Source organism: Ruegeria sp. HKCCD8929 (genome assembly GCF_013031405.1).
Lineage (GTDB): Bacteria > Pseudomonadota > Alphaproteobacteria > Rhodobacterales > Rhodobacteraceae > Ruegeria.
Window position 1 is genome coordinate 1 of the sequence record NZ_WPZY01000001.1, and the last position, 113,893, is coordinate 113,893.

The window sequence follows — 113,893 nt, forward strand, 5'->3', positions numbered from 1 at the left end:
GTGGTCCTCCGTTCCCTAAACATAACGGTGGTCCAGTTCAGTTGGGGAGGCTCAGGTCTTCAGTGGGAAGGCGAGGTTTTCGCCCACTGTCATGGTTTCGTAGATCACCGGGAACTGGAACACCTGCGCGATGTTGCGGTCGCGCGCCTCCAAAGCGGTCACGTCACGCCCGTCGAACAGCACCTGACCCTCGGAGGCTGTCAGCAGTCCCGACAGGATATTGAGCATCGTCGTCTTGCCCGACCCCGATGGGCCAAGCAGCGCATAGGCCAGCCCTTCTTCCCAGGTCAGATCGACGCTTTTGAGCGCGTAATCCTCATCCGTCTTAGGGTTCGGGTAATAGCTGTGGCGCAGGTTTTTCAGTTGTATCTCAGCCATGGGCAACCTCCTTGCCGGGGCTGGCCACGAGGTTACCCGCCTTGTCGAATACGAACATCTGGCCCAGATCGAAGTTCACCTGCACGCCGTCGCCGATGGCATGGTCGTGCACGCCCTTTTCCTTGATGGCGAGTATCGCATCGCCTGCGCGGGCATAGATGAAACTGTTCGATCCCGAGACCTCGACGAAATCGACTACGGTGCGCACGCCGGGGCGCGAACGGTCGGTTGAAAGCTGATGCGGATAGACACCGAGCTGATAGTCGCCTTCGCCCAACCCGGCGGTGTGAGCGGGTTCTGTCCCTATCTCCTCGCCATGGACCAGCCATTGGCGCGCGCCGTTCACAGAAAGGCGTGCCGGGATAATCGACATCGGCGGATCGCTGATCTGGCGGGCCGCGGTGACGGTCTCGGGCCGCGCATAGACTTCTGCCGCGCGGCCTTGCTGGATCAGCCGGCCTTCGCTCAGGACGAGCACATCGCCATCGAGGATCAACGCTTCGGAAGGTTCCGAACTGGAATAGACGGCGATGGTATCGCTGTCGGCGAAGATGCGACGGAACTCGCTGCGCAAATGCTCGCGCAGTTTGTAATCGAGGTTGACCAGCGGTTCGTCCAAAAGCACCAACGCGCGCTTACGGGCGATGGTGCGGGCGATGGCCACGCGCTGCTGCTGACCGCCGCTCAGTTCCAGTGGGAAGCGGTCCAGCAATTGGGTAATGCCGACGATCTCGGCCACTTCGCCCACGCGCTTTTTGATCGCATCAGTGTCCTCCCCGGCATTGCGCAGGGGGGCCGCGATGTTCTCGAAGACCGTCTTGCCGAGATAGTTGACGAACTCCTAGTACACCATACCGACCGAGCGCTTGCGCACGTTGAGACCGGTGACATCGCGGCCATCCACGATCAGCCGCCCCGATATCGGTGCCGCAAGCCCGGCCAGAACCCTCAGAAGCGAGGTCTTACCCGCGCGGGTCGGGCCGATCACCGTGGTGAAACTGCCCGGTTCAAGCGTCAGATCGAACGGGTAAAGCCAGTCTTCACCGTCGACCTTCAGAGAAATCTGTTCGGCAACGACGCTCATTGCGCGGCCTCCTTTTGCTGCACCACGCCCAGCCGGGCCTCGGCGACGTAGTCGGCAAGGGTGGGAATGTTCTCTTCGGGGAACCGCAGACCGCATTTGGTGCGCCGCCACAGAACGTCTTCGGTGCTGGCGGCCCATTCGCTGCGGATCAGGTAGTCGACCTCGGCGCGGTAGAGATCGCCGCCAAGGCAGGGGCCGAAGTCTTCCAGCCCGTCGGCATCGGCGATGAGATCGTGAATGCAAGCGCCATAGGTTCGGGCAAGGCGCAGGCGCAGATCGTCCGGCAGCCATGGGTATTGATCACGCAGGGTCTCGGCATAGGCGACAGGCCCTCCCAGTCCGATATCGGCACCCGGAAGGATGCTTTCGCCGGTCTTGCCGGGCCCGATATCGGCGGGGAGAAACGGCTTGAGCTCCTGCATCACATGGTCGGCAAGACGGCGATAGGTCGTCAGCTTGCCACCGAGGACGGTCAGGAAGGGCGCGCCTTCGCCACCGGCGCCGCGATCCAGCTTGAACGAGTAATCGCGGGTGACCGTGGTCGGGTTGCTGTCGCGGGATTTGCCCTCCTCAAAAAGGGGGCGCACGCCAGAATATGTCCAGGCGATATCCTGAGCGGTCTTCTGGCGGGCGAAGAATTTGTTAGCCACGCTCAGAAGATAGTCGCGCTCTTCATCGGTGATCTCGACGCGGCGCGGATCGTCGTCATGATTGTGATCCGTCGTGCCGACCAGGGTGTACCGGTCCTCGTAAGGCATGGTCACGACGATGCGCCCGTCCCCGACCTGCAACATCGTGGCATGGTCGCCGTCATAGAGACGCGGCAGGATAATATGGCTGCCCCGCACAAGTTTGGCGGAGTAATCCGTGGTCACCCCGGGCACTGTCTGCGCAATCGGCACCGCCCAGGGACCGGCGGCATTGACGATGGTCTGGGCGGATAGGACGAATGTGGTACCGGTGTCCTGATCAAGTGCGGTGACGCGCCAGCCGTCTTCTGTCCTTTCAGCGGTCTGAAAGGCGGTGCGGGCAAAGATATGCGCGCCTTCGGCCTCGGCCCCCTTAAGATTGGCGATCACCAGCCGCGCATCATCGACCCAGCAGTCGGAATAGATGAACGCCTTGTCGAACTCGCCCCTGAACCCCATCTGGTTGGCACGCTTGGACAGGCGCACCGTTTCGGTGCCCTTCAGTGTCACGCGTGGGGCGAGGTGGTCGTAAAGAAACAGCCCAATACGCACCAGCCACGAGGGTTTCGTCCCCTTCACAACCGGCATGACAAAGCGCAGGGGCCAGGCGATATGCGCCGCCTTCTTCATCAGGCGTTCGCGTTCCGACAGACTCTCGCGCACAAGGCGGAAGTCGTAATACTCCAGATAGCGCAGACCGCCATGGATCAGTTTGGAGGACCGTGACGAGGTGCCCGAGGCGAAATCGGTGCTTTCCAGCAGCGCCACGTTCAGCCCGCGACCGGCAGCGTCCACCGCGACCCCGGCGCCATTGATGCCGCCGCCGATCACAAGCAGATCGTAAACACCTCTCTTGTCCCGGGTCTGAGACACTTTACTCCTCCCAATTCTTCTCTGCCCCCACGCCCTCCCTGGCATGGGGTTGACGCATTTACGGACGCCGCAAGCCGAGCTTTCCGGGGTTCAGGATGTTGTTCGGGTCAAGCGCATCTTTCACGCGCTGCATCACGTCGAGCCCGGCACCGAGCGAGCGCTCGACGTAAGGCGTACGGGCCAAACCTGCACCATGGTGGTGCGAGATCGAGGCACCGGTTTCCAGCGACGCCTCCATGGCGATTTCCCAGATCTTCTTGATCCGCTCCTCGGCCTCCGGACCGTCCTTCGCCTCTCCCAAAAGGATCACGTAAAGCGAGACGCCGGTGGTGTAGACATGGCTGAAATGGCCCAGAACCTCGTCGGCCATCGGGGCCAGACGCTTAGTCATCAGGGTGTAGGTGTCCATGATGCGCGCCCAGTTGTTCGATATCTCGATGGTCTCGGCTACGCCCTCTGGGCGCATCACAAAGCCTTCGATGGTCGAGAAATCGTAGCGCCGCCCGATCCAGCCCTCGGTGCCTTCGGGTCCGATCGGCTCTCCCCCAAACTTGGCGCAGACGGTGCGGCTCGCCTCCATCTCGGCCCGTGCCGGACCTTCCATGCCCTCGCTGCCCACAAACATGACGGGGCTTGAAAAAGCCTTGTCCTGCATGGCGTGACGCGCCTCGGCGGTGTCGTAGAACCGCAAAAGCGCGGGACGGATGTTTGCGGCCATGATCGCGCGCATCGCGTCCTTCCCGGCCTCGACCGAGGGGAATTTGATCGTCTCGTTTTCGCGATACTCGGGCAGCGGAAAGATCTTCAGCGCCACTTCGGTGATCACCCCCATCGTGCCTTCCGAGCCGATCATCAGATGGCGCAGGTCCGGTCCCACGGCCATGCGCGGCAGATCGAGGGTGTCGAATACCGTGCCATCGGCCAGGACCGCGGTGAAGGAATGGGCCAGATCCTCGATCCCGCCGTACCGGCTGGACAATTGGCCCGTTGCGCGGGTGGCAAACCAGCCACCCACGGTCGAGCGATAGAGCGATTGCGGCGAGTGGTTGAGCGTATAGCCCATGCCCCGCAGGTGATCCTCAAGGTCACCGCCCATCACACCGGCCTCGGCCCGCACGATCATGTTGTCGGTATCCACCGCGATGATCCGGTTCATGCGCGACAGATCGAGCGTCACGCCTCCATACTCGGTCAGCGGCTGGCCGGTGACGGACGAGCCAAGCCCCCAAGGTGTGACCGGCACGCCCTTTTCATTGGCCCAGGCCAGGACGGCGGAAACCTCTTTGACATCCGCCGGAAAGACAACTGCATCGGGCTTGCAGGGCATCTTGCCGTTTTGGCGCCACTTTGCGGCGACCGGCCACCAATCATAGGCGTGATCGGCAATAGTAGTGTCGCTCACATCGACCTGATCAGCCGAGCCGACCAGCGCTTTCAGCTCTGCCATCAGATCAAAGGCGGCGTTGTCCATGATAGTCACCAGGTCCCTCCAAATCTTGGTTTCGACCACCATGGCCGAGTTAAAATCTTGTGGAAAATTGATAATTAGCGGAGTATGAATAGAGAAAATCTATATAAGGTCACTCATGAGCTTTGCCGAACTGAAAGCCTTTGACGCGGTGGCGCGGCATCAGAGTTTCGTCCGCGCGGCAGAAGAACTGGGCCGCACGCAGCCCACGCTGACCATGCAGGTATCGCAACTTGAAAAGGCCAATAGCGCCGAGTTGATCATCCGTAGCCGGGGCAAAATCAAAGGCTTAACGCCTCTCGGCGAAAAGCTCCTTGAAACCACGCGTACCATGTTCACCCTGGAGCGCGATGCCTACGATCTGCTCAAGGATGCCGGTGGGCTTGCCGCTGGCGAGGTTCGGCTGATCGCAACATCGCCGGCAATGGCGATCCGATTGGCCAAAACATTCAATACCCGGCACCCCGACGTCACCTGCCATCTGAAATTTGGGAATTCGGAGGAGGTTCTTCGTTCAATTCTCGATTGCGACTCGGATTTCGGCATTCTCGGCGGATCGGTGGATCACGACGATTGCCTGACCGTCCCGGTGGCCAAGCCGGAAATCGTGCTGGTCGGTCACAAAGATTATTTGTCCAGCAAGCCCGCCGCGCTGTCGCGCGCGGAGTTCGCCCGCGAAACCTTGCTGATCCGCGAACCCGGGTCGGAGACGCGCGAGTTGCTTCTGGAGAAAACCGAGCAGCACAATTTCCATCCGGCCCGCATGGTTGAAATCGGCCGCCGCAGCGGCGCTATTGCCGCGGCAATGGCAGGTATGGGGCTCGCGGCTGTGTCGGAGCACGAACTAGAGCCCAATGATCAACTCAAGATCGTGCGTTTGAAGGGTATTCGGGTATTCGGCGTCAACCACGCTGTCTGCTTGAAAAGTCGATCCAGAACCAAGGTGCTTAAGGAATTGATGAGTTGTTTCGATCAGGCAAGTTAGGATAGTTTCTGAGCCCGCAAAGGGCCTCCAGCACATCGTTGGCAGTCATTCGGATTGGGATCTCCACCGCCCAAGCTGTCCACGCAAATCATGATAAATCCTACTGCCCGCTGGTCAAAGAAAAGAAGTTGTCTCACCGCGCCGGTCTCAAAACCGATGCGTAGTGCGCACGCAGGCGACCAAGTGTTCGAAAATCACATTCCCCTCACATCAACCACGCAAATCGCAAGCAACGGCAGCGACACATCCATTCCCACATTGAAATCTATTTCCTTCTCTTCAAATTGAGGCAATCGTCGTAACTCAATCGAGAACCCTACCCACCATTTGGTCAACCCGATTACTCATGCTTCGTCGGCAACCTGCGAATTGACGCCTGAAGCCGCTGCCGCCCTGCCAAAGTAGGCTTGCCAAGCGGTGGAAAAGGAAGCTATGTCACCGTTCGATGCGGCACTCAAATTCTGGAAGAAGTTTGAAGACGAGGCTAAGAAACAGGGGTTCGACGGTTGATTAGTTCGACTATCGCGTTTCGGAGGTAATCTGCGGCCATTTGTCGAGAAAAGCCCGAATACCACTCCCAACGCAGGTAAGGCTGCTCCAGTTCCAGATAGGTTACCTTTGCGCAAAGCCCTTCCAAACTGCACAAGCCATCCGCTTCGCTCGTGGCCGTCGGACGACGCCAACAACAGATCTACCTTGGGTTCAGTGGCCTAATCCGGCGGGACATATCGTCGAACCAGTGACGCGAGGCTGCGTCATCCATCAGGCCGGGGTAGCCTGTCACTTGGCTCTGTTGCAAACTTTTGACCATTGGCCTTCGTGGCGTTAGCGCCTCTTTGGCGAACGACATTGTCAGGTTGAAGATTGGTCTATAATTTCTTTCAAAGGCGCGCAGTATCCGGAGGACGTGATCCTGTTCGCGGTCTTCTTTTATGTCCTCTATGGTGTCTCCTATCGAGACTTGGAAGAAACCATGGCCGAATGCGGCGTATCGGTCGATCACACGACGCTGAACGGTTGGGTCGCGCGATACGCTTTTGCCATTGCAGAAGCAGCGCGTCGTCGAAAAGGGCCATGTGATCGCTCTTGGATAATGGACGAAACCTATATCAAAGTTATAGGCGCGTGGTTTTACCTCAATCGAACCGTCGAGAAATACGGCAAGACCCTTGATTTCATGCTTTTGCGACGTTGAAAAAAGCCTGCAGCCACAGATTTCTTCGCCCGGATGTTGGAGACAAATGGGTTGCCGAGGAAATTGTGATCGACAAAAGCGGTGCCAACGCCGCAGGTATCAAGGCCAACAACAAATGCTCAAAGGCTTTGGCTGCCCGATCCAAATCGAGGTGGTGGGGCGGAAATACTTGAACAACACTGTCAGGCAGGACGCTTCGTCAATTCGCGGAACTGGCAGCTTAACCCGCTTGCCCGATGTGATCTCTTCGGTCAGCAAGAAACTTCGCAACAAATCACTGGCGCTCACCCCGTTTCTGGCCCAGCCTTTTGCGACCATTGTATTTGGTTTGGATGGGTCGCGAATTCGTTGAAGTGACTAACCGTACCTCCCTAAGAAACACCGTATCGCGTCCTGAGATCTGCGACCGAGCCTTGGTACCGATCAAGGTCGGCATCGCCATCAATCCCGCTAAGCCTTCCCGATTGCGAGTATTGCCAGAAGGTCCACTCGGGAGCGCCGGCTGGCGGGGTTGGATGGTCAACATACTGAGCCTGCCAATATGGATATTCTGCAAACTTGGATGACAGAAACGTGCTCCACGTACTCGGGTTGGCGTATACCATGGGTGTTTGATTGAACTCATCTTGAACAGCCTCTAGCCAGGCCAGTGCCTGTGGGCCATAGGTGTCCTTGTCGGGATGCTGAGTAGGAGTGTCTCCCTCGAGATCCAGAACCAACGGCAGAGGCAAGTTGTGACCTCGGACCGCCTGGCAAAAACAACTGGCCTGCGCACGCCCGTCCTCGTTTGGAGTAAATACATGGTAGGCGCCACACAAAATCCCGGCCGCATGGGCTCCAGTGATGTTGGCCTGAAATTTGGGATCCGGCCAGTGTATCCCCTCGAAAGCTTTGACGAAGGCAAAAGTGACACCAGACTGAGCCAGGGATTGCCAATCGATTGTGCCGTTCCAGTGGCTGACGTCGACCCCAAATGCCTGAGCAGAGTTTGAGGCGCCTCCGGTTTCTTCGGCAATTGCCCTGACACCGGAAAATCGGGTGAACTGGGATAAGGTCATCATATCCTTCCTTTCTCTGCTTAAAGAACTGCATCCAAACGGCATTTTATAAGCCAATAGACCGAGATGTTGACGGCGCGGGTTTCGTATTGGCTGATGCCGACCTGCCCTTTGACGATGTCGCCGGTCTGGGACTGACCGGTCGGCGCCAATACCGGTTCCGGGCCGAGTACCCCGTTCGAAACGGTTGAATCGCTTTGCACAAGCTCGTGCTGATGCTGTTCCAGAGCGGAGCCTTGCTTTGAACCGACCCCGGCGTAGGTTCGGTTCTTTCCGTCGGTCGAATGCCGCATGCTCAGGTCCCGGTCGATTTTTCCGGGTTCGGGATCAACGGCACGCAGGAAATACCCTTCGTAGTTGGGCAATCGGAATGCGCCGTTGCCCTCATTGCCATAAAGATACCCGATCGCGGCGAACAATTCGGGGTAGGCCGATATCCGAACGGATGCGCCATCACAGAGCCGCCAGCCGAAATGCTGCAGATCCGTCGTGCCTCCGGCCAGTTTTTTCGACTGGGACAAGAGTTCACCGGAAAAGGCAACCACGGCTCCCACCGGCAGGCCGAGTGTCCGGCCGGGGGCGGGACCCCAGCCCTGTTGCGGTTGCAGCGGGCCGCCGGGCGCGCAAGGCAGGGGAGGCGTTGGGAAAACGGGCGGTTTCATGTCAGGTCGTCCCGTTTGGGAAACTGCGCCTCAGGGCTGAGCATGCTCATATGTGTCGGCACACGTACCGTCCAGCTTGCCGCATCCTCCTCTTGTTCTGATTTTGGTTCCGCCTTCACATGGGTGACAATTTCGGCGTCCTCGGGCAGGCACGGCGCAAGGTCGTCGGCATCCGGCCAGATCCGGCCTGTGCGCAGGAAATAAAGGAAGCTGCGCGCGGTTGCCCGGTTCACGGGCGCCAGGACGCGGACCCTTTGGGCCCGCAAGAAATCGCGAAACCGAAGGTCGGGCAGGAAATCCCGCAGCGCGATGTCGTCGGACGTCTCATCACAGGCCTCCAAACCCTGGTCGTCGATATCGAGGAAGGTGGCGATGTCCGACCAGCCCACCGTTTGTTGCAGATAGTGCTGAATGCGGGGCTTTGCGTAGTCGGGCGCGATTGCGTCAGTCTCTGAGCCGCTGAGATCAACGATCTGTTCCATTGCCGCCGACACGGTCTCAGAGGTCACCGCCCTGGTCAGAAAGCCAGGGTTCTCAGCTTCTATCGCGTCGACCTGCCGCGCCATTTGCGCCCGGTATTCTGCGAGTTGGCGGTCATAGCCATCCTGAATTGACCGGTACGCGCGATATCGCCAATCCGCATAGGCTTCGTCTGTGCGCTGGCACTGGATTTCAAGGGACATGGCAAAAAAGCCTGCACTCTCGGAGCTTGGGTCCATTGGGATAGCGTCCGGCAGGGGCACATCCGAGGGCGTGCTCGGATTATCTGGTTGCCCGTCGGTCTTGGGTTTCACGTCGCACAGAACGGTGAAGCTCAGCGGATGGCCCTCATCGGCTGGTGGTGCGGCTTTTGAGGATCCGAAAGCAAGCGAGCCGGACAGCGTCTTCAATCCACCCGAGCTTTCCGCAGGCAGGCGCAACGGCTTGGGCTTTGGGGTGGCCTGACTGTTGATGCCATTTGGTTGTTTGGCATCATCTGTGCCGGATTGTTCTGGCAGCAAGACGGTGGACCCGACAATAACCTGAACGCTGGCCGGGTTGCCGACGCTGACAATCCGGGCCTGTGCTTCAACGGGTTCATATCCCGCCGGCATCAGCGCGACTCCTTCCGCCACGGGCGTCCGGCTCTGGATGGACTCGCTGACCAGCAGCCGTTCCGATGGTGGTGGCAGTGGGTCGCTCACTCCGAATTGCTCGAACGCATCAAGGTAGTAGATTTGCTTCGATGGTTGCTTGTCCGTCGGCGGCGTGTCGGTGAGTGACTGGTAATCCGAGATGCCGAAAGCACGGGGTGATCGCGGCGGGCTAAGGTCTAGCTTCCAGTAGCGCCGGATATGCCGGGTCAAACGCCGGCCCGGATGCGGCACCATGATTTCGAAGATCATCACTTCGCCGAGGTTTCTGGTGCGCAACCGGAAGGTCCGGTTCACCCAACGGTAGATTCCACGCACATCGGTGGCGTTTTTCCGGTTGTCGAAACGGGTCAGATCGGTGCTTTCGGTTTCTTCCAGTTCGACCACGCTGCGCGAATATCGTGTCTCGCGTGCCAATCTGCGCACGGTTTTTTCGACGACACCCCGGGCAAAACGCAAGGCATTCCTGGCAAAGCCGCCTGCAGGCTGTTCCTGCACCCACCAATTGCCGGTGACGGACATCTTGTTGCCATCCGTCGGCAGGCCGTATGCCGTGTCATACGAATTCACATGCGTGGTTGAGACATGATCCGCCAGTGTCTTTTGCACCTGATTGATAAGATCCGCCACCGAGGTGTCTTCGTCACGTCTGGCCTCGCGTATGGTAGTGCCGGTCTCAGTGTCGCGTCTTTCCCGGCGGCTGAGATGGCGGTTGCGGGTTTCCCGCATCTCCCCGCGCATGATGCTCTCGATCCGTTGCACTTCGCCAAGCTCGTAGCCCAGAGGTTTGTAGTGAATGGTTCGGGCCAGTCCGTAGGAATAGGGCCGAACCCATCCCGGGGCCTGCAGTTTGAGCGGTGCGTCATGCGTGGCTCCGCCGTGAGACACCGCAGTTGGCGCGGGCGCTGCAAATATCGTGGCTGGCAGAACCAGCGTTGCGTCGATCCATGCCTTGACCTCGTCCGGCCCGGCAATCATGTGAGCGGGCGCTCCGTGCGCTTGCCCGTCCTCCGTCGATGCCAAGGCGTGGGTCAGCACGTGATGGGTGACCAGTATTTCAATCAGGCGCGCCAATTCCTTGCGCCGCCATCCCACGAGTATGTTCAGCGCGATGACGCTCTCCCAAATTCGGATCAGCTCGGACTTGGCGTCGGGTGCGTTAACCAGGATTTTGAACGCGGCCCAACCACCCAGCCGGGCTTTCACTAGCGCCGTCAGCTCGGACAATGTCGGTTCGGGCAACTCCTTTATGGCGGGCCATAGCTCGGGATAGGCGCTGAAAGGCGGGGCAAGCGTATTCAGAGTATCTATGAACCCGCCGGGCGTGGGGGTTTCGGGAGCGATCTTGTCAGCTTTTGAGCTCTTCTTAGAGGGCGTACTGGCCGGTTTGGTCTGTTGATCTTGGCTGGGGTCCGGTCGTGCGGGCTCGGTGTGCTTTTCAGACTTCTCCGCCTGCGCGGCGGCCGGCGCGGCGCCATGTTTGTCCGCGGAGGCGTCCTTGTCCGGTGTAGCGTTATCCTTACTGTCCGGAGCACCAGCGGCAGGGTTCACAAAGTCAACCGCTACCGCTTCCTGACCCGCCCGGTCCATTTTTTTTGCCTTGTCGGCCAGCATCTTCAAGAACGGGCTTTCTGTCATCACCCGGCTGGGAATTTCGATGAAACCTTCGCTCAGGCCTCCCGGCTCGATCGGCGGCCAGTGCTTCATGTATATGAAGGGAAAAAGCTCATCCCAGCGTAAATCTCCGCCCTGATTGGCCGTATCGAGCGTGTCGGGGCCAGAGGCGTCACCGGCATCCGGATCGTAGGAGCCTCCGTCGCCTCCGGCGTCATGATCGCCGGTTTGACCGTCATCCGTCGTATTCCCATCGTCATGCTGGTCGCCGCCCCCGTCACCGGCGCTCCCATTACCGTCTTCTCCACCATCGTTATCGTCGGAGGCATCAGAAGACGTGGTTCGTGGTGGTCCGAACTCGGCCATGAAGCCCTGAAAGCGCCACACCCGTCCCGTTTTTGGATCACTCAATGCGAGAGACCCCAAGATCTGCTGTGAAAGAGAGGTGTTCAACCCGCTTTGCCAGACCAATGACCCGGTCAGCACTTCGCCTGTATCGAACGTCAGATGCAGGGGTGTCCTTTGCTGATAATTCAGAACCGGCGCGCTAGCGGCGTCACCGGGAGTTTTGGTGAAAAAGAACCGGGTTGTGACGAACTCCGGGTGTTCGGCGCGCAGTGGATGGGTTTCGAAATTGGCAACCAGCTGGTTGCGCAAATCTTCGAAAGGCGCATCCATCCAGATCAGTTTCGGGGCCCGCTCTTTCATGCTGATCAGACGTCTTCGGCTGCCAGCATCAACTCAAGCGCGGTGATGACTTCGAGAATCCACTTTGTTGTCTTGCTGGACTTCAGGCCGTTGATTTCAAGCCGCTCTATATCGAGATGCCAGATATCGACGCCTGCATGCACGTTGTCGAACGGGGCATGTGGGTATCTGTCGCGCATCTCTTCGTAGTCGTACAGATCGTCCTGTATGACGGCCAGCATTGCCGCACGGGCCTCGGCATGGACATGCAACAGGTAGGTGCGGATGCGATCCAGGTCTTCGTCTTCAACTTCGACAAAATACCCGGCATAGTGCTTGTCTTCATCCCTGAAACGGATGACCGCTTCACGTGCGGGTGTGAGGTTGATCTCGTGCTCGCTGTTGACGAAAACCGGTCCGTGAACCGCAATTGAAGGTGGCAGAAATTCGATCAGCGCCCCGCAGGTGTCGATAAAGATCTTCCGCCCCGCTTCGATAATGAGCCGATCGTTCAGCCAAGCGTCAGTATCCGTGCCATCAATTTCGATCTCGGCGTTCGGCAGGCTGTATCGCCCGCCGCAATAGAGCTTTTGGCCGTCCGGAAAGATCTGGCCGCCTTTCGTAGCCTGAAAGTAAGTCAGGATCGGTCGGCGAAAAATCAGGAACCTGCCGGAACGTGTGTGAACAAGGGTGTGAACGTGAAAAGTCATGTCTGTGTTCTTTCTTTCTGGGGGTTTCGGCGGTCAGATGTGGTCCTGGTCAAGACCGAGTACGCGCCGGACACGCGACAGCTCCTTGGAGTGAACGGTCAGAGCATCCAGAAAGATCGACACGGCCACGCGATTTTCAGGATCGTAGGCCTCACCCAGAGTGTGCCGCAGATTGGCACGGCATCCGTTGTAACGATCCGCAATCACGTCGCCGTCCAGCGCCTTGAGCCCGCTGCGCAGAACCGTATCGCAATATTCGGCAAAGCGCGCGTTGAGATCATTGATGACGATGCGCTCTTTGTGGGGCGTGCCCGAGGGCTTGTACGGCTCGTACAACGGAACCCAGCTTTCCGCGCTGCCCAGATGTGTGGATGTCGGCGGGTAAGCGGTTGCGGTCATGAAAAGCGTGCAGGCGAAACAGGACGCAAGCTTGGTCGTTTGTCTGCCCACGGTGATCTCGTAAGGGGTGCAGGCCGGACCCAGATGATATGCCTTGTAGATCGCCTGGATCATGCCATGGGTATATCCTTTGACGTCCCTGTCTCCGGATTCGTCGTTAAAGACCATGCCCTGTTCGTCGTGCATGATTGCGGTGATCTGATCGGCCCGGTTGCTTGTCCCCAGAACCGGCTCTTGGTCGTCGGGCGCCAGGCCCGCGAGGTTTCCGCCGATGATTCCCCATCCGATCCGGTCATGCTGGTCTTGATCCCTGCGCACCCGGGCATCCCAGAGGTTTGAATTCTCAGGCGGCAGCCAGCGTGGATACCATCCTTCGAAGGCCGTATCACTGGTGCCGCCATGGCCCAGATCCGAGACGTGAAAGCGCGCGCTCGAAAGCGGGCCGACCGGGTCGGTGTCGCCTACCGTGTTGGGGTTGTCCACAAACCCGGTATAGGCCCCGCGTCCAATGTACTGATAATCCGGGTCCCGATCATGTTGCTTGATTTTGTCGTAGAGCACTGCGCCTTTCGGGCTGAGATTATTGTCAGGATGGCGGATATCTGCGGCCGTCGGCTTCTCGTGTCCGGCCAGGCCATAAATCCCGACAATGACCGCGCCGACCCCATGGTCGACGGCGGTTCCCGCCTTGACCCGGTGGCTATCAGGTCCAACTTCCTTCGCGGCAAGTTCGCCAATTTTCTGAGCGGCCTGTTGGAGTTTACCCCATTCGGTCTCCCATTTTTCTGGTTTGGGGTCCTCGTCGGTCGGCTCCATTGAGAACTGGACGTCGACACCTGCTTTGATCTGTTGGATCGAGTGTCCGACAATTGCTGACGCCACAATATAGTCGGCTTCGGCCTCCGGGGCCGCTGCGTCGTTCGTCAAAATTCCGTTTGTACGTCTATATGCCATCCTACCTTCTCCCTTTGACTGTCCGAGGACCGTTGAGCGTCACTCCATGTCGATGTCGTAAGCAAAAAACCGGATTGGGTCCGAGCTTGGCCCCGGCGTTCCGCCGTACATGGCAACACGCATCGCATGCACTCGGTGAAGATCGAAACTTGTTGCTCCGGGGCCGATCTCCCGGCGGTCGATCCTGAGGCCCTGCCGCGTGGTGATGTCGGCGGCGAAGGTCAGTCGATCAGGTACACGGACCACGCAATCGCCCTGGCGCGGCAACCGGGTTTCGGCCAGCGGGGCGCCGCTGCGAAGAGCCTGGAGCTTGTGATAGGCGTGCCCTCGCGGAACAGATACCTTCAGGTCGATGGCATCGCCGCTACGCTCGGGCGTGATTGTCACCTCGCGAAACACTACCTTTCGGTCAACCTGAACAGAGGGCGTGACATTGCCTTCCCGACTGACGAAGCGAACACAAAGCGCCAGGTCAATCTCGAATGTGCGGTGCCACAAAAAGGGGCAGCGCAGCACGACCTGCCAGGTCAAAGGCCTGACTTCGCCAACCGCATCCGGCACACCCCAGAACAATCCGACCCGGCGAACATTGGGATTCAGCGACCGGTTCTCGAAGGTGAGTTTGGTTGTCATCGCGGCGCCCTTGATGAGATCTGGTCATGAGTCCGACGGTGGCGGTGTCAGCCTCATGATGAAACCGAGCTGCTGGAACCCTGGAGGCAAGCCCGACTTCAGGCGAAGCCGCAGAAACTTGCCGTTGGGCTCGCTGCTGATCTTGACGTGGCCTTTGACGGTGAAGTCGGAAGGTTTGGACGGATCGGGGGGCGGCGTCCCTTTTGTCGCATCCGGCTGTGTGTCCTTGGTGGGTTTGCTGCTTTCGGGTTTGGGGACCGGTGTCCAATCGTCGCCCGTGAACAGCTTGTCGATTGTCGAAGAAAGGCCGGATTTCACATTCGTGTGGTCCGTGAAGGTGATCTTGACGAATTCGAACTGGCCTGTGGCGCCCAGCGTGTAATCGGCCGTGATCTTGAGGCCGTTATACGGTGGTTGTGACCTTGGTGTTTTCCGAAAATCCCCTGAATGCCAGACCTGCTGGATCGGCTTGGAAGGCTCTTTCTTGTTGTCTTTCGCGTCCTTCCCTGAGGTGGTGCCTTTGGCGGCCTGCGTTTTGGGCCCGTCCTGGCTGGCGGCCGATTGTCCGCTCGTTGTGTCCTGATCACTGGTACTCCTCGGCGCCGCACCGGTAGTTTCGTCTAACCCGTCATTGGGTTTCCGCATCTTCTTCAGTGCGATAGTGGTGTCCGCCCCTTTGTCCATGATACGTCTCCTGACTGATCAAAAGGCGTTACCCCTTTGTCATCTCCCCTTGGAAATCTTGCGGCAGGGCAAGCCGCCGCAAGAGGTGTCATGCGTTGATGTTTGCAAGCTGGAAATCGAACGGGGTCGAGTTCTTGCCGGGTCCGCCGCCGGACATGACGATGTCGGCGCTCTGGATGCCAAAGAGGTTTATCTCGGTGTTGATCTGGCTGATGATCGCCGAGTTCATCACCTGACCCTCTTCGATCTGCGAAACGACGCCGATGTAGATTGTCGGGTGGAACTGAAAGACTCCCTTTTGACCAGGCGCCATGTTGGTCTTGTTGGCCAGAAGTTTGCCGTCCCGATAGATGTTCGCGTTGATCGAACCACGTGCCAGATTGTTGCGAACCTCAACCTCGTTTGGCGACACCGCAGGTGTTTTGGAAAGACGCAGCACGTCGCCGCTGTTGTCTTTGACCATGTCGTAGGCTTGACCGTCATAAGCGGTCAATTGCGGTGTGTAGTTTCCGTAGCTGTCCGATGCTGACACCTGGAACCGGAGGGGATAGAGAAACGGGTGATAGTCCAGCCGGCCGAGGTTCTTAATGACTTTCCAAGCAATCGCAATCTCGCCGAAATCTTCGGCAACGTTTTGCTGGAAAATGACTATCGACGAATTGTTAGCGTCATCGGAGTGATTTACCAATCTTAGTTTGATGTTTTCGGTAACCAATTTCAGCATCCTTCCATTAGCGGTTTGTGTTGATAACGAAGAAATCGAAATTCAATGGTAAGCGAGGATCGCAATAGCTTGGCTTTGATCCATTCACTTATTCCTTTGATTTTTGCACTCTTAGGTAATTCTATCTTTTATCAGAGGGAGTTATCGGTGATTTTGATGTGACGTGACCTTGCCTTTGGATGAAGGAGCTGAAAATGGGAAATGGCAATAAATCTGATAAATTCAGCGCAGAGGAAATCGCCGAAATCATCGGAAATGACGTTCAGAATATGATCTCCAACCTCGGAGCCTTCGACCCCGGGGATCCGCAGCAGGTATATGAAGACACAAAACGGATAATGGACAAGCTTTCGGATGGTACGGCGGAGAGGGCAAAGAAAGTTGCCGAAGACCGCGAAAAGTGATTATGGCCTAGCCTGACTTGCAGCGTAAGGAACTGTAACCAGAGGCCGGGGGGCCGGCCATCTATCAACGGTGGACTCAGCCTAGCCTGACCGACAGAGAGGCGGGCCTTCTGTAGACCTTTCTGGCATTTCGTACTTGGCTCAGGACCCAAGATCCTGCACTAGAGCAGGGTTCACTCCGGCCAACTATTCCTGAGGACGACCCCCCTGTGAGTGTGAAGAAGATCACAGCGCGTAACCCATAAATTGTGTTCGAAAGGTATTAGTCGCTCTGGAAGAATGTGAAGCTCCGATAGCGGATTGCGGATACGATTCTTCTTCAGTTGCTTGGGTGCCAGACGCGACACCGGAACCAATTTTATACAATACTTTCGGAGTCCGGGGATGGGACATTACGCACCAAGCGATAGGGAAGTGGTTTGTCTGGAGTTCACACCTCGCCTATTGGCTGAGTTCCGAAGTATTGTTGAGAGGTCCACTACCTACAAAGTGACGGGTGGCGGTGCACATTCAGGGAAGAGAACCGGAGATCCGATCTTTATTGTCCGGCAGTGTTTGAGGCGTTGTGTGCCAGCGAGCCGCGTTGATGCCACACAGAGCGATATCCCGAAATCCGGCTACAAAAAACCCGTTACGTTCGCATTAATCAGCCTTGGATTTTCGGCTTCCCGGACAGAGGTCTATTCGCACGGCTACAGCGACTACATCGCTTACCCGTTTGTCATCGGTGAAATCCAGCATCGCTTTGCGGCGGGGCATGCGATTGTGCGGTCGACTCGCCCCGAACCGGTATTTGCAAAAGATCCCCTGGTCGACACCACCTGCACGTTCCTGACAAAACGGCTAGGCTTTTCTAAAGGGATTGATGCATTGGCGCACGAAGTCGGATCCAACCGCAACACCCTGACACGCCGTTTTAACAATGAATTTGGGGTAGGGCCGATGGCCTGGTTCCGGCGCCACCGGTTGACCCTTGCCGCCGGTCTGATTGTCGAAAGCCGACGCAGCATTCAGGACATCGCATTTGCCATTGGATACGAAGACGCCAATAATTTTTCGACTGCCTTTAAGAGAGCCTTCAATACATCACCCAAAGATTATCGGAGGATAAAGCAAGGGTCTGTGAAAGGTCCATCAAAGCACTCATCAGCTGTCGAGATATAAGCTTCAAGCCGCAAACCGAGGCAAGAATGTGTCGCATACTTTGGGCCAGATTGACGATGTTGCGTGTTTCAGCACTTGTTGCATGCAAAGCAAGCAAAGCAGGTCTTGGCGGATCTATTTCAAACTCTTAACCGTTGACGCGCATCGGCGTAGGCTCATTCTACCGCGGAACGGAGCCGAGAGTTTGGGATCAGTCCCAAGACGGTTGCAAGGTGGCGGAAGCGGCAAACGGCTGAGGATAGGAAGTCTGGGCGGAAGGAGCCTCGCTCAAACATTCTTGGCGAAGAAGAAGAGGCCATCGTCGTTGCGTTTCTTCGCCACACGCTGCTCCCGCTTGATGACTGCCTCGTTTCCTTACAGCCGACACTCACGCATCTTACGGGCTTTGTTGCAAACTTTTGACCATTGGCCTTCGTGGTGCTGGCGGCTTTGTGGCGAACGGCATTATCCAGTTGAAGTTTGATCTATGATTTCTTCCAGATCGCGGTACGACAATGAATAGCGGGGACAGAAGAAAACCGCGTGCAAGATGCCGTCTTTTTTGGGAAGTGGGCGCCGTTGAAAGGGATCGTCCCGGCCAGCTCCTATCAATTTAGAGCACGCGGCTATCACAACAGCGTTCGGCCTGACCGATGGTTCAAGTTTGCGACAAAACCGTTTTTGCACTGTGGACACACCATACCTTGAAGATCGTACCCAGAACCGCCAATCTAATCCCAAACCCAACCGACGTGGGAGATATCCCGCTAAAACAAGATACGTTGACCCACCAGGGTCCGGCCGGATGACCTATGACGCCACCAACTTTGACTTATGACGAGCGTGACGGGGTTGCTGTCGTCAGATTGTCCGGGCGATTGGTAACCGATCGGCTGGAATTGGTGGAACGTGTTTTTTGGGGAACCACGACCAAAGCTGAGGTGCTGCGCTTCGATCTCCGCGATCTTGAGGCTATGGATACGGGCGGCGCTTGGCTGATTGCCGACCTCCAGTCCCGTCTCGAACGAGACGGCGTCACAGTGGAATTCGAAGACGATGGCGACAGTCGCAGGGACCTGATTGCGACCGTGCAGGCGGCGCTGCCTTCGGAAGAAGGGGTAGAAGACCTGCCACGGGGTTTTGTCCCCTGGATTGCAATGATCGGAACCAAGACCGTATGCGTGGGCAAGTCCGCTCTTTCGCTACTGAGTTTCCTGGGTGAAGTCTTGCAAAGCTTCGTTTACGCGATTGTGCATCCAAAGCGGTGGCGGCCCGCAGCGCTGGTCAGCCAGATGGAAGAGGCGGGCTTTAACGCCATTCCGATTGTCGTTTTGATGAGTTTCCTCATCGGTGTTGTCCTGTCGTTTCAGGGGGCATCGCAGCTTCGTCAGTTTGGCGCCGAAGTCTTTGTCGTAGACTTGATCGCCATATCGATCCTGCGGGAACTCGGTATCCTGCTAACGGCGATCATTGTCGCAGGGAGATCGGGTTCGGCCTTTACGGCATCCATTGGCTCGATGAAGGTGCGCGAGGAACTGGACGCCATGCGCACCCTTGGTCTTGATCCAATAGAAGTTCTGGTGCTGCCGCGGGTCATTGCACTGATCATCATGCTGCCAATTCTCGGGTTCATTGCAAACGTTTCCGGCCTCATTGGCGGTGCATTAATGAGTTGGATTGAACTTGGGGTAAGTCCCGGCATGTTCATGACGCGCTTGCAGGTCAACACGGATGTCTGGCATCTTGCCATCGGCATGATCAAGGCTCCGGTTTTCGCCGCTGTCATTGGAATCGTTTCGTGCTGGCAGGCGATGCAGGTTCGAGGATCCGCTGATAGTGTTGGCCGTCATACAACCATTTCGGTGGTGCAATCCATTTTCCTTGTGATAGTCGCAGACGCGCTGTTTTCCATCTTTTTCTCGGAGCTTGGCCTTTGAAGGATGCTCCGGCAACTGATCGCGCGGGCGAGACGCGGGAAAGGGTGATCAAGGTTCGCGGCCTGGTCAATCGCTTTGGACCGCAAGTGGTGCATGATCATCTGGATTTGGACGTGTGGCGTGGAGAAGTTCTGGGCATCGTGGGCGGGTCGGGGACAGGAAAATCCGTGCTGCTGCGCACAATCGTCGGGTTGAACCAGCCCGCCGCAGGCACCATCGAGGTGTTGGGCACTGATGTACTGAACGGCAGCCGGCAGGAACGTCTGCTGGCGGAACGGCGCTGGGGTGTCGCCTTTCAGGACGGTGCTCTGTTTTCGTCCCTGACCGTTATGCAAAATGTGATGGCCCCCATGCGGGAACACTTGAACCTGAGCCACAAACTCATGAAAGCATTGGGCGGGTTGAAGATCAGCCTTGTCGGCCTCCCGCCCCTTAGCTGTGGGAAACTGCCCTCGGAACTGTCTGGCGGTATGCGTAAGCGGGCCGCGCTGGCGCGAGCTATGGCGCTGGATCCCGAGATTGTTTTTCTGGACGAACCGACGGCAGGCCTCGATCCGATCGGTGCGGCCGCCTATGACGATCTGATAGATGAGCTGAAGCGATCCCTGGGGCTTACTGTCTTTATGGTCACGCATGACCTCGACAGTCTGTATGCGATCTGCGACAGAATTGCCGTACTGGCAGAGAAAAGGGTACTGGTAGAAGGACCAATCGAAAGGATGACGGACGTCGATCATCCATGGGTAAAGGAATACTTCACCGGCCCGCGCGCGCGGGCGGCGCGGGACAAAAGATAGAGGGCAGCCAGGCAGGATGGAAACCAAAGCCAATTATGTGCTGATCGGCATATTCACCCTCGCTGGCATCTTTGGGGCTCTGGCTCTTCTGTTGTGGTTCGCAAAGGTCGAGGTGGACCGGCAATACGCCTACTACGATTTCCTGTTTCCCGACGTCGGTGGTTTGGCGGCGGCTAGCGACGTGCGCTACAACGGCCTGCCGGTTGGTCAGGTCGTTGATCTGCAACTGGACGAGAATGACCCCTCCAAGGTGCGAATCCGCGTTGAGGTCAGCGCCGAAACACCAGTGAATTCCGAAACCGTCGCCAAGTTGCAATCCCAGGGTGTAACGGGCGTCAGCTATGTTGCGCTATCGGGCGGGTCGGCGGGGTCTCAACCCCTGCCCGACGGGGCCATGATAAAATCTGAACCCAGCGCTTTGCAGTCGGTCTTCGAAGGAGCGCCGCTACTGTTGGAAAAAGCCGTCGCTTTGCTCGAGGACGTGAACGACGTGTTCGACGACCAGAACCGGACTGCGGTAACAACCATTCTGGACAATCTCGCCTCTTCTTCAGCGCGCCTCGACAGCGCTCTGAGCGACTTCGAAAGCCTGTCCGCGGATCTCGGGTCGGCGGCCCGGGAGGTCGCTGAGTTTGCCGACCGGCTTGACGCGCTTGCGGACACCGCGGAAACAACGCTGACGACGGCCACAGACACGCTGGAAACTGCAAACACAACGATCACATCTATCGATGCATTCACAAACGAGCAGTTGACACCGTTGGCAACTGACATGCGCCGGACGGCCCAGACAGCAACCCGCGTCGTGGACGACGTCGGCAAACGGGCCCTAAGCCTTGCCGACAGCCTTGAAACCTTTTCGGGTGATGGGACGGCTGCGATTGCAAAGGCACAGGAGACGTTCGAAAACGCCGACGAAACCCTGGCGTTGATCGATGCGGCCATGATCAGCGCGACTGACACACTGAATGTTGCCGAAACGACGTTCAACAACGCCAATACGATCATCGAAGATGACCTGGACGGGATTATAAGTGATCTTCGCGCCGCAACCACTTCGATTACGACGACGGTTACCAATGCATCCGAAAACATCGATAAAATCTCGGATGATGTGCTTGCCGCCTCTCAATCTGCTGCCAGCTTCGTCGGACGGCTGGAGTCAATCGTGGCGGCCAATGAGCGTCAGGTTTCAGATTTCCTGCGCCTCGGTTTACCCGAATTGACGCATTTTACCGAAGAGGCGCGCGGTCTCGTGGTCAATCTGGAGCGGTTGGTCAACAAGGTGGAGCGCGATCCGGCGCGGTTCCTTCTTGGGACTCAAAACTCAGAGTTTCGTAGATGACATTATCGACTATCAAATGGGCCTGTGGGCTTATGGTGCTGAGTGTTCTGACTGGTTGCGCCGGTATTGCAAGCCTCAATCAGGTTGCAACACCAACCAATCTGTACGTGCTGAGTCCCAAAAGCACGTTCAGTTCTTCGCTGCCCCGCCTGCAGCAGCAGATCGTTGTCAATCAACCGACCGCAACTTCGGCCGTGGATACGGATCAGATCGCTGTGCAGCCAACCCCATTGCAAGTGCAATATCTGCCCAACGCGCGTTGGGTCGACCGGGCGCCGCTGATCGTTCAGGCCCTGATGATCGAGAGCTTCGAAAACTCTGGAAAAGTCCCCGCCGTGGGAAGCTCTACAATCGGTCTTCGCGCCGATTATTTGATTGCCACCGATATTCGTGAGTTCCAGGCAATGGTGCCGCAATCCGAGACCGACACGGCTCTGCAAATAGACGTCCGATTGAACATAAAGGTCATTGATGCGCTTTCGGATCGTATTATCGCCTCGCGCAGTTTTGAGGAGATTGTTTCCTCCGCATCTGATGATGCCCCGGACGTTGCTCTTGCCTTTGACGAAGCACTCGGAGACACCCTGCGTGACGCGATCGAATGGAGTATTCGGGAAATGGCAAATCATGCCAAAACCCAGTGACCGTCTCGCGGTTTCGACGGTTGTCAAATGAGTACGAACCTCACGCTTCCAACTTGAGGACGGGCTGCGGAGATGTAGGGGTTGTGTCGCAAACATTGGGTTTTGGTTGACGTGAGCGGTGGCTCCCGAGCCTGTAGCATTGGATCGCTCACAAGAAGGTTTTGGCATAGTCTTGCTCAAAGGCGCCCACCTCTCCCGGGAAGCGGTCCCGCATAACTTTTTCCATCTGTTTATTGCGGTTTCGTGGTGTGACCTTGAAGATATCATGGCCGAACGTGGTGCGCGGGTCGACCACGCGACACCAACAGGTGGGTTGCAAAATATTCGCCAATAATCGCAGTTTGAGGGCAATCGAAAAAGCGTGTGACACGTCCTCATTTACACAGCTGCGATATAACTTTATCGACGTCGTCGCACAGAGATCAAAAAAACTGGGAAGAACAGATGAGCCTGGAGAAAATGACCTCTGTTTAGCTCAGGCAATTGCGCGAGGACGTGGACGCAGCGCTTGGCACGCGTCGGCGGCCGGACTTAAATGATGCGAAAGCGGCCAAAGAAGCTGCTGCGGGCAAATTCGGCTTCTCGCTGGCGGATCTGGTGGGCAAGAGCAGCGGCCGGGCGAAATCCAAGGCCGCGGCAAAATACCGGAATCCCGACAATCCGGTTCAGACTTGGACGGGCAGGGAGCGCAAACCACAATGGGTCATTGATGCCTTGGCGGGCGGCGCAGATATCACCGCGCTGGAGATTTGATCTGATACGGGAGGCGCGAACCGGCCTCTCGTGCAACGGATTGGCATATTGAGACTGATGCATGTCACAAAGCGAATGAAATCGCTGGGATCTGGAAGGCGGGGCATGCGTCAGGTTTGGCCAACATCAGGCGCGCTTTGGAGCGCCATAAACCGTTGTCTCTTGATTTCTGCCTCAGCCATGCATCCACGCGCGTTGTTGACACGTTTTGGGTCAGAGCATCCGACACGGCGGCGGCGTTTAAGGTGCCGGAGTCGATCTCCTCGAACTCCGACGTTGCGATGCGAAAGTTGCGCCAGCGCAGACTTTGAATGGGATTTGTCAGGATACGAATCTGATCTAGTTCCAGGCTGCTTCGAGGGGCCGCTTCACTGGGGCGGACCAGTACCTTAGCCACCTTGCAAAATGTACCGAAACTGGATCGAGGTTTACGACAAAGTTCCATCGTGCGCCGCCCTCTAATGCAAGCAGGTGATCTGGAGGTCCTAAGGGTTTACTATGTTCGTACCTTACTGACGCTGACGACACGGCAAAATGATGCGAAGCCTTCTTGTGTTCGGTATGCTCGCGACGTTCGCGGCCACGACGCTCCTCGCAAAAACATGGGAGGAGGCAATCTCGGAAGTTTCTGTTCTAGCCGATAAGTACCGCAACTATGCGCATTCCCGCGGCACGACATACGCTGGCACTCTCTATAATAGCTATCATATCCGCCGGCATGAATGCGCCATCCTTGGACGCATGCTCGGAAAGATAGATGAAATCCGTCACCTCGAAGAGATGGAGTTGCCCGATCTCGCAAAAGAACCCGATCCGCATCTTGCACTGATCACCTCGATATCGCTGTCGAACTGGGCTGCGGTGGCACGCTCAATACTCGCATCGACCGAGGAAGAACGAAGTTACTTTTGGAACATCAATTGCTCAGGGGCCGAAGGAATTTCACGCTCCGCTGCGGTTGGAGGCCGTCCCCCACCGACGTTTGAATTTGATGGAACGCATCTGGTTGTCCGGGGTCCCGTTGAACACGGTTATGCGGACGCTCTGATCGCGGCCCTTGTTGCGAACCCGGAAGTGACAGACATAGCGCTCGGTAGCGGTGGCGGTAACGTCGGCGAAGCAGTCCGGGCAGGCAGGGCAATTCGCGAGCGGGGCTTGCGCACTCAACTTATCGACAATTGCTATTCGGCCTGTCCGCTCGTCTTCCTCGGCGGCGCTGAGCGGTACCTGTGGGCCGGATCCGACCGTCTCGGGTTCCACCAGATCTCAGCCTCGGACGTCGCGCTGCCAGCCGGGCACGAAGGCTACAAGCTCGTCAGCAAATATGCTTCCGAAATGGGAGCGGATGGCCAATGGGTGGTCGAGGCTATGCTCGCGGCACAGCCAAATGAGATGTACTATGTCCCGACCGAAGATCTCTGTGATGTGGGGGTCGCAACGTTTGTTCAGTATGTGTGTCCGTGATCCGCTGATTTGGTCCGATGGACGCATAGCGCAGAACCGACATGCCGCGATTCTGTTGGCGAAGGTCATAGAACTGCGCTCTGGTGTATATATTCTAGCGTGAACTCAGTATTCGCTCGATATAGGTTAGCTTTAGATCGGCGGGTAGACCAATTAGCGTCGGCGGCAAGTGTTCGAGGTTTTGCGCTGGATGAAATTCCGTTCCAACCGACTGGCTCGACAAAACGGGGGTAGCCTGCCGCAAGTCAAGATCTGGGTGCAAAAGTACGAACTGGGAACGTTCGTACGTGTCGACCGAGATCATGCAAAACTCGCCCCGGTCGCGTATATTTTCGTCACGCGGTCCAACGACGCCCGGGCTTGGGAACAACACCGTCCAGCCGTCCCAGTAGTCGAAATCATTTCTCCAGCGAAGAAAGGCCGGTGCAATGGCCTCATAGTCAGGACCGAGCGCATCCGCGGCCCACTCCCACAAGCGCAGCAGGCCGCCCGGTTCACAGCAGTTGCTCGACCCGCCATCATAGCTGTGCGTTTCCGAAAAAAGCGTGCTTACCCGACCGCCCGCCTCGCCAGCGATGGCCGCCGAATCCGAAATCAGAGAGGCGATCGAGGCCGCGTATTTGTGCTTCAGCTGCCAGATGTAAGACTCATTCAAATAGCTGAAGTAGGCGGCGCGCTCGCTGAACCGCGTCTGGTTCCTGGAGTAGTTCTTGTGTGTGTCCGATACCGCGGACAACCCTTTGCCCCAATGGCTAAGGTTGAAACAAATCCCCGCAAGCAACCCACCGTCAATGACGCCGAGCAAGGACAGATCGACCGCGATCTCGGCGCCGATCAGGTTGGCGCTCTCGATGTCGTCAATGTAATAGAACGAGTTCGGCTCTGGGTGCATGAGCCTCGAAGCGAACCATAGCGGTATCTTTCGCTCCTGATAAATCGTCAGCAGGTTTTGCGCTGTACTGAACGACCCTGAGAAAGAATCCAAAACCAATTCCCTTGAATAAGGTACGTCGGGCAATTGGGGATAGGGTGCATGGAACCCCAGCGTCCCTCCCGGAACGATCCGCCGGTACGCGTGTGGGTTATCCAGATTGTGACCACCAGGGACTGCTCCGCCGAGCCAAATTACTGCGCAAGCCGAGTTGCAAACCGCACCCGCCTCCACCGACGTGGCAATCATCGTCTCGAACAGGTATTCCATTATCTCGATGGCCTCGGAAAAGTCGCCGCCCTGGCTTTCGAGGTAAACGATATCGCATGCGACATCCTCGAAACCCGTCCCCCGGGTTCCGATAAAGTCACGTATCCTTTTCAGGTCACCGGCACCCACTCGGCCCGTGAGGCGGCAGGCAGCGCTTCGTCCCGTCACATCAGTGGCAAAATATCTGTCGGGCTCCTCGACCAGCGAGACATCCATTGCCGAAGCAGCAGCCCCCAACCACGCCACGAGCATCCCTGACAGCAATGTGGGCAAAAGAGATCTTCCGTGTAACATGGGCAGATATGTCCGGATTGCGCCTCGGCAATAGTATCAGGGATGAGAGGTTTAGTAGATGGCCATTGTCGTTTGGGTACTTAGACCTCGATCGAGAACAGTAGGGCCGGCCGTTGAAGACTGGCCGTGATGCCTTAAGTGGACGGCTCAATTTGAGCCGCCGACCTCAGTGTTCCAACTTTCCTTGGTGAAGTGACGTAAAGCACGCAACCTTGTGATTGCGGCAGATTCCTTTGACCGCTGCACTTGCGCCCGTGTTAATCTCGTCTTCACTAACTGCGGGAGTCCGGCATGCAGCGACGCTGGCTTGGAATTCTGGCAATGATTACTCCGCTGGGCGCGTTCGCCGAGCCAATGAAGTTCGCGTTCGATTGTTATGCCAATGCGAGCGAATCCTGTTTCATAGCCGCCGTGGGCACGCTCGACGGCGGGGCTGCAGAGCGTTTCGAGGCTTTCGTCGATGACCCGGCCAACGGGGTCGAGGGTTTTCAGCTTTTGCTGGACAGCGCGGGCGGCAGCTTGCAGGACGGCATTGAACTCGGCCGAACAATCCGGGCACGCGGCCTCCACACGCTCGTCGGTCGTTACGACGGCAGCAACTTCGATCGTCCGATCGCCCCCGGCGTTTGCCTGAGCGCCTGCGCTTACGCATTTCTCGGCGGAGAAGGGAGGCGCTTGGGCGAAGGCTCGCAGCTCGGCTTCCACCAGTTCGCCCTGCCTGACGGCGCTGCGTTGCCGGACGCGGTTGGGCTTGCAGGCGGTCAGGAAGTGTCAGGGACGTTGATTTCCTACCTGATCGAAATGGGCGTCGATCCGCGGCTCTTCGTGCTGGCTAGCGCGACGCCAAGTTCGGAAATGCTATATCCCACTAGCGAGCAGCGACTCGAGTATGATCTGGAAACGCCTCGTGGCTTTGGTGCATTCTGGCTCGAGCCATACGGTGCCGGCGTAGTCGCGGCGAGCAAACGACTGGATTCACCCCGGATCTATGACGAGGCGGTGCAGCTCACCGCCTTCTGTCAATCCGACGGTGCGCACCTTCTTTTGACCGTTCCAAATGTTTGGGCCGAGTCAGGTTACGAGGCATTGCTTGAGTTCGGCCCCGCGACGGATGCGCTTCCAATCGGCGCTGCTCAGGTTTCGGCCCGCGAGGAGGACGGCGTCGCGCTTTTCAAGGTTTCGCTTACCCCCCGGGCGGCGCAGGCGCTCGTCGCAGCACCTCAGATGGGTTTGACAATTCAAGCACCTCGGGTTGCGGGTGGTCCACACTGGATGCGGCGTACCCTGACCGAGATGGACCGGCGGACAATCGAAGCCGCTTTTCGGTTCTGTATTTGAAAGGAGTGTCCATGCGCATGTGGCGGACAGTAAATATGACAACGGCGTTCGGACTCGTTGCGGCCGCAGGTGTGTCTGGCTCGGTGCAGGCTGAGGGTGCGGTCGAAACGCACCACTATCGGTTGTCCGCCGCCGTGCTTGCCTGCTTTATTCAGAACAGGGAAATCTACAAGGCGGCGGCTGGTGAGCCAGTGTTTCTCCTCTCAGATCGCTGCCCGCCCGAGCGGCCGCACACACTCCTGGATACGCTGACAAACGAGGGACCGGACGTTCGTATAGCAGATCCAAATGCACTCGACCGGTTGGTTACATTGAACCGCGCCCAACTCGCCTGCCTTGATCGCCTCTCCGTCGTGGCCAGTGACGCAGTCGTCCTTTTCTTCCCTGACGCCTGCCGGGTGGAACCGTCCACCGATGGTTCCTGAGGATGACCATGAAGATTACGAGCTGGCTTGACCCTACGGTAAAGGTGATTGCGACGATAATCGCAATCTTTGGTGTGTGGCGCTTTTTTGACGAGCGGGCCGAAGAGGCGCAGGCGGCAAGGGAGGATCGTGCGCTTTCATATATTGCCCGGTTCGGCGGCTCGGAAATGGTTGCTGCCCGAGAGGCTCTGCTGGATTTCTGGCGGCGCTATCCGGACTTCGCCGCAGAGGTGCGGGCGCGGTCTCTGACGCCCCGCGAATACGAGGGCTTCGTGAACGCGGCCTATCCGGTCGATCCCGCCCGATCTGAGGTCGATGCAGCGCTTTTTCGGATTCTGGTCTTTTACGATGAACTGGCGTTTTGCCATCGTGCCGGAACCTGCGACAAGGCAATTCTTTTGGGATTTTTCTGCGACTACGCCACGCAACACAATCGAACCTACGCACCGTTTCACGCTCGCCTCGCAGTCGAGATTGGTGCCAATGACCTCGGTCGTCATCTCGATGAGTTGGCTGACGCCTGTCCGGACTGAACGGTATTCCGTGTGCCTGGGTGAAACTCCGCAAACTGGCCAAGGACTTTCCTACACTGCACAAACCGTGCGTAGCATGACAAGAATGGCACTCACCCACTCATCACAATGCTACTCGCCAGACTTGCAACGCGAAGTTTTTCAACAGCGGCGGGGCTCCCCTGCTTTCGGGCCTGAGCACAACGGCGAGCAAAAGGCAGCCGAAATACGCAAAAGCTGGAAGCGCGGCGACGATGATCACCTCTCGGCAGGTTACTACGGTTATCGCTGAGAGCACGAAGGCGGCAACGCCCATCACCGGCGGCTTAATCTGCTTGCTGGCAAAGACCTTGCCAAATCCCCGTCGCCGCATCATCGGAATAGTCAACAGGAATGCGCCGTCTGAGTTGGTCCGACGTTATGTTTAAGAAACGAAGGACAGAGAATGGCGAACAAGCGGCACAAGCCAGAAGAAATAGTTCAGAAATTGTGGCGGGTTGCTTTCGTTGGCCGTCGAAGAGCTCGACTTGGATACCTGGAGGCGCATGATTGACAGTGCAACCGGCCAACCACTCAATCAGGTCTTCAGCGACCACGCGCGTATCAGTCTCCCAAAGTCCGGGCTTCCGGAAGTGCTTTTTGAAACGTGGCGCGCCCATACGGCCTAGCCGCAAAACGGGGACTAAAGAGACGCAAGACCACTGAGATGATGGAGCAATGTCAGCTCGCCAGCTAAGACACTCCGTCGAATGCAAGGGACACCCCGTTGTCCGCGTAGCGGTTTGGGACTTGGTAAGCGGAAACCATCACGGCCAGCGGCTGCGTGCGCCGCACAAATAGGCCGGACACACGACTGCATCTGACAACCGCTCATATCAGCTCAAAATGTCTTGCTATGCAGGAGCCAACCACACAGAACATTCGCCGCGCGTGCTGGATCAAATAGGCGCTCAACGGTCGAGGTGCCGCCACAAACCAGTTTGATGTATCCGCGGCATCTCTTAGAGTCGCGATCTTCGATAGCCATTTTGCTTGCAGCATTCGAATTTTTTGGCGCAGAGGCTATTCCCGAACCAAACATCCGTAAGCGGCTGACTGGTCTATTTTCATTTCGGCCAATCGCAGTGCAGGCACGAACGGGAACAGGTGCGGGAAAAGGAGCCTATGATCCTCGGCTGCTGCACAGACGCTTAGCGTTCATGGTAACGGAGTCAGTGGCCTAGGCATGCCTGTGCTATTGCCTCTGGCCAGTCGCGTCCGATACCAATGTGGTGGATACGGGGGATCGCAGATTGGAAGTTATTAGTCTCACTTTGCCAATGTCAGTGGTGCTCGGTCTTCTGGTGTTCACAGTATTCTTGTTCGTATCGGAATTGGTGCGGATCGATTTCGCAGCCATCATGGTCATGGTTCTGCTTGGGCTTCTCAGTCAGTTGCCGGGTCTCAGCTCCCTCGCTAATGTCAGCGAATTGTTCAACGGGCTTGCATCCAATGCAGTGGTTTCGATCATTGCGGTGATGATAATCGGGGCGGGTCTGGACAAGACCGGGCTGATGAGCAAGGTCGCCGCCTTTATTCTAAAAAGGGGGGGTACAAGCGAGGCTCGCATCGTTCCTATCGTATCCGGCACAGTGGGCGTGATCTCCTCCTTTATGCAGAATGTCGGCGCCGCAGCTTTGTTCCTGCCTGTCGTCAGCCGGATCTCAGTCCGTACCGAGCTCCCCCTGAGTCGTCTGCTGATGCCAATGGGTTTCTGCGCAATCTTGGGGGGTACGATGACGATGGTCGGCTCCTCACCGCTCATTCTTCTGAATGATTTGATTTTGGCCGCGAATCAGGTTTTGCCGGAATCCGAGCGGATGGACACGTTTGGGCTGTTCTCGGTGACGCCGATCGGTGTGACGCTTATAGCGACGGGGATACTGTATTTTATGATGTTTGGCCGCTGGATTCTGCCAAACGAGCAGAAAGACGGCGACGCGACCAGTGGTCAGTCGTTGAAGGATTACCTCACGGCGATATACGGACTAAAAACGGACATTTTCGAGATCACCATCCCAAAGGGACATCCCTGCGTAGGTGAGACCTTTGATGACGTGATGCAACGCTATCACGTCTACATAATCGGTAGCGCGTATCATGGGCAGCGCTGGTTTGCACCGGTCATTCAAACGGAAATTACTGCACCATGCCGCCTGGCAGTGTTGGGCCGTGAGAAGGTTATCAGACACATGGTCGAAGAGGGCGGGTTCATTCTGCACGACACTCTGGACGTCTTTGCAGAAGACTACGCGCCAACGAAATCCGGTGTCGCCGAAATGGTCATCCCCCCCGGTTCCGCGGTTATCGGGAAGTGCGCACACGATCTGGTCTTTCGCAAGACATACGGCGCAAGCCTGTTGGCAATCCACCGAGACGAAGAAACTTTGAGTTATGTGGCCACCGAGGACCACGCGCCGACACCGGTTGGCGAAGTGCCGTTTCGCGCTGGCGATACGCTGGTTATTCACAGCACCTGGGAAGCGCTGACGCGGTTGACACGTGATCGCAACTTCGTGGTTGTCACCACTGACTTTCCGCAGGAGGATCCTCGCCCCCACAAGGTCGGCTGGGCACTGATGTTCTTTGTGATTTCGCTGAGCCTGATTTTGTTTACCGATCTGCGGCTTTCCTTGTGCTTGCTGACCGGCGCCGCAGGAATGATTTTGACAAAAGTCTTAGACATCGAAGAAGCCTATGACGCGATTAGTTGGAGTACGGTTTTCCTTTTGGCCAGCCTGATACCCTTGGGACAGGCCGTACAGACAACCGGTACTGCCGAGTGGATTGCTCAGAAGATCCTGTTTTTGCTGGACGGTTGGCCTATATGGTCGCTGCAGGCTGGTTTGGCGATACTGTCCACCGTATTCACACTGATCATGTCCAATGTCGGCGCCACCGTACTCCTGGTTCCCTTGGCGGTCTCCATTGCCATCGCATCAGGTGGAGATCCGGCGCTTTTTGCATTGACCGTGGCCATCTCGACTTCCAACTCCTTCCTAATCCCGACGCACCAGGTGAACGCCCTCATCATGGGCCCTGCGGGCTACAAAGTGACAGACTTCATGAAGAGCGGCGGCATAATGACGATCTTGTTCCTGTTCGTGTCACTCTTCGTGATGAACGTGATTTTTTAACCGAGGGCACGTGGGATTGAAAGCAGCCAACCGGTCCCGGCGTGAGCCATTCGCGCGACTGAGCAGCCTCATCTGGCTGATCTAAATTGATTGTTAGGTCATGTTGACAAAAAGGTTCAAATCGCGCGCTCGATGTGATTCAAGCTGGTATCTGCGATGGAGACCAGTTTTGCCCACGCGACTGTTGCGGCCTGTCGATGGAGACATTCGGTGCGTCTGCAAAGTTAAGGGATAAGCGAACTCTCACAACGCGAACAAACACGTCGTTCGCTGAAACAGCTTAAATGTCCGCTCTGCTTCGTTCCGGTTCGTTTCCTCGCAAATGCCGCGAATGACCGCTCTCCGTCCGAATATCAGAGTGAAGAGCCTACAGTTCTTTAACGCCAACATGAAATATGCAAGACTTGCTGCCCGAAGGCGAGAGCCGTTGCGATAGATAAGGTCTCCGCGCTTGTCGCCTTCTTTGGGTGGCCAAAGGACAAGGGCCGAAAGGCAACCCTAAAAAGACCGTTCGGTGGCGCTAACGGGATTGCCATGTCAGTTTGCCGGGAGCACGCATTGAACCACGCCAAAGTTTGCGACAGATCCAGCGAAAGGTCCTCGCAAAATTCTCTGACAAATGCCGCACCCAACTTGCACTCCTAAAAACTCTTCTACTCCCGTCAAGCAAGTCGATTTGGTTGCGGCTAGACAGGTCTATCGCCTTTCACAGTCACCCGGCGCCCTTTACGCTCAGCCGGCCAGTAATCCCAGATCGCACGATGCATACAGCAACGATTGTCCCAGAAGGCCATGTCATTGAGCGACCACCTGAAACGAATCTGATAGTTGATGTGCTCAGCATGCTCGAAAAGCATGTTGAGGATTGCATCGCTTTCTTTGTCCGACAATCCCAATATCTTGGTGGTAAATGTTCGGTTCACAAATAGCGACTTCCGGCCCGTTTCCGGATGCGTTCTGACGATTGGATGGACCGCTTCGGGACAATCGATATCGCTGTCCTTCTGGCCCCGGTCGCTATAGCGGCCTTTGTAGATATGATCTGAACTATGAAGAGCCGTTAGTCCTTCGAGCATGTTCTTTATCGGTTCAGAAAGATCATCGTAGGCCGCATACATGTCACTGAACATCGTGTCCCCGCCGCATGGCGGTGCAATATGGATTTGAAGCATGGTTCCGAGGGGAGGCGTCTCATCGCAAGAGACATCCGAGTGCCAAAACTCACCGTTCGCAACCTTGGAATTCTTGGTGGCATGGATCTCGAATATCTCCGGATATCCTTCCATTGTTGGGGCAGCAGGGTGTGCGTGAAGCGGTCCAAAGCGTTTCCCAAATTCAATGTGTTGCGCAGGCGGAATTTCTTTCTGCTCTTTGAAGAACAACACTTGGTAGGTGTGAAAGGCGTCGCAGATCTCCGCGAACTGATCGTCAGGCACAGGTCGACTTAAATCTACACCATAGATCTCGGCTCCTAGGGTGGGAGCGAAAGGTTTGGCGACGATGGAAGTATAGTCGTTTGATCTCGGGGCAACCATGAGTACCTCTGGGCGTGGTTTCGGTGGGTGTGCCAGGAGTATGCTACAGATTAAGAAAAATGGACCAAAACGAAAATTCTTTGAAATTTGCATGAAAATTTTTCATTCATCAGCCTCGGAAGCCAGGCAGGATCGAGAGGTATCGGAATGAGTATTCGGGCACTACGAACTCTCATCGCAATTCACCGACACGGTAGCTTTCGAGCCGCCTCAGAAGCAGAACACCTGACGCCGTCAGCGGTAAGCCACCAGATGCGGAGCCTGGAAGCCACGTGGGGGCTCGACTTGTTTGACCGTTCGGCCAAGACGCCCAAATTGACTCAAACGGGTCTCATGCTCGTTGGAGAGGCCGTCGCAGTGGTTGCCGCCTACGACGAGTTGGCGGAAAAGGTGAGGTCGAACAACGAACTCTCTGGCGAAATAACACTTGGCGCTGTCCCGACGACCCTGACCGGGTTGGTGCCTATTGCGCTTTCAAGGCTCAAGTCGGTACATCCCGACATCCGTGTCAGAATTGTTCCGGGTTTGACCAACCAGCTTTTGCTGCAGTTGGACCGCGGACAGATTCATGCGGCGATCATCTCCCGGCCGGACATCCTGGAAAAGTCGCTGAAATTCTCAGAAATTGTATCGGAGAAATTGGTCATGCTTGTCTCCAAGAACACCCAAGACTTGCCCCCAAAAGAACTACTTAGCTCATCGCCGTTTATTCGTTTCACGCGTGATGCGGTTGTGGGAAGGCAAATTGAAACTTGGCTGCAAAAGAGCGGCATTGAGGTCAAGGATGCTATGGAGCTGGAGAGCCTTGAGGCAATCTCAAGCATGGTGGCTGCTGAACTTGGTGTCTCAATCATACCCGATAGCCACGTCGCTGCAGATGATCACTTGCCGCTCAAGAGAATCCCCCTTGAACAGAATGGACCCCGGCGCGTCGTTGGTCTGGTAAGTGCGGCCTCGACACCTCGCGCCAAGATGGTCGAGGCAGTTCGGGCCGCACTTACGGAGGCAGTAAGTCGATAGCTGTTTCATCAGAGAAACGGTGCTACAGCAGACATTTACTGGGTATTCTTTGGTCGCAGACATTGAGCGAGGCTGAAAGTCAGCTTTGCGCCGGTTGCCATCGCATGAGTAGCAGCCGCGAATGACGGTTTCGTCTCGCGCCTTGTGAATTCGGACAAAAAATCTCGCTGCGGCAAACATGATCGGCGGGTTTTCGCGCCGCGCAGCGGCGCTTAAAGCGATGCGATTCCGGCGATTTTCCTACTGCGAGCGCTCGCAGCGAGAAAATCGAATTTACAGTTGGGCTCCAAGCCGACCTCAGAAGCGGGGCAGCATCGTTCACAAACCTGGGTTTCTCACTTTCGTGGCCAGTCGTTTGTTCTGGCGCATGGCTTTGAAGACAATTGGTGCTGCATCTCACTGAAGTTGACTACGACACCGGGTCAAATGCCTTTATATGGGCCTAGTCCAACAGAATGATTCTGAGAGAGCGGTCTGCAACTGGTGCGGTGGCCGTGTTCACCCGAAGGATTTTTCGATACGGTCCAATGTCTCCATGGCCTGGATTACGTTCGTAACGCATCCGTTTGGCGACCGGCCCTCTTTGACCGCAGATACAAACTCCCGGTCGATCAGTTCTATGCCGTTGTTGGACATCGCGACGCCACTCAGGTCGATCGGATTTTCATTGCCATCATACAGGTCGTCGTACCGGGCGATGTAGGTGCCGTTGTCACAAATGTAGCGAAAGAAGGTGCCCAGCGGGCCATCGTTGTTGAATGACAGCGACAAGGTACAAATCGCTCCGTCTTCGGCCTTCAAACCAATGGCCATGTCCATGGCGATACCCAGATCTGGGTGGTGCGGCCCTTGCAGGCCAAAGGCTTCCACGACCTTTCCACCAGTCTGATATTGGAACAGATCGACCGTGTGGCAGGCGTGGTGCCACAGCAAATGGTCAGTCCAAGTCCGCGCTTCCCCCTTTGCATTCGTATTAGTCCGGCGGAAGAAATAGGTTTGAACATCCATCTGCTGGATCTTCAACTCTCCGGCGTCGATCCTGTTCTTGATCCACTGATGCGAAGGATTGAAACGGCGCACCTGGCCCGCCATGCAGGTCAGACCGGTTTCCTTCTGTTTGTCGACAACGCGCTGACTGTCTTGCAAGCTGTCGGCCATCGGGATCTCGATCAGCACGTTCTTACCTGCATCCATGCAGGCGATGGCTTGATCGGCGTGCATTTGGGTGGGCGTCGACAGGATCACCGCGTCAACATCATCGCGCGAAATACACTCCTCCAAGCTCGTACCAGCATGACCGATGCCGCGCTCAGCAGCCAGAGCTTCGATCTTGTCCCTTGTCGGCCCCATAACCGACGTCACTTGGACATCTCCGATATTGGCCAGCGCGTCCAGATGTTTCAGCCCAAATGCACCATAGGCGCCTGCTACGCAAACTCTCATGAGACGTTCCTCAGATTCTGTTTTCTAGAATGATGTGACCCACCGCGGTATTCGACGCCGGGACGTGATAGTGGCGGTGAACTTCGGTCACCTCGTGGTTCAGCGCACCGCGCATGACGTGCCACATGACCATTTCAACACCCTCGCTTCCGGCTTCGCGCAAGTATTCCACGTGAGGGATCTGACTGGCGGCAACTGGGTCATCCACCACCATGTCAAGAAACCGCATGTCCCATTCGGGATTTATGAGCCCCGCCCGCTTGTACTGGAGTTGATGGCTCATGCCACCGGTGCCAAAGATCATCACGTCGAGGTCTTCATCGAAGTTTTCAATAGCGCGACGGATTGCCTTGCCAAGCTGGAAACAGCGGTTGCCTGTCGGAGCGGGGTATTGGACAACGTTGACGCAAAGCGGGATGACCAACGCTGGCCATTCTTCGCCAGGACCGACATCACCGTACATCACCGACAGCGGGACGGTCAGTCCGTGGTCGACTTCCATCTCGTTCATAATGGTGATGTCGAATTCATCCAGCACCAGTGATTGTGCAATATGGCTAGCCAGTTTCTGGTGGTTTTTGACCACGGGCACCGGGCGCGGGCCCCAGCCTTCGTCCGCCGGTTGGAATTCGGCTGCACATCCCAATGCAAAGGTTGGAATGCAGGATGCGTCGAAGGCGGTGCAGTGGTCATTATAGACCATGAAAATTACGTCGGGATTCTGCTCTTTCATCCACACCCGGGATTTGCGGAATCCCTCAAAGACGGGTTGCCAATACGGTTGGTCGGTGATGCCGGTATCCATCGCGACGCCGATGGCCGGAACATGCGAACATCCCACACCTGCAGTAATACGTGCCATCAGTCTTCTTCCCATTCCGATTTGTATCGATTGCCCTCGATCGCACGCCCGCCGGCGAGCATCATGTCGCGATAGGCCTGAACCCCCATGCCGGTCATCAATCCTGCAAGGTTTTGGAAATTGATGCCGTCATTGGCGGCAAGCTTGGAGGTGTAGTAAATATTACCACCCAACTCCAAAAGCCGGTTCCACTCGCGTTTCAGTACGGCCTCGCGCTGTTCACACGACATCGGGTATTTGTCGAGGTAACCCTTTTCGTCGGCATTGAACGCATCGCGATTGGCCTGAAGCCGCAACGAGATACAGAACTGGTTCAAATGGTATCCTTCCCGGGACCTGTCGGCATCAAAGACGAAAGTGCCCGGTATGTCCTCGTAGTCCTTTTCCATCGTCGGTATCTGCACCTCCTGATGCACGGGCCTGTCGCTCAAGTGAGGCACGATTGACCCGGGGCGTTTCCTAAAAAGGATAACCGTTTGGTGCCGTGTTATCGAATTTGAAAGGAGGGCAAGCTATTCGATTTTGTTAAGATAAGGGAGAATACACTGGTTCAGTCGCGGCTTTTCTCGCGAACGATGTCAAGAAACCGGCGCTGAACCGAGGTCGGCGTCCAACCTTTGCGGAATGTCAGTCCGATCGGACGGTGAGACTCGGGCAGAGCGATCGGCAGGCGCACCAACTGGCCTTGCTGTTCTTCGACCTCGATCTGTCGAGTCGAGGCTATCGAGACATAGTCGCCACATGCGAGCAGGCCCCGCAACAGCACCAACGAACTTGAGACAATTCGAACCGGCGACTCCGCTTGCTCGTGAATTCGCAACATGTCGAACAGGTATTTCCCGGTGGGCGTATCCTTCGGCAAAGCAACCCAAGGATAGTCCGTCGTGTCTTTGATCGTCACATCTTTCTTCTGAGCAAGAGGGTGATCCACAGCCGTCACAATTGCCAGGTCGTCATTGAATAGTTCTTCCTGTTCGATATCCGCGGCCGGCTTGGGAAACCGCAATGCGCCGATCAAGAAATCCAAGTCACCAAAACGCAGATCGCGCAAAAGCGACGGATATCGGGCATCGACGCAATTGACCTGAACTCCTGAACCTGCTTCCCGCAAGAGCTCATCAATAGCTGCGGGTAGGATCGACACCCGAGACAACGGCAAAGACCCGACATTGATGCGGGTCGTCGCTCGCCCCATGAACTCGGTTATCTCGTATACAGATTGCTGCAACTCGCTGAGCGCTAGGCGAACCTGATGGACAAATGACTCGGCAGCCGGAGTTAACACAATGCCACCCCGAACCTGATCGAACAGGGTTATCCCCGACATGGCGGCCAGATCCCTGGTGGCACGGTGAACGCCCGGTTGGCTCACCCCCAGATCCTTTGCTGCCTGGCTGAAACTGCCCGCCTTCGCAACGGCCAGCAGCGCCCGAATCTGAACCAGCGAACAATTGCGATAAAAGGCCTTGTTGGGATCATCTCCGGATCGCCGCGCCGCTTTCCTTCGGGCCAGTTTGTCTCCGCGCTGCAGATGCTCCAGGATCCGGATCAACCTCTTTTCGAATATCGAACCGGCTTGTGTCGGGACCATTCCCCTGGATTCGCGTTCGAACAACTGAACATTCAGCAATTCCTCAACCCGCGCCAGTGATTGGGTCGCCGCAGGTTGAGATAGATGAACCTTGGTGGCGGCTACACCTATTCTGCGATGACGATAGACCTCCCTTACAAGACAGAGATATCGGATATGCGGCAGTTCGAGCATTGCTTCCCCACGTTCACTTCTCACACATTATAACAAAACCAAATTGCATATGTCAGGATTCAAAATGGATTTTCCCACTGGCCGGGCAGTACATTTGTGGGAATTCACAGATTTTGAAAGACGCGAAAATGGCTGACAAAAAAACCGCCTTGGTGATCTCCGCACATGCCGCCGACTTTGTCTGGCGGTGCGGCGGCGCGATCGCCCTGCACCAGAGTCTTGGCTACGAAGTGACCGTGGCCTGTCTGTCCTTCGGTGAACGCGGCGAAAGCGCGAAGCTTTGGAAGCAGGGCGGCATGACCCTTGATTACGTCAAAAAGGCGCGGCGTGAGGAGGCACAGACTGCAGCCGATGCTCTTGGTGTGAACGATATCCGTTTTCTCGACCTTGGCGATTACCCGCTGCGGCTGGATCGCGACGCACAGGAACAGATGGTCGATATCATCCGCGAGGTACAGCCGAGATGGATGATGTCGCACTCGAAATGGGATCCCTACAACACCGACCACATGAACACGACGCAATTCGCATTGGAATGCCGGATGATCGCCCAAGCCTGGGGGCATAACCCGGGTCAGAAAGTGCTGGGCGCGCCGCAGCTTTACCTGTTCGAGCCGCACCAAACCGAACAGATGGGCTGGAAACCCAACGTGTTCCTCGACATCACACCGGTCTGGGACAAGAAGCGCGCGGCCATCGAGTGTATGCAGGGCCAGGAGCATCTGTGGAACTTCTACACCAATGTCGCCGAGAACCGGGGCAACCACTTCCGCCGCAACTCGGGCGGCATGGCCGGCGGTCGCAAGGCCGAATACGCCGAGGGGTTCGAGATGATCTTTCCCCAGACCGTGGATGAACTTGCATGAGCTACCCCGCAGGCACAACTGGCGTCGTCGTTCAGAATATCGAACGCGCCGATCAATCCATCATTGACAGACTTGCCGCATGCGGTGTCGCGACCGTGCATGAGGCGCAGGGCCGCAAGGGTCTTCTGGCCGATTACATGCGCCCGGTCTATCCGGGCGCGCAGGTTGCGGCGAGTGCGGTGACTGTCCTCGCTCCGCCCTGCGACAACTGGATGCTGCATGTCGCGATCGAGCAACTGCAGCCTGGCGACATTCTGGTGCTGGGCACAACGACCCCTTCTCGTGCCGGGTATTTCGGCGATTTGCTGGCGACCTCGGCAAAAGCGCGGGGCTGCAAGGGCCTGATTATCGATGCAGGCGTGCGCGACGTGCACGATCTGAAAGAGATGGATTTTCCGGTCTGGTCGAAAGCGGTGTGTGCCCAGGGCACGATCAAGGAAACCCTCGGCAGCGTGAATGTTCCCGTTGTTTGTGCAGACCAGCTCGTCAATCCCGGTGACATTATCGTGGCCGATGATGACGGCGTTTGCGTCGTGCCCCGGGTTGAGGCCGCCGAAGTGCTGAAAAAGGCGCAGGCCCGCGAGGCGAACGAAGCCAGAAAACGCGCGCGCTTTGAGGCCGGCGATCTTGGGTTGGATATCTACGATATGCGCGAGCGGCTGGCCGAGAAAGGACTGAAATATGTCTGAGGTTGCCGCATTGCCCCGAGCCGGTAACGTGGTGTCGCTTCGGACTTCACGACAGGCGGTCGTTAGGAAATCCGATGGGCAGATTGAGGAGGCTTCTCCCAACGACTGCCAGTGCGTTTGCGATCTGTTCAGCCATGCAGACGTAACGCATTTTCGGTTTGCGGGGCATCCCGCAATCGGAAGCTTCCTGAGGTTCTGTAAGGCAACCGGTGGTCGGAATGTCTGAAGCGGTTCGCTGCATGTGGATGCGTGGGGGCACCTCGAAGGGTGGGTACTTCCTTGCCGAGGATCTCCCACCGGATCCTGCCGAACGTGATGCATTTCTCCTCCGCGCCATGGGCTCACCCGATGCACGTCAAATCGACGGCATGGGCGGTGCTGATCCGCTGACTTCAAAAGTGGCGGTGGTGAGGCAGTCAACCCGCGAAGGCGTGGATGTGGACTACCTGTTCTTGCAGGTATTCGTGGACCAGCCGATCGTTACGGACGCACAGAATTGCGGGAATATTCTTGCAGGCGTGGCGCCTTTTGCCATCGAGCGGGGCCTGGTGGCGGCGCGGGATGAGGAGACCCCCGTCACCATTTTTATGGAGAACACCGGGCAGGTGGCAGTGGCGCGGGTATCTACTCCTGGCGGCATGGTGAACTACGCAGGTGAGGCGCGCATTGATGGGGTGCCTGGCGGTGCAGCGGCGGTGCCGATCGCATTCAAGGACACGGCAGGGTCGTCTTGCGGTGCGCTCTTACCCACAGGGAACGCGGTCGATGGGGTGAATGGCGTCGCCGTGACCATGATCGACAATGGCATGCCCTGCGTGGTCATGCGGTCCGAGGATATGGGCATCAGCGGGGACGAGGCGCCCAGCGAGTTAGAGGGCAACGTCGCGCTGCGCGAGAAGCTAGAAACGATACGGCGGGCGTGTGGCCCATTGATGAACCTCGGCGATGTGTCCGAGAAATCTGTGCCGAAGATGACCATGGTCAGCCCGGCACGGAACGGCGGTGCGATATCAACTCGTACCTTCATTCCGCATCGCTGCCACAAGGCGATCGGCGTTCTCGGCGCGGTCAGCGTTGCTACGGCCTGCCTGATCGAAGGCACGCCGGCCTACGAAATGGCCGCCCGCAGCGAAGGTACGACGCGCAGCCTGTCGATTGAGCATCCCACCGGCGAAATGACCGTGGTGGCAACCTTGGACAACCAGGGCACCGTCAGCGAAGCGGCGATCCTGCGGACCGCGCGCAAGCTGATGGATGGAGAGGTATTCGTATGACCGATGAGGTGCAGGTGATGGACGCCGATTGGCTGGAATTCCATCCAAACCCGACGAAACCGGACTTTATGTTGCCCGAGGGGGCCGTGGATGCACATTGTCACGTGTTTGGGCCTTCGCCCGAGTTTCCTTTTGCCCCCGAGCGGAAGTACACGCCCTGCAACGCGAGTAAGGACAAGCTGTTCGCGCTGCGCGACTACCTTGGGTTCTCGCGCAATGTGATCGTACAGGCGACCTGTCACGGCAAGGACAACCGGGCCATGATTGACGCCTGCCGCTCTGCGGGCGATCTTGCCCGCGGCGTGGCCAGCGTGGGCGCCGATATCACACGGTCGGAGCTGGCCGACATGCACGCGGCCGGGGTGCGCGGCGTACGGTTCAATTTCGTCAAGAGGCTGGTGGATGCGACGCCCAAAGAGGTGTTCATATCTATAGCTGAAAAGATCCAGGAATTCGGCTGGTCGATCGTGGTCTACTTCGAGGCCGCCGATCTAGAGGAGTTGGAGCCATTCCTTAAGCAATTGCCGGGCATCATCGTGGTCGACCACATGGGACGCCCGGACGTGGCAAGGGGCGCGGAGCACCCGGATTTCCAACGCTTCATCACCCTGATGGCGGAGAATGACAACATCTGGGCCAAGGTCACCTGCCCTGAACGGCTGACGTTGATCGGAGAGCCCTATGACGACGTGATCCCGTTCTACCAGGCCATTGTCGACCGCTTCGAGGACCGCGTGCTCTGGGGCACCGACTGGCCCCATCCCAACATGAGATCGCACATGCCCGATGACGGCGCGCTTGTCGATTACATCCCGAGGATCGCGCGAACGAAAGAGCAGCAACAGAAGCTGTTGGTCGATAACCCAATGCGCCTTTACTGGGCGTGAATGACGGTAGGACCGCAACGCGCGGCCCTGCCAATCCGCATGAGGAGAAATCCAATGGATCAACCAGGCTTTGACGCCCACACGCATATTCCTGGCACCACCATCTTTGACGGCGCCCAGGCGATGAAGGGCTACAACCTCAACAAGATGTGCTTTTCCTTCAACCGGGCCGAGAACCGTGATGCCTTCAAGGAAGACGCGGAAGCCTACATGGAAAAATTCGAGCTGACCGAGGCGCAAAAAAAAGCCATCCGTTCGAGCAACATCCTGGCGATGATAGCCGAAGGCGGGAACATCTATTACCTCGCCAAGCTCGCCGGTATTTTCAAACTTTCAGTGCAGGACGTGGGTGGCCTTCAAACCGGCATGACCACCGAGAAATTCAAGGAATTCCTGGCCAGTCAAGCCTAAGGAGACAGAACAATGGCAAAGATACTTGGTGGCATCACTACTTCGCATATCCCAGCCGTGGGAAATGCTATTCAGAAAGAGCTTTTTGACGATCCATATTGGAAACCGTTCTTTGATGGATACCCCAAGGTCCACGAGTGGCTCGCAGCAAACAAGCCGGACTATGTCGTCAATATTTACAATGACCATGGACTCGGTTTCTTCCTGGACCGTATGCCGACCTTTGCGGTTGGTGCGGCGCATGAATACCGTAATGAGGACGAAGGTTGGGGCCTGCCGTCATTGCCACCCTTTCCCGGCGCACCCGAACTAAGCTGGCACATCATTGAAAGCATGGTGGCTGATGAGTTCGATATTACGTCGTGCCAGGAACTGCCGGTTGACCATGGCTTTGTGGTTCCGATGCAATTGTTCTGGCCCGGAGCGCCGAACAATGCGGACATGCCGCGTTCTGTGCCGATTTCGGCAAACACGGTTCAGCATCCGATCCCGACACTAAAACGCGCCCTGGACTTCGGTGTTTCGCTGCGCAAGGCACTGGAGAGCTTTCCCGAAGACGCCAAGATCGTCGTGTTGGGCACGGGTGGACTAAGCCATCAGTTGGATGGTGAACGTGCGGGTTTCATCAACAAAGAGTTTGACCAGTATTGTCTGGAGAACATTGTCCACAACCCCACTGAACTGACCAAGATAAGCCGGATGGAACTGGTTGAGAAAGCCGGTGCACAAGGAACGGAGTTTCTGATGTGGATGATGATGCGGGGTGCGCTTGGCGATAATGTGAGCGAAATCAATCGCAACTATCATATCCCGGTGTCAAATACCGGGGCGGGCACTCTCTTGCTGGAATGTGCATGAACCTGCTTCTGCGAGAAAAATAGCACCTGTCTTTTAGGGCCGTTGCCACTTGGCCATTCTGCCTTGGGCAGGGGGATCACCCAAATTCTTGGGTGGTCCTTTCATGTCAGTGCCATGGCAATCGGAGCGCAGGTGATCAGGTGCGCGGCTAAGAACATGGCATCAGCTGCGCTACCCCTGTGCCCCGTTCCCGGCAATACCGCTCAGCAATATCGTTCCGGCCCGGACCATTGCGTTACCGAGTAGCGATCGCCGTGCGCCCAACCAACCGGCAAGATTTCGTCGATCCGCGCCAGAACATCCGCAGAAAGATCAAGATCTGCACCCGCGACCAGTTCCTTTAAATGCGCCACCTTGCGTGTTCCGGGAATGGCGAGCACATGCTCTCCCCTCTGCAACACCCACGCGATGGCGAGCGACGCCGCCGCAACCCCCAGATCCGCCGCAAGCGCACGAAACTTAGCATTATATACCAGGTTTGCACTTAGGTTTGGTTCGATGAATCTTGGGTTGTTTTTCATCCATTGCATGGTCCGGACGTCGGCGGCCTGATGAGGCCGATCCGTCAAAAGCGCACGTCCGACCGGCGAAAACGCGACCAAGGAGGCTCCGATCTCCTTGCAAGTCTGGATCAGGCCAAGGTCTGCCGCCCGTGTCGACAGAGAGTATTCGGATTGCACGGCTGCAATTGGGTGCACTGCATGGGCACGGCGCAAAGAGGATGGTGCAATTTCAGAAAAACCGATGGCTTTGACTTTGCCCGCCTTCACGAACCCCGCCATGGTTTCGGTTACTTCTTCAATCTCCAAACGAATGTCGCGCCGGTGCACGTAATAAAGGTCAATCACCTCGACCCCAAGACGACGCAAGCTGGCATCCAGCGATGCCTGCAAGTGCTTCGGATCGTTGTTCAGGCGTCTTTCCGGGTCGCGGGTGATCCCGACTTTCGTGGCGATGGTGAAAGGGCTTTGGCCGCCGCGTTTCTTAAGCCAGGATCCAATAATATTTTCGGACCGCCCCGCGCCGTAAGCGTCCGACGTGTCAATATGCGTCACCCCAAGATCGGCACATAGATCCAATATCTTCAGTGAGCCCTTGTCATCAGCCGGACCGTAAAAATCGGTAAACGACATCGCTCCATAGCCTACGGCACCGACCAGGGGTCCATTTTGTCCAAGCTTGCGATACTTCATATCGTTCTTCATCCCCTTATTGATCTTCTCCACCGAGACACCGACAAACGGATTCAATCCTGATGAGATTGTCTCCTGCCGTTCTGGCCTCCATCACAGGATCGACTAACAAGCCTGCACGGCGATCCCGGCCTCCTGCGTAACCCTTTTGCCGACTGGGCAGCGTTCGTTTGCCACCCAAACCAAGTATGCCCAGACGCCTGCCAATGGCGGCCGCACACTTCAATGAGAAAGGAACACCGGCACGTTTGCCTGGTTGATGACATCGGTGGACACACCGCCCATCAGAGTATGGGCAAATTTGCTGTGTTCGAACGCACCCATAACCACGAGCTTGGCTGACACTTCGTCAGCGACACGAAGGATGGTTTGCGCAATCGAGCCACGTCTATGATCGACGCGATAGGTGGCGTCTATTCCGTGCCTCTTCAGGTTACGCATAAGAAGCTCTTTGTCGGCGGTCGGCATGGTACCCACTGTCATGATCGTAACCTTCGGTTTTTCTTCGAGGATTGACATTGCGTCGCCAAGCGCTCGGGCAGAGGACCGCTTCCCATCCCAGGCGACCAATGCGTGTTCGGCCAATCCCTCGGACTCGTAATCATTGGGTACGACGATGACCGGGCGACCGCTACGCAGTGCGATCAAATCCGGATTGGCGGAAAGGTGCGCCTCGCCGATATCGTGGCTGTGAACCCCGGTAACGACCAGGTCGAAGTTGCGCGCGTAGTCGGATAGCGGCCCGTCGTTATCCGGGTCGAGGTCCACGAATTCCGACCGATCCTGAAGGCCGGCCTCCTGCACCATTTGCAGAAACCGGTCGGACACGTCCTGAACCCGTTTTTCATCGGCCTCGCGCAGTTGATCGGCGATCATGTCGTGTATTTCGGCAAGGAAGCGCTGTTCTAGAGCATGACGGCCATGGCGCATGATTCCGGTCAGCCAGGCATCATGATGCTGGGCAAGCTTGATCGCGTGTTTTACACCGCTGCCATGGGCGTCTTCGCTGCTATAGGCGGCAAGAATATTCTTGATGGTCATTTCAGATCCTTTCGTCCCGGCTGTTCCAATGGGATCCGCTCAGGGGTTGGAACTCGAACCTCGGGATTTACTCTCCGGGTTTTCGCATCAGATCGTTCTTCTCCTGCGTCGCGGGGCCGGCGCCCCGGCTCTAGGGAACTGTCCGCTCAGACCTTCCATGCCTGGACCTAGCTCCCAAGCTCCTGGTCCCGTTCGCGGATTGCCAACACCGAGGAATAGGTTGAGACGGAATAGGGCACCAGGAAAGTCAGGCAGATCTTGGCGAGTTGCCCATTCGTGACAGCGCCGGAGAGTATCGCATCGCCGTGGTTGAGCAGGCCCAGCACTATTCCGACGACAAGCGCCACCCGGCTAGCGCGTTTGACCACGGACGGCCGCAAAGCAATCTCAAAAAAGCCAGGGCCTATTGGGCCGCTCATTTGCTTGCCTCCACCTGCCGTATTACCGCGCATTGCAGTGGCCCAGATGCCGTCGGTACAGGGTCCATGGACGCTCAAGCCTTTACGACCTTGAGCTTGGTCTTGAGGTCGGTGCGACAGAAAGCATGCAGGAAGCAGGTCTGCTCTGAGATATCCAGCATCTCCTGTGCCGTCTCGTCGCTTTCCCCGGTCTCAAGATAGACATGAGTTTCGATCGGGTCGGCTTCGCCGGCTTTGCCGGTTCCACCAGATGCGCCCCCCAGGGAAAAATGCGTGTCTTGCACGATGCGATAGTCCGGTAGGTCCAGTTTCAACATTGAGACAAAGCGACCAAACTGGGTCATGAAACAAAACCCGATACCGGCTGAGATCAACGTATTTGCGTCAGGTGCACGGCCATCTTCCGAACTGAGGAAACGGAAGGAAGTCCCATATGGCGAATACTGCATCTGCTGAATATCCTTGATCCCATCTTCCCGCAGGACCGCCACTGCGCCGATATTAAGCCTGCGGTCCTGTTCCGCGGCAAGCGAGGAAGCCGCCGAAGCCGTGCCAAGAACAACATCCTTTTTTGGCGTTGGGCCAATTGGTTCCATCAGTGCTAACGCATCCGGGACCGGGCTGGACTTGGCAAAGTGGTTGCCGGGATCGGGGAACAGGGTCGCATCCAATTCGGGCACCTTGGCCGTGGGCAGCTCTTTGCCGTTCTTGCCCAGTTTGAAGAGGCTATCCAGACGGCCCCGCATCAGCCCGTTCAAGGGCGAGGCATGAACCGCATTCATCAGGAATGTATTGAGTGCGCCGCCTTCCAGATCACAATCAATCTCGACTCGCAACTCGACCGGTTCGGCACCACCGACCATGGTCCGTTTCGGCATCGAACCCTTCATTGTGTAGTAATTGTCCTGAATCAGCTTCAGCTTGCGGATCTCAACGCCCTGCATATCGGCAAGCGCCAGGATTTCGTTCATGTAACTGGCGACCATGCCGGTCGACAGAAAAGCCAAGGGGCAAGGCGCGGCATCGTGGCCGTTCAGGTACGGGCCCTCGTCGCTAACCAGGCGCCACGTGTTGCCCGTCTTGGCCGACCGAACAAGCGCCTCTTTCTGGAAACCGCTCAGGCTGCGCACCCAGGTTCTCAGCGCATCGCCCTTCCGGTTTGCAGGCGCGTCAATGCTAACCTCGTCCGCGTTTTCCAGTTTGAAGAACGGGGAAAGACCGCTCGTACCAATGATGTCTTCACCAAGTTTGGCCATTTCAGATTCTCCAATCGATTGTCAGGTCTTCCCGAAACGCAAACCGTTCGAGATGTGATGCGAGGACATGTTGCAACCGTTCCAGATCATCGACGTTTGCGGCCCTGGCCTCCATCATCAGCCCCTCGGGCTCGGCAGCCAGATCAGCCCGTCCGAACGAAAAGCTGATGCATCCGGTGTCGGGCGTAAATTCGACCTGGGTTTTGTGACCGAAATGCTTGCAAAGCTGTTGAAGATAGCCGCTGGCTTTTCTGGTCTTCACAAGTGTCGTTGCAACGTTGGTCATTCAATTCTCCAGTGACAGGGGCATCGTGCCGGGCCTTAATCCAAGGCCAGCCTGGGCCGAAAATTGCGGGGGATCGCCTAGGTCTATTCCTGCTCTGGCAATGGCCCGATATTCACTATGTCGTACTTGTCGTTAAGCGCCGCCATCGTTGCCTGGTCCTCGAAATCCGCATCATCGAACTGCGCCAATTCCGCGAGAAACTGATCAAAACCAGAGGGCTGGAATATCATCAACATGCGCGCCGAAACGTACCCTTCCGACATAGAGCAACCGTGAGGAATCCCTGGCGGGACGTGCAGGCATGTGCCTGGCCCGACGGTCATCCAGTCGCCATCGACATAGAAATCGACCGCGCCCTCCAGGATGTAAAACGTCTCAGCGTGGTAGCGATGCAGGTGAAGGCCCAACCTGAAATTGGCTTTCAGATTGTCCTCCATCAGCGTGTACTGGCCGCCCGTGTCCTCTGCGGAGACCTTCACGAAGGTATGATCCGCCGACCAGTCATAATTCAACCCACCGCGGGGCGGGACAAGAGAATAACGTTTGGACATGGGGCACTCGTCGTTCAAAGGTTCACTTTGCCGCCGTCGACATTCAGAGTCTGGCCGGTCACGAAGTCGCTGTCAGGTGTGATGAGATACATCAGTGAACCCAGCAGGTCTTCGGGTACCATTTCGCGTTTGATCGAACGCGACTGGACCGTCGGCGCGCGCGCTGGGTCAAATCCGGTATGGCCTTGAAGCGCTTCGCTTTCGGTCAGACCCGGTGCAATGGCATTGACCTGGATGTTCTTGTCGCCCAGTTCGCGACCAAAACAACGGGTCAGTGCAATCACGGCCCCTTTGGACGCGGTGTAATGCGACAGGCCCGGAGGGCCGTAGTAGAACGTGCCCGATGCGATGTTGACGATCTTGCCGCCACCGGCGCGCAACATGGCAGGAACCACCGCCTTTGTGGCCTGATGCACACCGCGCGCGTTGACCATCATGACCTTGTCGAACTCGTCATTGTCGATCTGCGTGAACGGCTTGGGTTCGAGCGCGGCAAAGATCGACGCGTTGTTGACCAGGATGTTCAGGGCACCGAATTCTTTCTCGGTCGCTTCGACCATAGCGTTCAGCTCATCGTCTGACGTGATGTTCACACTCAAGCCCGTGGCCGATCCACCTGAACCCTTGATTGCTGCGACGGTATCCGCGGTATCCAGAACATCCGTGACCACGACATTGGCCCCCTCTTCCGCCATGCGCTTGGCCATGACGGCGCCAATTCCACGAGCTGCGCCAGTGATGACGGCGGTTTTTCCTTCCAATCGTCCCATACTATCCTCCGGTATTCAGATTTCGATTTCGAGAATTCTCGCGACTTCGGGCCAGCTCTTGGCGCCGTTTTCCCGCAGATCATTGGTTAAGTCTTCCGGCACCCAGTCAAGGAAGCACTTCTTGAAGTTCGGCAGCGCTTGGATCCGGGCAAACCATTTCTCAACATTGGGCAGGCGTCCGTTTTCCCACATGCCCCGCATCGACATCATTGCCAGGCGGTTGACATAAGGCGTCATGGCAATGTCCGCGATGGTGAATTTGTTACCCACCAGCCAGTCGTTCTCGCCTGCCAGCGCCTCCTCCATCTTGTGCAGGTAGGTATCGTACAGCTTGACCTTTTCGGTGGCGCCCGGCGCCTCAAATCCATAGCGAGTAAACCCGTCTTTCATGCTTTTCCAATCGGACGTGACCGAGATCGGCGGTGTGGACGCCAGGAACTCCTTCACACCTTCAGGGCCGAGATTTTTCAGCACCGTGTGACGGTGCGAGCAGACAAAGGTCACGGCACCGCAGGCCGGGTGCAAATCCTCGTCAACCGCCTTGGTCCAATACCGCACCTGCGCACGCTCCCACGGATCGGTGGGGTGCATCGGGTTTTCGGGCACGATGCCATCAAGATACTCGCAGATCACCGTCGAGTCGGTGATGACCGTATCATTGTGAACCAGCGTCGGCACAACCGCCTTTGGGTTCAGCTTCATGTATTCTGGGTCGAACTGCTCGCCCTTAAGAATGTCAATGTAGACGCCCGCCCATTCCAGACCTTTTTCTTCCATGGCAAAGCGCACCTTGGCCGCGCAAACCGAGGAGCCGTGATGGTAAAGAGTGAATGTCATAGCTGCACCGTGACCCATTTAAGTTCTGTCATTGCTTCCATATCGGCGTCCGTGCCCTCGCGGCCGACACCAGACTCGCCGTTGCCGCCAAAGGGCACATGGGCTTCGTCGTGGATGGTCGGGCCGTTGATGTGACACATGCCGGCGCCGATGTTGCGGGCAAAGTGGAACGCCTTGTCTATGTCTTTGGTAAAGATCGCCGAAGACAGACCGTATTCGGTATCGTTGGCCTTCTCGAGCCCTTCCTCGTAGCTGTCGATTGGATAGATCGAGCTGACGGGGCCAAAAGTCTCGGCCTTGCACACGGTCATCTCTTCGGTAACGTCGGTCAGCAACGTCGCTTGGCAACGGTTGCCCTCCCATTCGCCACCGGCAACCACCTTAGCCCCCTTGGCAACAGCGTCGGCAATATGCTCGCGCACCCGGTTGCGTTGACGATCCGAGATGATCGGCGCGATCACGGTTTTCGGGTCACGCAGGTCACCCATGCCAATCTTTGACGCTACCATGGAAAAGCGCTTGACGAATTCCTGATAAAGTGGCCGCTCGACATAATAGCGGCTTGATCCGATACACGCCTGACCGGCAAACATGTAGATTGAGCGCGCCGCCAGCGGCACAACCTCGTCCAAATCGGCATCAGCGAGAATGACCGTCGGGCTTTTGCCACCCAACTCGAGCGTGTTGGGGGTCTTGTTCTTGGCACAAATCTCGTTGATGTGCTGACCAATGACTGTCGACCCAGTGAAGGTGACAAAATCCACGTCAGTGTGGCTGGTGAGATCGTCCCCAATCTCGTGACCGAAGCCGGTTACGACATTGTATGAACCCGGAGGGAACCCAGCTTCGGCCACAATCTCGGCAAAGAGCACCGTCAGGTGCGGCGCCATTTCCGAAGGCAGGTGTACCACGGTGTTTCCGACGGCCAGTGCATTGGCGACAAGGCGCGTGGTCTTGATCAAGGGAACGTTGAACGGTGTGATCACGGCGACCACACCAAGGGGTTCGCGGATCGACATGCTGAACTTACCAGGCGCGTCCGACGGGATTGTCTCGCCGCGCACGTTGCGGCAAAGGCCCGCTGCCGCACGGATCATCGTCAGCCCCTTGTCGAACTCGAACATGGCCTTTTGGAAAGGCGAACCGATTTCGTCAATCAGGCAATCGACCAATTCATCACGGCGCTCTTCCATGATCTCAGCAACGCGAAGAAGCCAACGCTCGCGTTCCTTTGGCAAGGTTTCCTTGTAGGTCGGGAAAGCGTTCTTCGCCGCAGCTATACCCTTTCGCATATCGTTGCCCGTGCCGTTTGCCGCATGGCAGTACAGGCTATCGTCCAACGGATTCAGCACCTCGAACGTGGCGCCTCCCTCGGCGTCGACCCAGCTTCCGCCGATAAAGTGCTGAAGCGTCTTGGATGTTGTCTTGGTGTCCATTATTCGACTCCTGTTTATTGCTATCCGCCGACAACAGCCTGAGGTAGGAACAACGCGATCTGCGGGAAGAGGATGAGTAGGCCAATCATCGCGACCATGGCGAACCAGAAGGGCCAGATACCCCGAAAGATCTGGCTCATCGGAACATCCGGGGCGATCGATTTCACGATGAAGACATTGATGCCGACCGGCGGGCTGATCATGCCCATCTCGAGCACGATCACCACGATTATGCCGAACCAGATCAGGTCCCAATTCAGCGCCATGGCGATCGGGATCACCACGGGGATTGTCAGCACCAGCATCGCCATCGCTTCAAGGAACATGCCCAGGAACATGTAGATCAGGATCACGATCAGCAGGATGCCGACCTCGCCAATCGGCAGCGATGTGAGAATTGTCACCAGTTGGGCGGGCAGTTCGGTCAGCGACATGAACGGGATGAAGACAAATGCCCCGATGATAATCATGAACACGGTCGCGGTGGCGTTCATGGTCTCAAGCAGGACCGTCTTGGTGGCATTCCAGTTCAGCGAACGCCGCCACGCGGCAACCACGAATGTAAAGAATGCTCCGACCGACGACGCCTCGACCGGAGTGAAGAAGCCGGTGTACATGCCACCAATGACGGCTAAGACCACTGCCACGATTGGCACGGCCCGCCCCAGCGAGGCCATTTTCTCCTCACGGCTGAACCGCTTGCCGCGCGGGCCAGCTTCGGGCTTGCGGATCACCACATAGTAGATCGCACCGATGAAGAGCAGTGTCAGGATGATGCCCGGGAACACTCCGGCCATAAAAAGACGCCCAATCGATTGCTCGGTCAGCACCGCATAGATGATCATGCCGCCGGAGGGTGGGATCAGGAACCCCAACGTTCCCCCTGCCGCCACGGACCCCGTGGCCAGGCCGTCGGCATATTTGTATTTCTTCATTTCCGGCAAAGCCACCCGGCCCATAGTGACAGCCGAGGCAAGCGACGAGCCCGAGAGCGCGGCAAAGCCAGCACAAGCGGCAATAGTGGCCGAGGCCAGCCCGCCGCGCAGATGCCCCATCCAGCGATAGGCAGCAGCGAAAAGGTCATTCGACATGCCCGAAACACCGGCGAGGTTGCCCATAAGCACGAACATCGGAATGACCAGAAGATTATAGTTTGATGCCGCCTCGAATGTTTCACCGGCCAGGTTTGAATAGGCGATCTTCAGACCACGAGCCCAGGCCTGATCTTCAGCCATGCCCACGGCCATGAACTTGTTGGCATTGGCGATGATCGTACCCACGAACCCAACGCCAAGCATCGACAGGGCTACCGGCATCCGCAGCGCCAGCAGGACAAAAAGCACAAGCAGTCCCAGAAGACCAAGAAATGTCATACTGATCATTGCCCGCCGCCCCCAACTCTGAGCGGAACCACCGTGTTTGAGCGCAGCAATTGCCAGATATCCAGTGCCAGTACGACTGCGTAGATCGCGACTGATGCAGCCAGCAGGTAGTAGAACGGTTTGAAAGAAATCAGCAGTTGCTGGGTCGTTTCACCGAACCGGTCGGCATTTTGGCCAGCATGCACCAGTTGCTGCGCCATCACGCACAACAAAACCAGGCCAATCAGCTTGACCACGACCATCGACCATTTGGCGAAACCTGCCGACATGCGGGATTCAAGCACTTCGATTTCGATATGCGCGCCCGTGCGCGCTCCGAGAGGGATCGACAGCGCAACGATAACCACCAGCGACAGGATCAGCAGGTCCTCGGCGCCAACGATCGGTGAGTTCAGCGCCTTGCGCATCACCAAAACATTCCAGACCGAATACCCGGTCATGAAAACCAGCGTTAGGCCGCCGCCGATCAGTGAAACCCAGGTCAAAGCCCGGTCCACCACATCAATCAGGGTTGGTTTTTGTTGCTCGTTCGACATGACTTCTTCGCGGTTCTTGGGTCAGACTTCCGAGAAATCCGGGCACCATTTCAGGACTCCCTCCCGGTAGCTGTCCTTGGCTTCGAATGACGCGGCCCAGCGTTGGATATTCGGATAGTTTTCAAACGGATAACCGCAGCCATGCAGGACGAAGTAGAGCGGGATCCACGAGATGTCCGCCAGCGTGAACTGGTCCCCCGTGATCCAGTCGCGTCCCTCAAGCGTCACTTCCAGCTTGGTGAAACACGCACCCAAAATGGCTTTGGCTTTATCAAGGTCGCTCGTGCTGAATTCGTTGCTGCCAGCGTGTTTTGAATGGAATCTCTTCAGCTCTTCATTCTTCTGCAGCGAGTCGTATTTTTCCTGTTCCTCAGCAGTCTTTTTCATCTGCCTGCCCACTTTGTAGGCGTAGACGTACGGCTTGCACGCCGGCACGTGGATGGCGGCGGCCAGGTGCAGCCACTCCATCATCTCCGCGTTGTTTTCGGCCCGCAGGGACGGCTCGGGATAGGTTTCGTCAAGATAATCGATAATGTCGTTCGATTCGATGTGGACGACCCCGTTGTCCACCAGCGTTGGAACCAGACCGTTGGGATTAATCCCAAAATACTCGTCTGTTATGTTTTCCTTCTTCTTCAGATCGATGTGGTGGCTCGTCCAGTCCAACCCTTTCTCGAGCAACGTCATGCGCACCCGCATCGAACAGTTGGATATCGCCCCGTGATACAAGTGAAGGCCTTTGAACGCCTCGACAGATTTGTTTGTTGGGACGATAACAACCATGGCGGATGTCCTTTGACGTGTTTGGTAAGGGAGTATCTCTGCCAGGCCCCACCGCTGCGAACTCGCAATGGGACCAAGCGGGAGTTCAAGCGCCTTCCCACCGGAAGGCACAAGGCCGGCTCAAGGGTTCAGAGCTTTGTAGATTTTGCGCACATCTGTGATGCCGCGGCTTTCGTAATCGGCAAAAATCACCTCAAGACCTTCGGCAACAGCGGCATCCATCTTGGCGCGCTCTTCATCCGATACGACCACCCATTCAAAGTTCTTGCCGGTGGTTTCGGCAATCAGCTTCTTTGAGACCTCGTCGGCACCGTCGAATGATTTCGCCAGTTCCAGCGACATCGGCAGACCAGCGATTTCGTCGATGATGGCCCGGTGCTCGTCCGACAGGCTCATGTACCGCTCTTTGTTCATGACTGCGTAGGTCACGGCAAAGGTCGTCGGCACGTTTTCGACGATGTGACTGGAAACGTCCCAGAAATTCCAGGGCTGCGTAATGTTGTTATACGAGGCCGTCGTTGCGTCGATCGTGCCGGTGCTGAGGCCAGTGTACATCTCGGTCACCGGCATTTGCACGGGAACGGCACCCAAGGATTCGACGATTGGCGTTGTCATCGCAGCAAAAGGCACAAGCTTGGCGCCCTTCAAACCTTCCATGGTGGACACATCTCGGTTTGCTGCAAACAGGTTGCCGGCAACGGTTCCCACGGCCAGAACCTTTACGTCTTCGTATTCGTCGGCCAGGTGCTCGTCAAAGGCGGCCCAGATGGCGCGTGTGGATTGATCGGCGTTTTCCGAGTTGCCTGGCAAAATGCCCAGCATCGTTTTCGGAAACAACTGAGGTGTGTAGCCGGAAACGCCGAAGGTGATGTCTGCGACACCCTCAACGGCGCGCTTGTATTGCTGCACCGGACCCGCGCCAAGCTGGCCTGCCGGATACATCTTCATGGTCAGCGTTCCGCCGGAGCGCTTTTCGATCTCCTCGCCGAACCACTTGAACATGCCTGTGTTCGTATGGTGCTGCGGCGGCAGGAATGTTGCAACGCTCAGCTCTTCGCTGGAGGCGGATTGAGCCGATACGGCAAGACCGAGGGCGGTTGCAGCAGCGAGGCTAATACGCGTGAGTTTCATTATGTCCTCCCAGGATTTGTGTGATCACCAAGCGACGTGGGATCCCATATTCGCCTGCCATCGACAGTATTCTCGATTCAGGCCGCGTCTTGCACTTGAATACCATAATGGGATCCCAAATCAAGACAATTTTAAAATCGGCGTAGTATTATTGGTTTGATTTTAAGTTTAGGGATCCAAAAAATCTGCTTACCTTAGGATCAACATCTCGCCGCTGGTGCAGAACACGCAGCTTGACTTTGGGATCCCGCACATGATGAATGAGCCTATGGAATCGATTGATACAGAACTCGCGGCGCGAATCAGACAAGACATCATCATGGGTGTTTTCAGGGAAGGTGAGCGTCTCTCCGAGGCTCGGCTTTGCGAAATCTACGACGTGTCGCGGACGCCAATCAGGCTGGCACTTCGGCTGCTGGAACGTGAACGCCTCATTCGCCGTGGCGAAGGTCGAGGGTACACGGTCTTCAGCCCGACAGTAGAAGATATCCTGCAGGCGGTTCAGGTGCGTGGTCACTTGGAAAGCCTAGCCGCGCGACTGATGGCCCAATCCGCAGAGCGCTCTCAGCATCTGCCCCACCTGGCACGTGCGATCGAAACCATCGGCAAGGTTTTGCGGGCTGGTGTACTGGACGATGCTGCTAGACGAGAGGCGCAGGCTGCAAACAAAATCTTCCACACAACCATTCTGACGGCCTGCGGCAATGACTATGTCGGATTTACCTGTGAACAGATCAGTCACCTACCCATGTTGGCGGCCGGCTCGATGGTCTTTGACCGCACATCCAGCCAATCGCCGGACCACATGGAGCGGGGTCTTTTCAGATTGCATATCGGGAATGCTCAGCATCAGGTGATTTACGAAGCCATCGAGAAGGGCGATGCCGTTCGCGCGGAAGGCATGATGCGGGAACACTCTCACGCAATGCTCGATTATATTCAGACATTCGAGCGCAAAGACGACAGCCTGACAGTCGCTGACCTAATTGCCTATTCGGGTGCCGAGCCGTTGGATTTTGGAAAACCGCGAACCGAATGACTGCCTAGAATGGCATAAGGCCGTGGTTTTGCGGCGTATCGTCCTCAGCTCCAGGTCAGCGAAATGCCCTTGTAGATCAGGCGCAACCCGACGATCGAGACAAGCATTCTGAACACTTGCCGGAACAACACCTCCGAGACGTGATGCGTCACACGCTTTCCGGCCCATGTGCCCACAAACCCCGCCAGGGTCGCCCCGATGATGTGCGGAACATAGTCGAAATAGCTGAATCCAAAGCTCACGTAGCCCGTCACCTTCATGACATCGAGCAGCAACAAACAGGCCGCCAGCGTTCCGGTAATCTGAAGCTTCATCAGATCTGTACGCAGCAGGAGCGGCTGAAGCACCCCGCCCACGCCGAAAAGAGCCCCGAGAAAACTATGTGCGACTCCGACAAAGACGAACGGGTGCCGGATCGGGATTCTGATCCTGTTTTTCGGCATCCATATGAGGATCAAAAGGACAACGCCCAGCAGGATCGAAATCGCGGCATCCGGCAACGCCACAAACGACCGTGTGCCGAAATAAACCCCAAACAGGCAGCCAAACGCGAAAGTGCGTACGATGCGCCAGTTGATGTGAGACCAGAAGAAGACGATCCGGGCCATCAATGACCCTGCGGCAAATGCGGATTGCAGCGGTACGGCTGCGGAAATGGGCAGAACCGAAACGCTGGCGATCAAAGTGATGTAAACGCCGCCGGTTGCAAAAGCGGCGTTCACAAAGGATGCGGCGAAACTGCCGAGGGTGACGACCACAAGCGTTGCATCAACCATGCGCTTATCACCCGGTCACCGATTTCAGCCCGCTAACGCATGAGGTTCGGAAGCCAGGTTGCGATCTCGGGCACCAAAAACAGAAGCAAGAGACCGACCAGCATCGAAAAGATGAACGGAGTGACGCCGATGAACATCTTGGCGAGATCCACATCACTAATTACGGCCTTGACCGTGAACACGTTCATCCCGATCGGAGGCGTGATCAATCCAAGCTCAACAACCAGGATAATGACGATCCCGAACCAGATCATGTCCACGCCCAAAGCCGCCAGCGATGGCAGAAAAACCGGAACCACAAGCAGCAGGATCCCGAGCGACTCGAAAATCATCCCCAAAAGAACGCAGATTACGCATATTCCTAGCACCAGTTGCATCGCCGAAATCGCACCGTCGCCCTGCACCATCTCGACCAGCTCGAACGGCATTCCGGTGATGTTCACGAACTGCGCCAGCATCATGCCGCAAATCACGATGGTAAAAATCATGCCCGTGGTCTTCACGGTATCCGCAAAGACATGCAGCAGTTCGGGCCAGGTGCGTAGCCGGCCGCGCGAAATAGCAAAAATAAAAGCAAAGAATGCGCCGACTGCCGCCGATTCAGTTGGTGTGAAAATGCCGGTGTAGATGCCGCCAAGGACAACAAAGAACAGGAGCATGATGGGCCAGCTTGCTTTCGACGCCTGCAATTTCTCTATCCAGGTTGTCGCTTCGCCGGGAGGGCCCGAATTCGGAAACAAGCGCACAACAACAGCGATCCCAACGAGAAACAACAGGACCAGCATCAGTCCCGGAACGATGCCCGCGATGAACAGCTTGCCAATATCCTCGCCCACGATGATCCCGTAGATGACCATGGGAACAGACGGCGGGATCATGATCCCGAGCGTCCCGCCAGCTGCAATGGTGCCCGTGGACAGCGCATCATTATAGCCAAAGCGGCGCATCGGCGGCATGGCGACGCGACTCATCGTGGCCGCCGTCGCCAACGAAGATCCGCTGACCGCGGCAAACCCGGCACAGGCAAAAACGGTGGCCATGGCAACCCCGCCCTTGAGCCGTCCCAGCCAGGCATAGGAGGCCTCATAAAGCTCGTCCGAAATACCAGCCCGGTGGATGAACGTCCCCATCAGGATGAACAGCGGAACCACCGACAGGCCCAGGTTCATGGTCATTTCCATGATCCATTGCCCTGTAACGGCAACCGATGCGTCCATGCCGCGATAGGCTGCAAATCCGATGACGCCAACGACTAAGGTCGCATAGCCCAGCGGGACGCCGACAAAGCTGAGGAAAAGGACAATGGCCAGGCCAGTTAATGCATGCGTCATCTAGACCCCTAATCTGCTGATCCGTGGCCGGAGAGGCCTTTTTTGAATACCCGAACACCCGCCACCAGGGAGAAGGCGACAAAGACCACCAACGCCGAAATGATCCAGCCGAACGGGATTTCGAGACCCTCGGTCACGTCTTCGTAGTCAAAGGCTTCCCGTGCCGAAACAATCAGCACCCACAGCAGAAAGGCTGTGCCGAGCGTGTTGCTGACCGCGTAGATCACACCATAAAGCTTAGGTGACAGTCGGCTGATCATCGGCTCGAAAATCGACACGACGATGTGGCTGCCATCACGGCTGACAAGGATGAACCCCGCAAAGACGGTTAAGGTAAGCAGAATTTGCGTGATCTCGGCGCTACCCGATACTGGCGCCGAAAACACGTACCGCATGAACACGTCGGCAACTGTCAGCAACATCATCAAGGCAAGCAGAACCGACCCAATGATCAATCCAATCTGGCTGAGCGTGTTTATCACCTTGTCAAACATTGGCATGCCTCCTCGGATATGAGAAAGGCCGGGTTTCCATAACGGGATGCCCGGCCTTCACTGGTCAGTTGGCGTTGACCTTGCTCAGACGCTCAACCTCGGCGCGCATGAAGTCCAGCGCGGCCTGGCCGTCGACGCCCATGCCGTCGACCTTTGCGATCCACTCATCCACGATCGGCTGCGAGTTCTCCTCAAGGCTGGCAACCAGCGCGTCTGACGGCGGGTGATAGGTTACCGTCTTGGCCAGTTCGTCACGGCCTTCCAGCGCCTGCTCGTTTACCTTCGTACCAACCATGCGGGCCAGGTGTTCGCCCGATAGGTCCGTCAGAACCTGCTGGTCCTCGGGTGAAAGACTGTCCCAGGTCTTCTGGTTGATGAAGTGGCTGAAGTTGATCGAAAACATCGATTTGTCGAACTGCACGCAGGATTTGGTGTAGCTGTCAATCTTGAACTGCAATACGGAGTCGTAGGTGATGCCGGTGTAGGCCTCCACGACGTTGCGCGACACAATCTCGTGGATCTGAACCGCAGGGCCAGTGACCGTCGCGACACCCATGTTCTTGAGGGCCTTGTCGAGATTCCCCTTAAGGCTCCAGACCTTGCGCGTGCTGAGGTCTTCTGCGGACTCGATTTGCTTGTCGGTCAGCGAGCACAGCGCACCGCCGCCGAAGTGGTACATCCCGAGAAGGTGGACACCGCGCCATTTCTCGGTCTCGGCGAAGTACTTTTGATAAGTGTTCCACAGCGCCACAGAGGTCGCTTCGGAGTCACCCTGGTGGACCCAAGGCATCAGGCCGACATGCGCACCGGGATTCTTGGGCCCCAGATAGATATTGGCCAAGAAACCGGCATCAGCCGCACCCTTACGGACCGCATCCATTACTTTGGGCGGCGGGGCCACCGATTTGGGCGTGAACTCGATCGAAAGCCGACCTTCGGATTTTTCGTGGACCTGACTGGCCCAGTCCCGCATCACGTCCCAATAAAAGTGGCTTGGCGGAACAAAGATGTTGAAGAGGATTTTTGTTTCCGCGATGGCCGAAACCGGCGTCAGCACCGCAGCGGCCAATCCAGCCATTACCGCGTTTTTCCAAGAATTCAGTTTCACTTTTTCCTCCGTTGATGTGGGTACTCGGCCATTCGGCCTCTCAGGGTCCCGTCAATCCGCGTTTAGCGGTTTGCGTTTCGGCAGAATTTTCGGATCTTTGCCTGCCGCACTTTCCTCGTCCCAATACCCGATGAGCACACCGAGCTTTTCTTCCATCCCGGTCATTTTGACGTTGTGGTCCTCGCTCCAGGTTTCCCGTTGACGGTATTGCAGAGCCCAACCCGCCAACCGGTTGAACATGGACCTGCGAATGTCTTCGAAATTCGGGGCTCGACCGAGATCGACGAGTTCATCAGGATCGTTGATCAGATCAAATAGAACTGGTGGATACCCGTGAGCATGCACGTATTTCCACTCCTTGGTCGCCACCATGTAGGACCGGCAATCCAGCGGCATTCGTCCAGTCTCGGGGCGAAAGACCTGGCACGAATAGTCGTACTCGCTGATGACGCAATCACGCCATTCAATTGCCTGGCCGCGTATTTTCGAAAGCAGCGAAAGCCCATCCAGCGTGTTTTTCTGAACCGTGCCACCGTAATACTCGATGAATGTCGGAAGCAGATCGATAGACTCAACCAGAGACTCGTCGACCGTGCCCCGGGTCGCATCGGCAGACTTGTCCGGGTCGACCACGATAAGCGGGACCTTCACGGACGGATCGTGGAAATAGTCCTTGTCGCCCATCCAGTGGTCGCCAAGGTAGTCCCCGTGATCCGAGGTGAACACGATCATTGTTTTGTCGAGCAGATCGCTCTCTTTCATGAACTCAAGGAGAATGCCGAGTTGATCGTCAATCTGAGAGATGAGTCCCATGTAGACGGGAATGACCGTCTCCCGAGCGTCATCCTTGCCAAATGTTTTTCCGGCGACCCGCTCGATGAAATGCTTCACCAAGGGATTTGGGTCGGCCAGCTCGCCCTCCGACTTGACGACCGGAATAACGTCGGCGGCGGAATACATGTCATTGTAGGGCGCGGGCGCAACATACGGCCAATGCGGTTTGATATAAGAAAGATGCAGAAGCCAGGGCGTCTCGCCGTCATCCTCGGCCAGGAAGTCCATCGCGCGCCTTGTCATGTAGGGCGTTTCCGAATCCTCCTCCGATACTCTAGCGGGGAGATCGACACGATCATTGAAAAACCCAGACCGCACGCCGTTTTCGGTTTCGACTGAATTGGCCGTCCAGTGCCAGGGATTGTCGTCGTCCTTGTACCCTTTGGATTTCAGGTAGTCGTTATAAGCGAGGCCGGGACGAACCATCGTGTCAGGGTGGATACCGTCATCGCGCTCGTAAGCTTCAAACCCGGCTTGCGCGTGGTGAACACCAATTTCGCTTTCGGGCGCGACCCCCAGCCTCTCCATTCCTTCGGTGTCCGCTTTCATATGCGTTTTGCCGACCAGGACGGTCCGAACGCCAAGCGGATTCAAGTGATGCCCAATGTTCTTTTCGCCAATGCGAAGCGGCGCAAAATTCGAATGTGACCCGTGCGACGAGACATAGCGTCCCGTGTAGGTACTCATGCGTGAAGGCCCGCATATCGGCGACTGGCAATACGCGTTGCTGAAACGCACACCGCGTGCGGCCAACCGGTCAATATTTGGTGTTTTGATGGTTGGGTGGCCTGAACAGCCCAAATAGTCGAACCGCAGTTGGTCGCACATGATGAAAAGAACGTTTTTGCGCTTCAATTTATTGCCCCCTTCACAGCGAGCTTGGGGTTGCCTGCCTTACGGGATCGTTCCGGAAACCGGCGGTCTTTCGGCCGGACGTGAACAGCGATTTCGTCGCGCCAGCCACGCCAGATCTGGTGGCAGGTACGTTCGGATGACTCCGATGATGTCATTTCAAACGATCTCCCGCAGATAGCTCGGCTCTTCCGACGACGATTTCGGCCAAAACCAAACTGGGCTTACGCCGCGATCGGCCCTCCATCGCCATCACCGCTAGAATCGCGCCGCCTTGAGACTCGTTTCGCACATTCGGGATCCCAAAACAACTGTAATTAACAAAAAATATATAATAGCGCAAAATAACTTGCTTTCAGGATCCTAAAAAAGCTAAACCAGCCTTGCCTGCGCGTCGGCACTGACCGCAAATACAGTGCGCTCTTAGACTGCTCAGGTATGCTTGTCGTTTCCGCCGGCATCGCCTCATGCGGCCACCGGCGCAGAGCCCAAAGTGTCGCTCATGTTCGGTCAATCAATTGACCGGGACAAATTCAGGAGGCCTTGCCGATGCACCCGGAACTGCAATCCCACCCGGACTACTTTCAAAAAGAGGTCGTTGAACTTGCCGACAACGTCTACATGGCCTTCGGGTACGCGGCTTCGAACGTTTACATGATAGTTGGCGACGAAGGGGTGGTCATTGTCGATACGTCCGAAACAACAACCGCTGCCGAGAACATCCTGAGTGCGTTCCGCAAAATCACCGATCTGCCTGTGAAGACCATCGTGTTCACCCATTCGCACCGCGATCACGTCTCAGGCGCCAGCGTATTTGCCGAAGGTGGAAATCCTGACATCCTCGCCAGTGCCAAGTATTCAGACGATTCTCTCTTTGTCGCGTCGGCACATCCCCAACCTGTCAAGGCAATGCAGGCACGAACCAAACGCCAGTTCGGAATCGGCCTGTCCTACCCGGATGAGATCATCGGCATCGGTGTCGGCCCTGGCGACCGCCCGCTGAAAGGCATGGGTGCGGGCTCACTTCCGCCAACGCGACGGATCGGGGACGATGGTGAAAACGTCACCCTGTGCGGCGTGGATCTGCAGTTGGTAATGGCGCCGGGCGAAACACCGGACCATATGGTGGTCTGGTATCCGAAAAAGAAGGTCCTGATCAGCGGCGACAATTTCTATCGGTCATTTCCGAACCTTTATGCAATTCGCGGAACCGCGTACCGGGATTTCGATGCCTGGGCCGACACCATGGACCTTCTGATGAGTTTTGAGCCCGAGGTGCTGGCGCCGGGTCACACGAAAGCGGTATCCGGCGCCAATCAAATCAAAGAAGTGCTGACCGACTATCGCGATGCAATCCGCCACGTAGTCGATGAAACCCGCGACGGTATGGATGCTGGCCTGACCATCGATGAACTTGCGCACAAGGTAAAACTGCCCAAGGAACTGGCTGAGAAACCCCACTTGAGGGAGTATTACGGACGAGTGGATCATGCCGTTCGCGCCTATTTTGTCGGCACGATGGGATGGTTTGATGGCAACCCGACTTCTCTTTCCATGCTTGCACCAGATGATGAGGCACGGCGTTTCATCGCCCTGACTGGGGGCGCAGCGGCAGTTTATGCAGCTGCGGAAAAAGCTGTCGCGAACGGAGAATACCAGTGGGCGCTGCAACTAGCTGACCGCCTGATCTATGCAGACGAGGATGGGGATCGCGCGACAAGACTGAAAACCGAAATCCTTCTCAAATTCGCCGAGGAGCAGATCAACTGCCCAACCCGGCACTACTACATCCAATGCGCGAAAGAGCTGGCCGCCGCCGACGTATAGCGGCCCTGGGCGTCACTGGGATGCAACGACGACTCGCTGCAGTCTTTTGCTGCCACTGGCACTTGAATCCCGACGGAACCGGTCCTTGGGATGGCCCAAGCCCCCCAGCTGGCAGAATTGGAGCGATGAAGCGTGAATTTTGATTACGAGTTGTTTGTCATCGGTGGCGGGTCGGGGTGTGTACGTGCTGCGCGCGTCGCCGCGCAGACTGGCGCCAGGGTCGGCCAGACCGAGGAATACCGCTATGGCGGCACATACGTTATTCGCGGATGCGTCCCCAAAAAGTTGATGGTGTTTGCCAGCGAATTTTCCGTGGCGGTGGGTGATGCAACAGAATACGGCTGGCAGGTGGTAACGGGGGGTTTCGACTGGCCCGCCTTCAAATCCAAGATGCATTCCGAACCGCACAGGCTGGAAGGTGTCCATCGCTCCGTTTTGACAAACAACGGGGTCAGTACATTTGGCAGCCGCGCCATATTGGCCGGCCCAAACACAGTTGAACTGGGCGACGGGGCGCAAAAGACGGCAAAGTACATTCCGATGGCGACGGGCGGCCGTCCGGTTCTGCCGGGGATCAAGGGCGATCACATAGGACTCTCGTCGAACGGCGTTTTTCATCTCGATGAGCTGCCAAAATCGATCCTGATCCTGCGCGGCTTCGATGACCAAGCCCGCGGCCTTGTGTCAGAGGAAATGTGCCAGCGCGGAGTGGAATTGCATCTCGGCAATAGCGATCTGGCCATGCAACCACAGAACGGCGGTATCCAGGTTCTTGTTAGCAACGGTCAAAACCGGGTGTTCGACAAGGTTATGTTTGCCACCGGCCGGACTCCGGATTCCGACGGTCTGGGGCTTGAAAAGACAGAGTTCGAAACCGGCCGAAATGGTGAGATCATTGCCGATCGGTTTTCGCAGACCTCGGTGCCTTCGATCTATGCGATTGGCGATGTCACGGATCGGGTGAACCCGACCCCGGTTGCCGTACGCGAAGGCATGGCCTTTTTCGAAACGGTGTTTTGCAACAATCCGACCAGCCCCGATCACGAACTCATTCCCACTGCGATCTTCACTCAGCCGGAAATGGGGACGGTCGGATTGTCCGAAGAGGCCGCCCGCGCGCAGGAGGCAATCGAAATCTATGCGACATCTTTCCGACCCATACAGTCTTCCTTTGCAGGCCGGACCGAGCGGGTTCTGATGAAACTGGTGGTCCGCCAGCAGTCGCGCAAGGTGCTTGGCTGCTACACCGTCGCATCGGGCGCAGGCGAGATGATCCAGCGTGCCGGAATCGCCATCAAAATGGGCGCGACAAAGGAAGATTTCGACAGGGTAGTCGCTGTTCACCCCTCAGTGTCGGAAGAGCTGGTCACGATGAAGGAACCAGCGTGCCGTGCATAGAATGGAAACGCGCCGTGGTCGCACAACAATAGCAGGTTCTGCCTTTTGAGCAGGAGGTCATTCGTGAAAAGCCCCCCAAAACTTCCTCCGAACCCGACAGGAATCGCGGACGGTCACTTGTGCCCCGCCGCTTCCTCGAATGGTGTCAACTAGATGTCCCCGCATCGGCTCTTCCCTGCGCTCCGATGGCTTCGCGAGGTCAACCCGGCCACTTTGCGGGCGGATGCACTGGCGGGCTTTTCAAACGCCGCTATCGTCGTTCCTCAGGGCGTGGCGTTTGCCACGATTGCCGGGCTACCACCGGAATACGGGCTCTATACGGCCATGGTCACTGCCGTCATTGCGGCCATGTGGGGCTCTTCAATGGTCATGATCTCGGGTCCAACCACCGCGATCTCGGCCCTCTTGTTCGCATCGCTCCGGGAATTCGCGGCTCCTTCCACGCCCGAATTCATCCAATTGGCTCTGACGATGACCGTGATGGTAGGGCTGATGCAGATCGTTGCCGGGGTGGCGCGGTTGGGCGGATTGGTATCCCTGGTATCACACTCGGTCCTGACGGCGTTTACCGCCGCCGCCGCCGTGTTAATCGGTGTCAGCCAGATTGCAGGGGCGCTTGGCTTGCATGTCGAGCGCGGCGGCAATGTACTGGAACGGCTGCTGAGGGTGGGCGCGGCCATCGACGAAACATCGCTTGCAGCACTCGCCGTTGCAGCCTCGACCCTGGGTTCGGCGATCCTGCTTCAGAAATTCGCTCCCCGCATTCCGTCCTTTCTGATCGCCCTGATCGTAGGCGCCCTAGTTGCTATCGGCTTGGGCGGATCCGAGGCGGGGCTGGCGATGGTCGGAGACATACAATCGGCAGTACCGATGTTTGCGCCGCCAATGGGGTCGTTCGATCAAATCACCGATCTAGCCCCGGCGGCGCTGGCCATCGCCTTGGTTGGATTGCTTGAGGCGATTTCGATTGGCCGGGCCTTTGCGGTGCGCCGGCATGAGAAATTCGATGCAAACCAGGAAATGATCGGCCAAGGACTGTCAAACGCCGTTGGCGGGTTTTTCCAATGTTACGCGGGTTCCGGATCCTTTACGCGCAGCGGGGTCAATGCCGAAGCCGGCGCCACAACACCCCTTTCGGCGGTTTTTGCCTCCGGCTTCCTGCTTTTGATCCTGCTGCTGTTTGCGCCCCTAATTCGCTACGTACCGATACCGGCGATGGCCGGGTTGATCCTGTTCGTGGCGTGGCGGTTGATTGATTTTGCGGAAATCCACCACGTGCTCACCACCAGCCGCCCGGAATCCGTGATCCTGTTCCTGACGCTGGCGGCCGGGCTGCTCATCGAGCTTGACTTTGCAATCTACATCGGTGTGATCGCGTCCTTCGCCGTCTTCGTTTACGAAAGCTCGCACCCGACCATCATCGTCAATGCGCCGGTCAACACCCCCGCCGGGCGGCGCAAGTTTCGGCGCGTTGACCTGCATCACAACCCGGAGTGTCCGCAAATCGTGACCATTCGGCTGGACGGTCCGCTGTATTTCGGATCCATCGACCATGTGGACGCGGAGATCGAGAAAGTCAGGGCCGCAAGGCCTGGGCAGAAACACGTGGTTCTCTATCTCAAGGGCCTTGGCAAGATCGACCTGGCCGGCGCCGATTTCCTGATCCGCCAAATCCGCGAGGTCCGGTCGGCCGGCGGCACCTTCCATATTGTCGCAATCTTCCGCCCCTTGGTGGAAAGCTTACGTCGCTTTCATGTCATCGAGGAAATCGGAGACGATCACCTGCACATCTCCAAGGGTGACGCCGTGGCGGCAGCGCTGAAGGAAATCGACCAACGCATCTGCGCCGGTTGCGACAAGCGGGTATATACCGAGTGTGACGGCTTCCTTGGCCCGGTGCCAACCAAGATCACCCCATCGGCTTGAACACGGATGTGGGAAAGCCGGGCCAATTTTGGCGCAACCATACCATCAGCAACATGTTTCGTCCGCTTGCGGTTTGAAGCACGTTGTGGATTTCAGCGTTTTCTTGGGATCAAACACCTAAGGTCCGCTTAAAAGCAGCCCGGTTCGTTTCTTCGCCGCTGCAGCAAACGCCAGCTTCCCGCTGAGTTTCGAATTTTCAACTGCATTCGCCGGCCAAAACGCGACGGAAAAGACGCAAGTTTTTCAGGCATTTGGACAAAGTGCGCGCAAGGAAGGGACACAGTGATGGTCTCGGTGACAAAGTGCCCGTAAATCCACGACATCAAGCAGTTGATCTGGTCGGAGTGAGAGGATTCGAACCTCCGACCCCTGCCTCCCGAAGACAGTGCTCTACCAGGCTGAGCTACACTCCGACCGTGCGGGGTGAACTATACCCGTCCCTGCGCATTTGCAAGAGTGATTCTGCTCAATTCTGAAGGTGCATGACGGCAATCCGCCGCTCGGAAATCAATGGAATATCGGCGTGCCTAAGGTTGCAGCGGCGGGGTTCCGAATAGTGCGGGAAACGCCACATCGGGCGTGTCGCTCGGGCGGAAGAACACCCGCGGCGGGTTGGATGCCGCGGGTGTTGCAGGTCAGAGGCTCGCGTCGAGTGCGGCCACGATGGTGTCGCCCATCTCGGAGGTCGAGACCGGCGTTGCGCCCTCCTCGCCCAGCAGGTCGCCGGTGCGGACGCCGTCCGCCAGCACTTGCTCGACGGCGGTTTCCAGACGGTCGGCCTCGGCGCCCTGGTCGAAGGAATAGCGCAGTGCCATGGCGAAGCTGAGGATGCAGGCGATCGGGTTTGCCTTGCCCTGACCCGCGATGTCGGGGGCCGAGCCGTGGACCGGTTCGTAGAGCGCTTTGGGTCGGCCGTTGGCCATCGGTGCACCCAGAGATGCGGATGGCAGCATCCCCAGCGAACCGGTCAGCATGGCGGCGCAGTCGGACAGGATGTCGCCGAACAGGTTATCGGTCAGGATCACGTCGAACTGTTTTGGCGCGCGCACCAGCTGCATGGCGCCATTGTCGGCATACATGTGGGACAGCTCGACCTTGGGATAATCGGCGGCCACGCGGGTTACCACTTCGCGCCACAGGATGCCCGACTCCATCACGTTGGCTTTTTCCATCGAACACAGCTTCTTGTTCCGGCGCATCGCAAGTTCAAAGGCGGAACGCGCAGCGCGTTCGATCTCGGACTCGGTGTAGCGCTGGGTGTTGATGCCCACACGTTCGTTGCCTTCTTCGAAGATGCCGCGCGGCTCGCCGAAATAGACGCCCGAGGTCAGTTCTCGCACGATCATGATGTCGAGGCCCGCGACCACGTCCTTTTTCAGCGACGAGAAATCGGCCAGCGCGTCAAAGCATTGCGCGGGGCGCAGGTTGGAGTAGAGGTCCATCTCCTTCCGCAGGCGCAGCAACCCGCGTTCGGGTTTCACGCTGAAATCCAGATCGTCGTATTTCGGGCCGCCCACGGCGCCCAGCAGAACCGCGTCGACCTCTTGCGCCTTGGCCATGGTTTCATCCGCCAGCGGCTTGCCGTGCACGTCGTAGGCCGCACCGCCCACCAAATCCTCGCTCACGTCAAATTGAAGACCGCGATTGGCGCCGAACCAATCGATGATTTTGCGCACTTCGGCCATAACTTCCGGGCCAATTCCGTCTCCGGGCAGGATGAGGAGCGAGGGGTTGGACATGAACGGTCTCCTTGCGTTTCGTCGCAAAGGCCCTAGCGTCTGCGCCGCAACGGGTCAATGAGACGATCCGGCCAAAACACGAGGAAAATACATGTTGATACCGGGAAAATCCGTACCTGAACTGAAAATCGAGACTTTGGGGTACGGAACCTTCGATCTAGACCGCGATCACGGGGAAAACGGGACGCTGGTGATCAACTATCGCGGCCTGCATTGTCCGATCTGCATCCGGCAGATGGGCGAGGTTGAGGACGCGCTGGATGACTTCGCCGAACTGGGTATCGAAGTGATCATGATCAGCACCGACACAGGCGAGCGGGCAGGGCAGACGGTCGAAAAGGCGGGAACATCCCGGCTGCGCGTGGGTCACGATTTGCCTCTGGCGGAGGCGCGCGACAAATGGGGGCTCTACCTGTCTGAAGGGCGTGAAGGCACGGCCGAGGCGCCGTTCTTTGCCGAGCCTGGGCATTTCTTCATCGCACCGGACCGCACGCTTTATTTCGGCTGGACGCAAAGCACGCCGTTTGCGCGCCCGTCCATTGCGGATATCAAGGGCGGCATCAAATATGCGCTCGACAACAAGTATCCGCCGCGCGGCACCTATACCGGCCCGATTGCCGCTTAACCCTCGCTCGACAGCAGGCCCTCTGCCAGCAGATCCCAGACGCGGCGGATGCGCGGGGTCTGCCGCATGGCCTGCGGTGCCGCTAGCCACACCTGTAGCGGTGGCACGCGCAGTTCGATGGGGATCTCTTCAACGCTCGGATCGGCACGCCCGACCGAGCGCTGGCAGAAGCCGATGCCGCAGCCGGCGCGCACCAGTTCCCAGTAGGTGCAATGATTGTCGCAGCGGACCGCAAACAGTTCACGTGTCGCGGGCCAGCCCAGTTCGCGCATCTTTGCAATGATCATCTCGTTGGCGTCATAGCCGACTAAATCATGGTCCATCATGTCCTCGACCGTGGTGGGGCGGCCCACCCGGTCGAGATAGGATTTGGCCGCAAAGGCCGCCAGTTCGAGGTCCATGATATGGCGTGCGATGATGTCCATCTGCCGTGGCGGATACATACGCACCGCGATATCCGCCTCACGGAACAGCAGGTTCTCGCTGGTGTCCGTTGGCACCAGTTCCAGCTGGATGTCAGGCTCTTCGCGGCGGATATCGGCCAGGATCGGCGGCAGAATGTGGTGCGAGGCGAAGACCGAGGCGGTGATCCGCACCGTCCCCTCTAACCGCGTGGATTGTCCGGCGGCGATCAGCGATATCCCCTGCATCCCCTCGCGCATCCGCTCGGCCATCGGCATGAGCTGAAGGCCGGTTTCGCTCAGCTTCAGACCGCGTGCGTGGCGGTCGAACAGGCTTACGCCCAGAGAGTGCTCCAGAGAGTGAACCTGACGGCTGAGCGTGGGTTGGCTGCGCCCGAGTTTGCGGGCGGCCGCAGAGAGTGAGCCGGTTTCGGCCACGGCCAGAAAGCTCTGGACCAGTGACCAGTCGGCAGAGGTAAGCCCTTTGTCCATTCACCGATGAATACATGATATGCGAATTGAGGCAATATCATGAGGGAAAGTGAATGGCTAAAGTGGAACTGTACCGCAGTGGAGGACCACATGTCTCAGACCGTTCTCGTTCTTGGTGCGACCGGCAGATTTGGCCGTAACGCTGCGCAGGCCTTTGAGGCAGCCGGTTGGACCGTCCGCCGCTTTGATCGCAAATCGGATGCGCTGATATCCGCCGCGCAAGGCGCGGATGTGATCGTGAACGCCTGGAACCCGGCCTATCCGGATTGGGCGGATCAGGTGCCGAAGCTGCACGAGCAGGTAATCGAGGCGGCGCGCCTGAGTGGTTCGGCAGTGATCGTGCCCGGCAACGTCTATGTGTTCGGCGCCGAGATGCCGCCGCCCTGGTCCGAGAGCACGCCGCATCAGGCCGCCAACCCGCTGGGGCGTATCCGGATCGCGATGGAGGAGGCGTATCGCGCCTCGGGCGTGCGGACCATCATTCTACGAGCCGGGGATTTCATCGACACCGAAACGTCGGGCAACTGGTTCGACCAGGTCATGATCAAACATCTGGCGCGCGGGCGGCTGACCTATCCCGGCGAGCCCCACATTCCGCATGCCTGGGCCTATCTGCCCGATTTGGCCCGTGCAGCGGTGGCTCTGGCCGAGATGCGGGGCAATCTGCCCCGTTTCTCTGACGTACCCTTTCCCGGCCACACGCTGACTGGGCGCGAGATTGCCGATACTCTGTCGCGCGTGACCGGTCAGCGCATCGAGGTCCGGAAGATGGGGTGGTGGCCAATCCAACTCGCGCGGCCTTTCTGGCGGCTGGCGTCACACTTGCTCGAAATGCGCTATCTGTGGGACACGCCCCATGCGCTGGATGGACATTATTTTGAGGCGCTTTTGCCCCGGTTCCGCGACACTGATCTGGATGACGTGATGCGCAACGCAATTCCCGCTGCGCTAAGGCGCCGTGAGATCAACCCACACAAGGCGGTGGCGGCTGGCACCTAGTGCCGCCGCATGGCCGTCCTCGCCGGGGGCTGGCCAGTAGACACCCGACCCGGTGACCTGCCAATCGGCAGAGGGCAGCACATAGTCAACCCGCAGCCGCCCTGCGCCCTCCCACTCGACCGTATCGAGACTATCCGGCCCCTGATGCCCCTGCGTCCCGGCCTGTGCTGCCCCTGCGCTGGCCGGGGCAGGGTCTTGCACTCGTGGGTCCCCCAGCAGGTTCTGAATGCCTGTAATCAGCCCAGCGCTGTCGTAAGGGTCCAGATTGGCATCTCCGGCGATGACAAAACGATCGGCAGGGGCTGGCCCCAACTGACCATCTAGATAGACCTGCCAGAACCGGATCTCGTCCCTGTTGCGCAGACCGTTCCGATCCTCGGGGCCATCGAAAACCGGCGGGGTGGCGTGGAAAGTCATCACAGTCACCCGCCCCTCAGGCGTGTCAATCGGGACCACCCAATGTGCGGTGGACGACAATCGCTGATGCTCCTGCGCGATGGGGGAGGGGAAGGGTTGGCTATCTTTCGACGGCAGATCCGCATCGGGAAGGTCCCGCCAAAGCAAAGTCGAGAAATCCTGCACGTCGTTTTGAGCAATCGGGAAGCGGGACAGGATGGCAATCCCGTTCTGACCCGAGAACTCTCCCCAGCCCTGCGCGTCACCGGGACCAAAGCGGCGGCCGTCGCCGTCGAGATCCAGGTCGGTCTCCATGCCGCCGTTGGGTTGGCTGTGAAAGCTGTGGGGATAGGACAGGCCCGCCTGATCCAGACGTTCGGCCAGCGCTTTGAGCGCTTGACCGTCAAGGTCCCAGTCTGTGCCCTGCAGGGCAAGAACGTCGGGCGCGGTGGCGGTTATGACGGCGACGACATCCTGCACCTGTTGCTGATTGCGCTGAATGTCGCGCAGCAGCAGTCCGGGTCCATCGCGGCTGAGTTCGGTGTTGAATGTGGCGATCCGCAGTGTCTCCGCCTGTGCCAGACATGGCAGCAGCAGAAACGGCAGGGCGCGGATCATGCCGTTTGTGCGGTCTCGGTCGTGGAATAGGCGCGGCGGCGCTTGGCCTCGATCAGGGTCGCGATCCGCATCATCGCCATGCCCCGCATGATCAGGCTGGCCGGCAGGAAGGCCCATGCACACATGGTCCAGATCAGCGTCTGTGGATTGTTGAGCGAGATCGGGGTGACGAAGTCGGACGCCAGTTTGATCAGCGCGGGAATGAGGAAGGGCAGCAGCACCCCAAGCGTGATGTTGATACGCCCGTCACGCTGCAGGCGTGCCACCACATCGCCGCCGGTTGTAGGATCGAAGAGCGGCAGGTTGACCCATACGTTGAAGGCACCGTTAGCGGTTGGCCAGCCTTTGATGCGCAGCGCGTAAGCAAAGCTCGCAATGGTCACCAGCGCCGCGACATAGGCCACCCCGGCTGTCATCCGAACCAGATTGATCAGTTCCAGGCTGGCGTCGGAGGACAGCATTAGAACCACCAGCCGCACCGGCGAATAGGGGAAATCGACCACATTGGCGACCAGCAGACCCATCCCGTTGAACAGAGCCGTGACGTGTGAGGGGGCATAGATGTGTTTGCAGATCAACGTCAGGAAAGTGACCATCGACATGAGGCCAACGAACCGCAGCCTGTTGAGAGGCGGCGCATCCCGGAATTCGATAAAACTCGGGAAGGTTGAGTTGTATTCCGCGAAAGTCAGAACAAATGCCAGTATCGCGAGAAAGACCACGATCTCGGTTGCATTCGATGTTGAGCTGGGCAGATACAACGCGGGTGTGAGCACCAGAAGTGCCACAAGTAATCCACGAATCGCCGCCCCTGATGTGCGTGCAATCACTTTCCGAACCCTTTCAAACTGGACAGGCCGGTTCTTTGCCGTGCCTTTCTTCCAACTTGTGCCCACCTTATGCTGGCGGATGCCCCTTTTTGGGCTTTAGTTGTGCCGTCTATCGGTATTTCACTCAAGTCACGGGATAACTAGCACATGATTCCAGGCAAAATCATGGCGACAGTGGTGCGAGTTTGCATCAAATATGACGTGTATTGAAAAAAGTTTTCTACATTTTGTGGTTGACGCAAGGGTAACCCCATACAGAAAGGGGGCGAACTCGATACAACGAGCCCGCCCGCCCTCTTTTGTCTCAGAATCAGATCAAACCCAGGGGCGTGATTGTGCGGCCTGTGCCTCAAAACTGTCGATGGCGCCGACCTTCTCCATGGTCAGCCCGATATCGTCCAGACCGTTCAGCAGGCAGTGCTTCTTGAACGCGTCCACTTCGAACTTGATGACTTCGCCATCCGACGTGGTGATTTCCTGCGCTTCGAGGTCCACGGTCATGCGGGCGTTCTCGCCTTTCTCGGCGTCCTGCATCAGGATGTCGACCTGCTCCTGCGACAGCACGATGGGCAGGATGCCGTTCTTGAAGCAGTTGTTGAAGAAGATGTCGGCAAAGCTGGTCGAGATCACGCAGCGGATGCCGAAATCCGCAATCGCCCATGGCGCGTGCTCGCGCGACGAGCCGCAGCCGAAATTGTCGCCCGCCACCAATATCTCGGTACTGCGGTACTGAGGCTTGTTCAGCACGAAGTCGGGCAGTTCATTGCCCTCGCGGTCATACCGCATCTCGTCGAACAGGTTCACGCCCAGGCCTGAACGTTTGATGGTTTTCAGGAACACCTTGGGAATGATCATATCGGTGTCGATGTTCACGAGCGGCATGGGCGCGGCGATGCCAGTGAGTTTTTGAAACTTGTCCATTCTGCTGGCTCCTTACTTCAGCTCGCGAACGTCGGTCAGCTTGCCGGTCAGCGCGGCAGCGGCGGCCATGGCGGGGCTGACCAGATGGGTGCGGCCCTTGTAGCCCTGTCGCCCTTCGAAGTTCCGGTTCGAGGTCGCGGCGCAGCGCTCTTCCGGGGCCAGTTGGTCGGGGTTCATCGCCAGACACATGGAACAACCCGCAAGGCGCCATTCGAAACCGGCCTCCTTGAAGATATCGGCCAGACCCTCTTCCTCGGCCTGCGCCCGCACCAGGCCCGAGCCCGGCACGATCATGGCGCGCATGCCGTCCTTGACCTTCTTGCCCTTCACGACGTCGGCGACGGCGCGCAGGTCTTCGATGCGGCCGTTGGTGCAGGACCCGATGAAAACGGTGTCGATCTCGATATCGGTCAGCTTCTGGCCTGGGGTGAGGCCCATATAGTCGATGGCGCGTTTGGCGGCTTCGATCTTGCCGCCCTCGAAATCCTCGGGGTGCGGCACGGTTGCGGTGATCGGCAGCACGTCCTCGGGCGAGGTGCCCCAGGTGACCACCGGCTGGATGTCTTCGCCACGGATGGTCACGACCTTGTCGAAATGGGCGCCCTCGTCGGTGTAGAGGGTCTTCCACCAGTCCAGAGCGGCTTCCCACTGGGCGCCTTTCGGGGCGTGCGGGCGGCCCTTGACATATTCGAAGGTGGTCTCGTCCGGCGCGATCAGACCGGCGCGGGCGCCACCCTCGATCGCCATGTTGCAGACGGTCATGCGGCCTTCCATCGACAGATCACGGATCGCTTCGCCGCAATATTCGATGACATAGCCGGTACCGCCAGCGGTTCCAGTCTCACCGATCACGGCCAGAGTGATATCCTTGGCGGTCACGCCCGGCTGCAATTTGCCGGTGATCTCCACCTTCATGTTCTTGGACTTCTTCTGAATCAGCGTCTGCGTGGCCAGCACATGTTCGACCTCGGACGTACCGATACCATGCGCCAGCGCGCCGAATGCGCCATGGGTAGCGGTGTGGCTGTCGCCGCAGACCACTGTCATGCCGGGCAGGGTCCAGCCCTGCTCGGGGCCGACGATATGCACGATGCCCTGACGGATATCCGACACGGGATAGTAGTGAATGCCGAAATCCTTGGCATTCTTGTCCAGCGCTTCGACCTGAATGCGGCTTTCTTCGTTGTCGATGCCGTTCACACGGTCTTCGGTCGTGGGCACGTTGTGATCCGGCACGGCGATGGTCTTGTCCGGTGCGCGCACGTTGCGGCCCGCCATGCGCAGACCCTCGAAGGCCTGCGGGCTGGTCACCTCATGCACGAGGTGCCGGTCAATATAGAGCAGGCAGGTGCCGTCCTCTGCCTCATGCGCGACATGCGCGTCCCAGATCTTGTCATAGAGTGTTTTGGGGGACATCGGTCCTCTCCCGTGTGTATTGAGAATAGCTGGCGAGTGGCTGGGCGCCGCTTATAGGCGGGCCAGAACCGTGCGGGCAGCCCCAAAGAACCGCTCGCGCAGGCGTGCGCGGTCCTGAAGAATCGGTGATGGGGCCGGTTGGCATCTCATGCGCATCAGATATATCGCGTCATTGGGTCAATCAAGCTTGGATATGCCCGGCGCTGGGCTGGGCCCTTGCACATCGCGCCCCAAGACCGTCATGTTGCGTGTCAGGAGGCTGACGGATGGATCAGGAGCTTTTGCCATTCACGTTCGAGGAACTGATGGCGGCCTTTGCCCAGCAATGGGGCAGGCTTGTCGATCTGTTCCTGACGCCGGGCTGGCGGCAGTATCAGCTCGTGATCGTGCTGGTCGTGCTCCTGGTGGCCCTGTGTCTGAAGGCGGCCACCAAGAACCGCTGGTCGGCATGGGCCCGCGCACGCGAAGGCTGGCCGAAATGGCGGCTGCGCATTCTGGTTCAGGTCATGCGCCGCCTGACGCTGGTCTATTTCGTTCTGCTTTGCTGGCTGGTCTATCTTGTGATGCAGCAGCTCACCTGGCCTTCACGCAGCTATATCGTCGGAGTTTTGGCGACGCTCGCCTCGGCATGGCTCGCCATCGCGTTGCTGGCGTGGTTCGTGCGCAACCGCACCCTGCGCAAGATCTTCCAGTGGTCGATGTGGATCTATGCTACGCTGGTGGCGCTGCACCTGACCGATGACGTCGCCAGCTTCCTTGACGGGATCGCCATTTCACTGGGCGATCTGCATATTTCGGTTCTGGGCATCCTCAAGGCGGGTCTGCTGATCGGGGTTCTCTTGACCGTCGTTCGACTGGCAACGCATGCCGCGTCGCGCGGGTTGGAGGCCAATGACGACATCTCACCCTCGATGCAGGTGCTGCTGGCCAAGGCGCTGCAGGTCGGGCTTTATGGCATCGTCTTTCTGATTGCGATCAGGACTTTAGGGTTCGATCTGACGGGGCTTGCGCTGCTCTCGGGTGCTGTCGGTGTCGGTATTGGCTTTGGTCTGCAAAAGGTGGTGTCGAACCTGATCTCGGGCATCATCATCCTGATGGACCGGTCGATCAAACCGGGTGATGTCATCTCGCTGGGTGACACCTTCGGCTGGATCAACGCGCTTGGCGCACGCTACGTGTCGGTAGTCACACGGGACGGGCGCGAATACCTGATCCCGAACGAGGATCTGATCACCAGTCAGGTGGTGAATTGGTCGCATTCGGACCGGTTCGTGCGGTTGGATCTTGAGTTCGGCACCAGCTACAGCGACGATCCCCATCTCGTGCGTGCGGTGGCCATCCGGGCCGTGAAATCCGTGAGCCGGGTGCTGAGCGGCCCTGGCCACAACCCGGTCTGCCACATCAAGGGTTTTGGCGACAGCAGCGTTGACTATGTCCTGCGGTTCTGGATCAGCGATCCGACCGCCGGTCTGATGAACATCCGGGGCAACGTCTTTCTGGCCCTGTGGGATGCGTTCAAGGTCGAAGGCATCTCGATCCCCTTCCCGCAGCGAGAGGTGCGCCTGCTGGAAGACGACGAGAGCGGGGCGGACACGCAACAGCTCCCGAAAGAGTGACGGAACGTGGCGCCACGGCGTTTGGGCTTCATTGAAATGTCACAGGTGGCTTGCTACCTTTTAAGTACCCCAGCGCCGGGGGGCTGACGGCGCGTCACAAAGGAGGACTATGTCCTGTCACTTCATACGCAGGCGGGTTTGCCCGCCGAAGACCGGGCCGGTGTAATGGCCCACTCTCAGCTTATCAGCGAAAAGCTGCTTGAGCGCATCCTTTCCTCACTTACCGATGACAAGGCCGAAGACGTTGTGCAGATCGATCTGCGCGGGAAATCCTCGGTTGCGGATTACATGGTGATCGCATCCGGGCGTTCGACACGTCAGGTCTCGGCCATGGCGGAAAAGCTGACGGATCGCATCAAGCATGAATTCGGGTTCACCTCGAAGGTTGAAGGCAAGGATGCCGGCGACTGGGTGCTGATCGATACGGGCGACGTGATCGTCCATATCTTCCGCCCCGAGGTTCGCGAGTTCTACCAGCTGGAAAAGATGTGGCTGCCGCAGGGCAGCAGCGCCTCGGCTAACTGAGGCGCATCCCGGCCGGTATTGAGCGGCCCGGAGGCGAGAGAGAATGCGCATAAGTATCTGCGCGGTCGGTCGATTGCGGGCCGGACCGGAAAAGCTTCTGATTGACGACTATCTGACCCGGTTCGACCGCACAGGCCGCGGCTTGGGCCTTGGCCCTGCGCGCGTGGTCGAGGTCGAGGACAAGAAGAACGGCGGCATGGGGGCCGAGGCGGCGCTACTGCGCAAGGCGCTGCCCAAGGGGGCGGTGATCTGCACGCTGGATGAGCGGGGCCGGGTGATGTCCTCGCCGGATTTTGCCAACAGGCTGATAAAGTGGCGCGATGCTGGGCGTCAGGATCTGGCGCTGGTCATCGGCGGGGCGGACGGGATCGGCCCAAGCCTGCGGGCCGAGGCGGATTTTTCCCTGTCCTTCGGCGCCATGGTCTGGCCGCACATGCTGGTGCGGGTGATGCTGGCCGAACAGATCTACCGCGCCGCCAACATCCTGTCGGGTGGCCCGTATCATCGGGTGTGAAGGCGTTGGCGTCCGGTTTGGTCAGGCGGTAAGGTCGGCGACGATGGCAGAGCTTCTGATCGTATATCACTCCAGAACTGGCGGCAGCCGGCAGATGGCCGAGGCCGCGGCGGTTGCCGCGCGCGACGAGGCGCCGACCGTTCTCAAGACCGCGGATCAGGCTGGCCCCGAGGACCTTTTGAAGGCCGATGGCTATATTTTCTGTGCTCCGGAAAACCTTGCCGCGATTGCGGGCACAATGAAGGAGTTTTTCGACCGCTGCTACTATCCGGTTCTGGGCCGTATCCAAGGCCGCCCCTACGCACAGATGATCTGTGCGGGCTCCGACGGGGAAAACGCAGTGCGCCAGATCGCGCGCATAGCCCAGGGCTGGCGGCTGAAAGAGGTGCAGCCGCCGCTGATCATCTGCACCCATGCCCAGACTCCCGAACAGATATTGGCCGAGAAAACCATTCCAGAGGCAGAGCTGGATCAATGCCGCGACATCGGGCAGGCCCTGGCCGCCGGGCTGAGCATGAGTGTCTTCTGAGAGGGGTGAGGCCGACTAGGGCAGCGTGAGCGTGTAGGTCTCGGTGTTCCAGCCATCGACGATGCACCGCGCCTGTATCTGAACCTGCGTGGCGCCTTCCGGAACCTGAACACCACCCAGCGAGCGGGTGAAGGGTTGTTCTTGTTCATGCGGGTGGTAAAGCACGCGCAGACCCAACTCGTTGCCCTCCACATCCAGCACCCGCCAGCCATCGGCATAGTGCTCCCAGCCGGTATCAGGGTGCGAGATCGTGACGTCGAATCGCCAGCCATCCCCGGCGCGTTGGGCGGTGGCTTTTTCGACAACCGGCCCGTCGGCCAATGCGGGGGAGGCAAGCAGGAAGAACAGGATCAGATGTTTCATGAGGTGACCTAACTGTGCGGTTGCGGGCTGCGGTATCACGACTGTGTGTCCGGTGGGATCGTCAGCAGGACCCCGCGCGAATGTGAGGCGAACTCGCGCCGGTAAAGCAGCGCCAGCGTTGCCAGCGTGGCAAGGATCAGCGCCACTGGCCCCAGCATCCAGGCAACCGCGGCCAGCGCGAAATAGATCGCCCGGAGCCCCTTGTTGAAACTGCGCGCGGCGGTGATGCAGACCTCGGCGGCCTGGCCCGCGCGGGGATAGGCCAGCGCATCTTCGGGGTCATTCGGCACAGCTGCCATCAGCACTGCGCAATAGCCGAACAGCCGATGCGCCCAGACAAATTTCAGAAAAGCGTTTGACAGAAACAGCAGCGTGATCAGGATCTTGATCTCCCACACCACAGCCGGAGCGCTGCCAATGGCCAGATCGTTGGCCACGCCCGCCAGCCGCTCGGTATTACCGAAAAGCGCCAGCGCCCCGCCGATGGCGATCATAGAGGTCGAGGCAAAGAACGCCGTGCTCTGCCGCATGTTTGCCACCAGTTGCGCGTCGAACATGCGCGGCTGCCGGGTGACCATCTGCACCATCCAGATACGCCGGAAATCCGCCATCAGCGCAGTGACCGAGGGTTTGCCGGGCGCCGGATTATCGATGCGCCAGCCGATCCACATCCAGGCGGCCACCAGCAGTGCAACGGCGGCAAAGTCGTAAGGCGAAAACAGCAGGGCGCGGTCGATCCAGGTCATGGCTGCGACAGTAAGCCTTACCAGTTCAACTTGCCAGATCGTGAAATTGGTAATATTACTTTACCAAACGGAGGATGTTCCATGGAGATGCCGAAACCCGATCCCGGCGTGCTGGCGCGCAAGGCGAAGCTGGTCGAGCGTTTGTTGAAGGTCCTGCCCAAGGACGCGGTGATCCATGACGAGGCCGAGACCCGCGTCTATGAATGCGACGCGCTGACTGCCTACAAATGCGCGCCGATGCTGGCGGTGTTGCCATCCTCGACGCAGGAGGTCTCGGAGGTGCTGCGCATCTGCCATGCGGCGGGCGTGCCAGTGGTGCCGCGCGGGGCCGGAACCTCACTTGCGGGTGGGGCGCTGCCGACGGCGGATAGCGTGATCCTTGGCGTGGCACGGATGAACGAGGTGCTCGAGACCGATTACGAAAATCGCATCATTCGGGTGCAGTCGGGCCGCACCAACCTGAGCGTCACCGGCGCGGTAGAGGAAGAAGAGTTCTTCTACGCTCCTGACCCCTCGTCACAGCTTGCCTGCGCCATCGCTGGCAATATCGCGATGAACTCGGGCGGAGCGCATTGCCTGAAGTACGGGGTGACCACCAACAACCTGCTGGGTGTGACTATGGTGCTCATGGACGGCACCGTGGTCGAGATCGGTGGGGCCTATCTGGATGCGGGCGGGCTGGATCTTTTGGGGGTGATCTGCGGGTCCGAAGGGCAGCTGGGCGTGGTGACCGAGGCCACGCTGCGCATCCTGCGCAAGCCCGAGGGCGCGCGGCCGGTGCTGATGGGGTTCGATGACAATGAGGTGGCGGGGCAATGCGTCTCTGACATCATCAAGTCGGGCATCCTGCCGGTGGCGATCGAGTTCATGGACCGCTTGTGCATTCAGGCCTGCGAGAATTTTGCCGGTGCCGGTTATCCCGATTGCGAAGCGCTGCTGATTGTCGAGGTCGAGGGTTCGGAGGCCGAGATCGACAGTCAGTTGGCCAAGATCATTGAGATCGCCCGTCGCCACAATCCGGTGGAGCTGCGCGAAAGCCAGTCGGAAGAGGAAAGCGCCAGGATCTGGCTGGGGCGGAAATCGGCCTTTGGCGCCATGGGGCAGATCAACGATTACATGTGCCTCGATGGCACGATCCCGGTGTCCGCGCTGCCGATGGTGCTGCGGCGGATCGGGGAGTTGAGCGATGAGTACGGCCTGCCCGTCGGCAACGTGTTCCATGCGGGTGACGGCAACATGCACCCCTTGATCCTGTTCGACGCCAACAAGCCCGGCGATCTTGAGAAATGCGAGGCGTTCGGAGCCGAGATCCTGAAGCTCTGCGTCGATGCGGGCGGGTGTCTGACCGGTGAGCACGGGGTGGGCATCGAAAAGCGCGATCTGATGCTGCATCAGTACGGGCGGGCCGATCTTGAGGCCCAAATGGCCGTGAAGGATGTGTTCGATCCGGCTTGGTTGCTAAACCCGGCCAAGGTGTTTCCGCTGGAGGTATCGGAGGCCCGCCGGGCGGCACGGATGGCGGCGGAGTAAGGGGCCAGCCCCTCTTGGGCCGTTGGCCCAATTCACCCCGGGATATTTTTGAACAGAAGAAGATATGGGATGAGACCTGAAACAGAGGCTGAACTGGCCGAGACCGTGGCCGGGCTGAACGGACCGGTGCGGATTGTCGGAGGCAGCACCCGGGGTGTGTTCGGGGAGGGGCAGGAGCTGTGCACTACCGGGTTGCGTGGGATCGAGCTGTATGAACCGGGCGCGCTGACCCTGGTGGCCAAGGCGGGGACGCCAGTGGCCGAGATCGAGGCGGCACTGGCGGCGGAAGGGCAGCGGCTGGCCTTCGAGCCGATGGATCATCGTGGGCTGCTCGGAACGCGTGGCGAGCCGACCATCGGCGGGGTTGTGGCGGCCAATGTTTCGGGCCCGCGCCGGGTGCAAGCCGGGGCGTGCCGGGATTTCCTGCTGGGGGTGCGGTATGTCGATGGCACCGGGCAGATCGTCAAGAACGGTGGCCGGGTGATGAAGAACGTCACCGGCTATGATCTGGTCAAGCTGATGGCCGGGTCCTGGGGGACGTTGGGGTTGCTGAGCGAGGTGTCGCTCAAGGTGCTGCCGCAGTCTGAGGCTGAGACAACGCTGGCTGTCAGAGTGCCCGATGTGGAACGTGCGGTGCAGGTGTCGTCGGTTGGGTTGGGCTCACCCTTTGAGGTGACGGGGGCGGCGTATGATCCAGCGGCGGGGCAGGCGCTGTTGCGGATCGAGGGGTTTGCGGACTGGGTGGACTATCGGACCGGGCGACTTGGGGCGCTTTTAGCCGAGCATGGCGACGTTGAGCGTGTTGGTGAGTCCGGGGCGGTATGGCGAGCCATTCGTGATGTCGAGATGTTTCACGGGACGACGGGCGACGTTTGGCGGATATCTGTGACGCCGAAGGAAGCGCCCGGGATTGCAGCGCGAGCCGAAGCCGAGAAGCTGCTATTCGATTGGGGCGGCGGGCTGATCTGGGCGCTGGTGCCAGAAGGCGCCGACTTGCGAGCGCGGTTGGGGGCGTTTGACGGCCATGCCACGCTGGTTCGGGCCAGCGAGGAAACGCGTGCCAGCTTGGGTATGTTCCAACCGGAGCCGCCTGCACTTGCGGCACTCTCCAATGGGCTGCGGCAAAGATTCGATCCGCGTGGGCTCTTCAATCCGGGGCTGATGGGGTAGGTCATGCAGACGACATTCACAGCGGAACAGTTGAAAGACCCGGCCATCCGGCGCTCGAATGAAATCCTGCGGAGCTGCGTGCATTGCGGGTTCTGTACCGCCACCTGTCCGACCTATCAGGTGCTGGGGGATGAGCTCGACAGCCCGCGCGGGCGGATCTACCTGATCAAGGACATGCTGGAAAACGAGCGGGTGCCAGATGAGAAGGCGGTCAAGCATATCGACCGGTGCCTGTCCTGTCTGGCCTGCATGACCACCTGCCCCTCGGGCGTGCACTACATGCATCTGGTGGATCACGCGCGGGAGTATATCGAGGCCAACTACAAGCGCCCGTTCTCGGATCGGGCCCTGCGTTGGATTTTGGCGCGGATACTGCCCTATCCGACCCGGTTCCGGCTGGCGCTGCTCGGAGCCAAGGTTGGGCGGCCATTTCGGTTCCTGATGCCAGACGCCCGGCTGCGCGCGATGCTGGATATGGCGCCGAAACGTATCCCTCCGGTCAGCCGCAATGACGATCCGCAGAGCTTTGCGCCGCAGGGCCAGGGGATCAAACGTGTGGCGCTGATGACCGGGTGTGCACAGAAAGCGCTGAACACCGACATCAACGATGCCACCATTCGGCTGCTGACCCGGCTGGGCTGTGAAGTGGTGGTGGCCGACGGGGCAGGGTGCTGCGGCGCGCTGACCCATCACATGGGCAAGACGGAGGAAAGCCATCGCACGGCGGCTCGAAATATCCGTGCCTGGGCGCGCGAAATGGACGGGCCGGGTTTGGATGCGATCGTCATCAACACCAGTGGCTGCGGCACGACGGTCAAGGATTACGGCCATATGTTCCGCAACGATTCGCTGGCCGAGGACGCCCGGCGGGTGTCCGAGATCGCGGTGGATGTAAGCGAGTTGCTGATGCAGCTCGATCTGCCCGATGGGGCCGATCAGGAGCTGACCGTGGCCTATCACGCCGCCTGCTCGTTACAGCACGGGCAAAAGATCACGACCCACCCCAAGACATTGCTGAAACGCGCCGGGTTCAATGTGGTTGAGCCTGCGGACAGTCATCTTTGCTGCGGCAGCGCCGGCACCTATAACCTGATGCAGCCGGAGATTTCGGCGCAGCTAAAGGCGCGCAAGGTGCGGACGCTTGAGGCAAGGCAACCCGATCTGATCGCGGCAGGCAACATCGGATGCATGATACAGATCGGGTCGGGGACGAATCTGCCAATCGTGCATACGGTCGAATTGCTCGACTGGGCGACTGGCGGCCCGAAACCGCCCGCGATGGAGGCACGGGTCCAAGCCATAAAGGACGTCCCGATCCTGCGCTAAGAAACAGGTGTAGGGCCTGTGCAACACAGCGTCACTCACCGTCATGTTATACTTTCTGCCCTATTTTCGCCTCACCCAACCGATATCAATATGGCCTTGTGACGGGAACCGGAGATGTTGGTGCGTAACTGGGTCAAGGTGATGGCGCTGGTCCTGCTGCCTGCGGCAGCTGTGGCGCAGGACTCGGGGCTGAAAAGCCTCGACACCAGTGATTCCGGTCGCGAGTGGATGGCGGTTGGCCGCCTCGACATCGACGGCACCGGGTTTTGCACCGGCGCGCTGATCGCGCCAAATCTGGTTCTGACGGCGGCGCACTGCCTGTTCGACAAAACCACGGATGAAAGGATCGACCCCGCGCGGATCGAGTTTCTGGCAGGATGGCGACGGGGTCGCGCGTCGGCCTATCGCTCGGTGCGCCGCGCGGTGGTGCATCCCGACTACGAATACGGCGCCGATGCGTCGACCCAGCGGGTGCGCAACGACGTGGCCCTCATCGAGTTGCAGCAACCGATCCGCAACACCACCGTGATCCCCTTCGAGACCGGAGAGCGCCCGGCGCGGGGCGAAGAAGTGGGCGTCGTTTCATACGCGATGGACCGGTCCGAGGCCCCTTCGCTGCAAGAGGTTTGTTCAGTCATGGCAAGGCAGCAGGGCATTCTGGTGATGTCCTGCGATGTGGATTTCGGGTCCTCCGGCGCGCCGGTCTTTTCCTTCTCGGGTGAGCGGCCTCGGATCGTGTCCGTGGTGTCCGCAAAGGCTGAATTGCAGGGCGAACGTGTGGCGCTTGGGTCAACGCTGGAAGAGGCGCTGGGCCTGCTACAGGCCGAGTTGGATGCTGGCGGCGGGTTCAATCAGGCTGACGCACCGCGCTCCAGCCGCATCACGGTGGGTGGTCCTCGTAACAAAACCGGAGCCAAGTTCGTTAAACCATGATCCGCCTGTTTGTCCTGTTCAGCCTTCTGCTTTCAACCACGTCCGCTCATGCTCAGGCTATTTCGCGCCGCCTTACCGATCGGGAGGATTTGCTGGGATGGGAGGCGGTGGGCCGCCTTGATATCGGGGAATCCGGGTTTTGCACCGGCACCCTGATCGCGCCGGACCTTGTATTGACCGCCGCACATTGTGCGCTAGATAGGGAAGGCGGCCGGCCCTTTGCGGCAGGAGAGCTTACGTTTCGGGCGGGGCTGAGCGACGGAAAGTCCGTGGCGGACCGCAAGGTGATCCAGATCGCTGCCCATCCAAAATTCGTTGTAAACGCACCGGTCTCGGCCGAGCGTGTTCGGGTCGACGTGGCATTGATGCGGCTGGATCAGCCCATCCCCCTGTCGCTGGCCAACCCTTTCGCGCTGCACAACGGAAACGTCTCTGGCGCCGAGGTCAGCGTTGCCTCTTACGGGCGCGGGCGATCCGAGGCGATCACAAGGCAGCGGTCCTGTCGCATTCTGTTCAGACAGCAGGGGCTGGTCGCCTTCGATTGCGATATCACCTTCGGATCGTCGGGCTCGGCGATCCTGGCCAAATCCGGCCCGCGCTGGCAGATCCTGTCGGTTGTATCCGCGGGCGCCCGAGCCCGCGGAACGCCTGTCGGTTACGGCATGGAGCTTCCCGGTATCGTCAGCCAGCTAAAAGCCATCCTGCGCAAGGACGCGCCGCCACCCAAGGCGACGATTCGCCGATTGCAGGTGGGTTCGGACAAATCCAGTTCTGGTGCAAAATTCATCAGTTCCGGCGGGTCTTGAAACCCCCCACACCTTTTCCCATCTCATCGGTATCGGATCGCCACTAACCGGGGTCCGATGATCTATGAACGCCCGTCCGGATGGAGGGCACAACTCGTAAATCGCTCAAGAGATGAGGATAACGACACATGCGTAGCTTTGATTTTGCACCCCTGCACCGTGCGACCATCGGTTTCGACCAGATCGCGGACATGATGGATCGGGTGCTGACCAGTGACATGGCCCAGCCGAGCTATCCCCCTTACAACATCGAAAAGACCGCTGCTGATGCCTATCGCATCTCGGTTGCTGTCGCGGGATTCGCCGAAGAGGATCTGACGGTTGAGCTAAAAGAGAATTCCCTTGTCGTGGCAGGCAAGAAAGCCGCCGAAGACAAGGAGCGTACCTATCTGCATCGTGGCATCGCAACCCGCGCCTTTGAACGCCGTTTTACGCTGGCCGATCATGTGCGCGTGACAGGTGCGAGCCATGAGAACGGTATGCTGCATATCGACCTGCAGCGCGAAGTGCCCGAGGCATTAAAACCGCGCCGGATCGAGATCACTTCGGCGAAGGCCATCGAAAAGAACGTGGTTGACGCGAAGGCCGTAAACTGAGGTTCCGCATTGCGGTGATCCTCCGCAGGACCTCGATGCGATAATCTCCTCCCTCCCTTGGTTATCGCTGCACCCCGTGCCGGAATATGGCGCGGGGTGTTTTCGTATCGGCTCAGGCCCGGTTGGCGGCGATGGCGAGGCCATCGGTAACGGCGGTGAATACTTCGGTGAAGGAATGCCGGGCATCCGGGAACAATGCCTCCATCGTGTGTGAGACGATCGACATCAGGCTGGACCCACCGACATAGATCACGCGGTCGACCTGTTTTGCGGTCGCGCCTGCCAGTTGCAGGGTTTCGGTGGCTCCGCCAGCCAGCGCTTGGGCGTGAACGGCAAGGATCAGGGCCAGTTCTTCGGCGGGAAGCGCAACGGTCAGTGTGTGCTCGATCTGGTCCAGCGCGATATACGGGCAGTTTGCGCCGTTGTTGGCGGCGATCTTGCCGCGCTCGACGGCAAAGGCCAGATCATGACCCAGCTCATCCTGCAAAACGGTGACGAGGCGGCTCATCCTCTCTGGCGTTTCGGACAGCCGCGCCATCTCCTCGACCATGCGACGGGTTTGGGCGCTGTAAAGAAAGGGAATCTTCTCCCACGTCGCCAGATCGTTGAAGATCGCGTTGGGCGCAGGCGTGGTGCCGGGGCCGATGGCCTTGCGCAGGGTCGATCCCTTGCCCAAGAGCGGCATCACCCGGTCGATATTGATCGAGCGGTCGAAATCGGTGCCGCCGATGCGAACCCCGTGATTGGCCAGGATCGAGACCCCGTCATTGCTCGACCGGAACAGCGAAAAATCCGAGGTGCCGCCGCCGATATCGACGATCAACCCGATCTCGCCCGACTGGTCCAGCGTGCCGCTGGCGATGGCGGCGGCCTCGGGTTCGAACAGAAAGTCGACCTCTTTGAAACCCGCCGCGATGTAGCAGGCGCGCAGATCCGCCTCGGCCTGCGCTTCGCGCCGGTCGCCGGTGCCGTGAAACACCACCGGGCGGCCCGACAGCGTACGGTCGAAGGTCAACCCGGTTTCGGCCTCGGCACGGGTTTTGATCTCGCGCAGGAAGCGGGCGATGATGTCGACAAGGGTGACCCGTTCATTCAGGATCTGGCGTTTCTCGTGCATCAAACCGGTGCCCAACACCCGTTTCAGCGCGCGCATGAACCGCCCTTCGGTCCCGTCGAGCAGCGCCTGGTTGGCCGGTTCACCGATCAGCGTCTGCCGGGTCTCGAAATCGAAGAAGAACGTGGTGGGCAGCGTCGTCTGACCGGGTGCCATCTGGATCAGGTGGGGTTTGCCGTCGCGCAGATAGCCCGCTGCCGAGTTGGAGGTGCCGAAATCAATACCCAATACGGGGCCATGCTGTGCCATGCCCGATCCCTCCCGACGGTAAAACAGAAAGGCGCCTGTTTACGGACACGCAAAAAGGGCGTCAAGCGGGAAGCGCCTGACGCCCTCGATGTTGTTTCGGTGGGCTCAGCTGCCGTCGGTCACGTTGCCGATGGACCAGAACATGGTTTCGCCCGAGGCATCGTCGACACCGTCATTGTCTGTGATCACGAATCCTTCGCCCGAGGGCAGGATCGCCAGGCCTTCGACCTTGTCCAGCACATAACCGCCGGTCGAGGTGAGATCGGGCAGCAGGTCGCGCACCAACTCCTTGCTCACCACCGGCAGGTCGCTGCCCAGCGGGGCGGGAACCATCTGGCTCAGCGGAATGCGGTAGATCTTTTTGGTCACGGCGCGGGAATCATGCTGGTTGTCGCGCTCGATGACATAGACATGATCGCCATTGGCCACGATCTCGCTCAGACCGACCCAGCCGGTTTCAGGCTCGGCCTTGGGATAGAGCACGGCACCCCATTCCTTGGTCTTAAGATTGTAGGCCACCAGCTTTACATGATGCTTCGGATCGTCCTTCCACTCGCGCTGCACGGCCATCCACAGGGTGTCGCCCACGCGGGTGATGCCTTCGAAGCCAAAGCGCTTTTCGACAGCCATCAGTTCGGGCGGCAGACCGACTTCACCCTTCTTGGCCTTGATCGCGCCATCGGGCTGCACGTGATAGATCGCGTGCGGGATCACCCGGTCTGTGCGGCCTTCGGAGGCTACGTAGAACCCGCCCTTGCCGTCCAGCGTAATGCCTTCAAGGTCCAGCTTCTGCGCCGGGCTGCCGTTGCGGGTGATGCGGATCACGTCGGTGATGCGGGCCGGGCTCTGGGACGGGTCGATCTTGAAGATCGAGGGTTGGAAGCCATAGAAGCTATCATTCACTGCCCAGATCATGCTGTCCTCATCGGCGACCATGCCTGACAGCGCGCCCCAGCCGATCAGCTCATCCGCGCCGGCCGAGGTCAGATACGGATAGGCGGCGGGTGCCTCCTGATATTCGTAGATCATCACATGGGCGCGGGGGCCGCCATCCTCGATCAGGTCCTTTTCGTTGGCCGAGATCAGCAGGTTGCGCTGGGGGATGGTCACATAGCCTTCGGGTCCAACGCCCGACGGCAGCAGCTGTTTCAGCGCCGGATTGGCCGGGTCGGTCACATCGTAGACACCGACGACCGAGGCACGCTCGGCCCCCACAAAGACCATCGGCGTGCCGCCGAAGGTGGCTGCGGTCACGCTTTCTGGCTCGATCCCTTTGCTGTCCGAGCGTTTGTCCGGATAGTGGCCGATCTGCACGATTGCGTGCTCGAACGAGACGCCGCTTTCGTAAACCACGCTCCCGTCCTTGGCGAAGATGGTCCAGCCGCGCGAGCCGCCCTCGTAATCGCCCTCGTTGGCGGTGGCGAAACGCTGGTCGTCGATCCACTTCACCGCGTCCGGTTCGCGCAGGCGACCCGGCTGGCTCTCGATAAAGATCAGCGCGCCGCGCTCATCGGTGGCGTCGATGCCGTCCAGATCAACGGCGCCAGCCGAGAAATGGCTGACGATCTGGCCGTCGCGATCCACTACCACAATGTGGTTGTTTTCCTGCAGCGTCACGACGGTTTCGCCCAGACCGTTGATATCCACGAATTCCGGCTCGGGATCGTCGCCCGCAACCTCGGCCAGCCCGGTTAGGCTGACCATGGTCATTGCGGCGCAATCCAGCGCGCCCTCGGCGACCGGAACCATGACCAGCGATCCGGCGGGCATCTGCGGCAGGGCCCCGTCGTTCAGGTCTTCATCGCGTTCATTCTCGATGGCGACCGAGATGAACGATCCGTCCGGCGCCACCGCGACGCTGTCGGGCTGACCGCCCAGATCGCAGGAGCCGGTTTCAGTCTTGGCCGCCACGTCCACCGACAGCAGCTTGCCCGAGGGCTGGGTGTAGCTTTCTGAGGTGTTCACGCCGACAAAGGCCGTCGCGCCGATGATCCCGACCGAGGTCGGCTCACCGCCCACATCCAGCGCGCCCAAGGGGGCGGGTTTGGCCGGATCGGCGATATCCACCATGCCGATCACGCCCAGCGGGCTGTCGGTATAGACCAGCGTCATGCCATCGGCTGTGGTGGCGATGATCTCGGGCGAGGTCTCGCGGGTGGTATCGGCGCCCGCTTCCATATTGCGCACCACGGGGAAGGATGCGATCCGGTTGAAATTCATCTCCGCCAGTGCCTGACCGGCGGTCAGGGCAAGGGCGGATGTCAGGCACAGCAGGCGCAACGGCATCGCTGAAGGCTCCTCTCTTGATTAACAAGATCGGCATGGCCGCAATGCATCACGGTTTTGCAAAGCTTTTGCATCGGTTTCGTGACAAAAAACCGGTCCGTCGAAACATCCCGTTAACTGCTGGCGTTGATACTGGCGTTGCGGGCCGTGCTGTTTTGCGCGCGGTTGCAAAACCGAAGGCTGACACGTGATGATGAGTGCTCCGATTTCCCTTGTTCAGAACAGCTTTGCCCGCGTTTTTGCCCGCAAGGGCGAGTTGACCGAGCGGTTTTATCACCATCTTTTCAAGAACATGCCCGAGGCCGAAGGGCTGTTTCACGGCGACTTCATGGTGCAGAAGGAGATGTTCGCCACCATGCTTGCGGCGTCGGTCCGCAGCCTGATTGACAAAGGCAGCTTTCACGATGTCGGCATCGCGCTGGCGGAAAGCCATGCTCGATTCAATCTGACTGCAACGCAATTGCAATGCGCGGCCAGTTCACTGATGGCCGCGCTGCGGGATGTGATGGGCGACGATCTGACGCCCGAGGAAGAGGGCGCGTGGAACGAGGCTGTCACCCGCCTGGCGGGGATGATGGTCCGGCCCGGTTAGACCGACATGCAGATGTACTTCATCTCCAGATAGTCGTCGATGCCGTGATGGCTGCCCTCGCGGCCCAGCCCGGATTGCTTGACGCCGCCAAACGGGCTGACCTCGGTCGAGATGATGCCGGTGTTAACCCCGACGATGCCGTATTCCAGCGCCTCGGCCACCTTGTAGACCCGGCTCAGATCCTTGGCGTAGAAATAGGAAGCAAGGCCAAAGATGGTGTCATTGGCCATGGCGATCACGTCATCCTCGTCCTCGAATTTGAAGAGTGGAGCGAGGGGGCCAAAGGTTTCGTCCTGAGCGACCATCATGTCTTGTGTGACGCCTGTCACGATGGTTGGCTGAAAGAATGTGCCACCCAGATCATGCGGTAGACCGCCGGTCAGGATCACGCCGCCCTTGGCGGTGACGTCCGCGATATGCTCCTGCACTTTGGCGACCGCCTCGGTGTTGATCAGCGGGCCGGTGGTGGTGCCGTCGGTCAGGCCATCGCCCACCTGCAAAGCTTCAACGGCGGCTTTCAGCTTGGCGGCGAAGGCGTCATAGACCCCGGCCTGTACATAGATGCGGTTGGCGCAGACGCAGGTCTGACCATTGTTGCGGAACTTGCACAGCATCGCGCCTTCGACCGCGGCGTCCAGATCGGCATCGTCGAACACGATGAAGGGCGCGTTGCCTCCCAGCTCCATCGAGCATTTCATCACCTGATCGGCGGCCTGCCGCAGCAGGATGCGGCCCACCTCGGTCGAGCCGGTGAAGGTCAGCTTGCGCACGCCGGGGTTCTCGCAGAACTCCTTGCCGATGTCGCTTGAGCGGGACGATGGCACCACGTTGAACACGCCAGCCGGTATACCCGCTTCTTCCGCCAGCGCGGCCAGAACCAAGGCCGACAGCGGGGTTTCAGCCGCCGGACGGGCGACAAAGGCACAGCCCGCGGCCAGCGCCGGGCCTGCCTTGCGGGTGATCATCGCGTTGGGGAAGTTCCACGGCGTGATCGAGGCGGCCACACCGATGGGCTGTTTCAGCACGGTGATGCGCTTGTCACGCTGGTGGCCGGGGATGGTCTCGCCATAGATGCGCTTGGCCTCTTCACCGAAAAACTCGATGAATGATGCGCCGTATGCGACCTCGCCCACCGCCTCTGCCAGCGGTTTGCCCTGCTCGGCGGTCAGGATGCGACCCAGATCCTGCGCGTTTTCCATCATCAGGTCGTACCAGCGACGCAGGATCGCGGCACGCTCCTTGCCGGTGTACTTCGCCCACTCCTTCTGCGCCGCCTCGGCCTGCGCGATGGCACCCGCGACTTGCGCGCGGCTGACATCCGCCACCTCGGCCACCACATCGCCGCGCGCCGGGTTGGTCACCGCAAAGGTGCCATGGTCGCCGTCGACCCACTGTCCGCCGATATAGGCCTTGGTCACCAGCAGGTCCGGTTTCGAGAGGAGCGATTTCAGATCGGTTGTTGCGTCCAGCATGGTTGAGCCTCCGGCTTGCATTCAGTTGCGCGCACCCAAACAGGTGGGGCGGTGTTTGTCTATGGCCACTCTGAATGTGGAATCAATCCAGATTTGATCATATTTAGGTTAACAAGTTAATTGAATCAGGTCACGCTTGATCGACTCTGCAGGATGCGCCAGATTGCGCGCGGGCCCTGGCGATGGCGTCGCCTCATGCCGTGCGGCATGCGCCCATTTCCCCGTCCTGAACGCCGGGACCTTTCTGCAAAGGAGGGTCTGTCATGACCGCACGTCCTGACTTCTATCGTTATCACAACGGCCAGCCGGCCAAGCTGCCGTTTGAGGCCGCCGAGTATGAGACACGCCTTGCCGAGCTGCGCGCCCGGATGGCCGAGGCGGGCGCGACCGCCGCCGTCTTCACCTCGATGCACAACATCGCCTATTACTCGGGCTTTCTCTATTGCGCCTTCGGGCGGCCCTACGGGCTGGTGGTGACCGAGACCGAGAGCATCACCATCAGTGCCGGTATCGACGCAGGCCAACCCTGGCGCTGGAGCCACGGCGACAGCATCACCTATACCGACTGGCAGCGGGACAATTACTGGCGCGCGATCAAGTCGGTGACCGGCGAGGGGCAGGTGATCGGATACGAGAGCGACCACCTGAGCCTGTTGCAGCGCGACAAGCTGGAGGATTTCCTGAAACCGTCGGCCATGGTCGATCTGTTCGAAACCACCATGCGCCAGCGGATGATGAAGTCTCCGGCGGAGATCGCCCTGATCCGGCACGGTGCACAGGTGGCAGACGTGGGCGGCTATGCGATCCGTGACGCGGTCAAGGCCGGGGTGCGCGAGATCGACGTGGCCATGGCCGGCCGCAACGCGATGGAGTTTGAGATCGCCAAACGCTTTCCGGATGCCGAATACCGTGACACCTGGGTGTGGTTCCAGTCGGGCATCAACACCGACGGCGCCCACAACCCGGTGACGGGCCGGGTGTTGCAGCGGGGCGATATCCTGTCGCTGAACACCTTCCCGATGATCTCGGGCTATTACACCGCGCTGGAACGCACCATGTTCGTGGAAGAGGTCGATCCCGCCAGCCTGAAGATCTGGGAGGCCAACGTTGCGGCCCATGAATACGGCATGTCCCTGCTGAAACCGGGCGTGAGCTGTGCCGAGGTCACCCACAAGATCAACGAGTTCTTTGCCGAGCGCGACCTGCTACAATACCGCACCTTTGGCTACGGCCATTCCTTTGGGGTGCTGTCGCATTACTATGGCCGCGAGGCGGGGCTGGAACTGCGCGAGGATATCGACACGGTGCTTGAGCCGGGAATGGTGATCTCGATGGAGCCGATGCTGACCATCGCCGCTGGCGAACCGGGCGCGGGCGGCTATCGCGAGCACGACATTCTGGTCATCACCGAGGATGGTAACGAGAACATCACCGGCTATCCTTACGGGCCGGAGTTCAACGTGGTTGGCTGAACAGGTTTGTCCTTGCCGGGCCAGACCTTCGGCGACCATACTTTAGCAAGAACAAGGAGGCCGCCCGGGATCGGGCGGCCTTTTGTCTTTGTCGGGCTGCATGATTAACGCCCAAGTCCCTTTTCTTTTTGGGGTCGGTTTGCCAGAGTTCGTGTGAAAATTGTAATTCAGGGGATGTAAATGCTCGTAACATTCCCTATCTGTTAGTGATATAACAAGAAAAGGATGCAGCGGGATGTCGGACACCGAATTCGAGATGATGATTAAGGAAACTCAGCGTCGGGTCAAAGAGAGCCAGTCGCAGATCGAGGGGTTGACCAGCCGGATCGAAGCGGCGCGGGCCAAGATCGGAACGGCCGAGGCGGATATCGACATCGAGAACGCCACGCTTGAAGATGTGCATGCCCATACCGAGGTGATGAACGCCAATATCGCCGAGCTGATCATGGGGCTGGACGACGTCACGGCGGCCTTTTCCAAGGATTTCGACGAGATGCGCTCGAAAACCGGGTGGGAGAGCTTTGTCGGCATCTTTTCCAAGGGCAAGTCCGAGTCTCTAAGGCAGGAACGGATGCGTGGTGCCAATATCGACGACAAGCTGCAGGACCTGATCGCCAAATCGGACGTGATCGTGAAGCTGCTGGAAGGGCAGTTGGCGGTGCTGGAAGAGCAGCGCGAGAAGGTCGAAACCAACCTGACCGCAACGCTGGATGACCGGGAATTCACGGTACAGGAGCTGGAAGGCGTGCGCGCCGAGATCCTCGCAATGGACCCCAAGATCATCGAGCTGGAGAATAAGATCAGCGTCGAACAGGACGCTGCCGCGCGTACCAAGCTGGAGACGGAATTGGCGGATCTGAACAAGGCATACAACGCCAAGGTTCAAGACGAGCAGGTCAAGCTGGCCAAATCACAGACGCTCGAGCGCTATATCGAAAAGGGCAAGACCTGGGTCGATTCACTGCAAAACCAGGCTGCGACGCAGATGGTGCTGATCAACAAGCTGCAGACGGACACGCAGCAGCGCGTGGTGCTGTATGACGCCCTGACCAAATCGCTGAAAACTGCGCAGCAACAGGACGTTGCCCACCGCATCAACGAGATCGGCGTGCAGACGGACCAGGAGGCGCAAACTGCGATGGCCGCCATCGGCACCGCGACCAACCAGAAGATGGCCGACATGCTTGAGGCGCATGAGGACCACATGGTCTTTGCCCGCGACGTGCTGGAGAAAAAGGCTAAGGCGGACGAACGCTTTGCCCGCCGGTTCGCGGAGATCGTCGAGAAGCATGACAAGAATTTGTATGGGGGCTCTTGAAGGGCGCAGTCGCAATGAAAGACAGCGGCAAGGGCACCTCCTACCGGCCAACGCGCAAGGATATCGAGCTACCCGATTGGGTTGAGACCGCGATGATCATGCGATGGTTTGCGATCGGCATTGGTGTCGTATTCTACTGGATCACTGAGTCTATTTTGTTTCCAATATTGGGCTTTGCTGTGTTCATTGCTGTAGGGCACGTGGTTTATCGCCTCTATCGGAAAGAGGACCCGGTTTCTGCGGAAATCGCCTTCTACAACGAGACAGATGGGTTTCACTCAGAGGATGCCGATGGTGATGGAGACGGTGGAGACTAATGGTGAATGACGCCACCCAAGACCATGTCGGCCTGACCGACACCTTCGCCTCGCGCCGCTATTTCCGCAAATTCGAGGTGATCACCGTCCACCTGCTGCGCGTGGCTGCGACGATGGAGGCAGAGGGCGCGATCTCGAAGCAAGAGGTGCGGATCGTATCGCGCTACCTCTCGGGGCTGCTCTACACCTTCCGCGCGCTTTCCATGAAATACCTGCTGGTCGGGCGCGATACGGGTCGGTTCTTTGGCAGCCTCGCCATGGACAAGCGCGACAGCGGGTTTCCGGTGGCGACCGAGTTGCTGACCATGGCCAATGACGCGCAGCAGGCGCAGGTGCATCTGGCGAATATGCTGTCCGAAGATGACCTGAAAACAGACATGGTCCGCACCATCATCGGCGACCGGGACATCCCCACCAAGCTGCAATTCGCGCTGTCCCAAAGGCTCTACTACGAGGAATTGCTGAAGGGAGAGCTGTTCTGGGCCCGCAACGATCCCGAGTGCCACTGGGTCGGGAATGAGAGCGAGCGGCGCAAGTTCCTGGTCCATTGGGCGGTCTATGACAGCCAGATCAACCTGCCGGTCATCTACCTGATGCAGTTGGAGGACAGCGGCAAAACCGCCCTGCCCAAGGACCAACGACGTTGGCCCGAGGTGCAGGCGCATCTGATGGCGCAATCTTTGGGCGGGCTGAAACTGGTGACCATCGCCAAGGGGTTCGATCAGGACTTCGATGATCTGCACCCCAAACACGTGCGCCGCATCCATGTGGGGCCGATGTATTCCTCGGCCTATACCGAGCAATCCGGACCCCTACGGCAGGTGCTGGAGGACGCGCAGGCACCCGAGGGTCAGGATTGGGCGCTGGCCTGGACCACCGAGGAGCTGGAGAGCGAAGAGGTGATCGAAGAGCGCGCCGGATGGTTCTCGACCGTTGAGCGTGAGGTCTTTGCGCTTGACCCGTTCGGCGGGCAGGGGGCCGAGACCGGGGCCACCCGGACCCAGCGCTCGATCATCCTACCCCAGCGCCCGTTTCAGGTGCTGGCTGAGCGTAACCCGCCGGGGTTTGCGGATGTGCGCAAGTTCGTGGTCAGCAAAGCCGGGCAAGTCTTGAGGTATTGAGCTGGTGGCGGGCTGAAGCCCGCCCTACGAGATTTGAGTAGGCCGGGCTTCAGCCCGGCATTGCGAGGAAGAAGATGAGTTTGACGTCAGATCAGATGGAATTGCGCGAAGGCGATATTCGCAAGCACTATCCGGCAGCGACCGCTTTACTGAACGGGTTCGAACACGCACCGCGTATTGCCAAGGCCGTTGAAGCGCCGGTCGAACGATCTCCGGGGGTTTCAACCGGTCGCAGGTTTCGGTCCACGACACCGGGGCTAGTGACACGGCGCACTGCGCGCGCGGATGGGGTGCATCTGGTCGAACGGATCGAAGCGTCGGATGAAGGCGACACGCTGGTCTCGCCGCCTCAGGCGACCACACAACAGGCGATCCGCCGCGCCATCGCCATCGCTCTAGCCGTGGCTGAGGCTTATGCGGAACAGACTCCGTTGGCAGACCTCAAACGCGCAAATCTCGCCGGAGATCTGCCTGCCGCGCGCAAGACCGAATTCTCAGAACTGCTGACGGCTGAGGCTCTGATAACTTCGCACACGTTCGGCAACGCACTGGCCTATCTGATGTCCTCGCATCTGGGTGAAATCACGGTCGAAATCGGTGAGATCGAAGAAGTTCTGACCGACAACGGCCAACTCGCCCTGCACGGTGCTTTGTGGGAGCTGGATCAAACGCTAGCCAAACACGCCCCAGACGACGCACACCTAATCGCGGCAACCAGTGCATATGCTGAGCAATTGATGGAGAAAGCCGCCCTGCGCTCGCAGACGGCTGGCCATCTGGCCTCGTTCCAGAACGTCGCGTGGCATATCGAGGCCGATGACCTGACGATCAGGGGTTTCGAACCGGCCTCAAAAGCCAAATCCACCACCCTGACGATGACGTTCAAGAAACCGAACGAGGTGGTGGGCAACCATATCGCCAAGTATCAGGCGATGAAGCTGGCCAAGATGGTGATGGCCTACGACTTTGACCGCCGCCTGAACCCGTTCGCGGAACTCGGCGGGTTCATCTTTACCTTCATGGGCGACGGCAAACCGGGCACCGGCAAGACAACCCTGATCCAGATGATGGCGGGGCTGATCCACGACTACTGCCAGAACGCGGGCTATCCGTTCCGCTATCAGAACCTGAGCACCGACAATATCGACAGCTATCAGGGCAAATCCGGCCAGAACGCCAAGGCCTTCATCAACACGATCATCGACCCCTCGGTCATCGGTTTCGGCACCATCGACGACATCGACCAGCTGGCGGGCAAACGCGGCGACCGGCAGTCCAGTGCAGGGCAACTGGAAATCACCGCCGTGCTGATGGAGAGCTTTGCGGGCGCCAATACCGTCGTACGGGGCAACTGCACCTTTGGCATGTTCTCGAACTACCCCGAGAATGTGGACGATGCCCTGCGCCAGCGGGCGGGTGCTCGATTCCTGGTGGACGGGCCGCAAACGCGCGAGGATTACATCGACATCCTGCACCTGCTGATGGGCCGCAACCACGACATCCCGCTGGGTGAGCACGACGCCTATGCCGCGCAGGAGATCAAGAAGGCCGTCGCCGCCAGTTTCGAAAGCCACGCCCGCCCGCATGAGGACGCTCTGTTGCAGGTCTATGACCGGGTCTCCGGCGATATCGGCCAGATGGACACCATCGCCAAGCTGGGCACTTACCTCAAGGCGATCCAACAGGCGGATGAGCGCTTTACCGGCCGCGCGATCAAGAACATCACCGACGCGGTCAAGGTCCGCGCGATGGATTTCGAACTGCCCGACGAGTGGATGGAAAACCCCGACCTGTTCCTGTTCCGCGACTACGACACCAAGAAGGCGATGATCGAGGATCTGCGCCAACCGATCACGGTCGAGATGGTGATACAAGAGATCAACCGCTACGCCGACAGCGAGTTCCGCTACGCCGACAAGAGCGACGAGGTCGCCATCGAGAACGCCGTCCGCGAGATGGGCCGGATGGAAGAGGCCAAGCGGCGGTATTTGGAGGGGAAGGGATGAGTTTCATACAGATGTTCCCGCAAACCAGCGCGGCTTTGCCGCGCAGCCCCCTCCCTCCCCCCCATGGGGAGGGGGCTAAACTGCTGAACATATGTATTAAGCAAAAAGCACCAATGAGCATCCCGGTAAGAGACGCGAATGAACTGATGGCATCTCAACCCTGTTCACCCAGAAATTTCAAAATGTTGTGGAACTTCTGATGAACTGGGTCGCTGCAGCAAATCTGTTTATATCCGAGAACAAGGCTTTGGTAGTAGCTGTTGGGGTTCCGGTGCTCACAGCTATAGCAGCGGGCATCGTTTCATTTGTGACTACGACGATGAACCTGAAGGCGCAAAAGTTGGACCGGGCTCTTCAAAAGAAACTATGGGTTCTTGAGGCAAAAAAAAGAGAACTCTCAGATTTCAAATCGCTGTTGGCTCAGTTTGAGGCAACAGCTTTTCAAATGAGTATAGATCTTAAAACTGGCCTTAGCTCTGGAACAGCAGGGCGCATCCCCAAAGAAGACGCTTCGAGTGCAATATTTCAGCTAATTCGCCTGATGGCGGAGATCAACCTTGTAACGACCTTCGAAGATCCTGAGGGTAACGAGCTGGAGCAAGCAATGAACGCCGAATTCGCTAGCGTTGTGAATGGAGTTCCAGTCGATGGAGTGTTACCCGAAAGGAGATTCGCGGCTGTAAGCGCACGAATAGTCGCACGGCTTGAAGGTCAGCTTTACCGAGAGGGCATTGCATGATCCGCCTCATCGAAAAAGGCTTGATGTTTGGCAACCTCGTCCACATCTCCAGCCCGGCTCTGGTCGAGCGGTATAACCGCGCGCTGCAGCATCTGGCGGGCAAAACAACGGCGCTGACGGATTTCCATGTCGATATCTCGGGCTATTCGCCGGAGGTGGGGATTGAGCTGGAGGACGATCTCTACCTCAACCCCAACGGGGTCAACCGGCAATTCATCCTGCTGACGACCGAGCAGAAACGCGCGCCTCTGCTGAACGTCAAATTCTCGACCTCGCGCGATATCCTGCGCGAATTCATCGAGATGAACGAAGCGCAGTTGTTCGCCCTGACCGCCACCGATGCGGTGGCCGGCGAGTTGGTGAACTCGGTCATCAAACTCACCTCGGCCCGCGACCTGTTCAACCTGCAAAAGATCGAGATCGAGGCCGACACCGCGGGCGGCACCCTGCGCAAGGCCGAGCAACTGGCGGGCATGGTCGAGCGGTTCAAAACCGAAGAGGACGCCTGGTTCGACGACGTGCTGATCGCGCAGATGATCGACACGGCGAAACAGACCGGAGACGTGACCCGCAATCCGGTGCGGCTGAAACACACCGTGTTCGAGCAGCGCAGTTTCTGGACCGCGCATTACGGCGGGCTGTACCTGTTCCCCGATCTTGACCACCCGGCGATGATCTGTTCCGGCGAAGAGCCCGAAGGCGAGATGCCGGTCAAATATGTCTTTGACCTGTCGCAGCGGAACCGTATCGCCAAGTTCTTTGACTACAACGATCTGGTCGAGCCCATCGTCAAGGCGCGCGGGATCGACGCTGCCGCGATCCTGCAGCAAAAGATGGATTTCATCACCATCGACACCGCCGCCAATGCCGGGCTTGACCTGACCGGGCTCGACCGCAGCGATATGCGGCGGCTGGCGCGCAACCATGCGGACCGGTTGCCCGAGGCGTATCACGGGCTGGCGCAGCTCTTGCGCTGGGCCAGCGATGGCGGGGCGTGGCCGCGCATCACCTCGGACCATCCGGCCTATTTCTACACGCTGCGCGCCGCCGACACGCCCCAGCGCGATCTGGTCAACATGCTGCTGGCGGAACTGGCGCCGCTGGACGTGCGCCAGCTGTTCATCTGCCACAAGGAGCTGTTCTATCGCACCTACGCCGCCTGGCCCGAGGCCAAGAAGGCCTTCGTTGCCGATTTCCTTGCGCGCGAGTATCAGGTGGACAAGGCAGGCGCCCGCGCCGCACTGTTCGGACACGAGCAGGATATGAGCGGCGATGACCGCGCGTCCGAGCAGGTCATCCGCCGGGTCGGCCCCTGGGGCGCGATAAGGAGGGGCTGACATGTTCGGAGTGATGCGGCTGGTTCTGGTTCTGCTGGTGGTGCAGACGATTGCCTATGTGGCCCTGTCGCTCTATTCCCGCGCTGTGCGGCGCGGCAAGCTGAGGGCGCGCTGGCGGGAGAAAGGCCGGACCGGGGATGAAGAGGCGTTCGTGGTGCGCGGGCTCAAGGCCTATGACAGCTCGTTCCGCCGCAAGCTGATCCTCGGGGTCTTTATCGTGCCGTGGGTTGCGATTGCGGCCCTGATCTATGTTGTGAATTTCATGTGAGGACCCGGACCATGGGCTATGTCAAATGGGCGTTCATCCTGATCTTCTGGATCACCCTTGGCGCGTTCCTGCAATACACGCTGCCGCAGCATGACGTGGTGCGGATCGTCAACACCTATGAGGAACGGCAAGAGCTGAACGACTGGACCCGCATCTTTTGGGCGGTGCCGGACGATCAGTCGGCAAACCTAATCAACCGGGATGTGCAGTTCATTCAGGCGGTGCGGGCCAACGGACGCCCTATCGTCTACCGCAACGAGGATACCGGCTGGAGCTGGCCGCCCTATTTCAAGTTTGACACCGCCAACCTGTATACCGAGGCCAACGATGCGATCTCGACCAAGGATGCGCCGGAATGGGTCTCGGTTGCGCATTACGGCTGGCGCAACGAGTTCCTGTCGATCTTCCCCAATGCGGTGTCGATCAAGCCGGTCGAGGGGCCGGATGTGCGCATCATCCCGTGGTTCAACATCATCTTCCTGATCATCTTCTTCGCCATCCTCTGGGCGATCTGGGTCCGCTGGCGCCGGTTCCGCGCGGCGCGGATCGACCCGATGATCGAAAATGTCGAGGACGGGTTCTATGCCGCCGGTGAGGCGATCGACGAGCGCCGCGGCCGCTTCCGCCGCTGGCTGGACAGCTGGAAGTCGAAATAGGCTCTTGACCCTCCCCCTGCTGGAACGCCGAGAACCGGGTTCAGCAGATGTGAGGAGTGCAGCGTGAAGAGAATCGCAGTGATCGTCGTGGTGCTGGCCGGTTTGGCCTGGGCCTATCTGTGGAACAGGGCGCAGCCGACTGGTTCAGATGCGGCGCCTGCCGACGGGGCCGCGATGGCATCGGTCAGCCTACCGGACAGCTATTCGGGGAATGCGCAGATCGGTGCCCGCGTGTACGAAGCCAAATGCGCCTCCTGTCATGGCGAGAATGCGCAGGGGCAGCAGGGTGTGGCACCGCCGTTGATCCACAAGATCTACGAGCCATCTCATCACGGGGACGAGGCATTCCAGCGGGCCGTAGCACTTGGTGTGCAGGCGCATCACTGGCCCTTTGGCAACATGCCCCCGGTCGAGGGGCTTTCCCGGGGCGACGTCGCCATGATCGTCGCCTATATTCGGGAGACCCAACAGGCCAATGGCATCCAATAGGGGGTCGCTATGAAACAGGTTCTGATTGCCGCTCTGATGGTACTGATTGCAATGCCGGCGCTGGCGCATTCAGTGATCAAAGAAAGTGCTCCAGCCGATGGGGACGTGCTGGCCGAGATGCCGTCGCAAGTGGTGCTGACCTTCACCAAGAAGATCCGCCTGACCCGTGTGGAACTGACGCTCGGGGACAGCGGCACGTCGCTGGATTTGAGCGAACACAAGGGGTTTGGCACCGAATTCATGCTGCCGGTCGATGTGTCCGGCACCGGGCTGTTCCAGGTGGACTGGCGGGGCTTGGGCGAGGATGGGCACGTCATGCAGGGCGAGTTCGGGTTCGAAGTGAAGTAAGACCGGAATGGATGTCTGGGCACTCAGCGCAATAGCTGTCGGTTTTCTGTTCTATGCCTCGGCGCTATTGGCGATGGGGCTCGTTGTCGTGGGCGCGTTTCTTGGGCCGTTTCCGGCGCAGGTGCAGGCTGCGACCACCCGACAGATCGCGGTATGCGCCGTGCTGGCCCTGGTCCTGACTGCCTTAGGCTTCGCTCTGCGGGCAGCGGCGCTGACCGGAGACGCCTCGGGCCTGACCGATCCGGAAATGCTCATGCTGTTGTGGCAAACTCCGGTTGGCACCGAGTTGGTGCTGCGGGTTGCTGGTCTGGCGCTGATCCTGATCGGGTTGATAACGGGTCGGGGTCTGGACCTGATAGGGGCCGCCATTCTGATCGCCGCCTTCACACAGTCCGGCCATGTTGCCAGCGCAGACTGGTCAGGCCTGCGGGTTGCGCTGGGGCTGCATCTTGCGGGGATCGCGTTCTGGATCGGGGTTCTGCCGCCGCTGCTCCGCCTAGCGCGGGAAGATATCTATTTCGAGGAGGCCGCCCGCGTCGGCCACCTGTTCGGCCAGATTGCTGCGGTGGTTGTGCCCCTGTTGCTGCTGGCCGGGTTGGTCATGGCCTGGGGTCTGCTCGGATCGTTGTCGGCCCTGACCTCGACCTATGGGCTGGTTCTGATTGGCAAGCTGGTATTGGTGTCCGTGCTGCTCGGCCTCGGCGCCGCCAACAAGCTGCGTTTTGTGCCGGCCATGCACCGGGGGGAGCGGCAGGCGGCGCGGCATCTCGCCCGCTCGGTGCGGTTGGAGATGTTTGTTGCCGCGGCCGTACTGCTGGTGACGGCAATCCTGACCGGTGGGCCCAGCCTGCCCGAGCCGGTCTGAGGTCGGTCAATCGCTGAACAGGTAGTCTATCTGCATCACCTGCATGGCGTGTTCCTCGGTGATGGACAGGAACTGCGCCAGCTGTTCGGCGTTTTCCTCGCGTGAGCGGGTTTCACTGATCCGGCCGACATTGGCAAAGCCTCCGCTGCGGATCTGGTCGGATTCAAACGCAATATCGTTGCGAATGGTGGGCAGCAGGCGCTCGAGCGCCGCCGGGGCCGTCTGCTCTCCGGCCAGCCCGACCCGCTGGGCGTGCCCGGCGAGATAGTCGTCGGAATACTCGCATTCGATCTCGAGCAGCCGGGTCGTCGCGGCGTCCGAGCAGAAATCGTGCATCAAATCGGTGCTGGACGGGTCGAGGCAGATGATCATCCGGTCCGTGTTGAAATAGTCAAAGAGCATCCGCAGCAGCGATCTGCGATGGCGCTGGCGCTTTTGCAGGGTGGTCTGAATACCGCCCAGATCTGGCAGCGCGGTATCCTCTTCGTTGAAGAGATACTCGATCGCGGGTACGTTGCTGACCTGCGTAACCTGATCCAGCAACCGCTTGGCCACGTGCCATTTCTTGCAGATCACGATCATCAATTCGCGTTCCGGGCCCAACGTATTCTCGGTCTCCCAGAATCTCTGCGCGAAACGACGCCCGATCCGGCCCCGGCCCGCCAGAAACGCATAGAGCTTGCGCCCCTCGTTCGAAATCTGAAACTCGACGCCTTCCGAGGCATACAGATGACCCAGCCGTGTCTTCAGCTCAAGCGCCTCGGGGCTGATCTTGCGGGCAAACAGAAAGTCCTGACTGAGCAGCAGATCGTAGTGATCGTTGTAGAAGGTCAGCGGCATTCCGTAGTCCGAGAACATCAGGAAGGTCAGCGTTCTGCTTTCAACCTCGCGTTCGGGGATCAGGTGACGCACGAGGGTCTGGAAAAACGTCTCGTCCGGAATCCAGGTGCTGGCAAAAAACCGCATCACGTCACGCCGGTCGCGGGTGAAATCCAGTATCTGCTCTATGGTGCGCCGCCGCAGGCACCACCATTGGCTGCCGATCATGACCTGGATGTCGGCAGGCACGTCGCGGGTCAGGCCGAACCGCTTCTGCAGGTTATAGGCGGTGTAGAACCACCATTTCTGAGTGCGTTCATTGAAATAGTGGCGATAGATCAGCCGGTCCTCCTTCATACCGGTCTTGATCCAGTTGCTTTCAAAGAAATCGTAGCTTTCGATGAAATCCTTGTCCTGGGCATCGAGGAAGTTGTGCGTGTACTCGGCGGTCTTGATGGCCATGCAATCGCCCGAGAGCATGTAGAAATGCGTAACCCTTGGAAACGCGTCAACCGCCGCTTCGATCGCATGAAGTGTCGCCTCGACCAGCGACCACTCCCCCCAGCCGCATTTGATCCGCTTGCGGGCAAAGGTGACGTTCGGATTGTCCGCCAGCGCATCGACGATGCGCTTGTAGTCGGCAGAGCGCGCCCGTGCGTCGAAATGGATCGACATGCAATCGCCCACTGCCGTAAGCTGCTCGGCCTGCGTTATAATCGCATCCGGGTCCTTGTGGCACAAAAGGATATAGGCAACTTTCGCCATTCTCGAAACGATGGCCCCTGTTTCTGCTCCTGAATGGCTTTGATAAAGCCGATCAGCAATTGAATAAACAGGATTTCTTTGGTTTTTTGATGCGGGCAGGCCTGTGGCTCAGTTCGTGAGCAAGAAAAGAAGAAGGAGGCGCGGCGCATGGGGTTTCCCGGCACCTGGATGACGGAAAGCGAAAGCGTGGTTTACCGCGTGGTGCCGAAATGTGCTTGCTCGACCATCGGCCAGATCATGTTCTACTCGGACCATGGCACGTTCTTTGAGGGCGACATTCACGACGCGCAGTCGGGGATGCATAAGTGGGCGCTCGAGAACAGCCAGGATCTGATCACCCGGAATGTGCAGTCGCACAAGTCCTATGCGTTTACCTGCGTGCGCAACCCGTATACCCGCATCCTCAGCTCCTTTTTTGACAAGATCTGTGGCATTCAGCGCAACGGCAAACGGTATCGCGGCAATCTGGTGCCAACGCTGATCTACAATTACGGGATCGAGGTCGGCGGTGATGACGGCAAGCAGGAGTTCGATCAGATAAAGAGCTTCCGGCGGTTTTTGCTGTTTGCCCGCGACACCATCCGGTGGCGGCGTCCCATGGACCCGGATATCCACTGGTCGGCCATGTCGGGCCATGTTGCGACCTTTATCGCCAATGGTGGGCAGTATGACCGGATTTTCTGGACCGAGGCGTTCAACGACGGCATGCAGGATGTCCTTGATCACATCCAGACGCCGCACTCGGTGGACCTGAAAGAGATCCCCCGCTTCAACGAATCAGAAGGCCACGGTCCCACGCGGGCGCATCCGGTCGAGGACTATTTCGATGATCTGTCGATGCATCTGGTCTACGAGATCTACAAACGCGATTTCGAGCTGTTCAAATACGATTTCGAGAACCCCGGGAACAAGATGCCCATCGGCGAGATTGACCTGGACGAAGTGCACGCGAAGCTGGGCGAATAAAACTCCGGTTCGCCGATCTGCTGCACATTCAGGCAATTGTTGGCGGGAGCGGGCCCCCGAGGGCTCCCGCCCGTCGTCAGGTATCTTGCGATACCCTCCTCCCGTTGGGCCCGGCACCGCGCAAAAGCGCGGTGCCGGGCCCAAGTCCGCAAGGGGTGTCGGCGTCAGCCGGCGACACGCGGCGGGCACGGGAGCGCTATAGCCCTTGAAAGAACCGCCGGGTTGGTGAAGCGAAATCGGCCCGCGACCTGGGCGGGCCGGTATCCGAGATCAGACCTGACGCACGGCCCCTTTTGCCGCGCTGGTCGCCAGTTTGGCGTAAGCCTTGAGCGCGGTGGACACCTTGCGTTTGCGCGGCGCAGCCGGGTGCCACCCCTTTTCGTCCTGAGCCTTGCGGCGTGCCTCAAGCTCGGCGTCATCCACGGCCAGGTGAATGGACCGGTTCGGAATGTCGATTTCGATCGTGTCGCCGTGATGAACCAGACCGATCAGGCCACCCTCGGCCGCCTCGGGAGAGACATGGCCGATCGACAGGCCCGATGTGCCGCCCGAAAAGCGCCCATCGGTCAGAAGTGCGCAGGCTTTGCCCAGACCTTTGGATTTCAGGTAGCTGGTGGGATAGAGCATCTCCTGCATCCCCGGACCGCCGCGCGGCCCCTCATAGCGGATCACGACCACATCGCCCGCCTTGACCTTGCCGGTCAGGATGTCGCTGACGGCCTGATCCTGGCTTTCGCAGACATAGGCCGAGCCGGTGAATTTCAGGATGTTTTCATCCACGCCCGCTGTTTTCACGATGCAGCCATCGCGCGCGATATTGCCGAACAGAACCGCCAGACCGCCATCCTGGCTGAAGGCGTGCTCCTTGGAGCGGATCACGCCACCTTCTCGGTCGGTGTCCAGCTCTTTGTACCGGTTCGACTGGCTGAACGCCTGTGTTGTCCGCACGCCGCCGGGGGCGGCCTTGAACAGGTCCTGCGCTTTGGGGTTGTTGGCGATCTTGATGTCCCAATTGGCAATCGCCTCGCCCATCGTAGCCGAATGCACCGTGCTGCACTCCTCATGCAGCAGGCCGGCCCTGCTGAGCTCGCCGAGGATCGAGAAGATGCCACCGGCGCGGTGGACGTCTTCCATATGCACGTTCTCAATGTTGGGCGCGACCTTGCACAGGCAGGGCACCCGGCGGCTGAGGCGGTCCATGTCGCTCATGGTGAAATCAACGCCGCCTTCGTGAGCGATGGCCAGCAGGTGCAGCACCGTGTTGGTTGACCCGCCCATGGCGATGTCCAGGCTCATTGCGTTCTCAAACGCGTCGAAGGTCGCGATCTCGCGTGGCAGAAAGCCTTTCTCGTCCAGATCATAATGACGCTTGGTGATCTCGACGATCCGACGGCCGGCCTCCAGGAACAGCTCCTTGCGGTCCGCGTGCGTGGCCAGGGTCGAGCCGTTGCCCGGCAGCGCCAGACCCAGTGCTTCGGCCAAGCAGTTCATCGAGTTCGCGGTGAACATGCCCGAGCACGACCCGCAGGTGGGGCAGGCGTTCTCTTCGATGTGCTGGACTTGCTCGTCGGTGTATTTGTCGTCCGCTGCGGCCACCATTGCGTCCACAAGGTCGATTTTCTTGGCATCCAGATCGGCGATGTCGATCTTGCCGGCCTCCATCGGCCCGCCCGAGACGAAGATGGCCGGGATGTTCAGGCGCATGGCGGCCATCAGCATGCCCGGGGTGATCTTGTCGCAGTTCGAAATACAGACCATCGCATCGGCGCAGTGTGCGTTGACCATATATTCGACGCTGTCCGCGATGACCTCGCGCGAAGGCAGCGAATACAGCATTCCGTCATGCCCCATGGCGATGCCGTCATCCACCGCAATGGTGTTGAACTCTTTGGCGACACCGCCTGCGGCCTCGACCTCGCGCGCGACCATCTGGCCCAGATCCTTCAGGTGAACGTGACCCGGCACGAATTGGGTGAACGAGTTGACGATAGCAATGATCGGCTTGCCGAAGTCGTCGTCGCCCATACCGGTGGCGCGCCACAGGCCGCGGGCACCGGCCATGTTGCGGCCATGGGTAGAGGTTCTGGATCGGTACAATGGCATGATGCTGTTTCCCTTTTGCCCCGGTTGCGATATTCGGGATGCGGACGTTATAGCGCACGTAGCACATGTGCGTTATAACGTACAGGAGAATTTGCAAGCGCAGGCATGGAAACATGACGAATACGGGCGACATTACACTGAAGCTAAGGGATGTAAGGGCAGCCTCGGGGCTGAGCCTGTCGAAGGTCGCCGAGCTGACCGGTGTCAGCAAAGCCATGCTGGGTCAGATTGAACGCGGCGAATCGAGCCCGACGATTGCGACCCTGTGGAAGATCGCCAAGGGGTTCCAATTGCCGCTGAGTGCTCTGATCGGCACGTCAGCGATGCGCGATCCGGCTGATGCATCTGTGTTTCGAACGGTGACCTTTCCCGGCAGTATCGAGGTCAAGATTGTCTTTCCCTTTGACCCGGCTTTGGGGGCTGAAACGTTTCACGTCGAGCTTGCCCCGAACCAGAGCCACGAGTCCGCCGCCCATGCCGCCGGTGTGACGGAAGAGGTCTTTGTGCTCAACGGAGCGATGGACATCCTGCGGGATGGGGAATGGGCGCCTCTGCAGGCGGGGCAGGGATTGCGCTTTGCCGCCGACCTGCCGCACGGCTACCGCGCGGGTGAAGCGGGTGCGGCTTTCCTCAATATGCATCACTATCCGCAGCAGGTGCGGGCGGTGGCCGAGGCCTGAGGCCAGCACCGGTTGCCCTGGAGTGAAAGGACCGGTATCCGGGGCCTCTGAATTCATTATGCCGGAGCTCAGAAATGGCCGCCTTTATTGACACCCTCACACTGGCCGATGCCGTGGGTTCCTTTGGTGCGCTGATCGTTGTGGCGGCTTACTTTGCGACGCAAATGCGGATCATGAATTCCGAGGATCTGGCCTTTCCGGTCCTGAACCTGCTGGGCTCGGTGCTGATCGTCTATTCGCTGCTACAGAACTTCAATCTGGCGTCGATGCTGATCGAAAGCTTCTGGATCGCGATCAGCCTGCTGGGGATCGTCCAGCATGTCCGGGCACGCCGCGCCCGATGACCCGTGGCATGCCGGCTTCGCCACGTCCGGCCCGCATTGCCTGCCGAAAGCGCCAACGCCCGCTTGCATGGCCCCCAAAGGGCGCATACATCTGCGCCCCATGGCCAAGCAGAAGACAGACCCGAACTACAAGGTGATCGCCGAAAACCGGCGGGCCCGTTTCGACTACGCGATCGAGGAGGACCTCGAATGCGGCATCGTGCTGCACGGGTCCGAGGTCAAGGCCCTGCGCGCCGGAGGCTCGAACATCGCCGACAGCTATGCGGCGGTCGAAGAGGGCGAGCTGTGGCTGGTTAACTCCTACATTCCGCCCTACGAGCAGGCCAAGGTCTTCAAGCATGAGGAACGGCGGCGGCGCAAACTGCTGGTCTCACGCAAGGAAATGTCGAACCTGTGGAACGCCACCCAGCGCAAGGGCATGACGCTGGTTCCGCTGGTGCTGTATTTCAACCACAAGGGCCTGGCCAAGGTGAAGATTGGCATCGCCAAGGGTAAGAAGACCCACGACAAGCGCGAGACTCAGGCCAAACGCGACTGGTCGCGGCAGAAACAGCGGCTGTTGAAGGATCACTGACCCTTCAGCGCTGGCGTCGGATGTGATCCGTCAGGCCCTGGATATAGCTGTCCCACCCGGCATCGTGCATCTTGGCTCTGTCTTTGGACAGGAAGCCCCGGTGAGACAGGCGCAGTCGGGTTTGGGGGCCGTCACTTTGGAACGTGACATCAATGACGGTCACCTCGCCGTCGCCGTTCCATTCCCATGTATAGACCAGTCGATCATTCGGTTGGACCAGGTGAAACCGGCCACGGTTGCTGGCCCCGCCATCGGGTCCATCGATGAACAGCTCATAGCACCCGCCCGGAACCGGCTCGATGTTCATGCGGCTGGCCGGAGGGATTGCGGTTTCGGATGAAACCCAGGCCGTGAAGACCTCGGAAACCGGGAAGGGCAGTTCGTATTCCTTGTCGATATTCATGCGGGCACCAGAGAATGGGATAACCCTATTGTCAGGTAGCGCGCCGCGTTGGGTCAATACTCGCGCGGTTCTACGGCCATGCCGATGGCCCGGAATCAAGGGCGAAGCCCGCCGGGCCACCCCTTCCTCCCCGTCGCATCGAAGGTGCACCACTTTATGATTGGCGCGCCTCCGGCGTGACGGAGGGCGCATTGGCGAAGCCTCACACCACTCATCAGTCGTTCGGTGTTTTTGAGATAAAGAGCCGACCACGCGCGGTGCGAGCGCCCACCCGAGGGAGGGCGCGGCCCTCCGTTGGACAAGAGATGTGAGAGTCCTTTGGAGCCAACCGGCCTTCACAAGAAAAGGGCCGCGTCGTCAGCGGCCCTTGCCTCAACTCGGTTCGACTGTGGATTTACTCAGGTGTACCAAAGGCCGAGAGACCCTTGAGGATGTCGATGGCGTAGGCCAACTGATAATCCTCCTCGCGCAGCTCGGCGGTGGCTTCAGCCTTGGCACGGTCCTCTTCGATCTGGCGGATTTCATCCTCGCTGAGGCTGTCATTGTTCAGACGTCCGCGCAGATCGGCCTCGGAGCGGGTGCGGGGCGAGTTTGCCTCCTCTTCCTCCTCTTCGGGACGGCGGCGCGGTTGTTCCACCACGATATCGGGGCTGACACCCAGCGCCTGGATCGACCGGCCCGACGGCGTGTAATAGCGCGCGGTGGTCAGACGCATCGCGCCTTCACCCCGCAACGGCATCACGGTCTGAACCGACCCCTTGCCAAAGCTCTTGGTGCCCACAACGATCGCGCGGCGGTGATCCTGCAGCGCGCCGGCCACGATCTCGGAGGCCGAGGCAGACCCGCCATTGATCAGCACCACGACCGGCTTGCCCTGGGCCAGATCGCCCGGTTCGGCGTTGAAGCGCTCGCCGTCCGCCGGGTTGCGGCCCCGGGTCGAGACGATCTCGCCTTCCTCAAGAAACGCGTCCGACACCTTGATCGCCTGGGTCAGCAGACCGCCCGGGTTGTTGCGCAGATCCAGCACCACGCCGTTGATCTTGTCGATGCCACCGGCCTCTTCGACCTGTTTGTCCAGACCCTCTTTCAGGTTGGGATAGGTCTGGTCGTTAAAGGTGGTGACGCGCAGTACAACGCTGGTGCCTTCGGTGCGCGCGCGCACGGCGGTCAGCTTGATGGTGTCGCGGATGATCGAGACGTCGAAGGGCTCCTGCTCGCCTTCGCGGACAACGGTGATGATGATCTCGGACCCGACCGGGCCGCGCATCAGTTCAACCGCCTTGTCCAGCGTCAGGCCCAGAACGCTTTCGCCGTCCACATGGGTGATGAAGTCCCCGGCCTCGATCCCGGCCTCATCGGCAGGGGTGCCGTCGATGGGCGAGACCACCTTGACGAAACCTTCTTCCTGCGTGACCTCGATGCCCAAACCGCCGAATTCGCCCCGGGTCTGCACCCGCATCTGCTCGGCATCGTCCGGCGACAGATAGCTCGAATGCGGATCGAGCGAGGTCAGCATCCCGTCGATGGCCGCCTCGATCAGCTCATCCGCGCCGACCTCTTCCACATATTGCGCGCGGATGCGCTCGAAAATATCGCCGAACAGATCAAGTTGTTCATAGACCCCGGCATTGGCCTTGGCTTCCTGCGCCACAAGCGGTCCTGCCACTTGCGTTGTGGCGATGATCCCCGCCAGTGTTCCGGCCAGTCCGGCCATCACGAATTTCTTCATGCTCGTTTATCCATCCTTATCGGTTCGGAACCACGTTTCGGGGTCCACCGGGCTGCCGCCCTCTCTGACCTCTATATAGAGCGTTTCTGACTGGCCAGTTCCAGTGCCATCACCGCTTGTTGACAGAATTGCGCCGATTTCCCGTGCGGCACCTCCCATCAGACCCACCGGACTGCCCGCCGGGATGACCTGCCCGGGGTCGCCGAACACCTCTTGCAGGCCGGACAGGACGAACAGCAGATCGGGTTGGGGTTCAAGGATGACCACATTGCCCAGATCCAAGAGCGGCCCACGATATCGGATCGTGGCGGCGGTGGGCGAGGCCACCAGCGCCCGGGGTCGTGTGGCGAGGATCAGGCCCTGCCGCGTGATCCCGGCGGCATCGGCCTCACCGGCGCGATGCAGCAGCACGCCCTGCACCGGCAGCTCGATCTGCCCCCTCTGCGCAGAGACATCCGCATTGGTCGCCGCGATCTCGCCGTCTGCGGTCTCAGACAGGCCGCTGGCAAACCCGTCCAGCGTTTCGGTGGACGAGATCAGGATCGCGGTGCGCACCGGGTCCTCGGTAAAGCGGCGCGGCAGGTCGGTACGGTCGGCAATGGCCTTGCTCAGTTCGGTGCGCGCCGTCTGCACCCCCGACAGCCCCTCTTCCAGCTTTTCTGCCGCGCTCTGCTGAAGCTGGCGCAGGGTGCGCACCTCTTCCAGATCGCGGGCAAGGCTCTGCACCTGAGCGTTCAGCCCAGGTGTGACCTCGGCCAGCATCATGCCCGACCGCGCCGCGCCCAGGGGCCCGGACGGATGCAGCATCAGGATCGGTGGAGACGAGGTTTCGATGGTCTGCAGGATGCCCAGAAGCTGCGAGACCTCGCCTTCTCGTGCCCGCAATTCGGCGGTCAGTTGCGCCTCGCGGGTCGCGGCTTTGCGCAGGCCGTCGCGCATGGCGGCCAGACCGGCCTCATAGGCGCGGACGGTCGTGGTCAGCGCGCGCACCCGGTCGCGGGCGCTGTCGGCCTCGCTCAGCCCGATTGCCGCCTGTTCCAGCATCTGCGCCGCGGCCCGCGCGGCCTCACCAGGATCGGTCTGTGCGCTTGCGGCACCAGCCCACAGGGCCGCCGCAAGCAGGGCGCCGCGCATCGTCATGCCAGCAGGCTCTCGCCGGTCATCTCGGGTGGTTTGGGAAGGCCCATCAGCGTCAGCAGGGTGGGGGCCAGATCGGACAGCCGCCCGTTGCGCAGCCTGGCCCCGTCAGGACCACCGACCAGCGCCACGGGCACATGGTTAAGCGTATGTGCGGTGTGCGGGCCGCCGGTTTCGGGGTCGACCATCACCTCGCAATTGCCGTGATCCGCCGTCACGATCATGGCGCCGCCGGCCTTTTCCAGCGCGACCACCACCTGCGCGAGCCCCTGATCCACCGCCTCACAGGCCTTGATCGCTGCGTTCAGATCGCCGGTATGGCCCACCATGTCCGGGTTGGCATAGTTGGTGACGATCAGGTCATACCCCGCCTTGATCGCCTCGACGAATTTCGCCGTCACTTCGGCCGCCGACATCTCGGGTTGCAGATCATAAGTCGCCACCTTGGGCGATTTCGGCATGTAGCGGTCCTCTCCCTCCTCGGGCGTTTCCTTGCCGCCGTTGAGGAAAAAGGTCACATGCGGGTATTTCTCGGTCTCGGCCAGCCGGAACTGGCGCAGGCCCTGCTTGGCGACCCAGGCGCCCAGAGTGTTCACGATATCGCGCTTGGGAAACATGGTCGTCATATAGGCGTTATGGCCGTCGGAATATTCGACCATGCCCAGAAGTGCCGCGAGTTTGGGCCGTGCGCCGGTGTCGAAATCGGCGAAGCCCGGCTCGCCGATGGCGCGGAGGATTTCGCGCGCCCGGTCGGCACGGAAATTGAGGCAGAAAAAGCTGTCGCCGTCTTGGATTCCGGCGTAATCGGCAAGGACGGTTGGTGCTATGAACTCATCGGTTTCGGACTGGTTATAGGCGTGGTCGACGGCGTAATGGGCGTTGGATTCATGGCGGCCCGTGCCTTTGACCATGGCGTTGTAGGCTTCTTCGACACGCTCCCAGCGGTTGTCGCGGTCCATGGCGAAGTAGCGGCCGGATACCGTCACGATACGGGCGCCGTCGGGCAGGCGGTCCTGCAATTCGCCGATATAGCCGTAGGCCGATTTCGGCGCCACGTCGCGGCCATCGGTGATGGCGTGCAGGGCCACCGGTACGCCAGCGTCCGTGATCGCCTTGGTAGCGGCAACGATGTGGTTGAGATGCCCATGCACCCCGCCGTCCGAAACCAGTCCCATCAGATGCGCGGTGCCTCCGGAAGCTTTTGTTTTAGCAATGAAATCCCTGAGCGCCTCGTTCTCGAAAAACGAGCCGTCCTCGATGGCCAGGTCGATCTGGCCAAGATCCATCGCCACCACCCGGCCGGCGCCGATATTGGTGTGGCCGACCTCGGAATTGCCCATCTGACCGCTGGGCAGACCCACATCCGGGCCGTGAGTGATCAGTTGCGCGTGCGGACCCTTGGCCATGAACGCATCGAAGGTGGGGGTGTTGGCCAGATGGGGGGCGTTTGCCTCGGTTCCGTCGGACAGGCCCCAACCATCGAGAATGCACAGGACAACGGGCTTGGGGGCGGTCATGATCGGTCTCCGGAAACTGCTCTGCCCGCCTTCTACCCCGTGCCCGCGCAGGCGTGAACCTTCTTTTTTGTACAGGGTTCAAATGGCGGATCTTCCGGTTTGTACACCCTTGCCGATGCGCCCGCCCAGCGCCAAATGCCCGGAGTTTTCTATCCGGCGAAGTCGCGCAGAACCTCGCCGGCGTTCTGATCGGTCCGGGAGCCGTTGCGCATGGCGAAGCGTCCGTTGACCAGAACATGTGCGATGCCCGAGGCGTAGCGTCGGGGGTGGCGGGCCGAGCAGTTGCTGGCGATGTTGGCCGGGTCGAACACGCAGATATCGGCCTTGTGCCCGCGCTTGAGCCGTCCGCGGTTCTTCAGGCCCAGCCGGTCGGCAGGAACCGAGGTGACGCGGCGGATCGCGTTGGGCAGGGAGAGCACGGCGCGGTCGCGGACGTAATACTGAAGGAACCGCGCGGCCCAGCCGTAGCCGCTGAGCGATCCGACATGGTCCTTGAGGATGCCATCGGGGGCCACGGCGACGGTGTCCGAGATCACCGCGCATTCAGGTTGTTGCAGGCAGAGGTCGATATCCTGATCGCGGAAGGATTTTGAGGACCAGAACACGCTCATCAGGTTCTCGCCCTCTTCCAGCAGGATGTCGAGGACGGCATCATAGGGATCGACGCCGCGCATCCGGCCGATCTCGGCAAAGTCGGCGCCGACGAGATCCCTGTTCACGGTTGCATTGAGAAGCACGATGTCGCCCCAGTGCCGGGCCTTGACGATCAGCCACATCGGTTGCGGGTTGGCCTTGATCCTTTCGCGCTGTTCTGGGTCGGCCAGCCGTTTCAGCACCTCGTCCAGCCCGCCCGCCTGCGCCCATTTGGGCAGGATGGCGGCCATCAGCGTGTGGTTCCAGTCATGGGGGATGACGTCGAAGGCGATGTCTACGTCAT

General features: G+C 58.9%; 109 protein-coding genes, 1 tRNA gene and 4 pseudogenes (1 of these 114 cut by a window edge). 56 read left to right on the plus strand and 58 right to left on the minus strand.

Annotation, left to right across the window (positions count from 1 at the left end; all coding sequences use genetic code 11):
* Positions 1-57: 57 nt before the first annotated feature.
* From GOX53_RS00005 to GOX53_RS00025, 4 genes and pseudogenes are all read right to left on the minus strand, one after another.
* Positions 58-378: pseudogene (locus GOX53_RS00005) on the minus strand (ATP-binding cassette domain-containing protein); the annotation flags it as partial.
* Positions 371-1,558 (minus strand): annotated as a pseudogene (locus GOX53_RS00010) (ABC transporter ATP-binding protein). The pseudogenes GOX53_RS00010 and GOX53_RS00005, both read right to left, overlap by 8 nt.
* Entirely contained in the window at positions 1,459-3,024 is a 1,566-nt protein-coding gene (gene glpD / locus GOX53_RS00020) for a glycerol-3-phosphate dehydrogenase (RefSeq protein ID WP_171172945.1), read from the minus strand. Before glpD ends, GOX53_RS00010 begins: the two are co-directional and overlap by 100 nt.
* 58 nt (positions 3,025-3,082) lie before the next feature.
* Complete coding sequence (locus GOX53_RS00025; protein WP_171173420.1) at positions 3,083-4,495, minus strand: FAD-binding oxidoreductase; 1,413 nt, start codon at positions 4,493-4,495, stop codon at positions 3,083-3,085.
* 115 nt (positions 4,496-4,610) lie between these two features.
* Between GOX53_RS00025 and GOX53_RS00030 the strand changes: the two genes are divergently transcribed.
* Both GOX53_RS00030 and GOX53_RS00035 read left to right on the plus strand, forming a co-directional pair.
* Complete coding sequence (locus tag GOX53_RS00030; RefSeq protein WP_171172946.1) at positions 4,611-5,477, plus strand: LysR substrate-binding domain-containing protein; 867 nt, start codon at positions 4,611-4,613, stop codon at positions 5,475-5,477.
* A gap of 871 nt (positions 5,478-6,348) precedes the next feature.
* Positions 6,349-6,880, plus strand: a pseudogene (locus GOX53_RS00035) (IS6 family transposase); the annotation flags it as partial.
* Between the two features lie 163 nt (positions 6,881-7,043).
* Here the strand turns inward: GOX53_RS00035 and GOX53_RS00040 are convergent.
* The 8 genes from GOX53_RS00040 to GOX53_RS00075 all read right to left on the minus strand — a co-directional run bounded on the left by GOX53_RS00040 (position 7,044) and on the right by GOX53_RS00075 (position 15,930).
* A complete protein-coding gene (locus GOX53_RS00040; protein ID WP_171172947.1) occupies positions 7,044-7,730 on the minus strand; it encodes a glycoside hydrolase family 25 protein in 687 nt (228 codons plus the stop codon).
* A 20-nt stretch (positions 7,731-7,750) separates the two neighbouring features.
* Positions 7,751-8,392 carry a phage tail protein gene (locus GOX53_RS00045; protein WP_171172948.1) on the minus strand — a complete coding sequence of 214 codons (642 nt, stop codon included), beginning with the start codon at positions 8,390-8,392 and terminating at the stop codon, positions 7,751-7,753.
* Positions 8,389-11,847, minus strand: a complete 3,459-nt coding sequence (locus GOX53_RS00050; protein ID WP_171172949.1) for a hypothetical protein — start codon at positions 11,845-11,847, stop codon at positions 8,389-8,391. The genes GOX53_RS00045 and GOX53_RS00050 overlap by 4 nt, the downstream gene beginning before the upstream one ends.
* Positions 11,848-11,852: 5 nt before the next feature.
* Positions 11,853-12,536: a hypothetical protein gene (locus GOX53_RS00055; protein WP_171172950.1), complete on the minus strand. Its 684-nt coding sequence runs from the start codon at positions 12,534-12,536 to the stop codon at positions 11,853-11,855.
* Between the two features lie 33 nt (positions 12,537-12,569).
* Entirely contained in the window at positions 12,570-13,889 is a 1,320-nt protein-coding gene (locus GOX53_RS00060; RefSeq protein WP_171172951.1) for a hypothetical protein, read from the minus strand.
* A 39-nt stretch (positions 13,890-13,928) separates the two neighbouring features.
* Complete coding sequence (locus GOX53_RS00065) at positions 13,929-14,522, minus strand: hypothetical protein (protein ID WP_171172952.1); 594 nt, start codon at positions 14,520-14,522, stop codon at positions 13,929-13,931.
* Between the two features lie 24 nt (positions 14,523-14,546).
* A complete protein-coding gene (locus GOX53_RS00070; RefSeq protein ID WP_171172953.1) occupies positions 14,547-15,206 on the minus strand; it encodes a hypothetical protein in 660 nt (219 codons plus the stop codon).
* Between the two features lie 88 nt (positions 15,207-15,294).
* Positions 15,295-15,930, minus strand: coding sequence for a hypothetical protein (locus tag GOX53_RS00075; RefSeq protein WP_171172954.1), 636 nt, complete (start codon positions 15,928-15,930; stop codon positions 15,295-15,297).
* 194 nt (positions 15,931-16,124) lie between these two features.
* Here GOX53_RS00075 and GOX53_RS00080 point away from each other — a divergent pair, with 194 nt between their 5' ends.
* The 7 genes and pseudogenes from GOX53_RS00080 (at position 16,125) to GOX53_RS00105 (ending at position 22,200) form a co-directional block, all read left to right on the plus strand.
* Positions 16,125-16,334, plus strand: a complete 210-nt coding sequence (locus tag GOX53_RS00080) for a hypothetical protein (RefSeq protein WP_171172955.1) — start codon at positions 16,125-16,127, stop codon at positions 16,332-16,334.
* 384 nt (positions 16,335-16,718) lie between these two features.
* Complete coding sequence (locus GOX53_RS00085) at positions 16,719-17,498, plus strand: AraC family transcriptional regulator (RefSeq protein WP_171172956.1); 780 nt, start codon at positions 16,719-16,721, stop codon at positions 17,496-17,498.
* 189 nt (positions 17,499-17,687) lie between these two features.
* Positions 17,688-17,879, plus strand: a pseudogene (locus GOX53_RS29710) (IS481 family transposase); the annotation flags it as partial.
* A 410-nt stretch (positions 17,880-18,289) separates the two neighbouring features.
* The gene (locus tag GOX53_RS00090) at positions 18,290-19,414 is read left to right on the plus strand and encodes an ABC transporter permease (protein ID WP_171172957.1); all 1,125 of its coding nucleotides are present in this window, start codon (positions 18,290-18,292) and stop codon (positions 19,412-19,414) included.
* The gene (locus GOX53_RS00095) at positions 19,411-20,211 is read left to right on the plus strand and encodes an ABC transporter ATP-binding protein (protein ID WP_171172958.1); all 801 of its coding nucleotides are present in this window, start codon (positions 19,411-19,413) and stop codon (positions 20,209-20,211) included. Before GOX53_RS00090 ends, GOX53_RS00095 begins: the two co-directional genes overlap by 4 nt.
* A 16-nt stretch (positions 20,212-20,227) precedes the next feature.
* The gene (locus tag GOX53_RS00100) at positions 20,228-21,556 is read left to right on the plus strand and encodes an MlaD family protein (protein ID WP_171172959.1); all 1,329 of its coding nucleotides are present in this window, start codon (positions 20,228-20,230) and stop codon (positions 21,554-21,556) included.
* Complete coding sequence (locus GOX53_RS00105; RefSeq protein ID WP_254446403.1) at positions 21,553-22,200, plus strand: ABC-type transport auxiliary lipoprotein family protein; 648 nt, start codon at positions 21,553-21,555, stop codon at positions 22,198-22,200. The genes GOX53_RS00100 and GOX53_RS00105 overlap by 4 nt, the downstream gene beginning before the upstream one ends.
* Before the next feature lie 148 nt (positions 22,201-22,348).
* On the opposite strand, the gene GOX53_RS00110 is transcribed toward GOX53_RS00105, so the two are convergent.
* The gene (locus tag GOX53_RS00110; RefSeq protein ID WP_171172960.1) at positions 22,349-22,570 is read right to left on the minus strand and encodes a hypothetical protein; all 222 of its coding nucleotides are present in this window, start codon (positions 22,568-22,570) and stop codon (positions 22,349-22,351) included.
* A 113-nt stretch (positions 22,571-22,683) separates the two neighbouring features.
* Here GOX53_RS00110 and GOX53_RS00115 point away from each other — a divergent pair, with 113 nt between their 5' ends.
* The gene (locus tag GOX53_RS00115) at positions 22,684-22,953 is read left to right on the plus strand and encodes an H-NS family nucleoid-associated regulatory protein (protein WP_254446404.1); all 270 of its coding nucleotides are present in this window, start codon (positions 22,684-22,686) and stop codon (positions 22,951-22,953) included.
* A gap of 64 nt (positions 22,954-23,017) precedes the next feature.
* On the opposite strand, the gene GOX53_RS00120 is transcribed toward GOX53_RS00115, so the two are convergent.
* Complete coding sequence (locus tag GOX53_RS00120) at positions 23,018-23,350, minus strand: hypothetical protein (protein ID WP_217351617.1); 333 nt, start codon at positions 23,348-23,350, stop codon at positions 23,018-23,020.
* Positions 23,351-23,487: 137 nt separating this feature from the next.
* Between GOX53_RS00120 and GOX53_RS00125 the strand changes: the two genes are divergently transcribed.
* Positions 23,488-24,417: a hypothetical protein gene (locus GOX53_RS00125; RefSeq protein WP_171172962.1), complete on the plus strand. Its 930-nt coding sequence runs from the start codon at positions 23,488-23,490 to the stop codon at positions 24,415-24,417.
* 94 nt (positions 24,418-24,511) lie between these two features.
* Here the strand turns inward: GOX53_RS00125 and GOX53_RS00130 are convergent, their stop codons facing one another.
* Positions 24,512-25,891 (minus strand): hypothetical protein, encoded by a 1,380-nt coding sequence (locus GOX53_RS00130; protein ID WP_171172963.1) that lies wholly within the window; start codon positions 25,889-25,891, stop codon positions 24,512-24,514.
* Between the two features lie 312 nt (positions 25,892-26,203).
* Here GOX53_RS00130 and GOX53_RS00135 point away from each other — a divergent pair, with 312 nt between their 5' ends.
* Genes GOX53_RS00135 through GOX53_RS00145 form a run of 3 tightly spaced genes read left to right on the plus strand, consistent with a single transcriptional unit; the run spans position 26,204 to position 28,208 of the window.
* The gene (locus GOX53_RS00135) at positions 26,204-27,250 is read left to right on the plus strand and encodes a hypothetical protein (protein WP_171172964.1); all 1,047 of its coding nucleotides are present in this window, start codon (positions 26,204-26,206) and stop codon (positions 27,248-27,250) included.
* A 35-nt stretch (positions 27,251-27,285) separates the two neighbouring features.
* Positions 27,286-27,675: a hypothetical protein gene (locus GOX53_RS00140; protein ID WP_171172965.1), complete on the plus strand. Its 390-nt coding sequence runs from the start codon at positions 27,286-27,288 to the stop codon at positions 27,673-27,675.
* An 8-nt stretch (positions 27,676-27,683) separates the two neighbouring features.
* On the plus strand, positions 27,684-28,208 hold the full coding sequence (locus tag GOX53_RS00145) for a hypothetical protein (protein ID WP_171172966.1): 525 nt from the start codon (positions 27,684-27,686) through the stop codon (positions 28,206-28,208).
* 103 nt (positions 28,209-28,311) lie between these two features.
* Here the strand turns inward: GOX53_RS00145 and GOX53_RS00150 are convergent, their stop codons facing one another.
* Complete coding sequence (locus tag GOX53_RS00150) at positions 28,312-28,575, minus strand: hypothetical protein (protein ID WP_254446405.1); 264 nt, start codon at positions 28,573-28,575, stop codon at positions 28,312-28,314.
* A 904-nt stretch (positions 28,576-29,479) separates the two neighbouring features.
* On the opposite strand from GOX53_RS00150, the gene GOX53_RS00155 reads away from it, so the two are divergent.
* On the plus strand, positions 29,480-31,363 hold the full coding sequence (locus tag GOX53_RS00155; protein WP_171172967.1) for an SLC13 family permease: 1,884 nt from the start codon (positions 29,480-29,482) through the stop codon (positions 31,361-31,363).
* Between the two features lie 686 nt (positions 31,364-32,049).
* Here the strand turns inward: GOX53_RS00155 and GOX53_RS00160 are convergent.
* Positions 32,050-32,898: a TauD/TfdA family dioxygenase gene (locus GOX53_RS00160; RefSeq protein ID WP_171172968.1), complete on the minus strand. Its 849-nt coding sequence runs from the start codon at positions 32,896-32,898 to the stop codon at positions 32,050-32,052.
* A gap of 147 nt (positions 32,899-33,045) precedes the next feature.
* On the opposite strand from GOX53_RS00160, the gene GOX53_RS00165 reads away from it, so the two are divergent.
* Entirely contained in the window at positions 33,046-33,918 is an 873-nt protein-coding gene (locus GOX53_RS00165) for a LysR family transcriptional regulator (protein WP_171172969.1), read from the plus strand.
* Positions 33,919-34,416: 498 nt separating this feature from the next.
* On the opposite strand, the gene GOX53_RS00170 is transcribed toward GOX53_RS00165, so the two are convergent.
* The 4 genes from GOX53_RS00170 to GOX53_RS00185 all read right to left on the minus strand — a co-directional run bounded on the left by GOX53_RS00170 (position 34,417) and on the right by GOX53_RS00185 (position 37,988).
* The gene (locus tag GOX53_RS00170; RefSeq protein WP_171172970.1) at positions 34,417-35,361 is read right to left on the minus strand and encodes a Gfo/Idh/MocA family oxidoreductase; all 945 of its coding nucleotides are present in this window, start codon (positions 35,359-35,361) and stop codon (positions 34,417-34,419) included.
* Between the two features lie 10 nt (positions 35,362-35,371).
* A complete protein-coding gene (locus GOX53_RS00175; RefSeq protein ID WP_254446406.1) occupies positions 35,372-36,238 on the minus strand; it encodes a class III extradiol dioxygenase subunit beta in 867 nt (288 codons plus the stop codon).
* On the minus strand, positions 36,223-36,654 hold the full coding sequence (ligA, locus tag GOX53_RS00180; protein WP_254446407.1) for a protocatechuate 4,5-dioxygenase subunit alpha: 432 nt from the start codon (positions 36,652-36,654) through the stop codon (positions 36,223-36,225). Before ligA ends, GOX53_RS00175 begins: the two co-directional genes overlap by 16 nt.
* Before the next feature lie 119 nt (positions 36,655-36,773).
* A complete protein-coding gene (locus GOX53_RS00185) occupies positions 36,774-37,988 on the minus strand; it encodes a LysR family transcriptional regulator (protein ID WP_171172971.1) in 1,215 nt (404 codons plus the stop codon).
* A 128-nt stretch (positions 37,989-38,116) separates the two neighbouring features.
* On the opposite strand from GOX53_RS00185, the gene GOX53_RS00190 reads away from it, so the two are divergent.
* The 6 genes from GOX53_RS00190 (at position 38,117) to GOX53_RS00215 (ending at position 42,973) form a co-directional block, all read left to right on the plus strand.
* Positions 38,117-38,854, plus strand: coding sequence for a PIG-L deacetylase family protein (locus GOX53_RS00190; RefSeq protein ID WP_171172972.1), 738 nt, complete (start codon positions 38,117-38,119; stop codon positions 38,852-38,854).
* A complete protein-coding gene (locus GOX53_RS00195; RefSeq protein ID WP_171172973.1) occupies positions 38,851-39,543 on the plus strand; it encodes a 4-carboxy-4-hydroxy-2-oxoadipate aldolase/oxaloacetate decarboxylase in 693 nt (230 codons plus the stop codon). The genes GOX53_RS00190 and GOX53_RS00195 overlap by 4 nt, the downstream gene beginning before the upstream one ends.
* 218 nt (positions 39,544-39,761) lie before the next feature.
* On the plus strand, positions 39,762-40,817 hold the full coding sequence (locus GOX53_RS00200; RefSeq protein ID WP_171172974.1) for a 4-oxalomesaconate tautomerase: 1,056 nt from the start codon (positions 39,762-39,764) through the stop codon (positions 40,815-40,817).
* A complete protein-coding gene (locus GOX53_RS00205; protein ID WP_217351618.1) occupies positions 40,814-41,704 on the plus strand; it encodes an amidohydrolase family protein in 891 nt (296 codons plus the stop codon). Before GOX53_RS00200 ends, GOX53_RS00205 begins: the two co-directional genes overlap by 4 nt.
* 54 nt (positions 41,705-41,758) lie before the next feature.
* Complete coding sequence (locus tag GOX53_RS00210; RefSeq protein WP_171172975.1) at positions 41,759-42,115, plus strand: protocatechuate 4,5-dioxygenase subunit alpha; 357 nt, start codon at positions 41,759-41,761, stop codon at positions 42,113-42,115.
* Positions 42,116-42,127: 12 nt separating this feature from the next.
* Positions 42,128-42,973, plus strand: coding sequence for a class III extradiol dioxygenase family protein (locus tag GOX53_RS00215; RefSeq protein ID WP_171172976.1), 846 nt, complete (start codon positions 42,128-42,130; stop codon positions 42,971-42,973).
* A 203-nt stretch (positions 42,974-43,176) separates the two neighbouring features.
* Here the strand turns inward: GOX53_RS00215 and GOX53_RS00220 are convergent, their stop codons facing one another.
* The 13 genes from GOX53_RS00220 to GOX53_RS00280 form a co-directional block, all read right to left on the minus strand.
* Entirely contained in the window at positions 43,177-44,166 is a 990-nt protein-coding gene (locus GOX53_RS00220; protein ID WP_171173425.1) for an aldo/keto reductase, read from the minus strand.
* Positions 44,167-44,388: 222 nt separating this feature from the next.
* A complete protein-coding gene (locus GOX53_RS00225) occupies positions 44,389-45,207 on the minus strand; it encodes a universal stress protein (RefSeq protein WP_171172977.1) in 819 nt (272 codons plus the stop codon).
* Between the two features lie 167 nt (positions 45,208-45,374).
* Positions 45,375-45,626 carry a nitrate/nitrite transporter NrtS gene (nrtS, locus tag GOX53_RS00230; protein ID WP_171172978.1) on the minus strand — a complete coding sequence of 84 codons (252 nt, stop codon included), beginning with the start codon at positions 45,624-45,626 and terminating at the stop codon, positions 45,375-45,377.
* Positions 45,627-45,700: 74 nt separating this feature from the next.
* Positions 45,701-46,882 (minus strand): OsmC family protein, encoded by a 1,182-nt coding sequence (locus tag GOX53_RS00235; protein ID WP_171172979.1) that lies wholly within the window; start codon positions 46,880-46,882, stop codon positions 45,701-45,703.
* Position 46,883: 1 nt separating this feature from the next.
* A complete protein-coding gene (locus GOX53_RS00240) occupies positions 46,884-47,168 on the minus strand; it encodes a DUF2218 domain-containing protein (protein WP_171172980.1) in 285 nt (94 codons plus the stop codon).
* An 83-nt stretch (positions 47,169-47,251) separates the two neighbouring features.
* The gene (locus GOX53_RS00245) at positions 47,252-47,719 is read right to left on the minus strand and encodes a cupin domain-containing protein (RefSeq protein ID WP_171172981.1); all 468 of its coding nucleotides are present in this window, start codon (positions 47,717-47,719) and stop codon (positions 47,252-47,254) included.
* Positions 47,720-47,733: 14 nt separating this feature from the next.
* Positions 47,734-48,489 carry an SDR family NAD(P)-dependent oxidoreductase gene (locus tag GOX53_RS00250; RefSeq protein ID WP_171172982.1) on the minus strand — a complete coding sequence of 252 codons (756 nt, stop codon included), beginning with the start codon at positions 48,487-48,489 and terminating at the stop codon, positions 47,734-47,736.
* 15 nt (positions 48,490-48,504) lie between these two features.
* A complete protein-coding gene (locus GOX53_RS00255) occupies positions 48,505-49,326 on the minus strand; it encodes a glutathione S-transferase family protein (RefSeq protein ID WP_254446408.1) in 822 nt (273 codons plus the stop codon).
* Complete coding sequence (locus GOX53_RS00260) at positions 49,323-50,762, minus strand: aldehyde dehydrogenase family protein (RefSeq protein ID WP_171172984.1); 1,440 nt, start codon at positions 50,760-50,762, stop codon at positions 49,323-49,325. The genes GOX53_RS00255 and GOX53_RS00260 overlap by 4 nt, the downstream gene beginning before the upstream one ends.
* A gap of 20 nt (positions 50,763-50,782) precedes the next feature.
* Entirely contained in the window at positions 50,783-52,144 is a 1,362-nt protein-coding gene (locus GOX53_RS00265) for a TRAP transporter large permease (protein ID WP_171172985.1), read from the minus strand.
* Positions 52,141-52,680, minus strand: coding sequence for a TRAP transporter small permease (locus GOX53_RS00270; RefSeq protein WP_171172986.1), 540 nt, complete (start codon positions 52,678-52,680; stop codon positions 52,141-52,143). Before GOX53_RS00270 ends, GOX53_RS00265 begins: the two co-directional genes overlap by 4 nt.
* Before the next feature lie 21 nt (positions 52,681-52,701).
* A complete protein-coding gene (locus tag GOX53_RS00275) occupies positions 52,702-53,463 on the minus strand; it encodes a glutathione S-transferase family protein (protein ID WP_171172987.1) in 762 nt (253 codons plus the stop codon).
* A 120-nt stretch (positions 53,464-53,583) separates the two neighbouring features.
* Positions 53,584-54,594 carry a TRAP transporter substrate-binding protein gene (locus GOX53_RS00280; RefSeq protein WP_171172988.1) on the minus strand — a complete coding sequence of 337 codons (1,011 nt, stop codon included), beginning with the start codon at positions 54,592-54,594 and terminating at the stop codon, positions 53,584-53,586.
* A gap of 253 nt (positions 54,595-54,847) precedes the next feature.
* Between GOX53_RS00280 and GOX53_RS00285 the strand changes: the two genes are divergently transcribed.
* Positions 54,848-55,633, plus strand: coding sequence for a GntR family transcriptional regulator (locus GOX53_RS00285; RefSeq protein WP_171172989.1), 786 nt, complete (start codon positions 54,848-54,850; stop codon positions 55,631-55,633).
* Positions 55,634-55,677: 44 nt separating this feature from the next.
* On the opposite strand, the gene GOX53_RS00290 is transcribed toward GOX53_RS00285, so the two are convergent.
* The 5 genes from GOX53_RS00290 to GOX53_RS00310 all read right to left on the minus strand — a co-directional run bounded on the left by GOX53_RS00290 (position 55,678) and on the right by GOX53_RS00310 (position 61,031).
* Positions 55,678-56,409: a sulfite exporter TauE/SafE family protein gene (locus GOX53_RS00290; RefSeq protein ID WP_171172990.1), complete on the minus strand. Its 732-nt coding sequence runs from the start codon at positions 56,407-56,409 to the stop codon at positions 55,678-55,680.
* 32 nt (positions 56,410-56,441) lie between these two features.
* Positions 56,442-57,740 (minus strand): TRAP transporter large permease, encoded by a 1,299-nt coding sequence (locus GOX53_RS00295; RefSeq protein ID WP_171172991.1) that lies wholly within the window; start codon positions 57,738-57,740, stop codon positions 56,442-56,444.
* Positions 57,741-57,748: 8 nt separating this feature from the next.
* On the minus strand, positions 57,749-58,234 hold the full coding sequence (locus GOX53_RS00300) for a TRAP transporter small permease (protein ID WP_171172992.1): 486 nt from the start codon (positions 58,232-58,234) through the stop codon (positions 57,749-57,751).
* A 64-nt stretch (positions 58,235-58,298) separates the two neighbouring features.
* Positions 58,299-59,342 (minus strand): TRAP transporter substrate-binding protein DctP, encoded by a 1,044-nt coding sequence (gene dctP, locus GOX53_RS00305; RefSeq protein ID WP_171172993.1) that lies wholly within the window; start codon positions 59,340-59,342, stop codon positions 58,299-58,301.
* 51 nt (positions 59,343-59,393) lie between these two features.
* Entirely contained in the window at positions 59,394-61,031 is a 1,638-nt protein-coding gene (locus GOX53_RS00310) for a sulfatase-like hydrolase/transferase (RefSeq protein WP_171172994.1), read from the minus strand.
* A gap of 546 nt (positions 61,032-61,577) precedes the next feature.
* On the opposite strand from GOX53_RS00310, the gene GOX53_RS00315 reads away from it, so the two are divergent.
* From GOX53_RS00315 to GOX53_RS00325, 3 genes are all read left to right on the plus strand, one after another.
* Positions 61,578-62,855 carry an alkyl/aryl-sulfatase gene (locus GOX53_RS00315; RefSeq protein WP_171172995.1) on the plus strand — a complete coding sequence of 426 codons (1,278 nt, stop codon included), beginning with the start codon at positions 61,578-61,580 and terminating at the stop codon, positions 62,853-62,855.
* A gap of 132 nt (positions 62,856-62,987) precedes the next feature.
* Positions 62,988-64,253, plus strand: a complete 1,266-nt coding sequence (locus GOX53_RS00320) for an FAD-dependent oxidoreductase (protein WP_171172996.1) — start codon at positions 62,988-62,990, stop codon at positions 64,251-64,253.
* Positions 64,254-64,406: 153 nt separating this feature from the next.
* The gene (locus GOX53_RS00325; RefSeq protein WP_171172997.1) at positions 64,407-66,179 is read left to right on the plus strand and encodes a SulP family inorganic anion transporter; all 1,773 of its coding nucleotides are present in this window, start codon (positions 64,407-64,409) and stop codon (positions 66,177-66,179) included.
* A 336-nt stretch (positions 66,180-66,515) separates the two neighbouring features.
* Here the strand turns inward: GOX53_RS00325 and GOX53_RS00330 are convergent.
* Together GOX53_RS00330 and leuB are read right to left on the minus strand one after the other, a co-directional pair.
* Positions 66,516-66,592, minus strand: a tRNA-Pro gene (locus tag GOX53_RS00330).
* 222 nt (positions 66,593-66,814) lie between these two features.
* Positions 66,815-67,918 carry a 3-isopropylmalate dehydrogenase gene (leuB, locus tag GOX53_RS00335; protein WP_171172998.1) on the minus strand — a complete coding sequence of 368 codons (1,104 nt, stop codon included), beginning with the start codon at positions 67,916-67,918 and terminating at the stop codon, positions 66,815-66,817.
* Positions 67,919-68,009: 91 nt separating this feature from the next.
* Between leuB and GOX53_RS00340 the strand changes: the two genes are divergently transcribed.
* The gene (locus GOX53_RS00340; RefSeq protein WP_171172999.1) at positions 68,010-68,543 is read left to right on the plus strand and encodes a redoxin domain-containing protein; all 534 of its coding nucleotides are present in this window, start codon (positions 68,010-68,012) and stop codon (positions 68,541-68,543) included.
* Here the strand turns inward: GOX53_RS00340 and GOX53_RS00345 are convergent.
* Positions 68,540-69,436: a LysR family transcriptional regulator gene (locus GOX53_RS00345; protein ID WP_171173000.1), complete on the minus strand. Its 897-nt coding sequence runs from the start codon at positions 69,434-69,436 to the stop codon at positions 68,540-68,542. The two genes, GOX53_RS00340 and GOX53_RS00345, sit on opposite strands and share 4 nt — an antisense overlap.
* 90 nt (positions 69,437-69,526) lie before the next feature.
* On the opposite strand from GOX53_RS00345, the gene GOX53_RS00350 reads away from it, so the two are divergent.
* Positions 69,527-70,435, plus strand: coding sequence for a sugar nucleotide-binding protein (locus GOX53_RS00350; RefSeq protein ID WP_171173001.1), 909 nt, complete (start codon positions 69,527-69,529; stop codon positions 70,433-70,435).
* Here the strand turns inward: GOX53_RS00350 and GOX53_RS00355 are convergent.
* The 4 genes from GOX53_RS00355 to leuC all read right to left on the minus strand — a co-directional run bounded on the left by GOX53_RS00355 (position 70,385) and on the right by leuC (position 74,616).
* Complete coding sequence (locus GOX53_RS00355) at positions 70,385-71,449, minus strand: endonuclease/exonuclease/phosphatase family protein (RefSeq protein ID WP_171173002.1); 1,065 nt, start codon at positions 71,447-71,449, stop codon at positions 70,385-70,387. The genes GOX53_RS00350 and GOX53_RS00355 overlap by 51 nt on opposite strands.
* On the minus strand, positions 71,446-72,279 hold the full coding sequence (locus GOX53_RS00360; protein WP_171173003.1) for a hypothetical protein: 834 nt from the start codon (positions 72,277-72,279) through the stop codon (positions 71,446-71,448). Before GOX53_RS00360 ends, GOX53_RS00355 begins: the two co-directional genes overlap by 4 nt.
* A gap of 315 nt (positions 72,280-72,594) precedes the next feature.
* Positions 72,595-73,200 (minus strand): 3-isopropylmalate dehydratase small subunit, encoded by a 606-nt coding sequence (gene leuD, locus GOX53_RS00365; protein ID WP_171173004.1) that lies wholly within the window; start codon positions 73,198-73,200, stop codon positions 72,595-72,597.
* A gap of 12 nt (positions 73,201-73,212) precedes the next feature.
* The gene (gene leuC, locus GOX53_RS00370) at positions 73,213-74,616 is read right to left on the minus strand and encodes a 3-isopropylmalate dehydratase large subunit (protein WP_171173005.1); all 1,404 of its coding nucleotides are present in this window, start codon (positions 74,614-74,616) and stop codon (positions 73,213-73,215) included.
* Between the two features lie 266 nt (positions 74,617-74,882).
* Here leuC and GOX53_RS00375 point away from each other — a divergent pair, with 266 nt between their 5' ends.
* From GOX53_RS00375 to GOX53_RS00390, 4 genes are all read left to right on the plus strand, one after another.
* Positions 74,883-76,232 (plus strand): mechanosensitive ion channel family protein, encoded by a 1,350-nt coding sequence (locus GOX53_RS00375; protein ID WP_171173006.1) that lies wholly within the window; start codon positions 74,883-74,885, stop codon positions 76,230-76,232.
* Positions 76,233-76,397: 165 nt separating this feature from the next.
* On the plus strand, positions 76,398-76,757 hold the full coding sequence (rsfS, locus tag GOX53_RS00380; RefSeq protein WP_171173007.1) for a ribosome silencing factor: 360 nt from the start codon (positions 76,398-76,400) through the stop codon (positions 76,755-76,757).
* Positions 76,758-76,800: 43 nt separating this feature from the next.
* A complete protein-coding gene (gene rlmH, locus GOX53_RS00385) occupies positions 76,801-77,271 on the plus strand; it encodes a 23S rRNA (pseudouridine(1915)-N(3))-methyltransferase RlmH (protein ID WP_171173008.1) in 471 nt (156 codons plus the stop codon).
* A 43-nt stretch (positions 77,272-77,314) separates the two neighbouring features.
* Complete coding sequence (locus GOX53_RS00390) at positions 77,315-77,800, plus strand: flavodoxin family protein (protein ID WP_171173009.1); 486 nt, start codon at positions 77,315-77,317, stop codon at positions 77,798-77,800.
* Between the two features lie 15 nt (positions 77,801-77,815).
* Here the strand turns inward: GOX53_RS00390 and GOX53_RS00395 are convergent, their stop codons facing one another.
* Positions 77,816-78,163: a hypothetical protein gene (locus GOX53_RS00395; protein WP_171173010.1), complete on the minus strand. Its 348-nt coding sequence runs from the start codon at positions 78,161-78,163 to the stop codon at positions 77,816-77,818.
* A gap of 35 nt (positions 78,164-78,198) precedes the next feature.
* A complete protein-coding gene (locus tag GOX53_RS00400) occupies positions 78,199-78,909 on the minus strand; it encodes a DUF599 domain-containing protein (protein WP_171173011.1) in 711 nt (236 codons plus the stop codon).
* Positions 78,910-78,990: 81 nt separating this feature from the next.
* Between GOX53_RS00400 and GOX53_RS00405 the strand changes: the two genes are divergently transcribed.
* From GOX53_RS00405 to GOX53_RS00430, 6 genes are all read left to right on the plus strand, one after another.
* Positions 78,991-80,439: an FAD-linked oxidase C-terminal domain-containing protein gene (locus tag GOX53_RS00405; RefSeq protein WP_171173012.1), complete on the plus strand. Its 1,449-nt coding sequence runs from the start codon at positions 78,991-78,993 to the stop codon at positions 80,437-80,439.
* 69 nt (positions 80,440-80,508) lie between these two features.
* Positions 80,509-81,609, plus strand: coding sequence for an FAD-binding protein (locus GOX53_RS00410; RefSeq protein ID WP_171173013.1), 1,101 nt, complete (start codon positions 80,509-80,511; stop codon positions 81,607-81,609).
* A gap of 3 nt (positions 81,610-81,612) precedes the next feature.
* Complete coding sequence (gene glcF / locus GOX53_RS00415; protein ID WP_171173014.1) at positions 81,613-82,935, plus strand: glycolate oxidase subunit GlcF; 1,323 nt, start codon at positions 81,613-81,615, stop codon at positions 82,933-82,935.
* A 114-nt stretch (positions 82,936-83,049) separates the two neighbouring features.
* Positions 83,050-83,868 (plus strand): serine protease, encoded by an 819-nt coding sequence (locus tag GOX53_RS00420; RefSeq protein WP_171173015.1) that lies wholly within the window; start codon positions 83,050-83,052, stop codon positions 83,866-83,868.
* Positions 83,865-84,674, plus strand: a complete 810-nt coding sequence (locus GOX53_RS00425) for a serine protease (protein ID WP_171173016.1) — start codon at positions 83,865-83,867, stop codon at positions 84,672-84,674. The genes GOX53_RS00420 and GOX53_RS00425 overlap by 4 nt, the downstream gene beginning before the upstream one ends.
* Positions 84,675-84,802: 128 nt before the next feature.
* On the plus strand, positions 84,803-85,270 hold the full coding sequence (locus GOX53_RS00430) for an Hsp20 family protein (RefSeq protein WP_171173017.1): 468 nt from the start codon (positions 84,803-84,805) through the stop codon (positions 85,268-85,270).
* Between the two features lie 112 nt (positions 85,271-85,382).
* On the opposite strand, the gene GOX53_RS00435 is transcribed toward GOX53_RS00430, so the two are convergent.
* Together GOX53_RS00435 and GOX53_RS00440 are read right to left on the minus strand one after the other, a co-directional pair.
* Positions 85,383-86,633, minus strand: coding sequence for an Hsp70 family protein (locus GOX53_RS00435; RefSeq protein ID WP_171173018.1), 1,251 nt, complete (start codon positions 86,631-86,633; stop codon positions 85,383-85,385).
* A gap of 105 nt (positions 86,634-86,738) precedes the next feature.
* Entirely contained in the window at positions 86,739-88,919 is a 2,181-nt protein-coding gene (locus GOX53_RS00440; RefSeq protein WP_171173019.1) for an esterase-like activity of phytase family protein, read from the minus strand.
* Between the two features lie 17 nt (positions 88,920-88,936).
* Between GOX53_RS00440 and GOX53_RS00445 the strand changes: the two genes are divergently transcribed.
* Both GOX53_RS00445 and GOX53_RS00450 read left to right on the plus strand, forming a co-directional pair.
* Positions 88,937-89,110 carry a hypothetical protein gene (locus tag GOX53_RS00445; protein ID WP_171173020.1) on the plus strand — a complete coding sequence of 58 codons (174 nt, stop codon included), beginning with the start codon at positions 88,937-88,939 and terminating at the stop codon, positions 89,108-89,110.
* Positions 89,110-89,511 (plus strand): globin domain-containing protein, encoded by a 402-nt coding sequence (locus GOX53_RS00450; RefSeq protein WP_171173021.1) that lies wholly within the window; start codon positions 89,110-89,112, stop codon positions 89,509-89,511. The genes GOX53_RS00445 and GOX53_RS00450 overlap by 1 nt, the downstream gene beginning before the upstream one ends.
* Here the strand turns inward: GOX53_RS00450 and GOX53_RS00455 are convergent.
* On the minus strand, positions 89,508-90,983 hold the full coding sequence (locus tag GOX53_RS00455; protein WP_171173022.1) for an NAD-dependent succinate-semialdehyde dehydrogenase: 1,476 nt from the start codon (positions 90,981-90,983) through the stop codon (positions 89,508-89,510). The genes GOX53_RS00450 and GOX53_RS00455 overlap by 4 nt on opposite strands.
* A 263-nt stretch (positions 90,984-91,246) precedes the next feature.
* On the opposite strand from GOX53_RS00455, the gene GOX53_RS00460 reads away from it, so the two are divergent.
* From GOX53_RS00460 to GOX53_RS00515, 12 genes are all read left to right on the plus strand, one after another.
* A complete protein-coding gene (locus GOX53_RS00460) occupies positions 91,247-92,455 on the plus strand; it encodes an aminopeptidase P family protein (protein ID WP_171173023.1) in 1,209 nt (402 codons plus the stop codon).
* A 235-nt stretch (positions 92,456-92,690) separates the two neighbouring features.
* Positions 92,691-93,773, plus strand: coding sequence for a hypothetical protein (locus GOX53_RS00465; RefSeq protein ID WP_171173024.1), 1,083 nt, complete (start codon positions 92,691-92,693; stop codon positions 93,771-93,773).
* Positions 93,774-93,787: 14 nt separating this feature from the next.
* A complete protein-coding gene (locus tag GOX53_RS00470) occupies positions 93,788-94,090 on the plus strand; it encodes a hypothetical protein (RefSeq protein ID WP_171173025.1) in 303 nt (100 codons plus the stop codon).
* Entirely contained in the window at positions 94,090-95,211 is a 1,122-nt protein-coding gene (locus GOX53_RS00475) for a hypothetical protein (protein ID WP_217351619.1), read from the plus strand. Before GOX53_RS00470 ends, GOX53_RS00475 begins: the two co-directional genes overlap by 1 nt.
* Before the next feature lie 74 nt (positions 95,212-95,285).
* A complete protein-coding gene (locus GOX53_RS00480; RefSeq protein ID WP_171173027.1) occupies positions 95,286-97,217 on the plus strand; it encodes an ATP-binding protein in 1,932 nt (643 codons plus the stop codon).
* A gap of 199 nt (positions 97,218-97,416) precedes the next feature.
* Positions 97,417-97,956, plus strand: coding sequence for a hypothetical protein (locus GOX53_RS00485; protein ID WP_171173028.1), 540 nt, complete (start codon positions 97,417-97,419; stop codon positions 97,954-97,956).
* Entirely contained in the window at positions 97,953-99,293 is a 1,341-nt protein-coding gene (locus tag GOX53_RS00490; RefSeq protein ID WP_171173029.1) for a DUF6638 family protein, read from the plus strand. Before GOX53_RS00485 ends, GOX53_RS00490 begins: the two co-directional genes overlap by 4 nt.
* A gap of 1 nt (position 99,294) precedes the next feature.
* Positions 99,295-99,561 carry a hypothetical protein gene (locus tag GOX53_RS00495; RefSeq protein WP_171173030.1) on the plus strand — a complete coding sequence of 89 codons (267 nt, stop codon included), beginning with the start codon at positions 99,295-99,297 and terminating at the stop codon, positions 99,559-99,561.
* An 11-nt stretch (positions 99,562-99,572) separates the two neighbouring features.
* Entirely contained in the window at positions 99,573-100,217 is a 645-nt protein-coding gene (locus GOX53_RS00500) for a DUF1523 family protein (protein WP_171173031.1), read from the plus strand.
* A 117-nt stretch (positions 100,218-100,334) separates the two neighbouring features.
* Positions 100,335-100,706, plus strand: a complete 372-nt coding sequence (locus GOX53_RS00505; RefSeq protein ID WP_254446427.1) for a cytochrome c — start codon at positions 100,335-100,337, stop codon at positions 100,704-100,706.
* A gap of 9 nt (positions 100,707-100,715) precedes the next feature.
* A complete protein-coding gene (locus GOX53_RS00510; protein ID WP_171173032.1) occupies positions 100,716-101,054 on the plus strand; it encodes a copper resistance CopC family protein in 339 nt (112 codons plus the stop codon).
* Positions 101,055-101,061: 7 nt separating this feature from the next.
* Entirely contained in the window at positions 101,062-101,919 is an 858-nt protein-coding gene (locus GOX53_RS00515) for a CopD family protein (protein WP_171173033.1), read from the plus strand.
* Between the two features lie 6 nt (positions 101,920-101,925).
* On the opposite strand, the gene GOX53_RS00520 is transcribed toward GOX53_RS00515, so the two are convergent.
* Entirely contained in the window at positions 101,926-103,503 is a 1,578-nt protein-coding gene (locus GOX53_RS00520; protein WP_171173034.1) for a DUF5928 domain-containing protein, read from the minus strand.
* 147 nt (positions 103,504-103,650) lie between these two features.
* Between GOX53_RS00520 and GOX53_RS00525 the strand changes: the two genes are divergently transcribed.
* Positions 103,651-104,469 (plus strand): sulfotransferase family protein, encoded by an 819-nt coding sequence (locus GOX53_RS00525; RefSeq protein WP_171173035.1) that lies wholly within the window; start codon positions 103,651-103,653, stop codon positions 104,467-104,469.
* Positions 104,470-104,739: 270 nt separating this feature from the next.
* On the opposite strand, the gene ilvD is transcribed toward GOX53_RS00525, so the two are convergent.
* Positions 104,740-106,572 carry a dihydroxy-acid dehydratase gene (gene ilvD, locus GOX53_RS00530; RefSeq protein WP_171173036.1) on the minus strand — a complete coding sequence of 611 codons (1,833 nt, stop codon included), beginning with the start codon at positions 106,570-106,572 and terminating at the stop codon, positions 104,740-104,742.
* A gap of 113 nt (positions 106,573-106,685) precedes the next feature.
* Here ilvD and GOX53_RS00535 point away from each other — a divergent pair, with 113 nt between their 5' ends.
* From GOX53_RS00535 to smpB, 3 genes are all read left to right on the plus strand, one after another.
* Positions 106,686-107,252, plus strand: coding sequence for a helix-turn-helix domain-containing protein (locus tag GOX53_RS00535; RefSeq protein ID WP_171173037.1), 567 nt, complete (start codon positions 106,686-106,688; stop codon positions 107,250-107,252).
* 74 nt (positions 107,253-107,326) lie between these two features.
* Positions 107,327-107,596, plus strand: a complete 270-nt coding sequence (locus GOX53_RS00540) for a hypothetical protein (protein ID WP_171173038.1) — start codon at positions 107,327-107,329, stop codon at positions 107,594-107,596.
* Between the two features lie 100 nt (positions 107,597-107,696).
* On the plus strand, positions 107,697-108,170 hold the full coding sequence (smpB, locus tag GOX53_RS00545; protein ID WP_171173427.1) for an SsrA-binding protein SmpB: 474 nt from the start codon (positions 107,697-107,699) through the stop codon (positions 108,168-108,170).
* 4 nt (positions 108,171-108,174) lie between these two features.
* On the opposite strand, the gene GOX53_RS00550 is transcribed toward smpB, so the two are convergent.
* From GOX53_RS00550 to GOX53_RS00570, 5 genes are all read right to left on the minus strand, one after another.
* The gene (locus GOX53_RS00550) at positions 108,175-108,573 is read right to left on the minus strand and encodes an SRPBCC domain-containing protein (RefSeq protein WP_171173039.1); all 399 of its coding nucleotides are present in this window, start codon (positions 108,571-108,573) and stop codon (positions 108,175-108,177) included.
* Positions 108,574-108,967: 394 nt separating this feature from the next.
* The gene (locus GOX53_RS00555; protein WP_171173040.1) at positions 108,968-110,302 is read right to left on the minus strand and encodes a S41 family peptidase; all 1,335 of its coding nucleotides are present in this window, start codon (positions 110,300-110,302) and stop codon (positions 108,968-108,970) included.
* A 6-nt stretch (positions 110,303-110,308) separates the two neighbouring features.
* Positions 110,309-111,442 carry a peptidase M23 gene (locus GOX53_RS00560; RefSeq protein ID WP_171173041.1) on the minus strand — a complete coding sequence of 378 codons (1,134 nt, stop codon included), beginning with the start codon at positions 111,440-111,442 and terminating at the stop codon, positions 110,309-110,311.
* The gene (gpmI, locus tag GOX53_RS00565) at positions 111,439-112,956 is read right to left on the minus strand and encodes a 2,3-bisphosphoglycerate-independent phosphoglycerate mutase (protein WP_171173042.1); all 1,518 of its coding nucleotides are present in this window, start codon (positions 112,954-112,956) and stop codon (positions 111,439-111,441) included. The genes GOX53_RS00560 and gpmI overlap by 4 nt, the downstream gene beginning before the upstream one ends.
* Before the next feature lie 149 nt (positions 112,957-113,105).
* Positions 113,106-113,893 carry the 3' portion of an amidohydrolase family protein gene (locus GOX53_RS00570; RefSeq protein WP_171173043.1) on the minus strand. The gene runs 811 nt beyond the window's last position, so 788 of the gene's 1,599 nt are visible here — the last part of the coding sequence; its start codon lies off the right edge, out of view — the gene reads right to left on this strand; it ends in the stop codon at positions 113,106-113,108.

Coding starts and splice junctions, on each gene's coding strand:
- GOX53_RS00275 (WP_171172987.1), bottom strand. CDS start 53,463: ATGGTTGTTATCGTCCCAACAAACAAATCTGTCGAGGCGTTCAAAGGC.
- GOX53_RS00070 (WP_171172953.1), bottom strand. CDS start 15,206: ATGGACAAAGGGGCGGACACCACTATCGCACTGAAGAAGATGCGGAAA.
- GOX53_RS00525 (WP_171173035.1), top strand. CDS start 103,651: ATGGGGTTTCCCGGCACCTGGATGACGGAAAGCGAAAGCGTGGTTTAC.
- GOX53_RS00200 (WP_171172974.1), top strand. CDS start 39,762: ATGTCTGAAGCGGTTCGCTGCATGTGGATGCGTGGGGGCACCTCGAAG.
- GOX53_RS00465 (WP_171173024.1), top strand. CDS start 92,691: ATGTCGGACACCGAATTCGAGATGATGATTAAGGAAACTCAGCGTCGG.
- GOX53_RS00485 (WP_171173028.1), top strand. CDS start 97,417: ATGAACTGGGTCGCTGCAGCAAATCTGTTTATATCCGAGAACAAGGCT.
- ilvD (WP_171173036.1), bottom strand. CDS start 106,572: ATGCCATTGTACCGATCCAGAACCTCTACCCATGGCCGCAACATGGCC.
- leuC (WP_171173005.1), bottom strand. CDS start 74,616: ATGTCCCCCAAAACACTCTATGACAAGATCTGGGACGCGCATGTCGCG.
- GOX53_RS00420 (WP_171173015.1), top strand. CDS start 83,050: ATGTTGGTGCGTAACTGGGTCAAGGTGATGGCGCTGGTCCTGCTGCCT.
- GOX53_RS00290 (WP_171172990.1), bottom strand. CDS start 56,409: ATGGTTGATGCAACGCTTGTGGTCGTCACCCTCGGCAGTTTCGCCGCA.
- GOX53_RS00435 (WP_171173018.1), bottom strand. CDS start 86,633: ATGGCACAGCATGGCCCCGTATTGGGTATTGATTTCGGCACCTCCAAC.
- GOX53_RS00165 (WP_171172969.1), top strand. CDS start 33,046: ATGAGTATTCGGGCACTACGAACTCTCATCGCAATTCACCGACACGGT.
- GOX53_RS00280 (WP_171172988.1), bottom strand. CDS start 54,594: ATGAAACTCACGCGTATTAGCCTCGCTGCTGCAACCGCCCTCGGTCTT.
- nrtS (WP_171172978.1), bottom strand. CDS start 45,626: ATGAGCGGCCCAATAGGCCCTGGCTTTTTTGAGATTGCTTTGCGGCCG.
- GOX53_RS00205 (WP_217351618.1), top strand. CDS start 40,814: ATGACCGATGAGGTGCAGGTGATGGACGCCGATTGGCTGGAATTCCAT.
- GOX53_RS00555 (WP_171173040.1), bottom strand. CDS start 110,302: ATGAAGAAATTCGTGATGGCCGGACTGGCCGGAACACTGGCGGGGATC.
- GOX53_RS00355 (WP_171173002.1), bottom strand. CDS start 71,449: ATGATCCGCGCCCTGCCGTTTCTGCTGCTGCCATGTCTGGCACAGGCG.
- GOX53_RS00395 (WP_171173010.1), bottom strand. CDS start 78,163: ATGAAACATCTGATCCTGTTCTTCCTGCTTGCCTCCCCCGCATTGGCC.
- GOX53_RS00460 (WP_171173023.1), top strand. CDS start 91,247: ATGACCGCACGTCCTGACTTCTATCGTTATCACAACGGCCAGCCGGCC.
- GOX53_RS00170 (WP_171172970.1), bottom strand. CDS start 35,361: ATGAGAGTTTGCGTAGCAGGCGCCTATGGTGCATTTGGGCTGAAACAT.
- GOX53_RS00050 (WP_171172949.1), bottom strand. CDS start 11,847: ATGAAAGAGCGGGCCCCGAAACTGATCTGGATGGATGCGCCTTTCGAA.
- GOX53_RS00245 (WP_171172981.1), bottom strand. CDS start 47,719: ATGTCCAAACGTTATTCTCTTGTCCCGCCCCGCGGTGGGTTGAATTAT.
- rsfS (WP_171173007.1), top strand. CDS start 76,398: ATGGCCCACTCTCAGCTTATCAGCGAAAAGCTGCTTGAGCGCATCCTT.
- GOX53_RS00270 (WP_171172986.1), bottom strand. CDS start 52,680: ATGTCGAACGAGCAACAAAAACCAACCCTGATTGATGTGGTGGACCGG.
- leuD (WP_171173004.1), bottom strand. CDS start 73,200: ATGGACAAGTTTCAAAAACTCACTGGCATCGCCGCGCCCATGCCGCTC.
- GOX53_RS00040 (WP_171172947.1), bottom strand. CDS start 7,730: ATGACCTTATCCCAGTTCACCCGATTTTCCGGTGTCAGGGCAATTGCC.
- gpmI (WP_171173042.1), bottom strand. CDS start 112,956: ATGACCGCCCCCAAGCCCGTTGTCCTGTGCATTCTCGATGGTTGGGGC.
- leuB (WP_171172998.1), bottom strand. CDS start 67,918: ATGTCCAACCCCTCGCTCCTCATCCTGCCCGGAGACGGAATTGGCCCG.
- GOX53_RS00255 (WP_254446408.1), bottom strand. CDS start 49,326: ATGACATTCACTCTTTACCATCACGGCTCCTCGGTTTGCGCGGCCAAG.
- GOX53_RS00085 (WP_171172956.1), top strand. CDS start 16,719: ATGGGACATTACGCACCAAGCGATAGGGAAGTGGTTTGTCTGGAGTTC.
- GOX53_RS00190 (WP_171172972.1), top strand. CDS start 38,117: ATGGCTGACAAAAAAACCGCCTTGGTGATCTCCGCACATGCCGCCGAC.
- GOX53_RS00195 (WP_171172973.1), top strand. CDS start 38,851: ATGAGCTACCCCGCAGGCACAACTGGCGTCGTCGTTCAGAATATCGAA.
- GOX53_RS00250 (WP_171172982.1), bottom strand. CDS start 48,489: ATGGGACGATTGGAAGGAAAAACCGCCGTCATCACTGGCGCAGCTCGT.
- rlmH (WP_171173008.1), top strand. CDS start 76,801: ATGCGCATAAGTATCTGCGCGGTCGGTCGATTGCGGGCCGGACCGGAA.
- GOX53_RS00375 (WP_171173006.1), top strand. CDS start 74,883: ATGGATCAGGAGCTTTTGCCATTCACGTTCGAGGAACTGATGGCGGCC.
- GOX53_RS00455 (WP_171173022.1), bottom strand. CDS start 90,983: ATGCTGGACGCAACAACCGATCTGAAATCGCTCCTCTCGAAACCGGAC.
- smpB (WP_171173427.1), top strand. CDS start 107,697: ATGGCCAAGCAGAAGACAGACCCGAACTACAAGGTGATCGCCGAAAAC.
- GOX53_RS00065 (WP_171172952.1), bottom strand. CDS start 14,522: ATGACAACCAAACTCACCTTCGAGAACCGGTCGCTGAATCCCAATGTT.
- GOX53_RS00490 (WP_171173029.1), top strand. CDS start 97,953: ATGATCCGCCTCATCGAAAAAGGCTTGATGTTTGGCAACCTCGTCCAC.
- GOX53_RS00510 (WP_171173032.1), top strand. CDS start 100,716: ATGAAACAGGTTCTGATTGCCGCTCTGATGGTACTGATTGCAATGCCG.
- GOX53_RS00440 (WP_171173019.1), bottom strand. CDS start 88,919: ATGCCGTTGCGCCTGCTGTGCCTGACATCCGCCCTTGCCCTGACCGCC.
- GOX53_RS00100 (WP_171172959.1), top strand. CDS start 20,228: ATGGAAACCAAAGCCAATTATGTGCTGATCGGCATATTCACCCTCGCT.
- GOX53_RS00560 (WP_171173041.1), bottom strand. CDS start 111,442: ATGACGATGCGCGGCGCCCTGCTTGCGGCGGCCCTGTGGGCTGGTGCC.
- GOX53_RS00500 (WP_171173031.1), top strand. CDS start 99,573: ATGGGCTATGTCAAATGGGCGTTCATCCTGATCTTCTGGATCACCCTT.
- GOX53_RS00405 (WP_171173012.1), top strand. CDS start 78,991: ATGGAGATGCCGAAACCCGATCCCGGCGTGCTGGCGCGCAAGGCGAAG.
- GOX53_RS00175 (WP_254446406.1), bottom strand. CDS start 36,238: ATGGGAAGAAGACTGATGGCACGTATTACTGCAGGTGTGGGATGTTCG.
- GOX53_RS00080 (WP_171172955.1), top strand. CDS start 16,125: ATGGGAAATGGCAATAAATCTGATAAATTCAGCGCAGAGGAAATCGCC.
- GOX53_RS00260 (WP_171172984.1), bottom strand. CDS start 50,762: ATGGACACCAAGACAACATCCAAGACGCTTCAGCACTTTATCGGCGGA.
- GOX53_RS00265 (WP_171172985.1), bottom strand. CDS start 52,144: ATGATCAGTATGACATTTCTTGGTCTTCTGGGACTGCTTGTGCTTTTT.
- GOX53_RS00295 (WP_171172991.1), bottom strand. CDS start 57,740: ATGACGCATGCATTAACTGGCCTGGCCATTGTCCTTTTCCTCAGCTTT.
- GOX53_RS00055 (WP_171172950.1), bottom strand. CDS start 12,536: ATGACTTTTCACGTTCACACCCTTGTTCACACACGTTCCGGCAGGTTC.
- glcF (WP_171173014.1), top strand. CDS start 81,613: ATGCAGACGACATTCACAGCGGAACAGTTGAAAGACCCGGCCATCCGG.
- GOX53_RS00520 (WP_171173034.1), bottom strand. CDS start 103,503: ATGGCGAAAGTTGCCTATATCCTTTTGTGCCACAAGGACCCGGATGCG.
- GOX53_RS00235 (WP_171172979.1), bottom strand. CDS start 46,882: ATGGCCAAACTTGGTGAAGACATCATTGGTACGAGCGGTCTTTCCCCG.
- GOX53_RS00535 (WP_171173037.1), top strand. CDS start 106,686: ATGACGAATACGGGCGACATTACACTGAAGCTAAGGGATGTAAGGGCA.
- GOX53_RS00060 (WP_171172951.1), bottom strand. CDS start 13,889: ATGGCATATAGACGTACAAACGGAATTTTGACGAACGACGCAGCGGCC.
- GOX53_RS00215 (WP_171172976.1), top strand. CDS start 42,128: ATGGCAAAGATACTTGGTGGCATCACTACTTCGCATATCCCAGCCGTG.
- GOX53_RS00220 (WP_171173425.1), bottom strand. CDS start 44,166: ATGAAGTATCGCAAGCTTGGACAAAATGGACCCCTGGTCGGTGCCGTA.
- GOX53_RS00400 (WP_171173011.1), bottom strand. CDS start 78,909: ATGACCTGGATCGACCGCGCCCTGCTGTTTTCGCCTTACGACTTTGCC.
- GOX53_RS00470 (WP_171173025.1), top strand. CDS start 93,788: ATGAAAGACAGCGGCAAGGGCACCTCCTACCGGCCAACGCGCAAGGAT.
- GOX53_RS00030 (WP_171172946.1), top strand. CDS start 4,611: ATGAGCTTTGCCGAACTGAAAGCCTTTGACGCGGTGGCGCGGCATCAG.
- GOX53_RS00225 (WP_171172977.1), bottom strand. CDS start 45,207: ATGACCATCAAGAATATTCTTGCCGCCTATAGCAGCGAAGACGCCCAT.
- GOX53_RS00410 (WP_171173013.1), top strand. CDS start 80,509: ATGAGACCTGAAACAGAGGCTGAACTGGCCGAGACCGTGGCCGGGCTG.
- GOX53_RS00210 (WP_171172975.1), top strand. CDS start 41,759: ATGGATCAACCAGGCTTTGACGCCCACACGCATATTCCTGGCACCACC.
- GOX53_RS00135 (WP_171172964.1), top strand. CDS start 26,204: ATGCAGCGACGCTGGCTTGGAATTCTGGCAATGATTACTCCGCTGGGC.
- GOX53_RS00390 (WP_171173009.1), top strand. CDS start 77,315: ATGGCAGAGCTTCTGATCGTATATCACTCCAGAACTGGCGGCAGCCGG.
- GOX53_RS00140 (WP_171172965.1), top strand. CDS start 27,286: ATGACAACGGCGTTCGGACTCGTTGCGGCCGCAGGTGTGTCTGGCTCG.
- GOX53_RS00430 (WP_171173017.1), top strand. CDS start 84,803: ATGCGTAGCTTTGATTTTGCACCCCTGCACCGTGCGACCATCGGTTTC.
- GOX53_RS00340 (WP_171172999.1), top strand. CDS start 68,010: ATGTTGATACCGGGAAAATCCGTACCTGAACTGAAAATCGAGACTTTG.
- GOX53_RS00025 (WP_171173420.1), bottom strand. CDS start 4,495: ATGGACAACGCCGCCTTTGATCTGATGGCAGAGCTGAAAGCGCTGGTC.
- GOX53_RS00285 (WP_171172989.1), top strand. CDS start 54,848: ATGATGAATGAGCCTATGGAATCGATTGATACAGAACTCGCGGCGCGA.
- GOX53_RS00345 (WP_171173000.1), bottom strand. CDS start 69,436: ATGGACAAAGGGCTTACCTCTGCCGACTGGTCACTGGTCCAGAGCTTT.
- GOX53_RS00145 (WP_171172966.1), top strand. CDS start 27,684: ATGAAGATTACGAGCTGGCTTGACCCTACGGTAAAGGTGATTGCGACG.
- GOX53_RS00185 (WP_171172971.1), bottom strand. CDS start 37,988: ATGCTCGAACTGCCGCATATCCGATATCTCTGTCTTGTAAGGGAGGTC.
- GOX53_RS00350 (WP_171173001.1), top strand. CDS start 69,527: ATGTCTCAGACCGTTCTCGTTCTTGGTGCGACCGGCAGATTTGGCCGT.
- GOX53_RS00125 (WP_171172962.1), top strand. CDS start 23,488: ATGATGCGAAGCCTTCTTGTGTTCGGTATGCTCGCGACGTTCGCGGCC.
- GOX53_RS00325 (WP_171172997.1), top strand. CDS start 64,407: ATGTCCCCGCATCGGCTCTTCCCTGCGCTCCGATGGCTTCGCGAGGTC.
- GOX53_RS00105 (WP_254446403.1), top strand. CDS start 21,553: ATGACATTATCGACTATCAAATGGGCCTGTGGGCTTATGGTGCTGAGT.
- GOX53_RS00515 (WP_171173033.1), top strand. CDS start 101,062: ATGGATGTCTGGGCACTCAGCGCAATAGCTGTCGGTTTTCTGTTCTAT.
- GOX53_RS00090 (WP_171172957.1), top strand. CDS start 18,290: ATGACGCCACCAACTTTGACTTATGACGAGCGTGACGGGGTTGCTGTC.
- GOX53_RS00540 (WP_171173038.1), top strand. CDS start 107,327: ATGGCCGCCTTTATTGACACCCTCACACTGGCCGATGCCGTGGGTTCC.
- GOX53_RS00045 (WP_171172948.1), bottom strand. CDS start 8,392: ATGAAACCGCCCGTTTTCCCAACGCCTCCCCTGCCTTGCGCGCCCGGC.
- GOX53_RS00160 (WP_171172968.1), bottom strand. CDS start 32,898: ATGGTTGCCCCGAGATCAAACGACTATACTTCCATCGTCGCCAAACCT.
- GOX53_RS00315 (WP_171172995.1), top strand. CDS start 61,578: ATGCACCCGGAACTGCAATCCCACCCGGACTACTTTCAAAAAGAGGTC.
- GOX53_RS00425 (WP_171173016.1), top strand. CDS start 83,865: ATGATCCGCCTGTTTGTCCTGTTCAGCCTTCTGCTTTCAACCACGTCC.
- GOX53_RS00450 (WP_171173021.1), top strand. CDS start 89,110: ATGATGAGTGCTCCGATTTCCCTTGTTCAGAACAGCTTTGCCCGCGTT.
- GOX53_RS00475 (WP_217351619.1), top strand. CDS start 94,090: ATGGTGAATGACGCCACCCAAGACCATGTCGGCCTGACCGACACCTTC.
- GOX53_RS00075 (WP_171172954.1), bottom strand. CDS start 15,930: ATGCTGAAATTGGTTACCGAAAACATCAAACTAAGATTGGTAAATCAC.
- GOX53_RS00480 (WP_171173027.1), top strand. CDS start 95,286: ATGAGTTTGACGTCAGATCAGATGGAATTGCGCGAAGGCGATATTCGC.
- GOX53_RS00550 (WP_171173039.1), bottom strand. CDS start 108,573: ATGAATATCGACAAGGAATACGAACTGCCCTTCCCGGTTTCCGAGGTC.
- GOX53_RS00300 (WP_171172992.1), bottom strand. CDS start 58,234: ATGTTTGACAAGGTGATAAACACGCTCAGCCAGATTGGATTGATCATT.
- GOX53_RS00240 (WP_171172980.1), bottom strand. CDS start 47,168: ATGACCAACGTTGCAACGACACTTGTGAAGACCAGAAAAGCCAGCGGC.
- GOX53_RS00495 (WP_171173030.1), top strand. CDS start 99,295: ATGTTCGGAGTGATGCGGCTGGTTCTGGTTCTGCTGGTGGTGCAGACG.